A 113123-nucleotide genomic window follows, 5' to 3' on the forward strand; every position below is an offset into this window, starting at 1 on the left:
TCCGCGCATTCGATGCGCTCGATTCCGGCGTGTCGCTGCGCTTCACGCACGAGGTGCTCGGCGGGACCTGGGAAGCGTTGCGCGACGGCCGCGCGGATCTGGTCGTCGGTGCGACCAACGAGCCGCCGGCGATTCCGGGCCTCAAGTGGTTCGAACTCGGTGCGATGGCGTGGGTGTTCGCGGTGTCGCCGCGCCACCCGCTGGCGTCCGCGAGTGGGGTGCTGACGCGCGACGCGATCGGTGCGCACCGTGCGGTCGTCGTCGCCGATTCGTCGCGGCGCGCGGCCGGCCGAGCCTATGGCCTGCTCGGCGGGCAGGCGGTGCTCGCGGTGCCGTCGATGCGCGCGAAGATCCTCGCGCAGCGCGACGCGCTCGGCGTCGGTTGGGTGCCGCGCCGGCGCGTCGCGTCGTTGCTCGCACGCGGCGAACTGGTCGAGAAGCAGACGGCCGATCCGCGCGAGCCGAATCTGCTGTACGTCGCGTGGCACGGCGACCGCGATGGTCGCGCGCTGCAATGGTGGCTGGAGCAACTGCGCGAGCCGAGACTCGCACAGCGGCTGCTCGACGGGATCGACGTGGTCGTCTGAACGCGTGCGCCCGAACATGTTCGACGTTTTCGAACATGTTCGTCGCGCCGGTCGTACGGCAAGGCCGCGCGCCGCGCGCATCCTGTGTTCACGGTCAACTCACCGGTTCACAGGAGAACATCATGCAACGCTTCGAAGGAAAGACGGTCCTCGTCACGGGCGGCAACAGCGGCATCGGCCTGGCGGCCGCCAGGGCATTCGCGGCCGAAGGCGCGCGGGTCATCATCACCGGGCGCGACGCCGAGACGCTGGAAGCCGCCCGTCAAACGCTCGGCGAAGGCGCGCTGGCGATTCGCAACGAAGCCGGCAGCGTCGCGTCGGCCCGCGCGCTGGCCGACGCGATCGCCACCGCCGGCGTGCGGCTCGACGCCGTATTCGTCAACGCGGGCGTCGCGAAACTCGCGCCGTTCGCCGACAGCGACGAAGCGATGTGGGATCTCGTCTTCAACACCAATGTGAAGGGCGCGTATTTCCAGATCCAGTCGCTGGTGCCGCTGCTGAACCGCGGCGCATCGATCGTGATCAACGGCTCGATCAACGCGCATATCGGGATGCCGGGCTCGTCGGTGTACGCGGCGAGCAAGGCGGCCGTCAATTCGTTCGCGAAGACGCTGTCGACGGAACTGCTGCCGCACGGCGTGCGCGTGAACGTGGTCAGCCCCGGGCCCGTGCAGACGCCGCTGTACGGCAAGCTCGGGCTCGATGCGGCGACGCTCGACGAGACCGCCGAGAAGATCAAGGGCCTCGTGCCGGTCGGCCGGTTCGGCACGCCCGATGAAATCGCGTCGACGGTGCTGCACCTGAGCGCGCCGGAATCCGCGTTCATCGTCGGCGCGGAAATCATCGCGTCGGGCGGGATGGGGTTGCTCTGAAGGGCGAGGCGGGCGGGGACCGCAACCGGCCAATACGATGCCGGGCGAGCGGCCCCCGTCACATGCGCCTATCGGGACGCACAGGCGCCACGCGTGGCATCGCCGGTTTCCAGTTGCGTCACCGTCAACCCCGCGAACGTCGCGCGGCCCCGCTCGGCGAACACGGCCACGCGATCCGCCTCGAGCGGCGGAAAGATCAGGTCCGTCAGCGTCACGCGGCCGCCGTTCGCGAATACTTCGACCGACCCGCGATCGACGACGATTTCCAGCCGCAGTTGCCCGTGTTCGAGCGGCAGGTCGACGATGTGCTCGCGGCTGAACGTGCCGGCGAAATTCGCTTCGCCGGATTGCGAGCGGTCGAGCGTCAGCGTCCGCTTCGCCGTGTCGTACACGATCCGGGTGCCGATCGAGCCGTCGGCCGAACGCCGGACGATCAGGCCCGCGCGCGCGGCACGCTGCGGCGAGAGCGTCACCGTGATGCGCTGGACGACGCCGCGCGTGGCGGCCGACAGCACCCGGGTAGCGGAGTCGACCGTGACGTCACCTTCATGCACGGCGGGCCGGCCGTCGGCCCATGCGTCGAAGGCGGCGGCCGGCGCGACGACGAGGCTCGGCTCGCCGTCGATCGTCTTCAGCGACAGTTCGCGCGGCAGCGTGGTCGCGCCGCGCCATGGGGTGGTCGGCACCTTTGCCGCGTAATCCCAGTTGCTCATCCATGCGATCGCGACCGGCCGCGCGCCGGGTGCGCCGGAGAACGTGCCGGCCGCATAAAAATCGGCGCCGTGATCGACCCAGCGGAATTGCGCGGGATCCGAGCCGGCCGGTGCGACGCGATCCGGCACGAACGTGCGGCCGTCGAAGTTGCCGACGAAATACATCGCGCCGGAACCGCCGGCGATCGACCACGGATTCACGTTGACGATCATCACCCACTTGATGCGGCGGGGATCGCCGTCGAGCGGCAGCGGGACGAGATCGGGCATTTCCCACAGCGCGCCCGCATGCGGCACGTCCGGCAGCGTGAAGTCGCTGAGGAACGACCAGTGGACCAGGTCGTCGGAGCGATAGAGCTTCACGACATGCGCATCGGCGACGACCGTCGTCATCAACCAGTAGCCGCCCGGCGCATACCACGACACTTTCGGGTCCCGAAATTCCTTCGATTCCGGATCGAGCGTCAGCACCGGGTTGTGCGCATACGGCTGCCAGGTCGTGCCCTGATCGAGGCTGTACGCGAGCGACTGGGCCTGTATGCCGGGTGCATGACCCGAGCCGGCCTTGTAGACGCTCGTATAGAGCGCGACGAGCGGCGTGTGGCCCGGTGTGCCGAGACCGGACGTGTTCAGGGTATCGGCGACGATCGAGCCGGAGAAGATTTCCTCGGTGGCGTTCGCGCGCATCGCGACCGGCTGCTCGCGCCAGTGGACGAGATCGGTGCTGGTCGCGTGGCCCCACGACATGTTGCCCCAGTCGTTGCCGAGCGGGTTGTACTGATAGAACAGGTGATAGCGGCCGTTCGCGTAGACGAGCCCGTTCGGGTCGTTCATCCAGTTGCGCTGCGGCGTGTAGTGGAGGGCGGGCCGCCATTGCGGCGTGCCGTTATCGCCGTTATCGGCCTGCATATGGCAGGGAGCGGCGGCGGCCTGCGTGCAGGCCATGCAAACGAGCAGCAGCCGGATGATGCGGACGGAAAAGCGGAAAGACGTCGATTTCATGCGGTGCCAGAGGTGCTTCGTCGGGCGAAGCGGGAAAGGATGGCGCAGGCCGCGTGCAACGACGACCTGCGCAATGGTCAAAAAAGTCGGAAGAAAAAGAGGATGCGCACACGCGACACGCGCGATACGCGCCTCCTGAACCTCGTGCCTTTACCGACGATCGTTACTGTTGGTTACTGCCCCTGACCGTTGCCGTCGTTGTGGCCGGCCCCCGTCGCCGGCAGGTTCGCCGGGATGTCGCCGTAGCCGCCGAGGCCGCCGCGTCCATACGTGCGGTCGACCGCCGTCGACGTGCCGTTGATGTTCACCTTCACCGTCGGCGCGAGCGTGCCGCCGCGGCGCGGGCCGATCGCATCGATGAACGACTCGACGAGCCCGCCCGGCATCACGTAGTGCGAATACGACTGGAATTCGCGCGGGTTCTGGTTCGGGTCCTGCGCATACGGTGCGCCGGCCGGTGCGGAGAAGTCGGTCGGGTTGCCGAGCACGAGGCCGCTGCCGCCGTTCAGCGGCAGGAAGTCGCTGCGGATGCCGTTGCCGACGAAGCCGTACACGCCGTCCGGGCCGTCGACGCCGGCCGCCATCGTCGTGCGGTGGCTGATCGTGAACAGGTAGTACTTGCCGTCCTTCAGGTAGATCTGCGGGCGCTCGGTCTGGTCGTCGACGCAGTTCGCCGACAGGATCGGCGGCAGGAACTTCCACTCGGTCAGTTGCGGGTTCGTCGCGACCGCGAGGCCGACGTTGGCCTTTTGATACACTGCGCCCGAATTCATCACCGCGTTGAGATCTTCCCGGTTCGGATCGTTCGGCGCATAGCCGAGATCGGCCTCGTTGCAGGTGCGTGCGCCGCGCTGGCCGCCGGTGTTGCCTTCGAACACCATGTAGGTCTTGCCCGGATGCGCGGGGTCGGTGAACACGAACGGATCGCGGAACGAGAAGTAGGTGTTCTGCTGGCCGGTCTGGTAGTAGTTGCCGTCCGGCTGCAGCAGCGCCTTGTGATCGCCGAAGCCGGTGAACCACACGTGCGTGTCGTCGGCGTGGATGTTGCCGTCGGTGCGCGTGATGATCGCCTGCGGCGGCGTGATGTCGGCGCCGCCGGGCGCCGAGCGGTTGAACGACGTCGCGGTGTAGTAGAGGCTGACGTTGCTGCCGTTCGTGAGGCGCGCGGAGCCCGACCATTCGGCGTTGTTGGTCATCGGCGCGGTGCCGAACACCCGGGCGCTCGCGCCGTCCGGGAACAGGTGGCCGCCCCAGGTCCAGCCGCCGTTCGCGGGGCGTTGCGACGCGGGGATGCCGGCGCGGCGATAGAAGAAGCCGATGCGGGCGTGGACGTGACGGTCGTCGAACGTGTAGCCCGCGTGCGGATCGGCGGTGAGCGAGAAGATCACCTCCCAGCCCTTGTAGCTGAGCTGGTTCGCGCGCAGGTCGGCCAGCGGCCACGTGTCCCACACCCACACGTTCGAGTTGATCAGCGGGAAATCCTGCGGGATGTCCGGCATCGTCAGCGCTTGCGGCAGCGAATTCTTGTCGGCGCCGGCGGTATGCGATTGCGCGACGATCTGGCGGATGTCCGCCCGCGTCCAGCGCATCGTGAAGTTGCCTTCGGGATCGTAGGCTTGCTGCGTATGGGGCGTGGGCACGGGCGCGCCCGTGCCGCCGGACTGCGCGTGCGCGACGGACGCGAAGGCGGCGAGTGCGCCGCCAGCGAGCAGCAAACGTTTGGCCGCGGTCGGGCGGAAAAGGGGAAAGTATGTCATCTCGTCGTCGTTTCCTTGGGATGGTGAAAGTGAACGGCTGAGTGGGCATCGATGTCCAAACCGGTTTGGATGCTATTTCAAACCGGTTTGGAACGCAAAAGATATTTATTTGACGGTAATCATTACCAAATGGAAATAATTACCCCGTCGGCGCGTCCCGGTTGTCGGGCGGCCGGGCGGATCGGCGAATGCGAGGAGTGACGGTGACGGTGAAGGTGAATCTGAAGGCGCTGTCGGATGCGCTCGGTCTGTCGCGGACGACGGTCAGCCGCGCGTTGAACGGTTACGACGACGTGAGCGAAGCGACGCGCGAGCGCGTGGCGAAGGCCGCGCAGGAAATGGGCTACGTGGCCGATCCGACCGCGCGCCGGTTGGCCACCGGGCGGGCCGACATGATCGGGATCGTCTATCCGTTCGGCGCCGGCGATCTCGGCGATCCGCGGTTCGGCGAAGTCGTCGCGGGCATCACCGAGCGGCTCGCGGAGCGCAATCTCGATTTCATCATCGCGTCCGCGCGACCGAACGCGGAACGGGACACCTATCGGCGGATCGTCGACGGCAAGCTCGTCGACGGGCTGATCGTCGCGCGCACGCTGGTGGACGATCCGCGTATCGCGTATCTGCAGGCGAGCGGGTTTCCGTATGTCGCGTACGGCCGCACGCAGGCGGCCAGCCCGTATGCGTGGTTCGATTTCGACAACGAGGCGGGCGCGCGTGACGCGGTGCGCCGGCTGATCGGCTTCGGGCATCGGCGCATCGCGATGATCAGCGCACCGCTGGCGCTGAATTTCGCCGCGCAGCGGCGCGCCGGCTATCTGTCGGCATTGCGCGAAGCCGGTATCGACGCGGATCCGGCGCTGCTCGTCGAATGTGCGTTTACGTACGACGGCGGGCAGCAGGCGGCGCGGGCGTTGCTCGCGCACGCCGAGCCGCCGACCGCGCTGCTGGTCGACAACAACATCGCGGGCGGCGGCGCGTTTCGCGCGCTGGTCGACAGCGGGCTGCGCCTGGGCGCGGACCTGTCGCTGATCGTCTATGACGGCGTGCCGCCGGATATCGCGCATCCGTATCGCGTCACGGCGGTCGTGCAGCCGACCGGGCATGCATCGGGGCGCTCGCTCGCGGAACTGATGCTGCGGCTGCTGGACGACGGCGTGCGCGACCATCGGCTCGAAGCACCGGTAATCGAAGCGGGCGATACGGACGGTCCGTTGCGCGGGTAGCCGGCGCGGCGACGGGGCGACGGGGCGACGGCGGGCGGCGATGGCGATGCCGAACTGCGCCCGTCGCAAAGGCCATGACGACGGCAGGGGCGAATACGCGTTCTTCTAGACGACCGGTCTAATTCGAGGATATCATCCGTCCTCGTAAATGCGGCGACGTCCACGGCAGGCTCATGCAGCTGGACGCCGTCGTTTTATTTCGGCCGCTTCTAGACGACTGGTCTAATAGGCGTATATCGCATGCGGATGAATGAATCGCACGTTGCCGCGCGCTGGCTGACTAACCGACAGGCGCGCCGCGCCGACGTGCGGCGCCGTTCTCCCGTTCATTTTCGAAGGAGTGTCCGATCATGAAGATTCTGGTTGTCCTGACCTCGCACGACGCGCTCGGCGACACCGGCAAGAAAACCGGCTTCTGGCTCGAGGAACTGGCCGCGCCGTACTACACGTTCAAGGATGCGGGCGTCGAGCTGACGCTCGCGTCGCCGAAGGGCGGCCAGCCGCCGCTCGACCCGAAGAGCAGCGACCCGACCGCCCAGACCGACGCGACGCGCCGTTTCGACGCGGATGTGGCGGCCCAAGCCGAACTCGCGTCGACGCACAAGCTGGCCGATGTGTCGGCGGACGATTACGACGCGGTGTTCTACCCCGGCGGCCACGGCCCGCTGTGGGATCTCGCCGAGGATCTGCATTCGATCGGCCTGATCGAGCGCACGCTCGCGGCCGGCAAGCCGGTCGCGGCGGTTTGCCACGCGCCGGGCGTGCTGCGCCACGTGAAGAACCCGCAGACCGGCGAGTCGGTCGTGCGCGGCAAGCGCGCGACGGGTTTCACCAACAGCGAGGAAGCGGCCGTCGAGCTGACCGAAGTCGTGCCGTTCCTCGTCGAGGACATGCTGAAGACCAACGGCGCGGAATTCGAGCGCAGCGCCGACTGGGCGCCGCATGTCGTCACCGACGGGCTGCTGATCACCGGGCAGAACCCCGCATCGTCGGCGCCCGCGGCCGAGGCGCTGCTCGCGAAGCTCGGCCATCGCTGAACGCGTGGCGCCGGCCGGGCCGGCGCCGCTTCCTTGCCGTCGCCGGGCGCAGCCGGCCCGCCGACGGCCCGCATCGTTGCGCCGTGCGCACCGCATGACGCATTCCCAGCCGTTTTGCAGAACCCAACAAAGGAGTCGTGGATGTCTGCCCTGTTCGAACCGTTCAAACTCAAGGATGTCACGCTGCGCAACCGCATCGCGGTGCCGCCGATGTGCCAGTACGTCGCCGAAGACGGCGTCGTCAACGACTGGCATCACGTGCATCTGGCCGGCATCGCGCGCGGCGGCGCGGGCCTCGTGATCGCGGAGGCGACGGCCGTGTCGCCGGAAGGACGCATCACGCCGGGCTGCGCGGGGTTGTGGAACGACGCGCAGGCCGACGCGTTCGCACCGTCGGTCGCGGCGATCAAGGCGGCCGGCGCGGTGCCCGGCATCCAGATCGCGCACGCGGGCCGCAAGGCGAGCGCGAACCGCCCGTGGGAAGGCGACGACCATATCGCCGACGGCGATCCGCGCGGCTGGCAGACCATCGCGCCGTCGGCCGTGCCGTTCGGCGCGCATCTGCCGAAGGTGCCGCGTGAAATGACGCACGACGATATCGCCCGCGTGCAGGCCGACTTCGTCGCCGCGGCGCAGCGCGCGCGCGACCTCGGTTTCGAATGGCTGGAACTGCACTTCGCGCACGGCTATCTCGGCCAGAGCTTCTTCTCGGTGCATTCGAACCAGCGCACCGACGAATACGGCGGTTCGGCCGACAACCGCGGCCGCTTCGTCGTCGACACGCTCGCGGCCGTTCGCAAGGTCTGGCCCGAGCATCTGCCGCTGACCGCGCGCCTCGGGGTGATCGAATACGACGGCCGCGACGAAGAGACGCTCGCCGAGTCGATCGCGCTCACGCAGCGGATGAAGCGGGAAGGGCTCGACATGCTGAGCGTGTCGGTCGGCTTCTCGACGCCCACCGCCCAGATTCCGTGGGGCCCGGCGTTCCTCGCGCCGATCGCCGAGCGCGTGCGCCGCGAGGCCGGGCTGCCGGTGTCGTCCGCGTGGGGAATCGACACGCCGCAACTGGCGAACCGTGTGGTGGCGGAGGAGCAGCTCGATCTCGTGATGGTCGGCCGCGCGCATCTGGCCGACCCGCACTGGCCGTACTACGCGGCCAAGCAGCTCGGCGTCGAGCGTCCGTCGTGGACGTTGCCCGCGCCGTACGCGCACTGGCTCGAGCGCTATCGGATCGCTGACAAGGCGGCCTGAGCGGGGGGCGTCGATGCAGCGCCGGGGTGGCTCGCGCATCGCGCGTGCCGCCGATCCGGCGCCGATGGATAGAATGGCGGTTCGTCCAGGCCGGTGGCCTGGGCGAACCGCCATTTTTTCATTTCGACAGAGGTGCCATGGGCGCACATGTCCCGTCGTCTCACGATTCCGCCGCGCGGCCGCGCGCCCAGCAGTTCGCCCGCGTCGCGCTGTATGCGGCGCTGCTGGTGCTCGCGCTGTGGGTGATCCGCGACTTCATTCCCGCCATCGCATGGGCCTGCGTGATCGCCATCGCGATGTGGCCGCTGCTGAAACGCTTCGAATCGCACCGGCTGTTCCGCAGCCGGCCGACGCTGATCGCGACCGTCATCACGGCGGCGATTTCGCTGCTCGTCGTGCTGCCGGTGGCGGTCGCGACAACCCAGGCGTTCGCGCAGGCGCACGACCTGCGCGAGTGGCTGCACACGATCCAGGACAACGGCATCCCGCTGCCGGAGGTGGTCAGCCGGTTGCCGTACGGCGCCGCGCAGATCACCGAATGGTGGCAGGCGAATCTCGGCCATCCGCTGCATGCGGCCACCGCGATGCACGGCGTCAACGGCGAGAAATTCATCGCGTTCGGCCGGCAATTCGGCACGAAGCTCGCGCATCTGCTGCTCGAATTCGGTTTCATGCTCGTGACGCTGTTCGTGATCCTGCGCGCCGGCCACAAGCTGTCGGGGGCGTTGCTGCAGGGCGCGCGGCGCGCGTTCGGGCGCAACGGCGCGGAACTGATCGAGCGCATGGTCGCGGCCGTGTACGGCACGGTGACCGGGCTCGTGGTCGTCGGGCTCGGCGAGGGCGCGTTGCTCGGTGTCGCCTATGCGCTCGCGGGCGTGCCGCACGCGGCGCTGCTCGGGCTCGTCACGGCGGTCGCCGCGATGCTGCCGTTCTGCGCGCCGGTCGTGTTCTGCGGCGCGGCGCTCTGGCTGTTCGTGCAGGGGGCGACCATGTGGGCCGTCGTGGTCGCGGCGCTCGGGTTCATCGTCGTGTTCATCGCCGAGCATTTCGTGCGGCCGGTGCTGATCGGCGGTTCGACGCGGCTGCCGTTCCTGCTCGTGCTGTTCGGCATCCTCGGCGGCGCCGAGACGTTCGGCCTGATCGGACTGTTCGTCGGGCCTGCGCTGATGACGGTGCTCACGATGCTGTGGGCCGAATGGATTGCTTGATCGCGCATGCCGTTGCACCGGTTCGACGCACCGGTGCGGCATGCGGATGCGTGCATGTGCGCACCGGCTGCAACGATCGCTGACGATTCGGCTGGCGCGAATGCCCGCAAACGCAGGGATTCGGATAAAGATCTCTACATTTCTTTTCGATCCGGACCCAAAGGTCGAGTAGCATGGGGCTTTCGATCACGCCGGTATGGCGCAGCAGATTTCCCGAGCATGCGATTGATTTCGATGTCCCGTCCCGCAGCGACGCTGTCCCTGGCCGCCGGCTGCCTGATGTTGCATGGCTGTGCGTGGTTCGACTCGTGGCTGCCGTTCTCGTATTCGCGCACGCCGCTTGCACGGGCCGCGTCGCGGCACGGCGCGACGCGCGCCGACGTCGTCCGCGCCGCCAGCAACCCGCGCAGCGTCTGGATGGTCCGCAACGGCAGCGGCGTCTGCTACAACTACTTCATCGAGCACGGCAACGATCACCGATCGTACTTCGTCGTGTTCGACAAGGCCGGCGTCGTCACGCAGTACGGCTTCGATACCTGCATGGACGCCGATCGCAAGGGCGCGCTCCGGTCGGACAAAGCCGCCTCGCGCTAGCGCGGCGGCCACGCGCCGCGCTAGCGTGTCACGCAGTCGTCACGCTATCGTGTCGACCACGCCGCCATCGACGCGCAACGCCGCGCCGGTCGTCGCCGAGGCCTGCGGCGAGCATACGTACACGACCAGGTTCGCGACTTCCTCCGTCGTCGCCGGCCGCTGGATGATCGACGTCGCACGCTCGCTGCGCACGAACTCCACTGCTACGTCGTCGATGCTGCGGCCCGTTTCGTCGGCCGTCTCCTTCAGCAGCGCGCGCACGCCTTCCGACATCGTCGGCCCCGGCAGCACCGAATTGACGGTCACGTGGGTGCCGGCCGCGAGCTTCGCGAGGCCGCGTGCGATCGATAGCTGCGCGGTTTTCGTGAACCCGTAATGAATCATGTCGACAGGGATATTCAGGCCCGACTCCGACGAAATGAACACGATGCGCCCGGCATTGCGTTCGATCATCCCTTTCAGGTAATGCCGCGCGAGCCGCACGCCGGACATCACGTTGATCTGGAAATAATGTTCCCATTCAGCGTCGTCGATGTCGAAGAACGCCTTCAGGCCGTAGATGCCCGCGTTGTTGACGAGAATGTCGGCGTTCGGCGTGTGCTGCGTGACGCGCGCGACGCCGGCCGCGTCGGACAGGTCGGCGGCGATGCCGTCGAAGCGTGCGTCGGGCACGGCGTCGCGCAATTTCTCGAGCGCGGACTGCACCGACGGGTCGCTGCGGCCGTTGACGACGACGTGCGCGCCGGCGCGCGCGAGCCCTTCGGCGATCGCGAGCCCGATGCCGGCGGTGGAAGCGGTGACGACCGCGGTCTTGCCTTTCAGATCGATCTGCATGAGGTGGCGGGGGAAGAGTGAACGGGAACCACCGCGCGTGCCGCGGCGGACGGAATTCAAAGCTTAGGCAAATTCCGGTCAATAGGCCATGTCGCGAGCGTGCTGGCGGCGTCGATGCAAAAACTGATCCGCTCGATTTTCAGCGTGTGTGCGGGCGGAAACGCCTGTAAGCGGGTGCAGGGTGGGTAAGGTTCCAGCGTAAGTGCGGCATGCTCCGGATCTTGTGTCGAAGAATCGGCAGGGCGCAATTGCGCTGAACCTCGAAGCCGGGCGAGCCGGTTGCACGGCGCCGCACACTCTTGTACGGTGAGCGTTCGTCGCTAGAACCGGGAGCCCGCCGCGTGAGCCGTATTGCCAACCGATCCGCCGTACCGTCGCTGTTCTGGCGCGATACCGCGCTGCCGTTCATCGAGGCGCGCACCGTCGACGACGGGCGTGCGATCTGCTACGCGAAGCACACGCACGACACGTTTTCGGTGGGCGCGATCGTCGGCGGCACGAGCACGTACGTGAACGGTGCGACGAACGCACACGTCGGGCGCGGCGTGCTCGTGATCATCGATCCGGAGCAGGTACACGCATGCAACCCGTACGGCCCCGAGGCGTGGGCGTACCGGATGGTCTATGTCGACGTGCCGTGGCTCGCGCGGCTGCAACACGCGCTGGGCCGCGACCCGAATCGCGATTTTCACGGGTTTTCGCCGAAGTTGACCGAGCGCGGCGATCTGTTCGCGCGATTTGGCGGCTTCTACCGCACGCTCGTGTCGCCCGGCATCGATGCACTCGGCAAGGAGAGTGCGGCGGTCGAATTCTTCACGGCGCTGCACGGCGCGCTCGATCGCGAACTGCCCGACCCGCGGCCGGGCGACGACAACGCGAAGCTCGCGCGCGCGGCCGACTACATCGCCGCCCATTGCCGCGAGGCCGTCACGCTCGATGCGATCTGCGCGGCGGCCGACCTGTCGCCGTCGTACCTGATCCGCGCGTTCAATGCGCGTTACGGGATGACGCCGCATGCGTTCCTGATCGATCGGCGCGTGCAGTACGGCCGCACCGAGTTGCGCCGCGGCCGGCCGATCGCCGAAGTCGCGCTCGACGCCGGCTTTGCGGATCAGGCGCATTTCCAGCGCGCGTTCCGGCGGATCGCGGCCGCGACGCCCGGGCAGTACCGCAGCGCGATGCGCTGAACGCCACCGCGGCTACACGTCGAGCAGAAACAGCGCGCTGCCCGCGAGCAGCAGCGCCATCAGCCGGTTGAACATGCGCATGCGTCGCGCGTTCGCGAGCCGGTGCCGCAGCGACGCGCCCGCATAGCCCCAGCATGCGATCGACGCGAAGCAGATCACCAGATACAGCGCGGCGAACTGCCAGACCTGTGCGCGGTCGCCGTCGGCCGCATATGCGCCCATCGCGGCCACGCACGCGAGCCACGCCTTCGGATTGAGCCACTGCATCGCCGCGCCGGCCGCCGCCGACGGGCCGGCCACGTCCGGATCGGCCGACAGCCGGCCGTCGTCGAGCGCGAGCCGCAGCGCCATGACCAGCAGGAATGCGATCCCCGACCACTGCGTGGCTGTCGTCAGCACGGGCCAGCGCGCGAGCGCCGCGTGCAGGCCGAGGCCGATCAGCAGGAACAGCGCGACGAAGCCGAGCGTCGCGCCGGCCGCGTAGCGCAGGCTTGCGCCGAGGCCGTGGCGCGCGCCGGCGCTGAGCGCGACGATGTTGACGGGACCGGGGGTGATCGACGAGGCGAGCGCGAACGCGGCCATCGAAACCAGCATGCTCATCAGGTGTCTCCATGCGAATGTCAAAGTCGCATCGAGACTAAAGAAGCGGCGCGGGCCCGTATTGAAGAAAACTGCCCTCGGCGGCGCTGTCGGGATTCACATCGCGCCGAGCCGGGCGCAGCGCTCACTGGCCGACCGAAAGTCATCGGAAGCAAGCGTTGCAACCGAAGCCATCGAGTCTCACTTCACGGATGGGCGTTCGTCGCGAGCGCGTCGAACGCGTCAGCGTCCGGAAGCTGGAGCCACGACTCCGGGCCTGCGTCGATTTCTTCGACCGTCAGCAGACACGCATCGAGTTCGCGACGCAACCGGACCTGATCGATCGCCTGCCCGATGAACACGATTTCCTGTCGACAATCACCTGTTGGCTCTTCCCATTTTTGCAGCACACCATCGCGACGATAGTCGTCGTGCGGCCAGTCCGACCGAGAAACAAATCGCCACCATCGCCCGACGTAACCCCACTGGAACTCTCCGCCCGTCTGCACGAGCATCGCGATTTCAGCATATCGGTGCGCAGCCCAGACATATCCCTTGCAGCGAAGCAGTCGGCCGTTGGTCCAGGGGCGACGCAGCCACGCGAGCAGGCGCGCCGGATGAAACGGCGCACGTTCGCGATAGGTCCACGATGCGATCCCGTACGCATCCGATTCCGACGGGCGTTCGTCGACCTGCATGCGTTGCATCCATCCCGGCGATTCGACGAGCGCCGGTAGATCGAAGCGCCGCGTATCCAGGACGTCCGACGGATCGATCTCGCCGTGCTGCATCGGCAGGATTCGCGCGGACGGATTCAGCGACGCAAGGACCGCGCGTAGCCTGTCGAAACCTGCGTCGCCGATCCGGTCGAGTCGGCTCACGAGGATCACGTTCGCATATTCCACCTGTTCGATCAGCAGGTCCGACAGCTTGCGCGGCGGACCGGAATCGCTGCCGTTCGCGAGCGTGGCGTCGCGCGTGACCGGTTCAGCCGACGCGATCATGTCCTCGAACGTCTCGCCGTTGACCACCGTGACGAGCGTGTCCAGCCGCGCGAGTTCGCTGAGGCTGAAACCGTTCCGGTCGAGAAACGCAAACGTCTCCGCAACCGGCATCGGCTCCGAGATGCCGGTCGACTCGATCAGCAGATAATCGAAGCGACGCTGCCGCGCAAGCGTGCTGATCTGCTCGAGCAGATCGGCGCGCAGCGTGCAGCAGATGCAACCGTTGCTCATTTCGACCAGTTCGTCCTCGCCTCGATGCAGCTCGACGTAGCGGCGCACATCGTCGGCGTCGACGTTCACTTCGCTCATGTCGTTGACGATCACCGCAACCTTCAGGCCGGCGCGATTGCGCAGGATGTGGTTCAGCAACGTCGTCTTCCCCGCGCCGAGGAAGCCGGACAGCACGGTGACCGGAATCCTCGGCGGAGGGGCGGCCGGCACTTGTCGATTCCCCGGCATCGTCATGCGCGCTGCCCGGACGCGCGATCCAGATAGCCTTCGAACAGGTCGACCACGACATAGCCGTCGTCGGCGGCGTCGCCCCACAGATCCTTCACGCGGAACTCGACATGATAGGTCGGCTGATGCGCGGCGCCGGTGTCGCCGTGGCCGATCGCGTCCGGGAATGGCCACGATTCGGTCGTCCGGTGCCGCACGACGCCTTCCTTGCCGCGAACGTAGCCCGGCGCGCGGATGTGTCCGCTGACGTATTCGTCGCGAACGACGACACGATCGCCGACCTCGAACCGCGTCGAGTCGGGCGGTGCCGCCCGGCCGCCGGATCGCGGCGGGTTCGCGAGCCGGAAAGGCGAACCGAGCGCGCGGTCGAGTTCATCCTGCGTGAGCACGCCGGTTTCGACGAGCAATGTTGCGGTCGCGATCACGTAGCGCTCGTAGTAGCGCGTGCCGACGTGCTGGCGCACGTCGATGCGTTCGACTGCGTGACGTACCTCGTCGACGCTGAATTTTTTCAGTTGGTCCACGCCGACGAACATCAGGCTGTACGCGAGATGCTCCCAGTCTTCCTTGAAGACCGGTTTGTAGCCGAGACTATTGATCGTGTGCGGCACCGGGCCGAAACCCTGGAAGCCGCCGAGGTCGTGAAAGCCGTCCATATGTGATCTCCGAGATGAAGGTCGAGAGCGAAACGGGGTGCGAGTCAGTGCGCGCTTGGCAGCGCAACGCCGATCAGCACGTCCTTCGTGACGAGCGTGCGCAGTTGTTCCTCGGTCATGTGCTCGCTGCCGGCCGGCCGCACGGGCAGCACGAGATAGCGGCTTTCGGCGCTCGTATCCCAGACCTTCACGACGACGTCGTCGTGAAGGTCGGTGCCGAGCTCCCGCAGCACCGTGCGCCCTTCGCGGACGAGCCGCGCACGATATTCGAAGCCCTTGTACCACTCGGGCGGCAGCCCGAGCACCGGCCAGTTCGTGCACGAGCACAGGCTGCAGACGATCACGTTCTTCAGCGTCGGCGTGTCTTCGAGCGCGACGATGTATTCGCCCTGCGGGCCGGTGTAGCCGAACTGCGCACACGCGGCCGTGCCGTCCTTCAGCAGAAGTTCGCGAAACGCCGGGTCGACCCACGCACGCGCGACGATGCGCGCGCCGTTGGCCGGATCCCAGGTCGTGGACATCAGCTCGGTCAGACCTTCGATATAGCCGTCGGGAATCAGGTTCTTCTCTTTCATCACGCGAAACAGCGCCCAGGCGCGTTCGCCGGGCGTCGAGGCTGTTTCCGCAGAAGGCATCGTGCTCATCGTGGGGCTCCTTGTGGTGGTTCGGGGCGACCGCCGCCACGACGTCGGGACTGCCGTGGCGAGGTGCGGGTGCGTCGTGTCGGTCACGCTCGACGAGCAGGGTAAGAAGAGAAAAAGCGCGGTTCTTTGCCGACACGGATCGGAAACTATGCCGAGACGGCCCCGTGCGCGGCAGGCGCCGGCGCACAACGGATGCACGGCGATTCGCGGCATCGACAGGGCGCCCGGCACGAAACGGCGGCAGCCGGCGCACGTTTTGCGATCGCTGCAGGGCACGGGCCGAGGAGGTCCGCCACAGCCAATTTCTTGTTCCGCCGGAAAACAGAAATGCGGATTTTGCCTTTCTATTCTCACCCTCAAGCGACGGCCGTTCGATGTCGCGAATCGTCGGCACTCCACCGAGTACCGGCGGAATAACAGTCAGCCAGCACTCCGCGATTCCACCATTCGGCAACGGCTTCCGTTCGTCGTACGTCGAGCGCGGCGGTGTCTGCGCACCCAGGTGAGGAGCATGATGGACCACGTCAACAGAATGAAACTGAAGCGAATCGCGCGCTGGATCGGCTTGTCGCTGATGGTCGTCGCATCGCATTACGCGGGGGCGGTCGAGGTCGATCCCGGCGACTACGAGCAGTATCCGGTCGGCGCGACGATCGGCGTGCTGTACTACAACTATTCAGCGACGAACGCGTACTACGCGAATGGCCAGCGGACGTCGGATTTCGACCTGCAGTCCAATATCGGCATCGCCCGCCTGCTGCATGTGTTCCAGCTCACCGACAGGCTCACGATCGATCCGCAGGTGCTGCTGCCGTTCGGTCACATCAGCAGCTTCGGCAACGCAGGCGCGCTTGGCAGTACGAACGGTGTCGGCGACGTGATCCTGACCGCGCCGTTGAAATTCCGCCTGAACGAAGCGAAGGACGTCGTCGCCGCGACGGTCTACGTTTACGCGCCGACCGGGAGTTACGACCAGAACCGCGGTCTCAATCTCGGCGCCCACCGCTGGTCGCTCGATTTCCAGGCAGCCTACGTCAAGCACTTTTCGCCGCAGTGGGCCCTTGATCTCGTCGGCGACGCGATCTGGTACGGCAACAACACGTCGTACGGCGCGAACGGTACGACGCTGCATCAGCGGATGAGCTACAGCGCCCAGGCGATGGTGCGTTACATGCCCGATCCGGGCACGTCGCTCGGGATCGGCATCACCCAGCTCTGGGGCGGTGAAACGAGCGTCGACGGCGCGGACAACCACGACGCGCTGCGCACGACGCGCCTGCGGATCACCGCGGCGAAGTTCGTGACGAAGGCCGACCAGGTGCAAATCCAGTTCGGCACCGACCTGAGCGTGCGCAACGGTCCGAAGAACAGCGTGCTCGCCGGCCTGCGTTACGCGCACATCTTCTGACCACCCGCATGCGCCGGGATATGACCGGTGCATGTCGTTCCGTGTCCCCCACGTCGAACCCTCGACACCCGATTCCCTTTCCAGAGAGGTCATGCATGGAATCCGCCATCGACAAACACCTGATCTGCCCGCGGACGCTGTCGCGCCGCGTCGCCGATGATTACCAGCCGCCGTTCCCGATGTACGTCGCCCGGGCCGCCGAAGACCTGAGCCAGGTCGTGATGGGCTATTTCGGCGTCCAGTATTGCGGCGCCGACAAGCGCGCGGCGGCGCTGGCCGCGTTGCGCCGGATCGTCGGCGATTTCGGCGTGCAGGACGGCCCGAACAACTTCGACCTGACGCAACACACCGACGACCAGGGCTACGAGAACCTGATTGCCGTCGGCTACTGGCGCGATCCGGCCGCGTATGCGCGCTGGATTGCGTCGCCGGCGCTCGTCGAATGGTGGGCCTCCGACGCACGCCTCGCGGACGGGATCGGCTACTTCCGGGAAATCGTCGCGCCGCGCGCCGAGCAGTTCGAGACGCTTTACGCATTTACGAGCGATTTCCCCGGCGTCGGCGCGATCATGGACAGCGTTAGCGGCGAGATCGAGGAGCACGGCTACTGGGGATCGATGCGCGACCGGTTCCCGATCTCGCAGACGGACTGGATGAACGCGGACGGCGAGTTGCGCATCGTCGAGGGCGATCCGGCTCGCGGTGGCCGCGTGGTCGTACTTGCACACGACAACATCGCGCTGATTCGGTCCGGTCAGGACTGGCGCGCGGCGGAGACTGACGAGCGCCGACTGTATCTGGAGGAGATCGAGCCGACGCTGCGCAGCGGCATGGAGTTCCTGCGCGACAACGGCAAGGACGTCGGCTGCTACAGCAATCGCTACGTGCGCTCGATCGATCTCGACGGCAACGCACTCGACGAGAGTTACAACATCGGCCACTGGCGCTCGCTCGACCGCCTCGAGCGGTGGGCCGAATCCCATCCGACGCACCTGCGGATCTTCGTCACGTTCTTCCGAGTCGTCACCGGGCTGTCGAAACTGCGGCTGTATCACGAGGTTTCCGTCTTCGACGCAAAGCATCAGGTCTACGAATATGTGAACTGCCATCCGCGCACCGGGCTGATGCGCGACGCCGTCGCCATCGCCCGCTGAATCCCGCCGGCGCCGCCGAGGCTGGCGGTGCCGCTTACCGAACTGGAGAACGTCGATGGCCATCAAACGCCCGACCCGCGAACAACTGTCCGACATTGCAGCCGGTTTCGGCTTTCATGTCGATTCCCGCCAACTCGCCGAATACGACGATGCCCTGCAGGCGAACTTCGATGCGTACGACGTCATCGACGCGCTGCCCGACCATCTGCCCGTCGTCGCGTATCCGCGCACGCCCGGCTACCGCCCGGAAGGCGACGAGAACCGTTACGGCGCGTGGGCGCGCAAGAGCACGATCCACGGCGCCGCCGACGGCAAGCTGCGCGGCAGGACGGTGGCCGTGAAAGACAACATCTGCGTCGCCGGTGTGCCGATGCGCAATGGCGCGAGCACGTTCGAGGGCTACGTGCCCGATGTCGATGCGACCGTCGTCACGCGGGTGCTCGACGCCGGCGCGACGATCGCCGGCAAGTCGACCTGCGAGTACTACTGCTTTTCCGGCGGCTCGCACACGAGCGCGTCGGGGCCGGTGCACAATCCGCGCAAGGCCGGGCACTCGTCGGGCGGCTCGTCGTCCGGCAGCGGTGCGCTGGTCGCGAGCGGCGAGGTCGACATGGCGCTCGGCGGCGACCAGGGCGGCTCGGTGAGAATCCCGTCCGCCTATTGCGGCATCTACGGGATGAAGCCGACGCATGGGCTCGTGCCGTACACCGGCGCGATGCCGATCGAGGCGACCGTCGATCATCTCGGGCCGATGACGAGCACCGTGCTCGACAACGCGCTGCTGCTCGATGTCATCGCGGGCGACGACGGGCTCGATCCGCGCCAACGGATGTTGCCGCCGCGCGCCGATTATCTCGGCGCGATCCGCGACGGCATCGCAGGCCTGCGGATCGGCATTCTGCGCGAGGCGTTCGGGCTCGCGAATTCGGAGAAAGTGGTCGACGAGGCGGTGCGGGTCGCCGCGCTCCGGTTGCGCAAGCTGGGCGCGAGCGTCGACGAAGTGTCGGTGCCGTTGCATGCGGCCGGCACCGCGATCTGGCTGCCGATTGCGGCCGAGGGTGCGACGCAGCAGATGATGAAGGGCAACAGCCACGGCTTCAACTGGGGCGGCCTGTACGTGACCGGCATGATCGATCATCACGCGGGCTGGCGCGAGCGCGCCGACGAGTTGCCGGATACCGTGAAGGTGACGATGCTGCTCGGCGAATATTTCACGAGCCGGTATCGCGGGCGCTACTACGCGAAGTGCCAGAATCTCGGCCGACGCTTGCGATCGGCTTACGATGTGGCGCTGCAATCGTACGACGTATTGGTGATGCCGACCGTACCGATCCGCGCGTCGGAACTGCCGAAGCCGGGTTGTGCGATGTCCGAGTCGCTGACACGGGCGTTCGAGATGCTCGCGAATACCGCGCCGTTCGACGTGTCCGGGCATCCGGCGATGTCGCTGCCGTGCGGGGTAGCCGACGATCTGCCGATCGGGCTGCAACTGGTCGGGCGCCGCTTCGACGAGGCGACGATCTATCGCTGCGCCTATGCGTATGAACAGTCTGCGGACTGGCGTCAGACGACATTCGGATGACATGTCCGGCGCGGCAGCGCATGGCCGCCGCGCCGCGCGCCGGGTGTCGCTCCGACCGGCAACGCGGCGTATACGGTTATCGATTGGACAATGCGCTTTTGAACGGGCACGCTACCGGCTGCGTGTTTGCTAACCCATGTGGGGCACGACCATGACGATGCGTCCTTTCCCGCGCGCCCCAAGCGGCGATGCGCCCGGCCTGGCGTCCGACAGCCCGCCGGACGAACGGACGAATTCGGCCATCGAGGTGGCGACCGACGGCTCGGTCAGCCAGCGTATCGAGTTTTGGCGCGAGACGATTCTGCGTTTGTTCGCGGACGTGCAGATCGCAGCCGTGCAGAAAGCCGATTTCTTCGGCCAGGTGCGGCAGCGCAAATGCGAAAAGATGCGCATCTCGGAAATCCACGCAAGCGAGCAGACCGTGAGTCGGCGCTATCGCCAGGCGCGGAGCGAGTATGAGGACAAGTATTTCGGCGTATTGATGCTCGAGGGCAGCCAATCGGTCGAGCAGGACGGCAAGATCGTCACGCTGCACCCCGGGGATTTTGCGATCTACGACGCGACACGGCCTCACCACCTGCAGTTCGGCCAGTCGTGGCGCGAGATCGTCGTCAGCATTCCCCGTGCGACCCTGAACCAGCTCGTCATCGGGATGGAACACCGTACGGCCTGCCCGACGCAAACCGGGGAGGGCGTCGGCAGCGTCATGCGTGCGTTTCTCGAGCAGATGTCGTCGCAGATCCGTAGCGTGACCGAGGACGAGATGCGGCAGTTGTCGGATACCGCGATCTCGCTGATCGCGATGACGCTCGGCGGCATGCAGCGCAACGACCTCGCGCAATCGAGGATGAAGGCGTTGACGCTGACGCGTGTGAAGCGGCATCTGCTCGAGCACCTGCACGATCCGGAGCTGAGCCCGATGATGATCGAGCGGTCGATCGGGATTTCGTCGCGGTACATCAACAAGCTGTTCGAGGCCGAGAACACGTCGCTGATGCGTTACGTATGGCACTTGCGGCTCGAACGGTGTGCGCAGGATCTTGCGAATCCGCAATGCGCGATGCTGCGCGTGTCCGATATCGCGTTGCGCTGGGGATTCAACGACATGTCGCATTTCAGTCGCGTGTTTCGCGAGCGGTTTGCGATGTCGCCGCGGGCGTGGCGCGAGCAGGGTGGCAAGCCACGCGCGTAACGCGTCCCGGGCCGAGTTCGCGGCAGGCGAGCGCCGATCGGAAGCAGCTGGACGTCGACAGGCACGGCCGCCGTCAGTGCAACGCGCGCGGCGCGTGCGCCGGCCGCGCGTCGTGCGGATCGGCCGGATTGGTGGAATCGGCCGAATCGGTGGAATCGGCCGGGCCGGCGGCGTCGGCCGGACGCAGCGGCCCGCCCGAACAGAGTTGCGTCGACACCGAGAAGCCGAACGTATTGACGCCGCCCGCGCACGCGACAAACACGCCGCCGCCGTGCATCTCGGCCACGGCCTTGACGATCGACAATCCGAGCCCGTGGTTTTCCTTGCTGTTCGCGCGCGCTTCCTCGAGCCGGTAGAAGCGCTCGAACACGTGCGAGCGCTGCACTGGGTCGATCGGCTCGCCGGGGTTCGACACGGCCATGTCGACGAGCGTATCGCGCGGCGTGATCGTCACGTTCAGCGTCGCGCCGGGCGCCGAATGCTGGATCGCGTTGATCAGCAGGTTCGTCATCGCGCGGCGGAACAGCGACGGATCGACGGCCGCGCGCGCATCGCCGTGCAGTTCGGCGCGCAACTGCGCCTCGTCGAGCGGGATTTCGAGGAAGTCGAGCATGCGCCGCACCTCGTCGGCGAGCGACACGTCCTTCAGGTCGGTCGCGCGTTCGCCTCGGTCGCTGCGCGACAGGAACAGCATGTCGTTGATGATCACGCGCAGCCGCTCGAATTCCTCGAGGTTCGACTGCAGCGTCTGGCGCATCCGGTCGACCGAGCGGTCGCGGCTCGTCAGCGCGACCTGGGTCTGGCCGATCAGGATGCTGATCGGCGTGCGCAGCTCGTGCGCGACGTCCGCGTTGAACGCTTCGAGCCGCGCGTAGGTTTGCTGGATGCGTTCGAGCGCGCCGTTGAACGACGTCGCGAGATCGCGCAGCTCGGTCGGCAGCGCGTCGGTGTGCAGCCGCTGGCGGCGGTTCGTCGCGCTCACGCTCGCCGCGTCCTGCGACAGCCGGTCGAGCGGCGCGAGCCCGAAGCGCGCGACCGCGCGGCTCAGCAGCAGCGTGATGACGGTGGCCGTCGCGATCAGCGCGGCCAGCGTCCAGCCGAAGCGGCGCAGCATCCGCTGCGTACGCTCGCACGACGTCGCGACGACCAGTTGCAGCGTCGGCCGCTCATCGGCGCCGGCCAGCGTGATGGTTTTCGTCATCACCGCGTAGCTGCTGTCGTTGAGCTGGTAGCGCTGGAACGCGCCGAACGGCGGATCGAGCGGCACGCCGTTGACGGGGCTGCCGAAGCGGAACGCGGGGTTGTCGCTGATCACCTGATAGTGCGTCGAGCCGTCGGGCGGTTCGAGATCGGCGAGTTTTTCCTGCATCATGCGGCCGCGCGCGGCCGTGGTCGCGTGCGACACGATCATCTGGGCGACCTTGGCGCGCGTGTCGATCGTCGCGCGCAACTCGGCGAACAGCTGGCGCTCCATCATCACGAACAGCCCGCAGCCGACCAGCGTGAACACGAGCAGCGACACGATGCCGAACATCGCCGAGAGCCGCAGGATGATCGAGCGTTTCATGCGCGCCGCTCCGTGTCGCCGTCCTCGCGCGCCTCGAGCACGTAGCCCATGCCGCGGATCGTGTGCAGCAGCTTGTCCGCGAACGGGCCGTCGAGTTTCGCGCGCAGGCGCTTGATCGCCGTCTCGACGACGTTCGCGTTGCTGTCGAAGTTCACGTCCCACACGAGTTCGGCGATGGTCGTCTTCGACAGCACCTCGCCGCTGCGCCGCGCGAGCACGCCGAGCAACTGGAATTCCTGCGCGGTCAGGTCGAGCCGCGCGCCGTCGCGGGTCGCGCGGCGGCCGATCAGGTCGACGCGGAGGTCGCCGATCGAGATCAGCGTCGATTCCTGCACGCGCGCGCGGCGCGTCAGCGCACGCAGCCGTTCGATCAGTTCGAGGAACGAGAAGGGCTTGGTCAGGTAGTCGTCGGCACCGCCGCGCAAGCCCCGCACGCGGTCGTCGACGCGATCGCGCGCGGTCAGCATGATCACGGGCGTCTGCTTCTGCGCGCGCAACGCCCGCAGCACGCCGAATCCGTCGAGCTTCGGCAGCATCACGTCGAGCACGACCACGTCGTAGTCGAATTCGACGGCTTTCCACGCGCCGTCCTCGCCGTCGAGCGCGGTGTCGACGACCCAGCCTTCCTCGGTCAGGCCGCTCTTCAGGTATTCGACGACTTTCGGTTCGTCTTCGACGATCAGGACTTTCATAGGCGTGTTCGCATAACCGGGTTAGGGGCCGATGCTCGCGGTGGGCTGCGGGCTTGCCGCCGCGACGTCGGTTGGAGCGGTGCCGTCCCAGCCGCCGCCGAGCGCCTTCGCGAGAAACACGACGAGCGCCGCGCGCTGGCCCTGGATTTGCACGGCCTGGCGCTCGCTCGTCAGCAATTGCTGCTGGGCCGTCAGCACGTCGATGAACGGCGTCAGGCCGCCCGCGTAACGGTCCTGCGCGAGCGACACGAGCTTGCGCGCGTCGTCGACGGCAGCCGACGCCTGCTGCGCCGCCTGCGCCAGCACCGACAGGCCGGTCACCGCATTTTGCACCTCCTGGAACGCGGTGAGCACGGTTTGCCGGTAGCTGGCCTGCGCGGCGACGTAGCCGGCCTGCGCGAAATCGACGCCGGCCTTCAGCTTGCCGCCTTCGAACAACGGCTGGCTGAGCGACCCGCCGACCGACCACAGCAGCGCCGGCACGGTGAACAGGCCCGCGAAGCGCGTCGCGTCCCAGCCGATGTCCGGCGACAGCGTGATGCGCGGGAAATACGCGGCGCGCGCGACGCCGATCTGCGCGTTCGCGGCGGCCATCGCGCGCTCGGCCGACGCGACGTCGGGGCGCCGTTGCAGCAGGTCGCTCGGCATCCCGGTCGGCAACGCGGGCGCGTTGATCGGCACCACGCGCGGCGGCAGCGAGAATGCGGGGGCCGGCGTGCCGACCAGCGTCGCGATCGCGGTTTCGACCTGCGCGCGCTGCTGGATCAGCAGCTGTGCCTGCGTGCGCGTCGCGTCGAGCTGCGCGCGCTGCTGCAACAGGTCGAGGCCCGACACCGCGCCGAGGTCGTGGCGCGCGCTCACGTAATCGAGCGCCTTCTGCTGCAGGTCGATCGAGCGCTTGACGACGTCGATCTCGGTGTCGAGCTCGCGCAGCGTGAAATAGCTCGACGCGAGATCGGCGCTCAGCACGAGGCGCGCGTTCGCGAAATCGTCGCGCGCCTGCTCGGAGCTGGCCTGCGCGGATTCGACGCTGCGCCGCACGCGGCCGAACAGGTCGAGTTCGTAGCTGACCGCCGCGCCGACCTGGATCTCGTTCTGCACGGTCGACATGCTCCGCGTCGCGTAGTTGGTCTGCGGCCGGTCGGCGGAGATCTTGAAGCGCTGGCCGCTCGCGTTCAGGCCGACGGCCGGATACTGCGCGGACGCGACCGACGCGAGCGTCGCCTTCGCCTGGTCGTAGCGCGCGGCCACCGCCTTCAGGTTCTGGTTGTTGCGCAGCGCGTCGGCTTCCAGCGCGTCGAGCTGTGCGTCGCCGAACGCGGTCCACCAGGCCGGATCGAGCGGCGCGCGGGCCGGCGCGGCCGGGTGCCAGTACCCGTCGGCCGGGTCGAGCCGCCACGCGGCCGGCGTGTCGACGGCCGGGCGCCGGTAGTCCGGGCCGACCGTGCAGCCGGCGAGAGCGGCGGCCGCGACGACGGCGGCGAGCGCCACCGGCCGCACGCGGGTGCGCATCGCGATCACGGCTTCGCTCCCGCGACGGCCGAGGCCGGCTGCGCCGCCGGCGCCTGCACGACGACGCGGTCGCCGGTCGCGAGCGCGTCGCTCGGGTTCGCGACGAGGCGGTCGTTCGGCGTGACCGGCCCATCGACTTCGAGCGTCTGGCCGATCGTGCGCACGACCGTCACCTGTTTCAGGTGGACCACGCCGTTCGCATCGACGGTCGCGACCGTCGGGCCTTCGGCGCGGAACAGCAGCGTATTGGCCGGCACCTGCAGGCGGCCGACCGGCGTCATCGGCAGCGTCGCCTGCACGTACGCGCCGGGCAGCAGCCGCCCATCTGGGTTCGGAAGCGTGATCTCGATCTGCAGCGAGCGCGTCGCGACGTCGATCGCCTCGGACGTGCGCGTGATCGTGCCGTCGAACGTCCGACCCGGCAGCTCGGCCTGCGCGACGCTCACGTGCTGGCCGACCTTCACCTGCTGCGCGTACGCCTGCGGCACCTGCACGTACAGGCGCAGCCGGTCGGCCTGCACGACCGTGAACAGCGCGCGGCCCGCGTTGCCGGAACTGACGAGATCGCCGACGTCGACGTTGCGCTGCGTGACGATCCCGTCGATCGGCGCGACGATCCGCTGGAAGCCCTTCAGCTCGGTGAGGCGGCGCATGTTCGCATCGGCCGCCGCGAGGTTCGCGGTGCCCTGGCTGAACGCGCCTTGCCGGTCGTCGAGTTCCTGCTGCGATACGGCATCGCGCTGGCGCAACTGCTGCGCGCGGTCGAACGACGTCTTCGCGAGCGCGAGCGCGGCTTGCGCCTGCTGGCGCTGCGCGGTGGCCTGCGCCAGTTCCTGGTTCAGCTCCGGCGTATCGAGTTCGGCGAGCGTTTGGCCCTGCCTCACGTGCGCGCCGATGTCGGCCTGCCAGCGCAGCACGTAGCCGCTGGCGCGCGCATAGATCGGCGCCTCGACGAAGCCGCGCAGCGTGCCGGGCAGCGTCAGTTTGCCGCCGGTGGCCGCGTCGACCGGATGCACGACGCTCACGTACTGGCGCGTGTTCTGCTCGGCGACGGCGTCGAGCCGGTTGCGGTTCAGCCCGTTGACGATGAGCGTGCGCGCGGCGCCGGCGGCCAGCAGCACGCCGATCACGATCACGACGATGCGCCCGCGGCGCGACACCGACGCGCGCGCCGGCAGGTGCATGCCGTGTTCGTCCACCTGGATGCCGACGGCGCTGTGATGTTTCTCTTCCATGAATTCAACCAGTTCAACCGGGTAGTGGGGCGAAAGTCAGTGTCCGGCCTGGCGCGCGCGCCGACGGGCCAGCCGGGAATGCACGCCGCCGAACACGAGCGGCACGAACAGCAACGTCGAAACGGTCGCGAACAGCAGCCCGCCGATCACCGCGCGGCCGAGCGGCGCGTTCTGCTCGGCGCCTTCGCCGAGACCGAGCGCCATCGGCACCATCCCGATGATCATCGCGAGCGCCGTCATCAGCACCGGACGGATCCGTGTCGCGCCGGCCTCCAGCGCGGCCGTGAGCGGCGGCGCGCCGGCCGCGAGGCGTTGCCGCGCGAACGACACGACCAGAATGCTGTTCGCGGTCGCGACGCCGACCGTCATGATCGCGCCGGTCAGCGCGGGCACGCTCAGGTGCGTGCCGGTGATGAACAGCATCCACGCGATGCCGGCGAGCGCGGCCGGCATCGCGCTGATGATGATCAGCGGGTCGAGCCACGACTGGAAATTGACGACGATCAGCAGGTAGACGAGCACGATCGCCATCGCGACGCCCGCGCCGAGGCCGAGATACGACGTGCGCATCGTCTCGATCTGGCCGCGCATCGCAAGGCTGGTGCCGCGCGGCAGCGTCGCGCGCGCGTCGGCCACGATGCGGTCGATCTCGCCCGCGACCGCGCCGAGATCGCGGCCCTCGACGCTCACGTACACGTCGATCGCCGGGCGGATGTTGTAGTGCGTGATCACGGCCGGGTTCGCGGTACTGCGCACCTGCACCAGGTTGCCGAGCAGCTGCAGCGGCATGCCCGTGCGGCCGCTGGCCGAGATCGGCGTGCCGAGCAGGTCGTCGACCGACGAGAGGTTGTATTGCGGGGTCTGGATCTGCAGCGGGTACTGGACGCCGGTGCGCGGGTTGATCCAGAACGACGGCGTCGTCTGCGAGCTCCCGGACAGCGAGATCAGCATGTTCTGCGCGACGTTCTGCGCGGAGAGATTGAGCTGCTGCATGCGCGTACGGTCCATGTCGGCCAGCAGGGTCGGCTCGTCGTTGCGTTGCAGCACGTGCACGTCGACGGCGCCGGGGATTTGCCTGATCTTTTTCATCAGGCTGCTCGCAATGGTCATGTTACTCGCGAGATCGTTGCCGAGCACCTGCACGTCGATCGCGGCCGGCTGCCCGAAGTTGAGGATCTGCGTGATGATGTCCGACGGCTGGAAGAAGAACTCGACGCCGGGGAAGCGTTGCGGCAGCAGCGTGCGCAGCGTCTCTACGTAGTGCCCGGTCGCGCGGTGGCCGGGCTTCAGCGCGATCAGCAGCTCGCCGTCGAGCGTGCCGATCGTGCCGGCGTTGCTGTACGACAGGTTGATGCCGCTCACCGGCAGCCCGAGGTTGTCGACGATCGCGCCGAGCTCGTCGGGCGGCACGGTTTCGCGGATCACGCGTTCGACCTGGTCGGCGAGGCGTGCGGTTTCCTCGATCCGGTAGCCGGTCGGCGCGCGCACGTGCAGCCGGATGTTGCCGGAATCGGCGTTCGGGAAGAAGTCGCGGCCGAGCACGAACACGAGGCCCGTCGACAGCACGCAGAAGCCGAGGAAGCACAGCGCGTAGAAGCGGCGGCGCACGAGCAGGATGCTGAGCAGCACGACGTACCACGCGCGCAGCCGCTCGAACGCATGGTTGAACGCGTGATGAATGCGTGCGAAGCGCGACGTCGCGTGGTCGGGGCCGGTGCTCGCCTGCTGCGGGCGGAACAGCAGCATCGCGAGCGTCGGCACCAGCGTGCGCGACAGCACGTACGACGCGAGCATCGCGAACACGACGGCTTCCGCGAGCGGCACGAACAGGAAGCGCGCGACGCCGGTCAGGAAGAACATCGGCACGAACACGATGCAGATGCACAGCGTCGACACGAGCGCGGGCACCGCGATCTCGCCGGCGCCTTCGAGGATCGCTTCGTGCAGGTTGGTACCGAGATGCAGGTGCCGCTCGATGTTCTCGATGGTGACGGTCGCATCGTCGACGAGAATGCCGACCGCGAGCGCGAGCCCGCCGAGCGTCATGATGTTGATGGTCTCGCCGAGCGCGGACAGCGCGATCAGCGACGTGAAGATCGACAGCGGGATCGAGATTGCGATGATCAGCGTGCTGCGCCAGTTGCCGAGGAACAGCAGGATCATCATCGCGGTCAGCACGGCGGCGATCAGCGCTTCGTGGATCACGCCCTGGACGGCCGCGTTGACGAACACCGACTGGTCGAACAGCGGCGTGATCGTGAGCCCCTCGGGCAGCGTCGGGATCACCTTCGGCAGCAGCGCCTTCAGGTCCGACACGACCTTGAGCGTCGACGCGTCGCCGCTTTTCAGGATCGAGATGAGCACGCCGCGCTGGCCGTTCTGGCGCACGACGTTGGTCTGCGGCGCGAAGCCGTCGCGTACCGACGCCACCTCGCGCAGGTAGGTCGTTGCGCCGTTGACGGTCTGGACCGGCAGGTCGTTGATGTCGGCGACGGTATCGGCCGACGCGTTCGTGTCGATCCGGTACTCGGTCTGGCCCATCTTCGCGGTGCCGGTCGGCAGCACGAGGTTCTGCGCGTTGACCGCGTTGACGATGTCGGCCGGCGTGAGGCCCTTCGCGAGCAGCGCCTGCGGGTCGAGGTCGATCGCGACCACGCGGGTGCGCCCGCCGTACGGGAACGGAATCTGCACGCCCGGCACCGTGATCAGCTGCGGGCGCAGGAAGTTGAGCGCGATGTCGGCGAGCGACTGCTCGCTGAGCGTCTTGCTCGACAGCCCGAGCTGGATCACCGGAATGCTCGACGCCGAATACGTGATCACGAGCGGCGGCGTCGCGCCCTGCGGCATCTGCCGCACGATTGCCTGCGCGGACGAGACCGTCTGCGCGATGGCCGTCTGCACGTTCGCGCCCGGTTGCAGGAACACCTTCACGACCGCGATGCCGGGCAGCGACGTCGATTCGACGTGCTGGATGTTGTTGACGGTCGTCGTCAGGATCCGTTCATGCACGGACGTGATGCGGTTCGTCATCTCCGTCGCGGAGAAGCCGCTGTAATTCCAGATCACGCTGATCACCGGGATGTTGATCGCGGGCAGCACGTCGACCGGTGTGCGCATCAGCGCAAGCGGGGTGGCCAGCACGATCATGATGGCCATCACGATGAACGTGTAGGGGCGCCTGAGCGCGAGATTGACGATCCACATGGAGGCGGCGGGGCAGGCGGTGATCGGGCGTCGGTAAAGGGAACCCGAATGATAGGCGTCGGCCCGGCACGGGTTACTGTCGCGAAACTGGCTGAATCGTCAGGTTGGGGTGTGCTGGCCGTCGGCCGATTCCGCAGACGGAATGCGCCGCCGCGATGGCGGCGGTTTCGCGCATCGGGCGGCGCTTACAGCTGCTCCATGCCGAAGCGGGCGAGCGCGTCGAGATCGACGACCTCGATCTGGTTGTACGCGAGCCGCAACGCGCCGAGCTTCTCGAGCTGCTGCAGCGCCTGGTTGATCCGCTGGCGCGACACGCCGACGAGCATCCCCAGTTCCTCCTGCGAGATCGACAGCGACGGGCCGGTATCCGGGTACAGCGCGGGGTTGAAGAGCTGCGCGAGCGCCTGCGCGACCCGCGCGTCGACGTCGAGCAGTCGGCTGTTCTGGATCGACGCGATGAATTCGCCCATCCGGTTGTTCAACTGATGGATCACGAAGCGCGTGAACGGCAGGCTCGTGTCGAGCAGCGCATGGAACGTGTCGACCGGCACGAACAGCACGGTTGAGCGCTGGATCGCGACGACCTCGTACTTGCGCAGTTCGCGCTTGATCACGCTGCCTTCGCCGAACCAGCCGCCCGACGGCACGCCGGAAAACGTGCAGCCGCGCCCCGACACGTTGAAGATCGCGAGCTTCAGCAGCCCTCGATGGACGCCGATCCAGTATTCGGACGGCGCGAGCCGCTGCGCGATCACGTCGCCGGCGTCGCACTGCTCGACGTGCGACTGGGCAAGCACGAGCGCCTGGTGTTCGGGCGCCAGCGTGCGGAACCACGCGCACTGGCCGAACAGCGTCGCCAGCGGCGGCAGCGGGCCCGGTTCGGGAAGCGTGTCGGCCGGGTGGGCGGCCGCGTCGGAGTGGTCGTGCATGGGTGCGGGTTTGCGAGGATAGGGATAACGCGCAGCGCTCGAGCGGCACTCTGTCGTTTCGATGACAGACGGCTCACAATAACGCCCGTTAGGCTGTCGGCAATTGAACCACATCAAAACGATCCGGGGTGCATGCGCCCCGGTCGGCAGAACACGGGAGACAGGATCATGACGCAGATGTTCGAGGCCGGGCTCGGCCGCCGCGATGCCAACTACGTACCGCTCACGCCGATCGATTTCCTGGTCCGCGCGGCCGAAGTCTACGGCGAGCGCACGGCGATCGTGCACGGCGACGTGCGGCGCACGTGGGGCGAAACCCATACGCGCGCAAGGCAGCTGGCGAGCGCGCTCGCGCAGGCCGGCGTCGCACGCGGCGACACGGTCGCGGCGCTGCTGCCGAACATCCCGGCGATGGTCGAGGCGCACTTCGGCGTGCCGATGGCCGGCGCCGTGCTGAACACGATCAACACGCGGCTCGACGTGTCGTCGGTGCTGTTCATGCTGCGTCACGGCGACGCGAAGGTGCTGATCGTCGACACCGAATACGCGGAGGTCGCGCATCGCGCGGCGCTCGAGGTGCCGGGCCTGAAGATCGTCAGCGTGGCCGACGCGATGCCGGCCGACCCCGACCGTTTCGCGGGCGCGACCGACTACGAGACGTTCGTGGCCGGCGGCGACCCCGGCTACGCCTGGACGCCGCCCGCCGACGAATGGGAGGCGATCGCGCTGAACTACACGTCGGGCACGACGGGCGACCCGAAGGGCGTCGTCTATCACCATCGCGGCGCGTATCTCGCCGCGATCAGCAATATCCTCGAATGGGACATGCCGAAGCACGCGGTGTATCTGTGGACGCTGCCGATGTTCCATTGCAACGGCTGGTGCTTCCCGTGGGCCGTCGCGGCGCGCGCGGGCGTGAACGTGTGCCTGCGCAAGTTCGACGCGAAGACCGTGTTCGACCTGATCCGCCGCGAGCGCATCACGCATTACTGCGGCGCGCCGATCGTGCAGAGCGCGATCGCGAACGCGCCGGCCGAGCTGCGCGAGGGAATCGACCACACGGTGCACGCGATGGTCGCGGGCGCGGCGCCCGCGCCGGCCGTGATCGCGAAGATGAAGGAGATCGGCTTCGACCTGCTCCACGTGTACGGGCTGACCGAGGTCTACGGCCCGGCGACCGTCTGCGCGAAGCAGGCGCACTGGGAAGCCTTGTCCGACGAGGAACGCGCGCGGCTCAATGCGCGCCAGGGCGTGCGCTACCACCTCGAAGCGGGCGCGACGGTGCTCGACCCCGACACGATGACGCCGGTGCCGGCCGACGGCGAGACGCTCGGCGAGATCATGTTCCGCGGCAACATCTGCATGAAGGGCTACCTGAAGAACCCGAAGGCGACCGACGAGGCGTTCCACGGCGGCTGGTTCCATACCGGCGATCTCGCGGTGCTGATGCCGGATGGCTATATCCGGATCAAGGATCGCAAGAAGGACATCATCATCTCGGGCGGCGAGAACATCTCGAGCATCGAGGTCGAGGACGCGCTGTACCGCCATCCGGCCGTCGCCGTGGCGGCCGTCGTCGCGATGCCCGACCCGAAATGGGGCGAGGTGCCGTGCGCGTTCGTCGAGCTGCGCGAAGGCGCGAGCGCGACCGAGGAGGAGATCGTCGCGCACTGCCGGCAACTGCTCGCGGGCTTCAAGGTGCCGAAGGCCGTGCGCTTCGGCGAGCTGCCGAAGACGTCGACCGGCAAGATCCAGAAGTTCCAGTTGCGCCATGCGGTCGGCTCGGACAAGGCGATCGACCTCGCGGGCGACAAGAAGTAGGCGGGCGGCTTTCGGCCGCCGCGCGTCGACGATCACGCGATCACGCGTCGCGCTCCAGCCGGAACACGCTCACCGCGTCCGACAGTTGCGCGGCCTGATCGCGCAGCGCGATCGCCGCGCGCTCGGCATCCGAGATCAGCGTCGCGTTCTGCTGCGTCGCCTCGCCGATCTGCGTGACGGCCAGGTTCACCTGCTCGATGCCGGTCGACTGCTCGCGCGACGCGGCGCTGATCTCGCCGATCAGCGTGCGGACCTGGTCGACCCGCTCGACGATATCGCGCATCGTGCCGCGCGCGGCGTCCGCGATCCGGTAACCCTGTTCGACGGTCGTCGACGATTCGGCGCTCAGCGTGTCGATCTCCTTGACCGCGGCCGCACTGCGCTGCGCGAGCGCGCGCACCTCGGCCGCGACCACCGCGAAGCCCTTGCCGTGTTCGCCCGCGCGTGCGGCCTCGACGGCCGCGTTCAGCGCGAGGATGTTGGTCTGGAACGCGATGCCTTCGATCACGCCGGTGATCTCGGCGATCCGGCGCGTCGCGCGGCCGATGTCGTCCATCGTCGCGACTACGCGCTGCACCGCGGCGTCGCCGTTCGTCGCGGCGGCCGATGCGTCCGCGACCAGCGCGTTGGCTTGCGCCGCGTGCTCGGCGCTCTGCTGCACGGCGGCGGTGATCTGCTCCATGCTCGCGGCCGTCTGTTCGACGCTGCTCGCCTGCGTCGCGATCCGCGCGGCGATGTCGCCGCTGCCGGCCGCGATGCCGACCGTGCCGCGCGCGATGTCGGCCGAGCCGCTGCGCACCTGCGCGACGATCTGCGCGAGGCCGTCGCCGATCCCGTCGACCGCCTGCACGAGCCGGCCGATCTCGTCGTTGCCCGCGCCGTCGTGCGCGTGCGCGCCGTCGCGGATCCGCACGCTGAGATCGCCCGCCGCATAGCGCTCGGACGCGCGTGCGGCGGCTTCCAGCGGCCGGCTCACGACGCGTCGCACGACGATGACGAACAGCGTCGCGAACGCCGCGACGAGCACGGCGCCGATCATCAGGAAGCGGTTGCGGGTGGCGCGCATCGTGGCGAGCAGTTCGTCGTCGAGCGCGATGCCGCCGACGAGCCATTGCCACTGCGGGACCGTCGTGAAGGACACGACTTTCGCGGTCGGCCCGCGGTCGTGCGCGGCCGGGTCGGTCGACGTGTACGCGAGCCGGCCCTGGCCGGCCGCGAGCATCTGCGCGTAGGGGGCGCGGGTGCCGTCGGCCGGCTGGCCCGCCGCATCGGGATGCACGACGAAGGCGCCGCGCGACGGGCCCTGCGATGCATCGAGCACGAAGTAGTAGCCGTTGTCGCCGATTTTCAGCGAGCGGATGCCGTCTTCGACGAGCTTGAGCTGGGCGCCGATGTCGAGGCCGACGAACAGCGCGCCGATCACGCGGCCGGTCGCGTCGGTCACCGGCTTGTACTGCGTGATGTACGGCCGGCCGAACAGCTTCGCGAGGCCGGTGTAGCTGCGCCCCGCGACCAGCGGCGCGTACGCGGGGCCGGCGCGGTCGAGCTTCGTGCCGACCGCGCGCGCGCCGTCCTGCTTCTTCAGCGACGTCGTGATGCGCACGAAATCGTCGCCGTCGCGCGCGAAGATCGTCGCGATCGCGCCGCTTTTCTTCAGGAACTGATCGGGAATCGAATAGTCGAGGTCGAGCGGCTGGCCGCCGGCGGACAGCGTCGGCGCGGCGACGCCGCCGATGTCGACGGTGCGTGCCGGATCGAGCGCGAAGTCGGCCGGCAGGAAGCTCGCGAACAGCGACATCGAGCGGTTGGCTTCGGCGGTCAGCGCCTTGTCGAACAGCTCGACCATCGCGCCGATCGACTGCTCCTTGTCGGCAATTCGCGCGTGCGCCTCGTCGGCGAGTTGCTGGCCGGCAAAATGGGCGAGCGCCCACGCGAAAACGGTGAACAGCAGTGCAACGAGCGCGCACGCCAGCGCGGCAAGACGCGTACCGACGCTCACCCGGCCCAATTGGGTCAATCTCATACGGGATCCTGAGTGGGGAGAGAGGGGCGGAACGCACGCGTCACCGCTTGTCGTCAGGTAATCGGCAGTTTCGGCGAATTCTTTAGCGGCGCGCGCACGGCGGCGGGGGCGCCGGCGCGACAGGCGAAACCGGATGGCGAACGGCGTCAGTGCACCACGAGCCATGCGACGGCCAGATAGCGGCCGACCTTTGCGATCGTCACGATCGCGAGAAAGGTCGGCAGCGGCTCGCGCAGCACGCCGGCGATCATCGTGAGCGGATCGCCGATCACCGGCGCCCAGCTCAGCAGCAGCGACCAGCGGCCGTAGCGCGCATACCAGCGCTCGGCGCGCGCGAGCGCGGACGGCTTGACCGGAAACCAGCGGCGCTCGCGGAAGTGCTCGATGCCGCGCCCGAGCGCCCAGTTGATCGCCGAGCCGGCGACGTTGCCGACGCTCGCGACGAGCAGCAGCGCCCACACAGGCTCGCGCCCGGCGAGCAGCAGGCCGGCGAGCACGGCTTCGGATTGCAGCGGGAGCAGGGTCGCGGCGACCATCGACACGGCGAACAGGCCGCCGTAGGTGAGCAATTCGGACATCGCGCGATTGTACCGGCCAGGCGGCGGCGGGCCCGGGTCACGCGGCCAGGGGATCACCGGCTCACGGCATCACGCGGCATCGGTCGTGCCGAACAGCAGGTGCGAGATCATCGACTTGTCGACCGGTTCGTCGTTGAGCGTGCTGGCGAGCAGTTCGCCCGCGAGCTGCTGCGGTGAGAACACCATGTCCGGTTTCAACAGCCGCAGCCGTTCGAGGTTGCGCTGGTGGTTCACGAGCGCAACCGTGCGTACCGACGGCGCGATCTCGCGGATCGCGAGGATGATGAACGCGTTTTCGGCGTCGTCCGAACGCAGCGCGAGCACCGCGCGCGCGGTCGCCGCACCGGCGCTTTCCAGTACCGCATGGTCGGTCGCATCGCCGACGATCAGATCGGTCGCGGCCGGATAGTTGTGCTCGACGCCGGCCGGCACGACGACGGTCACCGCGTAGCCGCGCTTGCGCAGCCCGTCGTGCACCGCATGCGCGACGGGTGTCGCGCCGACGATCAGGAAATGATGCTTGCGGATCACGTTCGAAATACCTCCCTTGACGATCCGTTTCAGATTGCCGCCGATCACCGGGCCGACGACCGCGCTGATCGACGTCGCGAATACCGTGATGCCGAGCACGATCACCGATGCGGTGAACAGGCGCGCGGTCGGTGCGTGCGGCACGATGTCGCCGTAGCCGACGGTCGACATCGACACGATCGAGAAATAGACGGCAGTGGCGAGATCGTGGACGGGCGGCGTGAATTCGTCGCCGAGATAGAGCACGCCGAAGGTCGCGTAGATCAGCAGCGACACGATGCTCAGCAACGCGAACAGGCTGCTGGCGGCCACGCTCGCGCGGTCGAAGTGCCGCCAGTAGTACAGCAGCGCGACGACCAGCACGGCCGTATAGACGAACACCGCGTGGCTGCGATAGCCGCCGAGCACGCTGATCGCGGCGGCCGCGACCAGCAGCAGGATCGACAGCACCCATGCGACGCGGGCGCGCAGCACGATGCCGATGGCCATCGTCGCGAGGCCGGCTGCGACGACGACCTGCGGCAGGACGACGAGCCCCATGTTGTCGACGAGGTTCAGCGCATCGGCGAGCCACGCGCGATGCAGGCCGAGCCGCGCGTGTTCGACGACGGGGCGCAGCACCATGAGCGCATCGAGTGCGAGCAGGAGGGCGAGATACCAGTGCAGGCCGATCGGCGCGAACAGGCGCCGCAGGCGGGATGTGACGTGCTTCATTCAGTCGCCCGGCAGCCCGGGCATGTCCAACGAAAGAGCCGCTACCCTAAAGCATTCGGCGCCCGGCTGCTTTTTCGAGGGGCCTGGCGGCGGCGTCGACGAAGCCCGCACGCGCGGCCGTTCAGTTCCAGCCGACCATGATCGCGCCCATCCCGACGAGCAGCCCGCCCGTTACGCGGTTCATCGCACGCATCCGCGCCGGCCGTTGCAGCGTGCGGCTCAGCCGGTGCGAGAACAGCGCCATCGACGCGACGCCGCCGGCGAACAGCAGCGCGAACGTCGCGGCGAGCAACAGGTATTGAAGGTTCAGGCTCCAGTCGGCATTCGGGCTGATGAACTGCGGAAAGAACGACGGAAAGAACAGCAGCGTCTTCGGATTCAGCCCGGAAGTTGCGACGCCGCGCCAGAACAGCGCGCGCCCGGTGTCGGTGTCCGGCGCGGCGCTTGCCGTTTCGGCGCCGGCGTCGGCCGGTGCCGCGGCTGCGCCGGCCGGCGCACGGCTCAGCCATTGCTTGCCGCCGAGCCAGACGAGGTACGCGGCGCCGGCCCAGCGCAGCACGGTCAGCGCGTGTTCATCGAGGTGGACCAGCGAATTCAGGCACAGCGCGGTCAGCGCGAGTTGCAGCAGCACGGCGAGCGTGCCGCCCCATACGCATGGCAGTGCGCGGCGCCAGCCGGCGCGCAATGCCTGATTCATCGTGAGGAGGTTGACAGGGCCGGGGGCGTAGATGAGGACGGCGGACGCAGCGACGAACGACAGATAAAGCCTGAACGACATGACGGGAAGTGCGGAAACGGGGGAGTCAGGCGCCGGCCCGGGCAGCCGGATAGGCGCGCGGGAGGCGGGGATCGCATGCCTGCATGTCCGGCGCCGCAACTCGTGATTGCGGCCAGGCGTCCCGATGCGAAGGGGTTGTCGCGCGGAGCGTGCCGGACAACAGGCATGGAGAAAATGTATCAAGTGGCCCGGTTAAAAGGCTTCCTGTTTTCCAGCAAAACACACCCGAAACCGGAATCCTGTTCAGATAGAATTCGAATTTTCAGTAGAAGATTCTTTCCGCCATGGCTACCCGCGAACGCTCGCCGAAAACCCTCGACAACCAGGACCGCAAGATCCTCGGTGCCTTGCAAAAAAATGCGCGTCTGTCGAACGCCGAACTGGCCGAACAGATCGGCATGTCGACCACCGCATGCTGGAACCGCACGCGGCAACTCGAACTCGACGGTTACATCGACGGCTACGTCGCGCTGGTCAACCAGCGCATGCTCGGCTATGCGGACATCGTGATTCTCGAAGTCACGCTCGATCGCCACGAGGACGACGCGCTCGCGCGGTTCGGCGCCGAACTCGCGGCGCTGCCCGAGGTGCTCGAGGCGTATCTCGTGTCGGGCGAATACGACTACTGGATCAAGGTCGCGGTGGACGGCACGGCCGGCTACGAACGCTTTCTGCGCGAGAAGCTGTACCGGATTTCGAGCATTCGCCACAGTCGCTCGATGTTCGCGCTGCGGTGCATGAAGGACGTGCCGTCGATTCAGGTGTGAGGAGGGCGGCGCAGGGCGGCGCATCGTCGTGACGACGAGGTTGGCGGCCGTGCTGAAGAAGGGCGGGAATCGGGCTGTCGCGGCGAGTGCGCGCGGCCCGACAGCGAATGCAGGCGGGAAATACCAGCGGGGCAGGAAAACGGATGAATCTTCCGCTACGACCGCTCCGATGCCGGACGCGGCGGCCGTCAGGCGCGCGTCCCGGCAAGCGGGTCAGGGTCAGGCCGGTTATCGTGCCGCCGGCCGGCGGCCAGTCGCTGCGCTCAGCGCGGCAGGCGTGCGTGCGCTTCAGCGATGATTGCGCAGTTCTCGAGGTGCAGTGCCCAAGCTTCTGCGAGCAGTTCGCCAACACGTGCGAGCCAGCCAGCGGATTCGGTGGAACGGTTCGAGACATTAGACGTTTGCATGACGAAAACCCCATATAGGTGGTGAGTTAGGGATAACCCTAATCATAGAGAAACTTCGCCGCCTTGTGAAATGCGATTTCGTTATATGAGAATTACTGACAATTTATGTTGCTGCGGCGCAACATGGATTTTGGCGCGCCCGCGTCCGTGCTCGCCTTCGCGTGGCGACCAGGCGTGACGAGGCCGTGGCGAGCACCGTCTCGCGTTGAGCAGGCAAGAGAGGAAGGCCGAGCGGCGGCGAGACGGCGCGGCGATGGGCCGACGATTACCCGCCGATCCACCCGAATCGCCAGGACAGCCGCCGCGTCGCGGCCCGCAGCGTCTGCGCCAGTTCGCTGTCCGGCCCGCGCGGGAAGCCGCGCGACGAGCCGATGATCGCGATCACGAGCCGGATGCTGCCGGTGTGATCGAACACGGGGGCGGCAATCGTCCCGATGCCGGGCACCGGCGCGTCGAACGCGAAATCGAGTTCGTCCGCGCGGATCGCCGCGAGCCGCGCGCAGAAGGCCGCGTCGTCCGGTACGGCGGGCGCGCCGGCGAGGCGCACCGGTTCGTTGGCGAGCAGATCGGCCAGCACGTCGTCGGACATGCCGGACGCGAAAATCCGGCCGATCGCCGTATTGACGAGCGACATCACGGTGCCGACCTGCAGGCTCACGTGCTGTGGCCGCGCCGATTCCTCGAGCCGGATCACGGTCGGCCCGAGCGGCCCGAGCGTCGCGGCGGCCACGCTCATGTCGGTCGCGCCGGCGAGCGCGACGATCTCGGCTTCCGCGTCGCGCGTCGGCGACACGCGCTGCATCGCGATCAGGCCGAGCGCCTGCGCGAGCGGGCCGCCGTCGAAGCAGCCGGCGTCGTCGCGGCTCAGCAGGCCGATCTTCTGCAGGCTGACAAGATGCGGAAACGCCTTCGCGGCCGGCATGCCGGCCGCCGTCGCGAGATCGCGCAGCGGCAGCGCGCGGCCCGCCGACACCAGCGCGAGCAGCAGTTCGCCGGTGCTGTCGAGCGCATTGATCCCGCGCTGCGCTTTGGCGTCGTCGGCCAGCGCGGGCGGTACGCGCGCGGCGCCCGGCGCCGGCGCGGGCGCCGGCTCCGCACGCGCCGCGCCGAGCGACGCGGTGGCTTGCCGCGCCGCGTCGCGCAAGGCCGCCGCGATCGGGCCGTCCCAGTCGACATCGATCGATCCCGTCGAACCGATCACCGTCAACGCGAGCTGCAGGCGCCCGTGCGTATCGAAGACGGGCACGCACATGCCGCTGACGCCCGGGCTCGGCCGGTCGATGCTGCGTTCGATGCCGCGCGCTCGGATCGCGTCGAGTTCGACGTGTTGTGCCTCGGCGTCCGGCGCGACCGATCCGCCTTCGGCGCCGGCGAGCGTATCGCCCGCACCGGCCTGGCTGGCCGCCATCGCGTCGAGTTGCGTGGGGTCGCCGAACGCGCGGAACACCCGGCCGGTCGCCGTCGTGTCGAGCGACATCACCGAACCGACGTGCAGGTTCATGTGCAACGGATAGCCGCCGTGCTCGATGCGCACGATCGTCGGGCCGAGCACGCCCGGCACCGACAGCGCGACGCTCAGGCCGACCGTTTCCGCGAGCCGCGCCGCGTGCGGCAGCGTCGCGCGGTAGGCCGGCTGGCGCTCGATCGACATCAGCCCGAGCCGCAGCGACAGCGGGCCCGGCTCGTAGTTGCCGGTGATCGCGTCGCGCTTCACGAGCGCGAGCCGCGTCAGGCTCACGAGATAGGTGTGCGCCTGCGCGGTGGAGAGGTCGGCCGCCGCGGCCAGCTCCGACAGTCCGAGCGGCTTGCGCCGGCGCGCGAACGCGTCGAGCAGCCGGCCACCGACCTCGACACTCTGGATGCCGCGCTGCGCCTTGGGCGGCGCATCGTCCGCGCTGACTTCGTGGTTCTGCACGCGATGATTCTTCCGTTGACGAAACCCCGCATGGTATCCGACGCCATTTCTCGCGCCAGCCCGCAGGTTTACCCGTATTAGACAATAGCAAGCGCGTTTGCCATTGACAAATATTCGAGGCAAGCAGATGATCCGCTCATTCCCCTCAACACATGGCTCGCAGCCACGGAACGCACAATGGCCAAAGCATTCGCCTCCCAAGCCGATCTGGAAGAGAAGAAAGTCACCTGGACGAAGCTGTCCGAGAACGCGTACGCGTACACAGCCGAAGGCGACCCGAACTCGGGCGTGATCGTCGGCGACGACAGCGTGCTGATCGTCGACACGACCGCGACGCCCGCGATGGCGCAGGACCTGATCGCGAAGATCCGCAGCGTGACCGACAAGCCGATCAAGCACGTGGTGCTGTCGCACTACCACGCGGTGCGCGTGCTCGGCGCGTCCGCGTACTTCGACGAAGGCGCGCAGCAGGTGATCGCGAGTCGCGGCACGTACGAGATGATCGTCGAGCGTGGCGAGGCCGACATGAAGTCGGAGATCGAGCGCTTCCCGCGCCTGTTCGCCGGTGTCGAGACGGTGCCGGGCCTGACCTGGCCGACGCTCGTGTTCGAGCGCGAGATCACGCTGTTCCTCGGCAAGCTCGAAGTGAAGATCATGCACGTCGGCTCGGGCCACACGAAGGGCGACACGATCGTGTGGCTGCCGTCGCAGAAGGTGCTGTTCTCGGGCGACCTCGTCGAATACGACGCCGCGTGCTATTGCGGCGACGCGCAGCTCGAACAGTGGCCGGCCACGCTCGAGGCGCTGCGCGCGCTCGGCGCCGAGAAGCTCGTGCCGGGCCGCGGCCCCGCGCTGCTGAATCCGGCCGAGGTCGACAAGGGCCTCGACTACACGAAGGATTTCGTCACGACGCTGCTCGCGCAGGGCCGCAAGGCAGTCGAGCGCAATCTCGACCTGAAGGCGGCGATGGCGCTCACGCGCGAAGCGATGGACCCGAAGTTCGGCCACGTGTTCATCTACGAGCACTGTTTGCCGTTCGACGTGTCGCGCGCGTTCGACGAAGCGAGCGGCATCGCGCATCCGCGCATCTGGACCGCGCAGCGCGACAAGGACATGTGGGCCGCGCTGCAGGACTGAGCGGTGCACGGCGGCGGGGCGGCGTTCACCTGATCGCCTTGCCGTTTTCCTGAAGGTTGCGGCATTCGCGGCGGCATCGCGCCGCGGTGCCGGCAGCCGTATCCGGTCTCACAAGAAAGCAGGGCGCATGCACGCCCTCGGAGACTGCCACGCGCTCGACATCGCGCGGCCCGTTTGGAGAGAGACATGCCCCGATCGCTTCCCGCCGAAGCGACGCTCGCGCACGCGAGCGCTTCGGCGCCGACTTCCGCATCCGCATCCGCATCCAGCGACGCGCTGCTGTTCCGCAAGATCGCGTGGCGGATCGTGCCGTTCCTGTTCCTCTGCTACGTCGTGTCGTTTCTCGACCGCATCAACATCGGCTTCGCGCAGTTGCAGATGAAGCACGATCTCGGCTTCAGCGATGCGATGTACGGCCTCGGCGCCGCGGTGTTCTACGTTGGCTACGTGTTCTGCGAAGTGCCGAGCAACATGCTGCTCGCGCGGTTCGGCGCGCGCCGCACGTTCACGCGGATCATGCTGCTGTGGGGCATCGCGTCGACCGGGATGATGTTCGTGTCGCAGCCGTCGCATTTCTACGTGCTGCGCTTCCTGCTCGGCGTGTTCGAGGCCGGCTTCTTCCCCGGCATCGTGCTGTACCTGACCTACTGGTTCCCCGCGAACCGGCGCGCGGCGGCGATCTCGGTGTTCTTCGCGGGCGTCGCGGTGGCCGGCGTGCTCGGCGGGCTGATGTCCGGCTGGATCATGCGCGACATGAGCGGCGTGCTCGGGCTGCACGGCTGGCAGTGGATGTTCGCGATCGAAGGCGCGCCGGCGATCCTGCTCGCGTTCGCCGCGTTCACGTTCCTCGTCGACCGGCCGCAGGACGCCACGTGGCTCACGTCCGACGAAAAGGCGCGCGTCGCCGCGCTGTGCGCCGAAGGACGCACACCCGGCGGCGCGCACGACGGGCGCAGCGTGATGGCCGCGCTCGCGAACCCGCGCGTGTACCTGTTCGCGTTCATCTATTTCTCGCTGACCTGCGCGTCGCTGACGCTCAATTTCTGGATGCCGCTGATGATCCGCGACTTCGGCGTGACCGACGTCGTGGCCGTGAGCCTTTACACGGTCGTGCCGAACGCGGTCGGCGCGGTGGGGCTGGTGCTGATCGCGCGCCGCTCGGATCGCACCGGCGAGCGCCGCAAGCACTTCGCGTGCTGCACGATCGGCGGCGGGCTCGCACTCGCGGCGCTGACGCTGCACCTGCACAGCTTCGCGGCGATGCTCGCGTGCCTGTCGATCGCGGCGACGCTGATCTTCGCGGCGCTGCCGATCTTCTGGGCCGTGCCGACCCGCTACCTGTCCGGCAACGCGGCCGCGGCCGGGATCGCGCTGATCAGCAGCATCGGGATCACGAGCGGCATCGTCAGCCCGTGGGTGATCGGGATGATCCGCACCCGCACGGGCAGCATGGATCTGGCCGTGTATCTGCTCGCCGCGCTGCTGGTCGCGAGCGGCGTGGCGCTGATGGTCGGCGTGAAAGGCGAAGGCGCGCGGCGCGGCTGAGCACGTGACGACCGGTCGCTGCCCGCGGGCGGCGGCGACCGGCGATTTCTCTCCGTCCGCACCCGAATCCCTCGAGGAGACGATCGATGTCAGCCCCTCTTCAAGCGCACGCCGCACCGGCCGTCGCGTCCGGCGCCGGTTCGACGGACTCGGCCGGCAACGACGTGCTGTACCGCCGCATCGGCATGCGCATCGTGCCGTTCCTGTTCATCTGTTACATCGTATCGATCCTCGACCGCAGCAACATCGGCTTCGCGCAGTTGCAGATGCGGCAGGATCTCGGCCTGACCGATGCGATGTACAGCCTCGGCGCGGTGCTGTTCTTCGTCGGCTACGTGCTGTTCGAGGTGCCGAGCAACGCGCTGCTGCGTCGCTTCGGCGCGCGCCGCACGTTCGCGCGGATCATGTTCCTGTGGGGCGCGGTGTCGGTCGCGATGATCACCGTCGACAGCGCGAAGCAGTTCTACGTGCTGCGCTTCCTGCTCGGGCTGTTCGAAGCCGGCTTCTTCCCGGGCGTCGTGTTCTACCTGACCTACTGGTATCCCGCGCGCCGTCGCGCGTCGGTGCTGTCGATTTTCTATGCGGGCGTCGCGGTGGCCGGGATGGTCGGTGGGCTGCTGTCGGGCTGGCTGATGCGCGGGATGTCCGGCGTGCTCGGTCTGCACGGCTGGCAATGGATGTTCGCGATCGAAGGCGCGCCCGCGATCCTGCTCGGCGTGATCGCGTGGTTCTGGCTGTGCGACCGCCCCGAACACGCGAGTTGGCTGTCCGACGACGACCGGCAGCGGCTCGCGGCCGACCTCGCCGCGGATCGCGCGGATGCCCCAGCGCACGCGGCAGCTTCGCTGCGGCAGGTGCTGGCCGAGCCGCGCACCTATCTGTTCGCGTTCATCTATTTCTCGCTGACGACCGCGCTGCTGATGCTGCTGTTCTGGATGCCGCTGATGATTCGCGAATTCGGCATTCACGACGTCGTGCACATCAGCCTGCTGTCGATCGTGCCGAACGCGATCGGCGCGGCGGGCCTGATCGCGATCGCGCGGCGCTCGGACCGCAAGCGCGAACGCCGCCGGCATTTCGCCGCGTGTGCGTTCGGCGGCGCGGTGGCGCTCGCGCTGCTGACGCTGCACCCGCCGGGCATCGTCGCGATGATGGCGCTGCTGTCGATCGCAGCGATGCTGATCTTCGCCGCGCATCCGGTGTTCTGGGCCGTGCCGTCCGCGTATTTCGCGGGCGCCGGTGCGGCAGGCGGCATTGCGCTGATCAGCAGCATCGGCGTATCGAGCGGGATGATCACGCCGTGGATCGTCGGGCTGATCCGCACGCGAACCGGCAGCATGGACCCGGCGATGCTGATGATCGCGGCGCTGCTGACCGCGTGCGCGGTCGCGATGCTGCTGGGCGTGCGGGCGACGCCGCGGGAGCCGGCGCACGCGCCGCGTTGATCGACCTGCGCCGGATGCATCGACGCGGCGGGCCGGACGATGTCGTCCGGCCCGCGCTCGGTGAGCAACGGCCACGCGAGATGCCGGCCTGGCCCGGGCGCGATGCCGATACTGTCCGACTAGCGCACGGCCGCGTAGCGCGGGGCCGGCGTATCGGCCGACAAATGCGGCGCCATCGCGCGGCGCGCGGCCTCGTAAGCCTCCCATTCGTCACCCGCATGCAGCGACGGGATCGTCACCAGTTCGCCGCGATCGAAACCGACCAGCGCCGCATCGACCATGTCCGGCGCCGTCATCACGATTTCCTTCGGCAGGTGCTCGAGCGGCAGGCCGCCCGTCTGCCAGAAATCGGTGGCCGTCGCGCCGGGCAGCACGGCCTGCACCTGCACGCCCTTGTCGGCGAGCTCGTGATGCAGCGACTGGCTGAACGCGAGCACGAACGCCTTGCTGCCGCCGTACACGCCGTTCAGCGTTTCCGGCGAGATCGCGACGATCGACGAAATGTTGATCACCGCGCCGTGGCCGCGCGCGACGAAGCCGGGCACGGCCGCATAGGTCAGCCGCATGAGCGCGGTCACGTTCAGGTCGATCATCCGCGTCATCGCGTCGACGTCGCTGTCGAGCAGCGGCGCATGCGTGCCGATGCCGGCGTTGTTCACGAGCAGCGTGATGCTCGCGTCCTGTTTCAGCTTGGCTTCGACGGCGGCGAGCGCCGTACGGTCGTTGAGATCCGCGTCGACGATCTCGACGCTGCGCTGCGTATCGTTCGTGATGCGGTCGGCGAGGGCGTTCAGCCGGTCGCGGCTGCGCGCGACCAGGATCAGGTCGTAGCCGCGGCGCGCGAGGCGGTCCGCGTAGACGGCGCCGATGCCCGACGACGCGCCGGTAATGAGGGCGGTACCGCGATGTGCTTGCGTCATGATGTGCTCCGTTTCGATGAGGATGGCCGGATGGCGTGAAGGCATTCTGGCCTCGAAGCGTTGCGACACAAATGACGTAGATGGGTATGATTCCGGACATCGGGCCAATCGGCACGGGACCGGAGAACACACATGCACCGAATCGGCTTTTTGATCAGCGACGGCTTCCAGATCATGGCGCTCGCCGCGCAGTCGGTGTTCGAGTACGCGAACATGGGCATGGACGCGCCGTTCTATGCGATGGACAACTACTCGGTCGACGGCGGCGACGTGCGTTCGTCGCTCGGGCTGCCGGTCGCCACGCGCGCGCTGCGCGGGCGGCTCGGCGTCGATACGTGGATCGTCGCGGGCGTCAACGATCCGCTCGCCGCGCCGGCGCCGGCCGGCATCGTCGCCTACCTGCGCCGCGCGAACGCGCGTGCGCGGCGGATCGCCGGCATCTGCACGGGCGCGTTCGTGCTGGCCGAGGCGGGGCTGCTCGCGCAGCGTCGCGCGACCACGCACTGGGCGTTCGGCCGCGACATGCAGCGGCACTACCCGGAGATTCGCGTCGAGGACGACCGGATCTTCATTGTCGACGGCCCGATCTGGACGTCGGCCGGGATGACGGCCGGCCTCGATCTCGCGCTCGCGATGGTGGAAAAGGATCTCGGCGCGGATGCCGCACGGTCGGTCGCGCACAAGCTGGTAATGCATCAGCGCCGGGCCGGCGGCCAGTCGCAGCATTCGGAAATGCTCGAGCTTGCGCCGAAATCCGACCGGATCCAGAACGCGCTCAACTACGCGCGGCGGAATCTCGGCCGCGCGCTGACCGTCGAGGATCTGGCCGAGGCCGTGCATCTGAGCCCGCGCCAGTTCAGCCGCGTGTTTACGCTCGAAACCGGGCAGTCGCCCGCGAAGGCGATCGAGCGGCTGCGGCTCGAGTCGGCGCGGCTGATGATCGAACAGAGTCGTCATCCGCTCGACGTGATCGCGAAGGAGAACGGTTTTCGCGACCGCCGGCACATGCGCGAGGCGTTCGTGCGCGGGTTCGGCGTGCCGCCGCAGGCGCTGCGACGCGATGCGCGGGCGGACGAGCGGGAAACGGGCTGACGAGCTGGCGGGGCGGCGGGACCCGTTCAGCGCGTGCCGGCAAAATCGCGCAGAATCCTGTCGACATTCGTCGCGAGGAGACACCGTGCACACTGACCCGTTCGACATTGCGATTCCCGAGCACGCGCTTGACGACTTGCGCCGGCGCCTGCGCGACCACCGCCCGCCGAACCTGACGCCCGCCGAGCCGTGGCAGCAGGGCGTCGACGGCACATGGCTGCGCGAACTGGCCGCGTACTGGGCCGACGGCTTCGATTGGCGCGCGGTGGAACGCGCGCTGAACCGGCTGCCGCAGTTCGTCGCGGACGTCGGCGGCCGGCGTGTGCATTTCGTACATCGTCGCGGTACGGGGCCAAAACCCTATCCGCTCGTCGTCACGCACGGCTGGCCCGGTTCCGCATTCGAATTCCACGCGCTGATCGATCGCTTGTGCGATCCGGCCGCGTTCGGCGGCGATCCGGACGACGCGTTCGACATCGTCGCGCCGTCGCTGCCCGGCTTCCTGTTCTCTCCCGCACCGGCGGCACCCGGCACATCGGCGCTTCAGGTCGCCGACTGCTGGGCGGAATTGATGGCCGGCCTCGGATACCAACGGTTCGGCGCGCAGGGCGGCGATCTGGGCGCGGGCGTGTCGGTCGCGCTCGGCGCGCGGCATGAGGGCGTGGTCGACGGCATCCATCTGAACTACCTGCCCGGCAGCTACGAACCAGCGATCGACGCGGCGCGGCCGCTGACCGACGACGAGCAGGCATTCCTGAAGCAGCGCGGCGATTGGGCCGCGCTCGAAGGCGGGTACGCGCACGTCCACATGACGAAGCCGCAGACGCTGGCCGTCGCGCTCAACGATTCGCCGCTCGGGCTGGCCGCGTGGATCGCCGAGAAATTCCGTGCGTGGAGCGATTGCGACGGCGACGTCGCGCGCCGTTTTTCGCACGACACGCTTCTGACGGGCATCTCGCTCTACTGGTTTACCGGCTGCATCGGCTCGTCGATGCAAATGTATTGGGAGAACCGGCTGCAGTCGATGCGCTTCGCGGCCGGGCAGCGCGTGGCGGTACCCGTGGCGTTCGCGCGCTTTCCGAAGGAGATCAGCCGTCCGCCGCGCAGTTGGCTCGAACGGGTATTCGACGTGGTGCAGTGGACCGACATGCCGAGCGGCGGCCATTTCGCGGCGATGGAGGAGCCGGACTTGCTGGCCGACGATATTCGGCGGTTTTTCAGGCGCTTCCGGTAACGGGCGGGCAAGCCGGCGGAGGGCGGAAACCTATACCCGGAGGTCGCACACGCGGGACGGGAGCGGCTCGATGCGGATCGCGTCGCCCGCCTTGCCGCGTCATTACCGCGTAACGAACGCCGTGGCCGCATCCGGCGCCGTACGCGCATGCTTGCGCTGGCGCAGCAGCGCGACGCGGCAGTTCTCGCGCGCCGTTTCGCGGCCGTCGTCGTCGAGCAGTACGAGGTCGCCGCGCATCACGTTCAGCGTGATCACATCCTCGCCCGGCGCGCCGAGCGTTTCCGGCGTGTGCACAGAGCCGGCCGGTTCGAGCACTGTCGAACCCGCGTGCGCGACCCAGTCGTATTCGCGGTAGCGCCACGCCCCCTGCAGCGTATGGACGAACACCTCGCCGTCGTGACGGTGGCGCGGCAGCGTGCCGCCGGCCGGCATCTTCAGCAGCGCGGTCAGCGTGTCCTCGGCCGCATTGATATGGAGGTACTTGATCGCGAGCCCCGGCAGGTCGGCGCTCATCGGCAGCCACGGCAGCGCATCGCCGGGCAGGCACGAGATCGGCGGCAGGTCGGTGGAGAGCGGGGCGGACGGCTGCGTCATGGCGGAAGGCGGAGCGGAAACGGGAAGCCCGCATTATCGCAGAGCCGGATCGCGCGGCCGAACGGGTGCGGCGTCGCGCCGAAAACGTGCGCGGCGGTCCGATCCTTACTCGATGAAATATACAGTCAAACTGTACAGTTTGACTGTATATATGCTATATTGAATGCATGAACGCGCCATCCTCTCCCCCCGACATACTCCCGCTGGCCGGTCTCGCCGGCGAACTCCGCATCTCGGTCGGCAAGCTGATGCGGCGGATGCGGGAGCAGACCCATCCGAACGACCTCACGTCCTCGCAGAAATCGGTGTTGCTGCGGCTCGATCGCGACGGCCCGGCGACCGTGTCGGCGCTTGCACGTGCCGAAAGCGTCCGCCCGCAGTCGATGCGCGTGACGGTCGCGATGCTGGAGACGCTCGGCGCGGTCGCCGGCGCGCCCGATCCGACCGACGGACGGCAGACGCTGATCGCGCTCACGCCCGGTTTCCGCAAGGTGCTGCAAGCGAACCGCGCGGCCAAGGACGACTGGCTGTTCCGCGCGCTGCATGCGCAACTGTCGGCGGCGGAACAGGCCGAGCTCGCGGCGGCCGTGAAGCTGCTGCAGCGGCTCGCCGAATTCCAGGACCCGGCGCGTCCGTGAACCGCATCGACCCGCTCGCCGAAAGGACAACCCGCCCATGAATCTCCTGCATCTCGTGTCGTACTTCTTCGGCGGCGCGTTTCTCGCGAACGTCGTGCCGCATCTCGTCAGCGGGCTGCGCGGCGAGCCGTTCCAGACGCCGTTCGCGAATCCGCCTGGGCGCGGGCTGTCGTCGTCCACCGTGAACGTGGTGTGGGGCGTCGTGAACCTCGGCATCGCTTACGCGCTCGTGTGCCGGGTCGGCGATTTCGACCTGAAGATCACGGCCGACGCGGCGGCACTGGGCCTCGGCATCCTGGTGCTCGGCCTGTTCCTCGCGCGGCATTTCGGCGAACTGCACGGCGGCAACGAGCCGGACCGGGCGCGGCCATGAGCGTGCCGGCAGCGGGCGTATTTCGCTCGCTTCGCAGCTTCAACTACCGCGTGTGGGCGATCGGCTCGCTGGTGTCGAACATCGGCACGTGGATCCAGCGCACCGCGCAGGACTGGCTCGTCCTCACGCAGCTCACGCATCACGACGCTTCGGCGGTCGGCACGGTGATGGCGCTGCAGTTCGGGCCGCAACTGCTGCTGTTGCCGTGGACCGGCTATGCGGCCGACCGCTTCGACCAGCGCAAGCTGCTTATGGCGACGCAGGCGCTGATGGGCGCGCTGGCGCTCGTGCTCGGCGTGCTGACGGTCACCGGCGCGGTGCGGCTCGAACACGTGTATGTGTTCGCGTTCCTGTTCGGCTGCGCGTCGGCGTTCGACGCGCCGGTGCGGCAGACCTTCGTCGCGGAACTGGTCGGCGATCGCGAACTCGCGAACGCGGTCGCGCTCAATTCGACGTCGTTCAACGCCGCGCGGATGGTCGGCCCGGCGGCGGCGGGCTTCCTGATCGCATCGGTCGGCACTGGCTGGGCGTTTCTCGCGAACGGGCTCAGCTTCTTCGCGGTGCTGGCGTCGCTGTCGCGGCTTCGGGAAGACGAACTGCGCGCGAACGTGCGGGCGGGTCGCTCGCGCGGCAGCCTGCTCGACGGGTTCCGCTATGTATGGCGCCGCCCGGACCTGACGGCGATCCTCGTGATGCTGTTCCTGATCGGCACGTTCGGGCTCAATTTCCAGTTGTACATTTCGACGATGGCTGCCAGCGTGTTTCACGTCGATGCGCGCGGGTTCGGTTTCCTGTCGTCGATGATGGCGGTCGGCACGATCTCGGGTGCGCTGCTCGCCGCGCGCCGCGAGCAGCCGCGGTTCCGTCATCTGTGGATCGGCGCGACGCTGTTCGGGCTCGGCTGTACGTTCGCCGCGCTGGCGCCCGGCTACTGGTCGTTCGCCGCCGCGCTGGTGCTGACCGGGATCGCCGCGATCACCTTTATGAACTCGACCAACAGCCTGATGCAACTGTCCACCGAGCCGGCGATGCGCGGCCGCGTGATGGCGCTGCGCCTCGCGGTCGCATTGGGCGGCACGCCGATCGGCGCGCCGGTGGCCGGCTGGGTCGCGAACCATCTCGGCCCGCGCTGGGCGCTCGGCGTCGGCGCGGCGTCCGGCTTTGCGGCGGCGCTCGTCGCGACCCATTTCGTCACGCGCAAGCGGGCGCAGCCGCGCACGGGCGGCGACGGGGCCTGACCGAACCGAAAGCCGCCGCTATGCCGCCGGCCGCGCCGCCGCATGCGCAGCGTCGAGGCACGACTGGAACAGCAGCGCCGCCCGCGGCGGCTGCGGCGAGCGCCGCAGCAGACTCACGAACCGGCACCGGTAATTGAACCGGTGCGGCGCGATCGGCTGCATCAGCCCCTTGTTTTCGAAACTCTCCGCGTAGTGATCGGGCAGGAAGCCGAGATAGCGACCCGACAGAATCAGCGTCGCGATCGATTCCTGGTCCGACGCGGTCGCGCTGCGCGTGAGCTTCGCGCGATGGCTCAGCTCCATGTTCGGCGAATGGAAGCCGAGCCCGGCGAACGCGTGGTGGCGGATCGTCGTCCACGTGAGCTTGCCGTGCGGTGCATCGAAGAGCGGATGCTGGCGGCCGCAGTAGAGCAGCATCCGTTCGTCGAACAGCGCCGAATACACGAGGCTGCCCGAGTTGCGGTGCACGGGAATGATCCCGACCTGGTAGCTGCCGTCGATGACTCCGCGCTCGACCTCGTTGATCGACGCGACGTGCAGGTTCAGCGTGACGTCGGGCGCTTCGTCCGCGAACTGGCGGATCGCGTCGCCCAGGCGCGCATGCGGGTTGGTGGCCGTCTTGTCGAATACCGCGATATGCAGTTCTCCGCCCATCTTGTCGTGAATGCCGTCGATTCTGCTGCGAAATGCTTCCATCGACGCGAGCAGCCGCAGCGTTTCCTCGTACACCGTCTGCCCCTCGGGCGTCAGCGTGAAGCCCGCGCGGCCGCGCCGGCACAGCACGAGGCCGAGCCGCGTTTCCAGATCCTTCACGTGCCGGCTGATCGTCGAGATGCCGATATTCAGTTCCAGTTCGGCCGCCGCCATCCCGCCGCACTGCACGACGCCCTTGAAGACCCGCAGCAGGCGGAGATCCATGTCGCTGAGCTGCCCGAGCAGCGCGCGGCTCTTCGGTTTCTTTGCTTGCATAGTTGAGCAAGTGAACATTGATATTGCGATATTCAAAAGACTAATTGGCGTCCCGACAATGTGCAACATCATCACCAGGAGGAGGGGCGCGCCGCGCCGACCGACATGACCGACATCACCACCGCCCAGCACGACGACACGAACCTCCGCACCGACGCCGCATGGCTCGATGCGCACTGGATGCCGTTCACGGCCAACCGCCAGTTCAAGGCCGATCCGCGCATGATCGTGTCCGGCCAGGGCGCGTATTACACCGATGGCGAAGGCCGCAAGATCTTCGACGGCCTGTCGGGCCTCTGGTGCACGGGCCTCGGTCACGGCCGCACGGAAATCGTCGAAGCCGTGAGCCGCCAGGTCGCGCAGCTCGATTACGCGCCGGCCTTCCAGTTCGGCCATCCGAAATCGTTCGAACTCGCCAACAAGATCAAGGAGCTGACGCCGGCCGGCCTCGACTACGTGTTCTTCACGGGTTCGGGCTCGGAAGCGGCCGACACGTCGCTGAAGCTGGCCCGCGCCTACTGGCGCGCGAAGGGCAAGGGCACGAAAACGCGCCTGATCGGCCGCGAGAAGGGTTACCACGGCGTGAACTTCGGCGGCATCTCGGTCGGCGGGATCGGCGCGAACCGCAAGCTGTTCGGCCAGGGGATCGACGCCGATTTCCTGCCGCATACGCAACTGGCCGAGAACAAGTTCTCGCGCGGCATGCCCGAGCACGGCGCCGAGCTGGCCGACCGCCTGCTCGAGCTGATCGCGCTGCACGACGCATCGAACATCGCGGCCGTGATCGTCGAGCCATTCTCCGGTTCGGCGGGCGTGGTCGTGCCGCCGAAGGGCTATCTGAAGCGCCTGCGCGACATCTGTACTGCGCACGACATCCTGCTGATCTTCGACGAGGTCATCACGGGCTTCGGCCGCGCCGGCGCGATGACGGGCGCCGACGCATTCGGCGTGGTGCCGGACATCATGAACTTCGCGAAGCAGGTGACGAACGGCGTGCAGCCGCTCGGCGGCGTGATCGCGACGAAGGAGATCTACGACACGTTCATGGCCGCGGGCGGCCCCGAGTACATGCTCGAGTTCCCGCACGGCTATACGTATTCGGCGCATCCGGTTGCCTGCGCGGCAGGCGTCGCGGCGCTCGACCTGCTGGTGAAGGAAGACGCGGTGGCCCGCGTGCGCGATCTCGCGCCGCATTTCGAGGCGGCCGTGCACGGGCTGAAGGGCCAGCGTCACATCACGGACATCCGCAACTACGGGCTGGCGGCCGGCCTGACGATCGCCGCGCTGCCGGGCGAGCCGGCACGGCGCCCGTACGAGATCGCGATGCGCTGCTGGGCGAAGGGCTTCTACGTGCGCTACGGCGGCGACACGATCCAGCTCGCGCCGCCGTTCATCGCCGAGCAGCGCGAGATCGACAACCTGGTCAACGCGCTGTCCGACGCACTGAACGAAGTGGACTGAGCCACGGCTCGCCCGCAGCGACAACCGAATTCACGAAAGAGCCAGACACATGAAACACGACAGCAATGTGACTTCCACCGTCGGCCACCTGATCGACGGCAAGCGCGTCGACGGCGGCAGCCGCGTCCAGCCGGTGTTCGACCCGGCCACCGGCGAATCGCACAAGAGCGTCGCGCTCGCCGACAAGCTGACCGTCGAAGCCGCGATCGCGTCCGCGCAGGCCGCGTTCCCGGCATGGCGCAACACGCCGCCGCTGAAGCGCGCCCGCGTGATGAGCCGCTTCAAGACGCTGCTCGAGGAGCACGCGGAAGAACTCTGCGCGCTGATCACGGCCGAGCACGGCAAGGTGCTCGCCGATGCGATGGGCGAACTGCAGCGCGGGATCGAGAACGTCGAATACGCGAGCTACGTGCCCGAACTGTTGAAGGGCGAGCACAGCAAGAACGTCGGCCCCGCGATCGATTCGTGGAGCGAGTTCCAGGCACTCGGCGTCGCAGCCGGCATCACGCCGTTCAACTTCCCGGTGATGGTGCCGCTGTGGATGTGGCCGATGGCCGTCGCGTGCGGCAACACGTTCGTGCTGAAGCCGTCCGAGCGTACGCCGTCGTCGACGCTGCGCATGGCCGAGCTCGCGCTCGAGGCCGGCTTGCCGCCGGGCGTGCTGAACGTCGTGAACGGCGACAAGGAAGCGGTCGACACGATCCTGACCGATCCGCGCGTGAAGGCGGTGAGCTTCGTCGGCTCGACGCCGATCGCGGAATATATCTACTCGACCGGCTGCGCGCACGGCAAGCGCGTGCAGGCGCTCGGCGGTGCGAAGAACTTCGCGGTCGTGATGCCGGATGCCGACATCGGCAATGCGGTGAACGCACTGATGGGCGCCGCATACGGCTCGTGCGGCGAGCGCTGCATGGCGATTCCGCTCGTCGTCGCGATCGGCGACGAAACGGGCGACCAGGTGGTCGCGGGGTTGAAGGCCGAGATCGAGAAGATGAAGGTCGGCCCGGGCAACGGCGCGGGCATCGACATGGGCCCGCTCGTCACGAAGCAGCATTTCGAGAAGGTGACGGGCTTCGTCGAAGCGGGTGTGGCAGCGGGCGCGACGCTCGTCGTCGACGGTCGCGGCGTGAAGGTCGACGGCCATGACGGCGGCTACTACCTCGGCCCGTGCCTGTTCGACAACGTGAAGCCCGGCATGCCGATCTACCAGCACGAGATCTTCGGGCCGGTGCTCGGCGTGATCCGCCTGAAGTCGCTCGACGACGCGATGGCGCTGATCGACGCGCACGAATACGGCAACGGCACGTGCCTGTTCACGCGTGACGGCGAGGCCGCGCGCTACTTCAGCGACAACATCCAGATCGGCATGGTCGGCATCAACGTGCCGCTGCCGGTGCCGGTCGCGTACCACTCGTTCGGCGGCTGGAAGCGTTCGCTGTTCGGCGATCTGCATGCATACGGCCCGGATGCCGTGCGGTTCTACACGAAGCGCAAGACGATCACGCAGCGCTGGCCGTCGGCCGGCGTGCGCGAAGGGACGGTGTTCAGCTTCCCGTCGAACCGCTGACCCGACGCGCGCACCGGCTGCATGCGGCCGGTGCGGCGTGCGAAGCTGCCAAGGCCCGCTCCCGATCGACGATCGGGGCGGGCTTTTTTACGGCCGTGCGAAATACGCGGAACGCGGCGAAAGCAGGCTTACGGCGCGACCACGTGCCACATGTTCTTGAAGTTGTCGCCGTTGCGATCGCCCTGTTTCATGTCCTTCGAGAAGAAATACAGCGGCTTGCCCTTGTACGCCCATTGCGGGCTGCCGTCGTCGCGCTTGACGATCGTGTAGGGCCCGACCGGCACGTCGGTGGCGCTGGCCTTGTACGGCGGCCAGAAGGATTCGCACTGGCCCGTGCACGCGCTGGTGCCGGCGTTGGCCTTGTCCTTGTCGAACGTGTAGACGGTCATCCCGTTCGCGGCGACGAGCGCGCCGTTTTCTTCCTTCGTGATGGATCCCTGGGCCGTGGCCGAAGCTGACGCAATGGCGAGCAGGGCGGAGCTGACGAGCAGCGCGGCTTTCATGAGTGCCTCCTGATAGTCCGGTGGGCGGCCGCGATCGCGCACGGGCGAGCGTGCGCCGGAATCGCGATGAATGGTGCCGGAGCACGGCACCGTCGCCGCCCGCCCGCGTGAGCAACGCCGGGGCGAATGGCGGCAAACGGGGCGCCTTATTCACGATAGGCGGTTTTTCGCGGCGCTGCGAGAAGATCGGGGGGCATATCGGCGGCACGCAGGCCTCGCGCAACGGCGCGACGATCGTCGTCATGCGCCGGTATTCGGCATCCGTCCCCGAGTGCGCGCCGCGCGTGCGCTGCGGCGTCGACGACGCCGATACGGGTTTGCGCGGATGACATCGCGCGCATTCCGCCGGAATATCTGCGTCAGCGCGAGCCGGACTCGCGCCGATCCTTCCGGGAGGTGACGACGATGCTTCAGGATCCGGGCGAGGTTGCGCGCGCCAGCTATCGCGCGTATGCCGACAAGAACCGAGACGCGATCGAAGCGCTGATCGCGCCGGATTTCCATTTCACGAGCCCGCTCGACAACCGGCTCGATCGCGACACGTATTTCCGGCGCTGCTGGCCGAACAGCGTGACGCTGGCGCGCTTCGATTTCATCGACGTCGCCGTTCACGGCGAACAGGTGTTCGTCGTGTACGAGGCGGAAACGGCCGACGGCAGACGGTTCCGGAATGCGGAGCGGTTGCGGGTCCGAGACGGGCAGATCGTCGAGGCCGAGGTGTATTTCGGCTGGAACGTGCCGCACGATGCGCCCGACGGAGGGTACGTCGAACCGCGCGGTTGAGCGGCGGGCGGGAGCAGGCGGTTCATCCGGTGCTGCACGCGACCTCGCGGCTCGGGCGTGCCGGGCCGGCGAATCCTTCGTTCAGCCCCGGCGTGGCACGACATGAATCGGGATTCCGGTTTCCGGAGCATCGTGTCGTCGACGGAGCATCTCACTGCGTAGCAGTTGGTCGTCGCGCGACATGCGGCGCCTGCCGGATAGCGCCCGAATCCGCGCCGGTCGCCACGCATCCCGGTCGATGCGCTCATCCGGCCGCATCGTCTCCCAATGCCTGGATGAACCGCGAAAACAGCTCGGGTTGCGAAGAAATCCCGAGCTTTACGTACAAATGCCGCCGATGCACCTTCACCGTTTCGGGTGAAATCGCGAGCCGTTCGGCGATCGCCTTCGACGAATTGCCGCGCAGCACCATGCGCGCGATCGACATCTCGCGGTCGGTCAGCACGCCCGCGCCGAACCGTGCGAGCGCCTGCTCGACGCGTGCGCCGAGATCGGCGTCGGGCGTCGCGCGTGCGGCGTCGCCCACCAGCCGCCAATGCTGCCGGATTGCCGCGAGCACCCACGGCATCGCGGCCGTCAGCTTGCCGAGCGGCTCGACGTCGAAGCGCGTCGCTGCACCGAGCGACAGCGACAGCAGCGTGGCGGCATTCGGCCGCACGAGAATCTGGATCTCGTCGTCGCCGACCGCGTCGCGGAAATAGCTCAGGAAATACTCGCTCTGCCGGAACAGGTCGGGCGCGACTTCCTCGAGCCGGTAGCAGCCGTCGGCGAGCCCGTCGTGCGCGGCCTGCAGGAACGGATCGAGCAGATATAACCCATTCAGGTAAAGCGGCACCGGCGACGCGGTGTCGGCGCCGCCCGTGTCGTATTCGTCGAGCACGAGCGGCACGCCGTCGCGGCCGATCGCGGTCGCGAGCGCGTTGTCGAACGGCGTCATTTCATTGAGCAGCAGCACCAGGAACCGCCAGAAACGCGGCTGGCCGAGATGATCGATTGCGCGGCCAAGCGCCTGGTGCATCGCGATTTCGGAAAAGAGACGATCCATACCACCACCGGATGGGCGTAACACGAAGGGGGAATAGCGGTCCTGAAATTGGCTTCCTAGACTGCCACGCAATCAATCGGGCCCGAGTATGGGCGTTCAAAAACAAGTGGCATAGGAGCAGGAGAACGAAATGGCGATGATGTCGGAATCGACGGCCACGCTGCAAGCGGCCTCTGCAACGGAAGACGCGCCGCGCGCGCTGTCGCAGACGCTCAGCGTGCGCGATGCAGTGATGATCACCGTATCGGGCGTGACACCGGCCAGCTCGATCTTCGTGATCGCGCCGTTCGCGATCCAGCAGGCCGGCAGCGGCGCGGTGCTGTCGTTCCTGCTCGGCGGCGTGCTCGCGCTCGCGTTCGCGCTCTGCTATGCGGAACTCAGCGCCGCGCACCGCAGCGCGGGCGGCGAATACGTGATGGCCAAGCGCGTGTTCGGCACGCTGCCCGGCTACCTGACCTTCATCACGGTGCTGTCCGTCAGCGTGTTCATCCCGGCCGTGCTCGCGAGCGGCGCCGCGCCGTACCTGAACAACGCGCTCGGCACGCACTTCGGCAACCAGTCGGTCGCGCTGACGATCGTGCTGCTCAGCTATCTGCTCGGGATGCTGAACATCAAGACGAACGCATGGATCACCGGCGCGTTCCTGGTCGTCGAAATCGGCGTGCTGATGCTGATCGCGGGGCTCGGCTTCGGGTCGCCGCATCGCGGCGCCGAAGTGCTGATCGCACCGGTCGTCGCGAGCGGCAATGCGCTGGTGCCGGCGACGCTCGCGGCCATCGTGCCCGCGATCGGCACCGCGATCTTCTGCTACAACGGCTTCGGCTCGGCCGCGTATCTCGCGGAAGACCTGCGCGGCGGCAACCGCAACGTCGCGAAGGCGGTGATCTATTCGCTGCTGGTGATCCTCGTCGTCGAACTGGTTCCGCTCACCGCGATCGTGCTGGGTGCGCCGTCGCTGACGGAACTGACGAAGAGCGCCGATCCGATCGGCTATGTCGTGCGCTCGCTGAGCAATCCGGCCGTGTCGCGCGTGGTCAGCGGCGGGATCTTCCTGTCGGTGTTCAACGCGATCATCGCGATCGTGATCACGATGGGCCGCCTGCTGTACAGCAGCGGCCGGCATGCGCTCTGGTCGCGCACCTGCAACCGCGCGTTCTCGACGATCCATCCGCGCCTCGAATCGCCGTGGCTTGCGACGATCGCGCTCGCGATACCGTCGGCCGGGCTGGTGTTCGTGTCGAGCCTCGACGAGCTGACCGCGTTCACGGTGGACCTGTTGCTGCTGATCTACCTCGTCGTCGGGCTGGCCGCGCTCGCGAGCCGGTTCGTGCGCCGCGACGTCGAGCATCATTACCGGATGCCGCTGTGGCCCGTGACGCCGCTCGTCGCGGTGGCGGGCGCCGCCTATACGCTGGTCACGACGCTGGCAACCGCGACGAAGCCGACCGACCTGATCATCATCGCGGGGCTGCTGGTCGCGGCCCTCGTGATGTACGTGGCCTGGGCGCGCCACAGCGAAGCATTCCGCGCGCTCTGAGCACCGGATCGACACCTTGCATCACCGCACACCGAACCATTGAAAGACGGGAGGAACCGCATCATGCGCACGAGGGATCTCGGCATCCGCATCGGACTCGGCACGCCGGGCCGCTTCAACGCGATCACGGACGTACCGGGCGTGCGGGTCGGACACTGCACGCTGAACGTCGAGAACGACGACGCGTCGATCCGCACCGGCGTCACCATCATCGAGCCGCGTGCGGGCGCCGCGCACGATTCGCCGTGCTTCGCGGGCGTGCACGTGCTGAACGGCAACGGCGACGCGACCGGGCTCGAATGGATCCGCGAAGCCGGCCTGCTGACGACGCCGATCGCCTATACGAACACGCACAGCGTCGGCACGGTGCGCGACGCGCTGGTCGCGAACGAACGCGAAGCGGCGGCCGGCCGCGTGTACTGGTGCATGCCGGTCGTGATGGAAACCTACGATGGACTGCTGAACGACATCTGGGGGCAGCACGTGAACGCCGCGCACGTCCAGCGCGCGCTGGCCGCCGCGCAGTCGGGGCCGGTCGCCGAAGGCGGCGTGGGCGGCGGCACGGGCATGATCTGCCACGAGTTCAAGGGCGGCATCGGCACCGCGTCGCGCGTGCTGGCGAGCGACGCCGGCGGCTGGACCGTCGGTGCACTCGTGCAGGCGAACTACGGCGTGCGCGAGATGCTGCGCGTGGCCGGCTACCCGGTCGGCGAAGTGCTGCGGCACGTGCATTCGCCGTTCCGCGAAGCGGAAGCGAAAGGCGAAGCCGGCATGGGCTCGATCGTCGTCACGATCGCGACCGATGCACCGTTGCTGCCGCATCAATGCACGCGTCTCGCGCAGCGCGCGAGCGTCGGGCTTGCCCGCGTCGGCGGCGGCACCGAGGATTCGAGCGGCGATATCTTCCTCGCGTTCGCCACCGGCAACGACGGCTTGCCTGCCGCGAACTACGGCAACAAGGGCATGCCGACGACCGACGTGCGGATGGTCAACAACGACCATATTTCCGCGCTGTTCGTCGCGGCGGCGGAAACGGTGGAGGAGGCGATCGTGAATGCGCTGGTCGCGGGTGGCGACGTCGCGTCGCGCGGGGCGCGGGTCGAAGGGCTCGGGCAGGCGCGCTTGCTGGATGCATTGCGCGAAGTGGGCTGGCGGCCGGGGCGCGGCGCCTGAAACGGCAAGCGCCGCTTCAATCGAAGCGGCGTGGAGCAGGACGGCGATGCGGCGATCGGCCGGACCGCCGTCCGCCAGCGCATGTGATGCATGCGGTGCGGGCGATACGGGCCTGGCCGTGACGACGCGGCGTCATGCTTAGCTGCCGAAGTAGATGTTGCAGAAGCTGACCGGGCCGACGCAGGCGTTCGGGTCGTCTTGCTTCGATTGCGCACGATCGACGCGGCCGGCGGCCTTGACCGCCTCGGCGCGGTTCGCCTGTTGCGGTGCGGCGTCTGCCGGCGCCGGCTGCGCGTGGGCGACAGTAGCGGCGAGCGACAGGGCAACGAGGGCGAGGTGCAGCGGCTTCATTTTGTTTCTCCTGGGTGAGTGCCAGTCTCGCTGGCAGTGAGGAAACTATAGGCTCGCACTGCTTAAAGATTAATCACCGCGGCTGTAGAGCTTATTTCCATCCGGAACAACGATGCCGTTGCGCGCGCACCCGTCTTCAATGGCGGTGCCGGTTGAACGGCGCGTCCTTGTCGAGCAGCGCGCTGCGCATGAAGTGCAGGCAGCCGACGATCCGCTGCATGCTGCGGCGCGCGTCGGGCACCGCGTACCACGCCTGCAGCGTGTGCTGGGCCGCGCGGATCGCGAGATTCACGGATTTCAGCGTGCGCGCATGGCGGCTGGGCGTCGGATCGTCGAAGAAGCGCGGCAGTTCGATCAGCACCGCATCGATCGAACCGGTCCAGCGCAGCGTCTGCGGCGGTTTCGACGCGCAGAACGCATGCAGCTCGTCGCGCAGGTCGATGACCGCGTGGCCGACCTCGAGCGTCGACAGCATCCAGCGCAGTGCATCGCGATGCTGTCGCGTGCGGCGCACCAGCAGCGTGCGCAGTTGCGCCATCAGGTCGTGCGTGCTCGACTGGAAGCGCTGCGCGAGGCCGTCCGGCGCGCCTTCGCATGCCAGCGTCACCTGGCGGCGCAGGTCGTGCGCGATACGGCCGGTGAGCCAGGGCATGTGCGTCGGAAACACGACGGCGAACACGAGCGAGCACGCAAGCATCGCGACGACGATCGCCAGCCCGTTGTTGATCAGCACTTCAGGCGTATACGCGATCGCGTTGTCGGGGCCCGCGAGCAGGCAGAAAAACACCGCGAAGCCGATCCCGTAGCCGGACAGGCCCGGCCGCATCGCGAGAAACGCGCCGAGGCCAAGCACCGGCGCGAGCGCCGCGCACAGCAGCGGGAAGCCGTCGATGTTCGGATAGACGTAGCACAGGAACAGGTAGCCGACCGCGGTCGCGAATGCCGCGCCGACGCCCATCTGCGCGACGAACTTCGGCGCGCGCGGCGAGGTCGAGCTGAGCGCGCACGCGATCGCGGTGGCGATCACCGCGAGCGGGCCGCTCGGCCATTCGGACGCGATCCAGAACGCGCTCATCGCGCCGACGGCGACCACCGTGCGCAGGAACGCGAAACCGACGAAGAACGCGTTGGTTTTCACCGCGTAATGCGTGACCGAGCGCTCGAACGCGTGGTCGTCCTGGTCGAGCGACGCGTAGGTGTCGACGTAGCCGAGATATTCGCCGATGAACCGGTACAGCAGCTCGATCGCGGTATCGAAGTCGAGCAGGCCGCCGGCCGCATGGTCCTCGATTGCCCGCCGTGACGCACGCGCGGCCTTCGGCAACGCACTGTGAAAGCGGCGCAGTTCGAGCAGCGCGCCGGTGGCCGGTGCGATGCCGCGCTGGCGTTCGTCGCGCAACGCCGCGAAGCGCAGCGCGAGCGCGTCGACGTGCGGCGCCAGTGCGTCGAGCACCGCGTCCGAGTGATTCGCGCGCAGCCGTTTGACGAGCTGGTGCAGCGCATGCAGCCGCGTGCATGCGTTCATGAACTCGCTGTTCAGCCGTGCAAGCCGGCGGCTGCGCGCGCGAATATGCGGATCCTCGAACGACGCGAACGCGCGATTGGCTTCGAAGCCGACGATGTCGTCGACGAAATCGGCGAAGCGCCGTTCGAAATCGCCGCGCGCGACGTCGCCCGACAGCGCGCCGGCCGTGAACGCAGCGAACGTCGCGTGGCGCGTACTGAGCGAGCGCATCAGCGCCTTCGCGGAACTCAACGGTAGGATCAGCGCGCTGACCGCGCCCGAGCACGCGATGCCGAGTGCGACTTCCGCGGCGCGCGTGAGCGCGGACTGGAACAGCGTCTGCGGCGTCATCACGGCCGGCAGGCCGATCAGCGCGGCCGTGTAGCCGGCGAGCACGAAGCCGTACCAGCGAAAGTGACGGTTGCGCACCGCGAGCGCGATGCAGCCGCCGATCCACAGCGTGATGCCGGCCATGTACAGCTCGGGCTGCTGCGCGAACAGCCCGCCGAGCGCGAGCGCGCCGACGAGGCCGGCCGCCGTGCCGAGCACGCGATAGAAACTCTTCGCGAACACCATGCCCGACAGCGGCTGCATCAGCACGAACACGGTCGTCATCGCGGTGCGCGGCTGCGACATCTCGAGACGCATCGCGATGCCCATCGCCAGCAGCGCCGCGAGCACGGTTTTCGCGAGGTGCAGCCAGATCAGCCCGTCGGTTGCCGCCCAGTCGCGCGCCGCGTTACCGAGCGGATCGAGCCATCGCCTCCATCGTGCCGGTTCGATGGTCGGTCGCTCGATCGCAGGTTGTGGCTTCATGAAAAGAGGGCCCAAGACCGACCGGGCGGGGTGCCGCGGCGCGTCCGAACGGGTCCGTTCGACTGGTGAGGCGCCGATTGTAGGAGCGCGGCGCCCGTGCATTAACGCAGTTGCGGGGAAACGATAGTTGCAGGCGGCGTAACAATCTGTCGCATGCAGTGGAGGAAAATGGCGGCTCCGCTACAGGTCGCTCACAGGAATGGATACCCTACAAAACATGCGGGTGTTTTCGCGCGTCGTCGAGACGGGCAGTTTCACCGCCGCCGCGCAATCGCTGAATTCGACGACGGGCGCGATGTCGCGCGCGGTGTCGGAACTCGAGGCGCGCCTGCGCACCCGTCTGATGAATCGCTCGACGCGTCGTCTCGCGCTCACGTCGGCCGGCGAAAGCTATCTGCGGCGCTGCCGCCAGATCCTCGCCGACGTCGACCGCGCGGAAGAAGAGGCGAGCTGCGCGCACGAGCGCCCGGCCGGCGTGCTGCGCATGCACAGCTTCGCGAGCGTCGGCCATCACTATGTATTGCCCACGCTGACGCGCTACCACGCGCAGTTCCCGGACGTATCGATCGAGCTGTCGCTGTCGCAGCGCATGCCCGACCTGTTCGACGGCACGAGCGACATGGCCGTCGTCACCGCGTCGTCGCTGCCCGATTCGGAACTCGTGTCGCACCTGCTCGGCTCGACGTTCAGCATTCTGTGTGCATCACCCGACTACGTGAAACGGCACGGCGTGCCGGCCCGCCCGCAGGATCTCGCCGCGCATGCGTGCCTGACGCTGTGTACGCCGGCGTTCCCGACGCACGAATGGGTGCTGGAAGGGCCCGAAGGCGTCGAGCAGATCCACGTCGCCGGGCCGGTGCAGACCAATACCGCCGAATCGCTCGCACTCGCGATCCGCGACGGCATCGGGATCGGCATGCTGCCGCTGTATTCGGCGATCGACGCACTGCGCGACGGCACGCTCGTTCGCGTGCTGCCCGCGCATATCCTGCAGAAGATGAACGTGTATGCGCTGTACCCGTCGCGCCGCTTCGTCGATGCGAAGGTGCGGACCTGGGTCGAGATGCTGCGCGCCCAGGTGCCGGCGATGATCGCGCGCGACGTCGAGATGTTGAACGCGATCGACCGCGAACCGCAGGCAGCCTGAACGCAGGCCGCCTGAACGCCGCGCGCGCATCGGCGCGCGGCGGGTTGCTTCATGCAAATGCCGAATACGCGTCGCTCGCCATGCATCCTTGATGCGAGCGACGCGCGTCGTTACAGCGCGGGCTTGGCCGCCGCGCCCGATTCGGTGGCCGGCTCGCCGGCCGGGCCGTACGCGGCCTGCGCCGCTTTCCGCTGGGCGAGACGTTTCGCCTGCAGCCGTTCCTGCGCTGCGAGGATGTCGTCCGGATAGTTGCCGATTTCACCGCGCGCCGGGTTGTAGCCGACCGATTCGAGATCGATCAGCTCCTGCAGCACCTGCGCGCGCGTGACGGGCGACTTCGCCTGCTGGGCGAACGACAGGGCCGGTGCGACAAGCAGGACGGCAGCGGCGGCGGTAACGACGAGCGATTTCACGAGATTCTCCTGGTACAGGGTAGGCGGCCGGAGCGGCGCGCGACGCGCGGCTGCGACTTTCGACGTCAGTCTACGCAGCGCTTCCACGCGCAAACACCCCGATTCCAGGAGGGCTGCGTTCCAGAAGCAACAACATTGGCGGCGTCGCCCGCAGTCACCGAACCCGTGTGCGAACACGGGCGCCGTGCACACGGGCGACGTGCATACGGGCGCAGCGTAGGCAGACGACGTCGCGCGCTACCGCTCAGAACCGCGTGCGCATGCCGATCGTGCCGACCACCTGGTTCGCGGTGCTCGATGCACCGCCCGACGTGTTGATGAACGCCTGGTAGCCGCGGCCGGACGCGTGCTGGAACATCGCTTCCGCGTACAGGTCGGTGCGGCGCGACAGCTTGTACACGGCCTGCACGTCGACCTGATGCCATTTCGGGTCGGTGCCGTGCTTGCTGTCGGGATTCGACACGCTGGCGTCCGTATAGACATAGGCCGCGCCGAGGCTGACGGCCGGCGTGACCGCATAGCGCACGTTCACGTCGTAGTTGTTGAACGCGATCTGGCCGCTGGAGCCGAACGAGCCCGTGTTGTCGTACTGCGAGCGCGTGTAGACGAAGCCGACGGTCGCCGGGCCGAACACGTAGCTGACGCCGCCGCCGTAGGTGCGCATGCGGTCCGAGCCGATCGACCAGCCACCCTGGTTCAAGCTCTTCGCTTCGGCCGAATCGGTCGCGCCGGGGCTCGCGCTCGTCGAGCCCTTCGTGCCGTTCATCTGCAGGTAGGCGCCGGCCAGCTTCAGCGGGCCGTTCGTGTAGCTCGCGGCCACGCTGTATGCGCGGTTCGCGCTGAAGTTCGCCGAGTTGGAGAACGCGTACAGCGCGCCGACCTTGAAGCCCGCGATCGTGTCGCTCGTGTACTTGACCGCGTTGTTGATGCGCAGCGAGTGGTTCAGGTTGTCGTTGTCGAACGGATGCGCGAAGCCCGTATCGCCGAAATCGCCGGACGTCGCTGACAACGGCGCGACGAAGTCGACCATCGTGTCGTACTGGCGGCCCAGCGTCAGCGTGCCGTAGCCGGCGCGGCTCAGGCCGACATACGCGTGCCGGCCGAACAGCTTGCCGTCCTGGCCGAGCCCGCCGTTGTTCGCGTTGAAGCCGTTTTCGAGCACGAACAGCGCCTTCAGGCCGCCGCCGAGATCCTCGGTGCCGCGCAGGCCGAAGCGGCTGCCGTTGATCGTGCCGGTCGCCATGCGCCACTGCGACGCGCCGTTCACGTTGTTGGTATAGGCGATGCCGGCGTCGATCAGGCCGTACAGCGTGACCGAGCTTTGCGCGTGGGCGAGCGGCGCGAACAGGGTGCCGGCGCACGCGCCGGCGATCAGGGTTTTTTTCATGGTGAAGCTCCTGCGTGTGGGAGGGGAAACCAAAGTTCGGCGCAAGTATAGAAATGCGCGGCACGCGCAAGGGCCTGGCGGCCGCGAGCGCACTGTTCCGGATCCGGCAAGAGTCGTTCACAAAACCGACATGACGTGTCGCGCGCGCGCCGGGCAGGCGATTCTTGCGTGACGGCCGGCGAGCGGCTTCCGTCCGGCGCGGCCGGCTGTCGTGTCGATGCAACATGCGCGGCACGTGCGCGCGACGCTGCTTTTCCTCCATACTGGTCGCCCGGACCGCACGGCCGCCGACGCAGATCGCGCGGCCGTGTCAACGCATACGACAAGAGGCCTCCCCATGAACCTGTTCAACGTACGCTTGCGCGGCCGCGACGGCCTGTTCACGATCGGCATCGATACCGGCAGGATCGCGCGGATCGATGCGCAAACCGCACCGATCGCGCCGACGAACCCCGACCATATCGATGGCGGCGGCCGTCTCGCGATTGCGCCGCTCGTCGAACCGCATATCCACCTCGACGCCGTGCTGACGGCCGGCGAACCCGCGTGGAACATGAGCGGCACGCTGTTCGAGGGCATTGAGCGCTGGGCCGAGCGCAAGGCGACGATCACGCACGAGGACACGAAAGCCCGCGCGCATACGGCGATCGGCATGCTGCGCGACCACGGGATCCAGCACGTGCGCACGCACGTCGACGTGACCGATCCGACGCTCGCGGCGCTGAAGGCGATGCTCGAAGTGAAGGACGAGGCGCGCGGGCTGATCGACCTGCAGATCGTCGCGTTCCCGCAGGAAGGCATCGAATCGTTCGACGGCGGCCGCGCGCTGATGGAGCAGGCGATCGAGCTCGGCGCGGACGTCGTCGGTGGGATTCCGCATTTCGAGAACACGCGCGAGCAGGGTGTCAGCTCGATCCGCTTCCTGATGGATCTCGCGGAGCGCACGGGCTGCCTCGTCGACGTGCACTGCGACGAGACCGACGATCCACATTCGCGCTTTCTCGAAGTGCTCGCGGAAGAAGCGCGCGTGCGCGGCATGGGTGCGCGCGTCACCGCGAGCCACACCACCGCGATGGGTTCGTACGACAACGCGTACTGCTCGAAGCTGTTCCGGCTGCTGAAGCGGGCGGGACTGAATTTCATCTCGTGCCCGACCGAGAGCATCCATCTTCAGGGGCGTTTCGACACGTTTCCGAAGCGGCGCGGCGTCACGCGCGTCGCGGAGCTCGACCGCGCCGGACTCAACGTGTGCTTCGGGCAGGATTCGATCAAGGACCCGTGGTATCCGCTCGGCAACGGCAACATCCTGCGCGTGCTCGACGCGGGCCTTCATATCTGCCACATGATGGGTTACCAGGATCTGCAGCGCTGCCTCGACTTCGTGACCGACCACAGCGCGACGACGATGCATCTCGGCGATGGCTACGGCATCGCGGTCGGGCGTCCGGCGAATCTGGTCGTGCTCGACGCGGACAGCGACTACGAAGCCGTGCGCCGGCAGGCGAAGGCCACGCTGTCGGTGCGCCACGGGAAAGTCATCATGCGGCGCGAACCGGAGCGCATCACGTATCCGGATTGACGGGAAAGGCGGGGCCATCCCGGCCCGCCGGCCTTCATGTATTCACAAAATGCATGAGTTGATTAGAAAAATACGTTTGTCTCATGAGAAGGGCGGGCCTACGATGCGGTCCTGACGACGGCGTGCACTTTGCGCGCCGTCCTTTCGATCCTCGTTCGCCGACCCCATGCGCCTCGATCTTCCGTCCGCTCCCGCTTCTTCCTCGCCGCTCGCCAGCCCGTTCGCGCGCATGGCCGTCGTCACGGTCCTGACCGGCATCGGCGCGGGGCTCGGCGGCATGCTGCTCGCGTTGCTGCTGCATGCGATCCAGCACATCGCGTACGGCTACAGCATCGCGCACGTGATCGGGTCCGAGAGCTTCCTCGGTGGTGTGACCGGGGCCGAGCCGCTGCGCCGGTTGGCGGTGCTGGCCGTCTGCGGGATCGTCGCCGGCGGCGGCTGGTGGGCGCTTTACCGGTATGGCCAGCCGCTCGTCAGCATCCGCCGCGCGGTACGCGCGGCCGATCCGCGGATGCCGTTCGTCAGCACGACGGTTCACGCGCTGCTGCAGATCGTTACCGTCGCGCTCGGCTCGCCGCTCGGCCGCGAAGTCGCGCCGCGCGAGATCGGCTCGCTGCTCGCCGGGCGGCTTGCCCATGCGGCGCGACTCACGCCCGACGACTGCCGGCTGATGGTCGCGTGCGGCGCCGGCGCGGGGCTCGCGGCCGTCTACAACGTGCCGCTCGGCGGCGCGATCTTCGTGCTGGAGGTGCTGCTCGGCACGTTCGAAATGCGTGCGCTGATCGTGGCGGTCGTGACGTCCGCGATCGCGGCGGTCGTCGCGTGGGTCGGCCTCGGCAACGAACACCAGTACACGGTGCCGGCGTTCGTGCTGAGCACGCCGCTGGTCGCATGGTCGATCGTCTGCGGGCCGCTGTTCGGCTTCGCCGCGTACGGTTTCGTGCGGCTCACGACCCGCGCGCGGGCGAACGCGCCGAAGGACTGGCGGTTGCCGGTGTTCGCGCTGCTCAACTTCGCGGTGATCGGCGTGCTCGCGATGTGGTTTCCGCAACTGCTCGGCAACGGCAAGGGCCCGGCGTCGCTGGGTTTCGACGGCACGCTGACGATCGGCCTCGCGGCGGCGCTGCTCGTGCTGAAGGTGTTGATCGAGGCCGGCAGCCTGCGGGCCGGCGCGGAAGGCGGGCTGCTGACGCCGGGTCTCGCGAACGGCGCGCTGCTCGGGGTCGTGCTCGGCGGATTGTGGAGCGTCGCGTGGCCGGGCGCATCGCTCGGCGGATGCGCGCTGATCGGCGCGACCGCGTTTCTCGCCGCGTCGATGCAGATGCCGATCACGGCTGTCGTGCTGCTGCTCGAATTCACGCGTGCGAATCACGACAGCCTCGTGCCGATGCTGCTGGCCGTGGCGGGGTCGCTTGTGGCGTATCGGCTTGCGCAGAAGCTGGCGGAGCGGCGAGCGACAGCGATCGCAGCCGTCAGCACGCCGGAGGCGGTTGCTCGCTAGCAGGCTCACGCCAGGGCCCGTATACGCATCGATGCGCGCTGTGATCCATCCACGATGTGGCGTATCTGGAGGGCGTCTCGTGGGTACGGGAAGAGCAGGCATCGCTGACGCATCAATTCCGTTTCGGAGTGGATTAGCCGCGAAAATAGCGCCATAAGTCACAATAGACGGGAATTATATTTCTCGAGTGCATCTCTCCTATAACTCTATAATATTGTGAATTACGAGAGATATAGCGCGGGAAGACCCACTATGTTGGAATTAAGTTTTCGCAAGCCCGATGAAATCGTCACACTGCTTTGCGCGAGGCTTCGCACGGAGCGGCTGGCGTTGCAACTGACGCAGAGCGACGTAGCCGCGCGTGCCGGCGTCGGTTCCAATACCGTGTCCAATCTGGAAGCCGGACGCAATGTGAGCCTCGAGACGGTAGTTCGTGTAGCCATGGTCCTGGGACGAAGCAAGGAACTCGAAGGATTGTTCCTGCCGAAGCTCGATAGCCTGGAAGACGTTCACCGGTATGAAAAAAGTGCCAAACGTCAGCGCGTGAAGAGGGGCAACCAGAAATGATCGAGCGGATCGATGTCTACTACGACGGCTGGGGGGAGCACTGGCTGTGGGGATCGATGGTTTCGACGACGGCGATCACGGGGCGCCCGTTGATCGTATTCGAATATGGCGATGACGCGCGCAAGAGGGGGCTGGAACTGTCGTCTTATGCGCTCCCATTGCATGGGGCGAGGCTGCGCAAGGACTTCCCGTCCCACCAGCTGGGATTGCCCGGCCCAGTCTATGACGCGCTGCCCGACGGATGGGGCATGTTGCTCATGGACCGCTTGTTCAAACGCCGCGGTCTCAACGCGGCACGCATCGGGCCGCTGGAGCGATTGGCTTACATTGGCAACCACGCAATGGGCGCCCTGTCGTTCGAGCCGGTCGCGCTCGAGATCCAGGCACCGCAGCCGGATATTCCTCTCGACCGGCTCGCGGCCGAGGTACAGGAAGTCCTCAATGGTGAGGGCGGCGAATTCCTTCATCAACTGCTGCAGGTGGGCGGCTCTCCGCAAGGTGCCAGGCCGAAGGCCCTGGTCTATCGTGATCCGCAGTCCGGCGTTTTTACCACGGCCGCGGTGGCGGGTTCTGAAGCATGGTTGGTCAAGTTCCCGGCCCGGCAAGAGCATCCCGAGGTGTGCGCGATCGAAATGGTCTACGCCGAGTGCTTGCGCATGTGCGGCATCGAGACCCCGGACACGCTGCATTTCAATTTGCCTGACGGGATGGCGGCATTTGCGTCCAGGCGTTTCGATCGACGGGACGGTCTGCGCGTGCCCATGCAAAGCGTTGCCGCGTTTACCGGTGCCGATTACAAAACGCCGGGTGCGCTGGACTACGTGAACTTCTTGCGCGCGACTCACATGTGCACCAACGACGTACGCGAGAAGGCGCGGGCGTTTGAACGGGCTGTCTTCAATGTCGCGTTCAACAATCGCGACGATCATCCGAAAAACTTCGCATACGTCATGTCGCGATCCGGCCAGTGGAAACTCGCGCCGGCCTACGACGTGACATTCTGCGAGGGGCCGGGCGGTTACCACCAAATGGACGTCATGGGCGAGGCGCTGCGGATCGACCGGGCGGCATTGCTCGGACTGGCAAAGGAAGCGGAGCTTTCCGCGGCCGCTGCCGGCGACATGATCGACGGAATGTGCGGAGTGGCCAGCCAGTTCTCGGCCATTGCGAAGCGCCGCTACGAGGGGATCGTCACAGAAGACACCCTGACGGACATTCAGCGTCGAATCGACGAGAACGTTGCGCTGCTGCGCTAGGGCGTGAACACGCCCTAGGGGCAGGGGTTGCCGAAAGAGAATCGGCGAGACGGGCGTTCGTCGGCTCACGGTATCGCACATGCATGATGGGACCGGCTCTTGGCAGCGGGACGTCATACCGCGCCCTCATAGTTGAGCTCGTCCCACCCAGCATCCGCAGCCGCGCCGGGACGACAAGCCGTTAGGACAATCAAGCGCAAGCAAAGCGCGGTCTCCGGATAGCCCTTGTACGCCCCGCAATGCTGGGTAGAACCCTTGAATTTGTTCGCGGGTCATCGCGGCTACGCTCTCACTGACCGGGCTACGGAGTAGCCCGCGCAGAGTGGAGATCGGACCCATCCGGACAAATGCAGGCGTCACATCGAAGCAAATCACGCGGTTCTGTGCAAGAATCCGCGCGTTTCCGCGCCTCAACCAACAACCATACGCGCGGATGTCCCTATCAGGAAACGAGGAGCTCAAGTTGATCCAGCGCATTTCCCGCTTTTTCACGCAGGTGGTTCACCGCGTGTTGCCCGACCCGTTGATTTTCGCGATCCTGCTGACGATCGTCACGTTCGCGCTCGCATTCGGCCTCACGCCGACCACGCCCGTGCAGCTCACGACGATGTGGGGTTCCGGCTTCTGGAACCTGCTCGCGTTCTCGATGCAGATGGTCATGATTCTCGTCACCGGCCATGCGCTCGCGAGTTCGCCGCCCGTCCGGCGCCTGCTCGTCGCGCTCGCGAGCACCGCGCGCACGCCCGGGCAGGGCGTGATGCTCGTCGCATTCGTCGGCGCGCTGGCCTGCGCGATCAACTGGGGCTTCGGCCTCGTGCTCGGCGCGATGCTGGCCCGCGAAGTGGCGCGCCGCGTGGCCGGCAGCGACTACCGGTTGCTCGTCGCGTCCGCCTACATGGGCTTCCTGAGCTGGCACGGCGGGCTGTCGGGTTCGGTCCCGCTCGTCGCCGCGACGAAGGGCAATCCGATGGAAAAGACCATCGGGCTGATTCCGGTATCCGACACGATCTTCACCGGCTACAACGCGTTCATCACGATCGGGTTGATCGTGATGCTGCCGTTTCTCGCGCGGATGATGATGCCGAAGCCGGGCGACGTCGTCAGCGTCGATCCGGCGCTGCTCGCGGAGCCGCCGAGCGTCGAGCGCCAGCTCGGGCCCGATGCGACCTTCGCGGAGCGGCTGGAAGAGAGCCGTGCGCTGTCGGTCGTCGTCGCGGCGCTGTGCGCGGCGTTCCTCGTGCTGCGGTTCGCGCAGAAGGGCTTCGCGCTCGACATCGACACGGTGAACCTCGCGTTCCTCGCGGCCGGCATCCTGCTGCACCGGACGCCGATGGCCTATGCGCGCGCGGTGGCCGGCGCGGCACGCGGCGCGTCCGGGATCATGATCCAGTTCCCGTTCTACGCGGGCATCCAGGCGCTGATGGATCACTCGGGGCTCGCGGGCGTGATCACGAAGTGGTTCGTCGATATCGCGAACGTGCACACGTTCCCGCTGCTCGCGTTCCTCAGTTCGGCCGTGATCAATTTCGCGGTGCCGTCGGGCGGCGGCCACTGGGTCGTGCAAGGCCCGTTCGTGATGCCGGCCGCGCAGGCGCTCGGCGCCGATCTCGGCAAGGCCGCGATGGCGATCGCGTACGGCGAGGCGTGGACCAACATGGCGCAGCCGTTCTGGGCGCTGCCCGCGCTGGCGATCGCGGGGCTCGGCGTGCGCGACATCATGGGGTATTGCGTGACGACGCTGCTGTTCTCGGGCGTGGTGTTCGTCGCCGGGATGTATCTGTTCTGACGGCGTGAGCCGAGATGCGGGGTGGGGCGGAGCCCGCATCTCGCCAGCTTGATTCCAGCCCGCCCTCAGTCGCGCGACCGCACGTCGGCGCGCTCGTGCCCGTGACGCAACGCGAGGCTCGCGAACGCCGCGACGACGAGCGCGGCCGCCAGCAGCGTCAGCCCGTTCTTCGCATTGCCGGTCGCCTGTTCGATCGCGCCGACGACGGTCGGCCCGACGAAGCCGCCGAGCAACCCGCACGTATTCACGAGCCCGAGCCCGCCGGCCAGTGCGCTACCCGCGAGCCGCGACGCCGGAAACGTGAACACGATCGACTGCACGACGAAGAACATCGACGCGGCCACGCACACGCAGAGCAGCCCCGCCAACGGCGACGCATGAGCGGCGCCGATCATCCCGGCCGCCATGACCACCAGCCCCGCACACAGCATCCGGCGCGAGTGATGCGACTCGCGTGCGAAGCGCGGCAGCGTCCCGGCCCCGAGCGCGGCGGCGAGCCAGGGCAGCGACGTCAGCAACCCGACCGCGAACGGCGAGAGGCGCCCCGACGCGCCGATGATGCCCGGCAGGAAGAAGATCACCGTATAGATGGTCAACTGGTGGCAGAAGTACACGAAGATCGCGAGCCAGATCTGCGGATCGCGCAGGGCGGCGCCGAACGCGTGGCCGCCGTGCGCGGCGACGCCCGCGTCCTGTTCGGCGGCCAGCTTGCGCTCCAGCGCGCGGCCGGTTTCCGGGGCGAGCCACGGCGCGGCGCTCGGCCGGTCCGGCAATCGCGTCCATACGACGAACGCGAGCAGGATCGCCGGAATGCCTTCGACGACGAACAGCCATTGCCAGCCGTGGAAGCCGAGCGTGCCGTCGAGCTCGATCAGCGCGCCGGCCAGCGGCCCGCCGACGATGTTGGCGATGCACACGCCGAGCAGGAAATAGCCGGTGGCGCGCGCACGCTCCTCGCGGCCGAACCAGTACGTCAGATACAGCATCACGCCGGGAAACAGGCCGGCTTCGGCCACGCCGAGCAGCAGGCGCATCACGTAGAACGACGTCTCGCCGCTGACGAACGCCATCGCGACCGACAGCGCGCCCCACGTGATCATGATCCGCGTGATCCAGAAGCGCGCCCCGACGCGATGCATGATCAGGTTGCTCGGAATCTCGAAGAGCGCGTAGGTGAGGAAGAACAGCCCCGCGCCGAGCCCGTACGCGGCCGATGAAATGCCGAGATCGACACCCATCGAATGTTTGGCGAACGCGATGTTGGTGCGGTCGAGAAAGCTGATCACATACGCGGCGATCAGCAGCGGCATGAGTTTGTGGAACAGCAGCCGGTTCAGCGACGCGTTCGCGTCGCCGGCGGCGGACGACAGGGCCTGAGCGTGATGAGTGGACATGCGGACGACTCCGATAAGGGCGAACCGGCGCGCACGGCAAGCACGGCGCGCTGCGTTCGGCAGATGCCGCTGCGGTGCACGCAGCGGATGGGCAGTCGACGGAGCCGCGCCGGCGGCGCTCGAACGGAGCGGGGCGATGAAGGGCGTCCTGGCGCCGGCCGGCTCGGGCCGGCGCCGTGTCACTGCGCTTGCGGATGCAGGTGTTGGGGCGGCGACCCGGCGCTCAGAAATTCACCGCGTCGCCGCCCTTGAGTGCGAGCATCGCGCGCGCCTCGGCCGGCGTCGCGATCTCGAGCGACAGGCCTTCGAGCACCTGACGCATTTTCAGGACTTGCTCGGCGCTCGATTCCGCGAGCTGGCCGGGCGCGATCCACAGCGAATCCTCGAGCCCGACGCGCACGTGCGCACCTTGCGCGGCGCCGATCGTCGCGAGCGGAATCTGGTTGCGCCCCGCGCCGAGGATCGACCACACGTAATCGCTGCCGAACAGGCGGTCGGCCGTGCGGCGCATGTGCATCAGGTCCTCCGGATGCGCGCCGATCCCGCCGAGCAGGCCGAACACGCTTTGCACGAAGAACGGCGGCTTCGCGAGCCCGCGATCGACGAAGTGCGCGAGGTTGTACAGATGCGAGATGTCGTAGCACTCGAATTCGAACCGCGTGCCGTTCGCGCCGCAGCGCGTGAGGATCGTCTCGATGTCCGCGAACGTGTTCTTGAACACGAGATCGCGGCTTTTCTCGAGATGTTCTCGCTCCCACGGATGCTTCAGCTCGCGGAAGCGCTCGAGCATCGGGTACAGCCCGAAGTTCATCGAACCCATGTTCAACGACGCGACCTCGGGCTGGAAATGCAGCGCGGGCTGCAGCCGTTCGTCGACCGTCATGTGCGGGCTGCCGCCCGACGTGAGGTTGATCACAGCGTCGGTTTGCGCCTTGATGCGCGGCAGGAATTCGGCGAACACGGCCGGATCCTGCGTCGGTTTGCCGTCGGACGGGTTGCGTGCGTGCAGGTGGAGGATCGCCGCGCCGGCCTGCGCGGCCGCCACCGCGGCCGTTTCGATTTCGTGCGGCGTCACGGGCAGGTACGGCGACATCGACGGCGTATGGATCGCGCCGGTCGGCGCACAGGTGATGATGACTTTGCGAGCGTTTGCCACGGAGGGATTCCTTTCGATGAACGATGCAGGAGGCGTCAGAGCACTTCGACGTTGCCGCAGACGGAGATCGCCTGCCCGGTGATTCCGTGTCCGCCCGGCGAGCACAGGAACAGCGCGGTCGCGGCGATCTCGGCCGGGTCGGTCATGCGCCGCAGCGAGATCTTCTCGAGATAGCGCTGCTCCATTTCGTCGTAGCCGATGCCGAGCTGCTGCGCGCGCGCCTCGATCACCCGGCGCATCCGCGGGCCGCGCACGATGCCGGGCTGGATCGCGTTCACGCGGATGCCGAGCGGCCCGAGTTCGATCGCGAGGCTCTTCACGAGGCCGACCACCGCCCATTTGGTGGCCGCATACGGCGTGCGGAACGCGTAGCCGAGCCGGCCAGCAACCGACGACAACGCAATGATCGCGCCACCGTGTGTCGACTCGCGCAGCAGCGGCACCGCGCGGCGCGCGAACTGGAATTGCGCGTTCAGGTTGATCGCGACGGTTTGTTCCCACTGCACGGGATCGATTTCGTCGATGCCGCCGGTCGGGCCGGCGATGCCCGCGTTGTTGACCAGCACGTCGAGGCCGCCGAGCCGGGTCGACATGTCGGCGAACACGCGCTCGACGGCGGCCGGGTCGGATACGTCGGCCAGCGTCGCGCTGATCGCGCCGGCCGCGGCACGCGGCGGCCGGTCGGCGAGCGCCGCGATCGCGGCTTGCGACGCGTCGCACACGTGCACGCGTCCGCCGCATTCGGCGAACGCGTCGGCGATTTCGAGGCCGATGCCCGACGCGCCTCCCGTCACGAGGACGCGCAGGCCGTCATAGGGTTTCAGCAGGTCGGAAGCTGTCATGCCGGGTTGTCTCCATCGTTGATCTAGTGGGATGGCGGCCGCTCGCGTTTCGGGCGGCCGTGGCAAGCGGCCGCTACGGCTTCGCGTTCACGGTCCGCGGTGTCTGTTCGGCCCGCAGCGTCTCGGCGAGATCGTGCGCGGCGCCGCCGATGTCAAGCGCGATGCCGGCCCGCACGCCCGCGCCGTCGCGCCGTTCGAGCGCATCGACGATCGCGCGGTGCGCATCCATCGAGCGCCGCATGTGCGGGATGTCGAGCGCGACCATGTTGAGGAACGGGCCGACGCGCATCCACAGGTTCTCGACGATCGCGAGCGTGTTTTCGCTGGCGCCGTGCGCGTAGATCGCGCTGTGGAACGCAAAGTTGCTTTGCAGGTAGGCGCGCGAGCGGCCGGCCTCGACGTGTGCCTGCATCGTCTCGCAGGTCTTGCGCACGGCCGCGATCTGCGCGGCGGTCATCCGGCCGCACGCGCGCTCGGCGATGCAGCCTTCGAGCGCGATGCGCACGTCGCGCAGTTCGTCGAGCATGTCGAGCGTCATCGGCGGGACGACGAGTGCGCGATTCGGGCCGTCGACCAGTGCGCGTTCGGCGCGCAGCCGCGTGAGCGCGGCACGCACGGGCATCGTCGACGAGCCGACCGCCTCGGCGACGCTGCGCAGGCTCAGCGCCTGGCCCGGCGCGAAACGGCCGCTCATCAGCGCTTCGCGCAGTTGCTGGTAGACCTTGTCGGCCATCGTTTCCTGTTCGATGGCTTTCAGTACGGGCGGGACGATACGAGGCGGCAAGGCGGGGGTTCTCCTGGGTTTGATCTGCGATCTGTGATCACACTGGCGATGTGCGAAGTTTTGATGATCGGGGGAGCCGAGTCAAGTCGAACGGGATCGGGGAAAACGAGGGGGCGGAAGTGGCTAAGCGGGGGGAAGATCGGTGGCTACGGTGGTCTTTCTAATCGAGATCTTCGTGTTTCGGGTGGCAACAGGATGCAGTGTAAGTGTCGCCAGAGGCCGGCTCTAGAACTTCAAGGACATGGCGCTGGCGAAGTGCCCGGCTACGCATGCAAGCAGGGAACCTCGCGTCAGCAAGGGCATCGGAGCGGCCCCCGCATTGCTCGGCCTGATTGTCGACGCTATTCAAGCGTCCGGATCGAATTGCTGATGCCGCGCGCGCAGTCGATCACCGCCGGCGCGAGCTTGCGGCGCGCGTCGTCGAACGTCCAGCGGCTCGTCGGTGCGACCACGTGCACGGCCGCGACCGGCTGCCCCTGGCTGCCGAGCACGGGCGCGGCAATCGACATGTCGCCGATGAACAGTTCTTCCTGGTTGGTCGCGTAGCCTTCGCGTCGCGCACTGTCGAGCAGCGCGACGAGATCGTCGAGCGCCGTGACCGTGCGCGGCGTATGCGGCGTGCGCACCATGTCGTCGAGCCGCGCGCGCGCGTCGCCGGGCGGCAACGCGCTCAGGAACGCGCGGCCGGAGCCGGTGCAGTACATCGGGATACGGCTGCCGATCGGCATGTGAATCGGCACGAACTTGGTCGACACGAAACGCGCGACGTACACCATTTCATCCTCGTCGGGCTCGGTGAGGTTGGTGGTTTCGCCGGTCAGGTTCGTGAGCTCGGACAGGAACGGATTCGCGACGTCGATCAACGTATCGGCCGCGAGATAGTTGAAGCCGATCCGCATCACGTGCGGCGTGAGCTGATAACGCCGCGTGACCGGATGCTTGCGGATGTAGCCGAGCTTCTCGAGCGTATAGACCATCCGCTGCGCGGAGCTTTTCGTCATCCCCGCCGCGTCGGCCACTTCCGCCAACGTCATCGTGCGCCGCTTCGCGCTGAACGCGCGCAGCACGTTGAGCCCTTTTTCCAGCGACTGGTTGAACAGCAGATCGTTTGCTTGGTCAGGCGACGTTTCCATGGCGAGGGCGGGATCGATTCGATATCGCATCATATCGTATCGAATATCGATACGAAAAAATCTATTTTCGATGTTTTTGATTCGTTTTAAGATCGGGTCATCGTCGCAGTGTCGATCAGCGACCGGCCGGCGCACCGGGTTATTCGAGAAGGAGACATCATGGTTTCGTTCATCAAGCGGTTCGGCGCACTGGCCGCCGGTTTCGCCACCTGTATCGCGCTCTCCACGGCTTCGGCGGGCGCCGTTGCGGCCGAGCCGACGCTGAAGGTCGGCGCGACGGCCACCGGCGTGCCGTTCACGTTTCTCGACGTCAAGAGCAATTCGATCCAGGGGATGATGGTCGATGCGATCACGGCGGCCGGGAAGTCGGCCGGGTTTCGCGTCGACGTGCAGCAGACCGTGTTCTCGGCGCTGATCCCGTCGCTCACCACGCAGAAGATCGACATCATCTCGGCCGCGATGCTGAAGACGCCGGCGCGCCAGCAGGTCGTCGACTTCTCCGACACCGTCTACTCGTTCGGCGAAGGCCTGATCGTGAAGGCCGACGACCCGGGCCGCTATACGTCGATGGACGATTTCAAGGATCAGGTGGTCGGCGCGCAGGTCGGCACGGCGTTCGTCGATGCGCTCAACAAGAAGGGCATCTTCAAGGAAGTCCGGACCTACGATTCGATCGCCGACATCATGCGCGACGTCGCGCTTGGGCGCATCAAGGCCGGCTTCGCCGACCAGCCGATCGTCGCGTACCAGATCGAGCATGGCGTCAATCGCCAGGTGCGGCTCGTGCCGGAATACCAGAGCGTCGTGAAGGGGCAGGTGTGCTTCATCGTGCGCAAGGGTGACAACACGACACTCGAGCAGCTCAACGGCGCGATCCGCAAGATGAAGACCGACGGCACGCTGCAGCAGATCCTGCAGAAGTGGCACATGAGCTGAGCGTCGGCATTCGATTCCCGACCGGCATTGCCCGCGCGTCGCGGGCATCCCCCGCGGCGGGCCGTCCGGCCGTCGCATAGGAGACCTCATGTTTTTTCAGAACGCGATCGATTTCCTGCCGATCCTGCTGAAGGGCGCGGTGGTCACGATCGAGATCACCGCATGCGCGTTCGTGCTCAGCTCGGTGCTCGGGCTGATCCTCGCGTTGATGAAGGTGTCGCGCAATCGTGCCGTCTCGACGGCCGGCAGCACGATCGTCAACGTGATCCGCGGGCTGCCGATCATCGTGCAGCTGTTCTACATGTACTTCGTGCTGCCCGATCTCGGCGTGCAACTGTCGGCGTTCCAGGCCGGCGTGCTCGGCCTCGGCATCGCGTACTCGGCGTATCAGGCCGAGAACTTCCGCGCGGGCATCGAGGCGATCGACCGCGGCCAGATCGAAGCCGCGCACGCGATCGGCATGCGCGGCCCGATGATCATGCGGCGCGTGGTGCTGCCGCAGGCGTTCCGCATCGCGCTGCCGCCGTACGGCAACACGCTCGTGATGCTGCTGAAGGATTCGTCGGTCGCGTCGACGATCACGGTCGCGGAAATCACGCGCGCCGGCCAGTTGATCGCGTCGTCGACGTTCCAGAACATGAGCGTCTACACGCTCGTCGCGCTGCTGTATCTCGCGCTCGGCCTGCCGCTGATGTTCGGCGTGAACCGGCTCGGCAAGCGGCTCGCCCTGAGGAGAGGCGCATGATCCGGATCGATTCCATTCATAAACGGTTTCAGCAGCACGCGGTACTGAAGGGCGTGAGCCTCGACGTGCAGGCGGGTGAAGTCGTGTGCCTGATCGGGCCGTCCGGTTCCGGCAAGTCGACCGTGCTGCGCTGTATCAACGGCTTCGAGACCTACGACGAAGGGTCGATCACGATCGACGGCGTGAAGGTCGACGCGCATTCGAAGCGGATCCACGAGCTGCGGATGCGGGTCGGCATGGTGTTCCAGCGCTTCAACCTGTTCGCGCACCGCACGGCGCTCGAGAACGTGATGGAAGGGCCGGTACACGTGCGGCGCATGCCGGCCGCGCAGGCGCGCGAGCAGGCCCGCGCGCTGCTCGACAAGGTCGGGCTCTCGCACCGGATGAATGCGTATCCGTCCGAGCTGTCGGGCGGGCAGCAGCAGCGTGTCGCGAACGCACGCGCGCTCGCGATGGAACCGCAGGCGATCCTGTTCGACGAGCCGACGTCGGCGCTCGACCCCGAGCTCGTCGGCGAAGTGCTCGGCGTGATGCGCGGGCTCGCGCGCGACGGGATGACCATGGTGGTCGTCACGCACGAAATGGCATTCGCGCGCGAGGTGGCCGATCGCGTGTGCTTCCTGCACGACGGCACCATCTGCGAAAGCGGACCGGCGCGCGACGTGCTCACGCAACCGACCCATCCCCGCACGCAGGAATTCCTGCGCCGCCTGCTGGCGTCGGACGGCGCCGACCACCCGGATCGAACATGAGCGCAACGAACGCGGCACCCGGATGGCCCGACTCGCCGTGGCCGGATTCACTGTGGGCGGCGACCGCCGTGCCGGCGCCCGATACGCCCGCGCTCGACGCGTCCGTGTCGTGCGACGTGGCGATCGTCGGCGCCGGCTTCACGGGCCTGTCGACCGCACTGCACCTGGCCGAACGCGGCGTGAACGTCCGCGTGATCGACGGCGCGCAGCCGGGCTGGGGCGCATCGGGCCGCAACGGCGGGCAGGTGATTCCCGGCCTGAAATACGACCCCGACGGACTGGTCCGCCGGTTCGGCGACGAAACCGGCGAGCAGCTTGCCGGCATCGTCGGCGGCGCGGCCGACACGGTGTTCGACCTGATTGAGCGGCACGGAATCGACTGCGATGCGCGTCGCCACGGCTGGGTCCAGCCGGCGCCGACCGCCGCGATGCTCGACACGGTCGCCCGCCGTGCGCAGCAATGGGCCGCGCGCGGCGCGCCGGTCGACGTGCTCGACCGCGACGACGTCGCGCGGCGGCTCGGCACGCACGCGTATGCGGGCGGCTGGATCGATCGCCGCGCGGGCAGCGTGCAGCCGCTCAGCTATACGCGCGGCCTCGTGCGCGCCGTGCAGGCGAGCGGGGCGGTCGTGCACGGGTTGACCCGCGCCGTCGGGCTGACGCGTGCCGACGGCCGCTGGCGGATCGCGACGTCCGGCGGCGCGACGCTGTCGGCGGAGCGCGTCGTGATCGCGACCAACGGCTACACGGACGGGCTGTGGCCCGGCTTGCGTCAATCGGTGATCGCCGCGAACAGTTTCATCGTCGCGACGGAACCGCTCGCGCCGGCGCTCGGTCGCGACATCCTCGCCGGCGGCGAGGTCGCGTCGGATGCGCGGCGCCTGCTGCTGTACTTCCGCCGTGACGCGGCCGGGCGCCTGCTGATGGGCGGCCGCGGCCCGTTCGCCGAACCGCGCGCGCCGAGCGACTGGCGCCATCTCGAACGCGCGACGACGCTGCTGTATCCGCAACTGAAGAGCGTCCGGTTCGAATACCGCTGGGCGGGGCGCGTCGCGATCACCGCGGATTTCCTGCCGCACGTGCACGAGCCCGCGCCGGGCGTGACGATCGCGCTCGGCTACAACGGGCGCGGCATCGCGATGGCGACGACGCTCGGCAAGCATCTGGCCGCGCATCTGTCGGGCGATGCGCAACTGCCGCTGCCGTTCCGGGTCACGCCGATCCGGCCGATCCCGTTGCACGGGCTGCAGCGCTTCTATATCGCGGCCGGCGTCGCCTGGTATCGCTTGCTCGACAGCCTGTCCTGACGCAGGCGTGACGGCAGTCGCCATCCGTCATCCGATCGGGCAGAATCGGCCTGCCCAGTTTCGACCGACGGATGCCGCATGACCGAACCGAACGAACCGCCCGGCCGCCGCGCTTACGCGAGCTTCGCGCAACGCTATGCGGACATCGCGCCGACGAAGGCGCACAACGCGCTCTACGAGCGTCCGGCAACCCTGGCGCTGCTCGGCGACGTCGATGGCCTGACGGTGCTCGACGCCGGCTGTGGGCCCGGCATCTGCAGCGCGCATCTCGCCGGCCACGGCGCAACCGTGCATGCGTTCGACGTGACGCCGGAGATGGTTGCGCTTGCGCGAACGCGCTGCGCGGGGCTGGCGGTCGACGTCAGGGAAGGCGACCTGGAGGCGCCGCTCGCGTGGTTGCCCGACGCGTCGGTCGACAAGGTGCTGTGCTCGCTCGCGCTCGACTACGTGCGCGATCTCGCGCCGACGCTGCGCGAATTCCGGCGCGTCGCGCGTCCGGGCGGAACGCTCGTGTTCTCGATGGCGCATCCGATGCGCGACTGGATGGACGAACGCACGCGCGGCGACGGTGCGTACTACGACACGTCCCGCTTCGGTTTCCACTGGTCGGGGTTCGGCGAACCGCGGCCGTACGTCGAAGCGTGGCGGCGGCCGCTCGCCGACATCCTGAACGCGGTCGCCGACGGCGGCTGGCGGCTCGACCGCTTCGTCGAACCGACGCCGCTGCCGGAGATGAAAGCCGTGTCGGAACGGCTCCATGCGGAGCTGTCGCTGGCGCCGGCCTTTCTGTGCATCCGCGCGCGCTGCTGACGCGCGTGGCGCCAATCTGCAAATATCGCGGCTCGTCGTTCTGCGCTTCAATAGCCTTGATACCTGCGTCGCCCATCGCGCTTGTTGCCCGGTGGGTGGTCGAACCGCGCGTCAGGTGCTCCGACGTTTGCGCGACATGCCAGCGGACGCCTTCGCAGTCGGCGACGGCGGCCCGCACCTCATACCGGCAATCGGTAAAAATCAGCTGCGCTCCGGCCCTGCTTGGCTATTGGGATACCCTATGTTATAAAGGCCGCGCCCGAATCAGGCGCATATTCCAACAATAGACCACATACGCTGCATCGATAGAAATCATGGCCGAAGCGGGTTATACCAAAGGTGAGGACACGCGTGTCCGCGTGCTGTTTCATGTAACCGATTTCGGGAACGGCGGGATCGAATCGTCTCTGATCCAGTGGCTGCGAATCCTCGATCGCAAGCGTTTCAGGGCCACATTGTCGGTTACGTACGCATCGCCGATGCTGACGCAACGCTTTCGTGCATTGATTCCGAATGACATCCCGATTGAAATTCTGGTGCGTCCGCGGTGGCTTCGCTATTTCCAGGACCGCCGTCACGCACGCAAGCTCGACAAAGCGGGCCGGATTGCTCGCGACCTTCACGGGGCGCTCGCGGTGCGTCCGTACATCGGGCGGCGCGTTGCCGAACTGGCGCGCGACGTAGACGTGATCGTTGATTACGACTTGTCGCTGCGGCGCATTGCCGGCCGATTCGGTGTGGCTTGGATCGGCGTCAACCACTTCAGCTTCGTCGCACGGCTCGGCGGCCAGGGCCGGCGCGTGCGCCGCCTCCTCGACCAGTACAGCCGCTACGACAGTATTGCCGCATTGAACCCGCAGATGGGCGACGAAGCCGACCTGATGTTCGGTGACCGGCTTCAGCAAGTAACCGTCCTGCCCAACGCCATTGACATCGATGCCATTCGTGAGCGCGCGACTGCAACGCGTCCCGAGTTGCCAACCGACGCGCCTTACATCGTTTCCGTCGCACGGCTCGATGAACTCCAGAAAGATCACCGCACGTTGCTGCGCGCGTATGCGCAACTCGTCGCGCGGCGCGGCGTGGCGGAGCATCTCGTGCTGGCCGGCGACGGCGCTTATCGCGACGACCTCATGCGTCTCGCGGACGAGCTCGGCATCGGTGCGCGAGTGCATTTCATGGGGCAAATGGACAACCCGCATCCGCTGATGGCGGGCGCGTCGATCATGGTGCTGAGTTCGAAGAACGAAGGGATGCCGATGGTGCTGATCGAGGCTCTCGCACTGGGCAAGGCAATCGTATCGACCGATTGCCCGACAGGGCCGCGCGAGATTCTCGATCACGGCCGCGCGGGATTGCTGGTGGAAGTCGGTGATGTCGACGCGTTGGCCGCAGCGATGGCGCAATTGCTGACCGATGGCAGACTGCGTGCCGACCTTGCCGCCCGCGCGTTCGAGCGGGCTACATGCTTCGGCATTGCGGAAAGCAACCGGCGCCTCGATGCCTGCATCGAGGCGATTCGCGTGAAACGCGCAAGCCGGCGTCGGGCGCAACCGGGTGAGGGCATGCAGCGCGCCGGCTGAGGGTCGATGTCCTGGGTGTGACGCGCTCCGCTTCGGCGCGTGTCGTTTACCGTACCGGCTGGTCGGTAAGCGTATTCAGGAACGCTTCGATATCCTTGATGTCCTGCGCCGTCATCGCGGGCTTGTCGCCGGGCTTGCGATCGAACGGCGCGTCGGTCACGTCGACGTTCGCGCGATATTTCGGCGGGATGTCGTCGTATTCGTCGACCTTGCCGTCCGCGCCGCGCGAATAGAACTTCTGCGGCGAGATGCTGCGCTCGTTGTAGAACGCCATCACCTGGTCGAGCGTGTGGAACACGCCGTTGTGGAAGAACACCTGGCGCGTCGCCGCGTTGCGCAGCGTCGGCGTCAGGAACATCCCGCAATACTGCGTCTGGTCCTTCAGGTCGTCGCGGAACGGCCCGCACACGCCGAGATCGTAGAACGCCGGATTGCGGTTTTGCGCGAGCGCGCGGTTGCGCGGCGCGCCGAGCGCCTCGTACTGGTAATCGGTAAACATCGGCGGCAGCCCGTCCTTGCCGGGTTTCGACAGGTGGCAGCCCGCGCAATTCGCCTTGTCCGGATCGTTGAACAGGCGCAGCCCGCGCAGCTCGGCCTGCGTGAGGCGTGCACGGCCTTCGAGCCAGCGGTCGTACTTGCTGTCGTACGGATGGAACGACGGATCCTCGACCTGATACCGCGCGATTGCGAACATCGCTTCCGACACCGCAAGCTGCGGGGTGGAGAACACGCGCGCGCCGAACAATTGCTCCAGTTGTGCGCGATGCGACGATTGCGCGAGCTTGCGCGCGACGTCGTCGACGCTCGCGTTCGCCATCTCGACCGGGTTCAGCAGCGGGCCGAACGCCTGTTGCTGCAGCGTATCGGCGCGGCCGTCCCAGAACATCCCGCCCTGCGGCACGAGCTGCGGTGCGGCCGACGTGCCGGCCACCTTCTGCGCCTTGACGACGCCGGCCGCCGCCGTGGCCTGCTGCGCGACGCTCGGCGCGGCGTCGTTTTCGCCGGCATCGGGACCGATGCTGAAATTCGGCTGGCGGTACAGATACATCAGCGACGGCGGCGGACGATAGCCCTGCTGCGTCATCGCGAGGCCGCCCGGCTGCACGTCGAGCGCATTCGGCGGGCCGTACGCGTGATCGGGGCTGTGGCACGACGCGCACGACTGCTTGCCCGACGCCGACAGCGACGGATCGTGGAACAGCGCGCGCCCGAGCTGCGCGACCGCCGACAGCGGCTGCGCGGCAGGCCGCTGCAGCACGACCGGATGCGGGTTCGCGCCGGTCCAGTCGGCGACCACGGTGCCGATCGCCGCCGGCACCTGCGCGGGAAACGCGATCGCGAACGCGCCATAGCCGATCACGGCCGCGCCGAGCACGCATGCCGCACGGCGCAGCAGGCGGGAAGGGGCGCGTGGCGCGGGCGTGCCAGCGGCATCGGGAGACGGAAACGCAGGGCGAGCTGTCATGCTGTCGGTCGAAAAACGGGCGTCGCACAAAGCGGCGCGTTAAATGGAAACGGCCGGCGCGTGATGCGCCGGCCATGCGGTCAGGCGGTGACGGTCAGATCGCCGGTGCGGCGCTCAATGCGGTGCCGAGCGTGGGGTCGAGATACAGCGGCGTCGTGTTCGGCTTCGACGTGAAGTCGAACAGGTTGCGCAGGTCGCCCGCCGTCGCATCGAACGAACCGCCGCCGATACGCTGGCCGCCGAGCCAGTTGTCCTCGATGAAGCGCACGACGGACGACTGGTCGAGCATCGTGTGATCGACGTAGTTCTGCTTCGCATACGGCGAGATCACGACCAGCGGAATGCGCACGCCCGGGCCGCAGCGGCCGTTCACGGTCGCGCCGTTCACGCCGGTGGTGCCGCCCGTACCGCACTTGCCGGCGCCGTTGACCTGGTCGACCGGGTCCGACGACGCGTGCGTCGGCGCCGTGTACACGTGGTCGTACCAGCCGTCCGAGTCGTCATAGGTGACGATCACGGCCGTGTTCTGCCAGTCCGGCTGCTGCTGCAGGAAGTTGACGACCTTCGTCACGAATGCCTGCTCGTCGAGCGGATCCGAATAGCCCGCGTGCCCGTCCTGCGCGGCCGGCGCCTTCAGGTAGCTGACCGACGGGAAGTTGCCGGCCTTCACGGCGGCGAAGAAGTCGTCCGTGTCGTACTGGTGGTTCGCCGGTTCGGCCGTCTTGCCGTCGGTCTCGACGCTCGAACCGATCGCCGCGATCGAGCTCGGGCGCGTGTGTTGCGGGTTCGCGGTCGACGCGTAGTACTGGAACCAGTTGTGGTGCGGGATGTAGTCGGCCGTCGCGGCGTTCACGGCGGTCGCGACCGTGCTGCGCGCGCAGCCCGTCGTGCCGTTGCCGTTCGTCGTCGACAGGTTGAAGCCGCCCATGAAGCCGCCCCACGTGATCTTCGCGCCGTTCAGCAGGTCACCGATGTTCTTGCCGCTCATCATCGCCTGATCGGTCGTGCTCGAACACACGTCGAAGCCCGGGTCGACGTCGTTGATCATCGTGAAGCCGCCCTGGCCGTCATTGATGTAGTACGAGCTGGCGGCGAGCGTCGACGGCTGCTTCGACGTCTTGACGATCTGCATCCCGTTGGTCTGCCCCGCCACGACGTTCAGCGCGCCCGGCGTCGACGGGCCGTAGACTGTCGTGAACGTGTTGTCGCTCATCGCGAAGCGCTGCGCGTAGTTCCACAGCGCGGTCACCGTGTTGCCGTCGAAGTAGCCCATCACCTGGCCCTTCGTGCCGAACGCGCCGGCGCCGCCGGACGAGCCCTTGCCCGTGTACTTCGGGAACAGGTCCGCCAGGCCGTTGTCCTCGGCCTGCTGTTCGGCCGTGTATGCGTGGTTCTGGTCGGCGGTCGCGGCCTGCGTGCGGTCGAGGCGGAACGGGTTCGCCGCGTCGGCGCCGTTGGCCGTGTTCGTGAAGTTTGGGTTCGCGGTGAGCAGCGTGCCCGTCAGGCCGTTCGGCGTCGGCGTGCCGGATTTCGCGGCGAACGCCGGTTCGCCCGACGGGTTCGTCGCGTTCGGGTAGGTGCCGAAGTAGTGGTCGAACGAGATGTTTTCGCCGTAGATCACGACGACGTGCTTGATCGGCGTGGCGGTCTGCAGCGCATCCTGCGACGACACGGCGGGCGTCGGCGTGGAATCGTCGCTGCCGCCGCAGGCGAACAGCGCGAGCGCTGCGGCTGCGCAGGCAGTGACGAGCAAGGCTTGACGGAACATCGGGAAACTCCAGGGTAAGGTCTTCGATGGTGGAGAACGGCTCCATCGCCGTGTCGGTTCGGCGCAGAGCTCGTGAGGGAGCACGCGCATTGGAACAGCCGCGTATGAAGATATGGGGACGGAGTGTTTTCGCGACGGTTGCGCTGCGGTATCGGTTTCATTACGGCGCAGCCCGATACGAAAGAGAACGGAAAGGGGCGGACCGCGTGCCACCTCCGCGTCACGTGCCGCGGCGTGCGGGCCGCTTGCGGCGCATGCGGTGCCGGGCGGGCGACGGGGAGCGGCCGGCCGGATCTTTCACGGGCGCGCCATGCGTCGCTTTTTTGACAATCCGGTGACGCATTCATACGATGAACGTCTGCCGCGCAACGCGCGACTTTCGACCGTCAGGGAGGTTTCAGCGTGCCGATTCCCGTTCTGTTTGCCGTTCTGTGCGCCGCGTTCCTGCACGCGTCATGGAATGCGCTGGTGCGCAGCAGCGGCGACCGGCTGCGCTCGGCCACGGTGCTGCAGATCGCGATCGGGCTGTTCGCGCTGCTGTTCCTGCCGGCTGCCGCGCCGATCACGCCGTCGAGCTGGCTCTGCGTCGTCGCGTCGGCCGTGATCCACGTCGTCTATACGCTGCTGCTCGTCCGCGCGTACGAACACGGCGACCTGAGCGTCGCCTACCCGGTTGCGCGCGGCACGGCGCCGCTGCTCGTCACGCTCGGCGCGGCGGCATTCGCGGGCGAACGCCTGAATATCGGCGCGCAATGCGGGCTCGTGCTGATCTGCGCGGGCATCATGGCGATCGGGCTGGAACGCGGGCGCGGCGCGAAACACCGGATGATGCAAGTGCTGCCGACCGCGTTCGCGACCGGCGTGTCGATCGCGGCGTACAGTGTGGTCGACGGGATCGGTGTGCGCGAGAGCGGCAGCACGGTCGGCTATACCGCGTGGATGTTCGTGCTGACGGGCGCGATGATGGCCGCGTACTACCGGCTGCGGGCGGGGCCGCTGCGGCTGACGCAGGATGTCGGCGAGACGGCGAAGGCCGCATGCGGCGGCGTGTTCGCGGCGCTCGCGTACGGCATCGTGATCTGGGCAATGGATCGCGCGCCGATGGGGCCGGTGTCGGCGCTGCGGGAAACGAGCGTGGTGTTCGCGGCGCTGATTGCGCGCGTGTATCTCGGCGAGCGGCTGACGCCGCGCCGGGCGGCCGGTTGCGCGGTGATTGCGGCGGGGGCGTTGTTGATCAGTGCGTTCGAGGCGGTGAGCTAAACGCGTTAGCCCAGCGCGCCGGGCCTGTCAGCTTTCCACCGGCATCGCACTCGTACACTTGATCTCGTCGAGGCACACGCTCGAATGCACGCCGCTCACGCCGGGAATGCGCATCAGCGTCTCGAGCAGGAATCGCGACAACCCTTTCAGATCGTGCGCGACGACCTTCAGCACATAGTCGATGTCGCCCGTCACCGAGAAACATTCCTGGATCTGCGCGAGATCCGACACGAGTTTCTGGAACTTCGACAAATCGCGGATATGCCCGCGCTCCATCGTCACGTGCACGAACGCGGTGACGCCGAACCCGAGCGTATCGGGGCACAGCCGCGTTTCGTAACGGCGGATCGCGCCGATTTCCTCCAGCCGCCGGTGGCGTCGCAAGGTCTGTGCGGGCGACAGGCCGACCGCCTTCGCCAGGTCGAGGTTCGACGCGCGGCCGTTCTCCTGCAACACCGACAGCAAGTGGCGATCGATGCGATCGAGAACCGGTTCAGGCATTTTTGTTTCCTCATCTGTCTCCCGGATGCAATCTTATCTCATAATGTAGGGTTTGCATGAGCGGGTTACGCAACCCGATTTCGCCGTCGCGACGCTAAACTGACGCCGGATTTTCGTGTGCGACCGCAGTAATGCGGCGTGGGCGACGAGTCGGCGGTCGATCTGGCCGCACGCCGACGCGCATCGGATGCCGCCACGCGAAGATTGCAGTCCCCAACCCGGCGGCTCCACGAACGGCCGCCGGCACAGCAAAACAGCGCCCGGCACACCGAGGCGCGCCGCACCGCTTCCGGCGGAGGCGGGCAGAATGGAGAAGACATGGTTTCTGGAAACGAGAGCGACGGCCTGAAGCGCGGGCTGAAGAACCGGCACATCCAGCTGATTGCGCTCGGCGGCGCGCTCGGCACGGGGCTGTTCCTCGGCATCGCGCAGACGATCAAGATGGCCGGCCCGTCCGTGCTGCTCGGCTATGCGGTGGCCGGCATCGTTGCGTTCTTCATCATGCGCCAGCTCGGCGAGATGGTCGTCGACGAGCCCGTCGCGGGGTCGTTCAGCTACTTCGCGAATAAATACGTCGGCCACTTCACCGGCTTCCTGTCCGGCTGGAACTACTGGGTGCTGTACATCCTCGTCAGCATGGCCGAGCTGTCGGCCGTCGGGATCTACGTGCAGTACTGGTGGCCCGGCGTGCCGACCTGGGTGTCGGCGCTGGTGTTCTTCGTCGCGATCAACCTGCTGAACCTGGCGAGCGTGAAGTCGTACGGCGAGACGGAATTCTGGTTCTCGATCATCAAGGTCGCCGCGATCGTCGGGATGATCGGCTTCGGCGGCTGGCTGCTCGCGAGCGGCCATGCAGGGCCGGAAGCGACCGTCCGGAACCTGTGGCAGCACGGCGGTTTCTTCCCGAACGGCGTGTCGGGCCTCGTGATGTCGATGGCCGCGATCATGTTCTCGTTCGGCGGGCTGGAGCTGATCGGCATCACCGCGGCCGAAGCCGACGATCCGAAGCACAGCATTCCGCGCGCGACCAACCAGGTCATCTACCGCATCCTGATTTTCTACATCGGCGCGCTCGCCGTGCTGCTGTCGCTGTACCCGTGGGAGAAGGTCGTCACCGGCGGCAGCCCGTTCGTGCTGATCTTCCACGCGCTGAGCAGCAACGTGGTCGCGAACGTGCTGAACGTCGTCGTGCTGACGGCCGCGCTGTCGGTCTACAACAGCGGTGTATACAGCAACAGCCGGATGCTGTTCGGCCTCGCGCAGCAGGGCAACGCGCCGAAGGTGCTGTGCGCGGTGAACAGGCGCGGCATTCCGCTCGCCGCGCTCGGCGCGTCGGCGCTCGCGACCGGCGTGTGCGTGCTGGTCAACTACTTCATGCCGGGCAAGGCGTTCGAGGTGCTGATGGGCCTCGTCGTGTCGGCGCTGATCATCAACTGGGCGATGATCAGCCTGATCCACCTGAAGTTCCGCCAGGCCAAGCGTGCTGCCGGGGAGGAGACTTCCTTCCGCAGTCTGGGCTATCCTTTCACGAATTACCTGTGCCTGGCATTCATGGCCGGCATTCTCGTCGTGATGTACCTGACGCCGGATCTCCGCCTGTCGGTGTACCTGATCCCGGTATGGCTCGCGGTGCTCGCGATCGGGTATCGCTTCCGTCAGAAGAATGCGGGCTTTGCGGTGCACGACGGCGCCTCCGCACGCTGACGCAGGCCACGATCGACCCTTCTTCCAAACGAGACCGACTCAAGCCATGTTCGAACACATCGACGCGTATCCGGGCGACCCGATCCTGACGCTCAACGAGAACTTCCAGAAAGATCCGCGCGACCAGAAGGTCAACCTGAGCATCGGGATCTATTTCGACGCCGAAGGCCGGATTCCGGTGCTGGGCGCCGTGCGCGAAGCCGAAACCGCGCTGCAGCGCGACAGCGGCCCGAAGCCGTACCTGCCGATGGTCGGCCTCGCCACGTACCGCGACGCCGTGCAATCGCTGGTGTTCGGCGCCGATCACCCGGCCCGCGCGGCCGGCCGCATCGCGACGCTGCAGACGCTCGGCGGCTCGGGCGCGCTGAAGGTCGGCGCCGATTTCCTGAAGCGCTATTTCCCGGATTCGCAGGTGTGGCTCAGCGATCCGAGCTGGGAAAACCACCGCTTCATCTTCGAGCGCGCGGGCTTCACGGTGAACACGTATCCGTACTACGACGAAGCGACGGGCGGCCTGAAGTTCGACGCGATGCTCGCGGCGATCGACGCGCTGCCGGCGCGCAGCATCGTGCTGCTGCACGCGTGCTGCCATAACCCGACCGGCGTCGACCTCGACGAAGGCCAGTGGGAGAAGCTGATCGACGTGATCGAGGCGCGCGGGCTGCTGCCGTTCGTCGACATGGCGTACCAGGGCTTCGGCGCGGGTCTCGACGCGGACGCGTTCGCGGTGCGCGAACTGGCCCGTCGCGGCGTCCCGACGCTCGTCGCGAACTCGTTCTCGAAGAACTTCTCGCTGTACGGCGAGCGCGTGGGCGGCCTGAGCGTCGTCTGCGAAGACGCGGCCGCGGCCGACCGCGTGCTCGGCCAGTTGGCCGGCGCCGTGCGCTCGAACTACAGCAACCCGCAGACCTACGGCGCGAAGGTCGTCGCGGCCGTGCTCGGCACGCCGGCGCTGCGCAAGCAGTGGGAAGAGGAACTGTCGGCGATGTGCCGCCGCATCGCGCGGATGCGCCAGTCGATCCATGATGGCCTGCGCGACCACGTCAGCGGCGAAGCGCTCACGCGCTACGTGAAGCAGCGCGGGATGTTCACGTACACGGGCCTGACCGAATCGCAGGTCGACGCGCTGCGCGAGGTGCACGGCGTGTACATCCTGCGCTCGGGCCGGATGTGCGTGGCGGGCCTGAACGACTCGAACGTCGGCATCGTCGCGGACGCGATCGGCAAGGTGCTGAAGAGCGGCGTCTAAACGCGGCGCGGTGGCGCGCCACGATGCAGAACCGGCTGTGTCCCGTCGCGGGAGCAGCCGGTTTTTTGTTGGGCGGCCGTCATCTGCGGCGCCCGGCTGACACACGGGCCGGCGCGGCGGTACGATCACGGCATCGTACGCAAGACAGGGGAGCAGAGGAGCAACATGGGCATCCGGATCATCCAGCTCGGCACGCCGCGCGCGGCCGGCGAAGGCCTGCGGATCGGCACGGTGCGGCGGCCGCCGCGCGGCGTACCGAAGGCGGAATTCGCGTCGCGCAACTACTATGATGTATGGTTGCCGACACTGTCGCCGAGCCCCGAACTCGTCGCGCAGGCGCAGGCCGCCGAAACCGACGCCGAATGGAAGGCGTTCAAGCGCCACTTCCGCGCAGAGATGGCGCACGGCGACCCGGCGAAGGTGCTGGACCTGCTGGCCGCGCTGTCGGCGACCACCGCGTTCTCGATCGGCTGCTACTGCGACGACGAACGCCATTGCCACCGCAGCGTGCTGCGCGAGCTGCTCGCGGAGCGCGGCGCGGCGATCGAGCCCGACGCGGGCTGAAGCGGCGTCGCGCGGCTGCACCGTGATCGTGCGGTGCAGCGAACCGGTTGACGTGGGTCAAGCGCGCGGCCGCGCGCGCCACTATGCTCTCGTCATGGAGCCATCACGACAATGACAGGCGAACAGATGCACATTGTTTTCCCGCCCGAGCCGCCAGAGTACTGCGCGCGCGACCTGGTCGTCGCGTTTTCGGCGCTGGTCGACGGGCGTTGCGTCCAGTGCGCGGTCACCGCCGAGGCGCTGGAAGACCATTTCGGCGCGCGGTCGCTGCTCGAACGCGATCTGCTGGGCGCATTCGACGCGCACCGGTCGGCCATCGAGGCGAAGGCACGACGAATGCTCGAGGAAATCGGCGGCCGGCCGGTGCTGCTGCACAGCGGGCACTTCCGGCTCGAAGACTGATACCGCAGGAGGGCGCATGACACTGCAGGGCAACATTCACGAACGCGACTGGTCGGTCGAAGTGGAGACGCGCCCGTGCGAATCGGGCGAGTTCCGCTGCCGCGTGTCGGTCGAGCACGGCGCCGGCGCCGCGCGGTTTCATCATACGTTCGAGCACAGCCACGCGTATCCGACGGAGCGCGAGGCGATGATCGAAGGGCTGCGGGCCGGCATGACGTGGATCGAGATGAAGGCGTCGCAGACCTTCAACGTATGAACGGTCCCGCGCCGGCCAGGCGCGGGCAGACTATCGGCCGGCCGCGATCGAAAAATACGCGCCGCGCCACGGGAAACACGTGCCGCCGCATCATGAGGCGGCCGGCACATGCAAGGCGGTCGACGAGCGGGCGGCCCCGTCAGGAGAGACGACATGGGCGTGGGCATGCAGATCGCCTGCCTCGGATTCACGGGTTCGGCAGCGGTCGAGGCCGAAGCCGGCGCGCAACTGGTGCGGCTCGAACGGTTTCGCGCGTTGATCGACGGCTGCCATCTCACGATCGAGTCGCGTACGGTGGCCGATGGTGCACGCCTGTACGACGTGCGGCTCGACCTGGTGATGCGCGACACGGTGCTCCGGTCGCTGCCGCCGTGCGTCGGCGCCGACGTGGACGATGCGCTGCGCCGCGCGTTCGCGCAGGCCGAACAGGCGTTGATCGCGTGGCAGGCGGGCGCCGCAACGGCGGCGCTGCGCGACGCGGCGACGGGCAACGCCAGGCAGTAATGCCGCGCCGGCCATCCGGCGCCGCGTGTCAGACCCGCGCGAGCGCTTGCGCGTCGATGATGCGCACGCGCTTGCCGCGCGTGTCGACGAGCGCTTCGCGATGGAACCGCGAGAACATCCGGCTGACGGTTTCGAGTTTCATCCCGAGATAGCAGCCGATTTCCTCGCGCGTCATCCGCAGGTTGAATTCGGTCGCCGAATAGCCGCGCGCCTCGAACCGCGACGACAGGTTCAGCAGGAAATGCGCGACGCGCTGCTCGGCCGACATCGTGCCGAGCAGCAGCATCTGGCTCGATTCGCGGACGATCTCGCTGCTCAGCATCTGGTAGAGGAAGTGCTGCATCGGCTTCATCTCGCGGCACGCGGCTTCGAGCGCGCCGAACGGGATGATGCAGACCACGCTGTCCTCCAGCGCGATCGCGTCGCAGCAGTGCTGGCCGCCGCCGATGCCGTCCATCCCGAGCGTTTCGCCGGCGATCTGGAAGCCCGTCACGTGCTCGCGGCCGTCGCGATGCATCATCACCGTCTTGAACGAACCCGCGCGCACCGCATAGATGCTCTGGAACGGATCGTCGGTGCGGAACAGCGCGTCGCCCTGGCGAACCTGTCGCGTCGTGCAGATGATCGTGTCGAGGCGGCCGTATTCGGCGGCCGTCAGGTGCGGCGGCAGGCACATCGAGCGCATCGCGCAGGCCGAGCAGCGGGCGGCCGGATGTTTGGCGGCGTCGGCGCGCGCGGCCGGGCGCAGCGGAATCGTTGGGCGGGGTACGACGGACACGTCGGCGAAGGCGGTGGCGGTGGACATGAATCGCTCGGCTCGTCAGGGGAGGCGCACGCGAGCGTGCGCCAGGGATTCGATGACACGGCATGCAGCGTCGAATTCGACGGTCTTGTCGAAGAAGTAGTCGGCTCCCGCCGTTGCGCATGCCTCTCTGAATGCCGGCGCCGAGTGGTTCGTCAGCACGATCGTGACGATGCGCGGCGCGGCCTTCGACAGCATCCCGATCAGGTCGAGACCGCTGCCGTCCGCGAGCCGCACGTCGACGATCACCACGTCCGCGCGACTGCTGCGGATATGCGTCCACGCGTCCTGGCCGTCTTCCGCTTCGCCCACGACGGCAACGCCGTGGATCGCGCCGACGAGCAGCGCGATCCGCTGGCGGACGGCGACTGCGTGATCGACGAGGAACACCCTGAGCGCGGCGGGTGACAGGCTGGCATTCATGCCGGCAGTATCGTGGTGCGCCGCCGAAATTGAAATCGGCCGAATTGGAACTTCGTGTAGGCCGCTTCGACGCGGTGTAGGGCGTTTCCTACACCGCGTACGGGAAACCGCCGGTGTGAATCCGACGATGCGATGCCGCGCGAGCGGCGCGAACGGTTGCGCGGCCGGGTCAGCCGGCGCGGCGCGCGGCCAGCGCGTCGCGCGCGGTGCGGCACGCGGCCAGGTCCCATGCGGCGCAGCCGACGCTCTTGAACAGCAGCGGGCCGCTGCGGGCAAAGGTGCCGTTCAGCACGTCGGCGAGCGACGCGACGTGCCGCCAATCGACCCGCGCGACGATCAGGTCGCCGGCTTCGTGGCGCGCGCCGGCCGGATCGTCGACGACGAGCCGGCTGCCATGCACCGTGTTCGCGTCGATCTCGGCGGCATCCGCGGTGAACGCGCCGACGCCGACCACGAGCCGGCCTTCGCGTGCGGCTTCGCGATAGACGGGCGTGCGGCTCGTCGTCAGCGTGACGACCACGTCGATCGCGTCGGGAATCGCGTCGCCGTCGAGCGGCGCGAGTCGCGGCGCATGCGCGCGGTGGGCGGCGCAGAAGGCGGCCGCGCTGTCCGCGCTCGTGCCGCGCACGTGAAGGCGCGCGTCCGGAAAGATCGCCGCGAGCGCTTCCGCATGATTGGCCGCCTGCTTGCCGGTGCCGATCAACAGGATGTCGCGCGGCTCGGCGCCGTGCAGCGCCTGGATGCCGAGCGCGGTGATCGCCGCGGTGCGGCGGCCGGTGACGGTCGGGCCGTCGAGCGCGAAGCGCATTGCTCCGGTGGTGGCGTCGTACGCGGTGACCTGGCCGAGGATCGTCGGCAGCCCGCGCGCGCCGTTGCCGGGGCACACGTTGACGAGCTTGTGGCTCGCCAGGTCGTGGGCGCTCGACGGCATCGACAGCATCACGCCGCCGCCTTGCAGCGGCACGACCAGGCGTTCGGGGCTGACGATGTCGCCCGCCGCATACTCGACGACCGCTTGCCTGAGCGTGGCGAGCAGCGCCGGGTAGTCGAGCAGCGCAGCCGTGTCGGCCGCGTCGAAAACGGGAATCGGGGAAAAGGCGGTCATCGTGTAGGTCGCAGGCGTCGGTGAGCGTGGATGGCGGACGCATGCCGCGCCAGCCACAGAGGTCTGCCGGATACCGTGACACCGGGCAGTGAGTGTGGATCGAATCTATACCACTTGCTGGCGCGTCCGCAACCCAGAAAATAAAGCGCTTCGTGGACTTTGGTTCTAATATCTGGCCAAAAGGTTCGCCGCTGCCGCGCTGCCCGCGCCGCTCCGGTATAGTGCGAACCCATTCCCGATCCACGCCCGCGAACGGGCAGGAGCCCTACGATGATGTCCGCGCGTCCCGACTCACTCGAAGGCGGTTTCAGGCCGCTGCAGATCTACGAGCAGGTAGCCGAAAAGATCCGCGACGAGATTCGCGCGGGGCGCTACGCGGCCGAGTCGCGGCTGCCGTCCGAGCGCGAGCTCGCGGCGCTGTTCCAGGTCGGCCGGCCGGCCGTGCGCGAAGCGCTCGGCGCGCTGCAGAACGAAGGGCTCGTGTTCACGAAGCGCAATTCGGGCACCTACGTCGTCGCGGCGCCGCTCGACGTGCTCGCGCAACGCGGCGACGCGCACACCGCGTCCGAGGCCGACTTCAGCCCGACGTCGACGCTCGACGTGCGGCTGATCCTGGAGCCCGCGATCGCGCGCCTCGCGGCCGCCCATGGCCGCGCCGACCCGGGCGCCGAGCGCTATCTCGCACAGATGGAAACCATCACCGACGTCGACGACCCGCACCAGCGCGCGCTGTGGAACGAGAGCGACCGGCTGTTCCACCGGCAGCTCGCGCTGATGACCGGCGATGCGCTGATCGTGAAGATCGCGGACGAAGTCGCGAAGACGATGGACCAGCCGCTGTGGAAGCGGCTGAAGGACGACGGCATCTACGACGCGGGCCGGATCCGGCTCTACGTGTCCGAGCACCGGCTGATCTACGAGGCAATCGTGTCCGGGGATGCCGATGCGGCTGCGTTCTATGTCGAACAGCACATCCGCCGCGTGCGGCGCGACATCGCGCCGAAGTGAGGGGGCGTTCTGGTCTTTAATGTGACCAAAACCTCCGGAATTATTTTGAAATTGCTTGCGATGTGACCACGCGTGTCCTACATTGGTTTCACACAAAACCAATCAGGAGACATCATGCGACACCTCGTAACCGCGCTGTCGGTGGCTGTTGCCGCCGGCGCACTGACTTCCGCGCACGCGCAGGAAGTCGTGACGATCGGCCATTCGGCGCCGCTGACGGGCCCGCAGGCCGCCAACGGCAAGGACAACGAAAACGGCGCGCGGCTCGCGGTGGACGAGCTCAACAAGGCCGGCGTGAAGGTGGGCGGGAAGACCGTTACCTTCAAACTGGTTTCCGAAGACGACCAGGCCGACCCGAAGGCCGGCGTGCAGGTCGCGCAGAACCTCGTCGACAAGGGCGTCGTCGCGGTGCTCGGGCCGTACAACTCGGGCGTCGCGATTCCGGCCTCGCGCGTGTATGCGAACGCCGGCGTGCCGATCCTGCCGGTCGCGTCGAACCCGGCGCTCACGCGGCAGGGCTTCAAGAACATCTTCCGGATCGGCGCGAGCGACGAGCAGCTCGGCGGCACGATGGCCACGTTCGCCGCGAAGACGCTGAACGCGAAAACCGCCGCCGTGATCGACGATCGCACCGCATACGGGCAGGGCGTCGCCGAGCAGTTCATGAACGTGGCGAAGGCGAACGGCATCAGGATCGTCGATCAGGAATACACGAATTCGTCGGCCACCGATTTCCTCGGCATCCTCACCAAGATCAAGGCCGGCAACCCCGACGTGATCTTCCTCGGCGGCTATGCGGCGCAGGGCGCGCCGATGGCCAAGCAGATGAAGCAGCGGGGCTTGCGCGCGAAGCTGCTCGGCGGCGACGGCATCTGCTCGGCCGACATGGGCAAGGTCGCGGGCGAGGCGGCGTCGATCGTTTATTGCGCGCAGGGCGGCGTCGCGCTCGAGAAGACGCCTGCCGGCCGCGAATTCCTGAAGAAGTACCACGACGCCTATCACACCGATACGCAGGTCTACGGCGTCAATTACTACGACGGCGTGAAGCTGCTCGCCGACGCGATGGTCAAGGCCGGCACGACCACCGACAAGGCGAAGCTGATCGCGCAGCTCGCGAAGTCGAATTATGCGGGCGTCGCGGGCACCTATTCGTTCGACGCGAACGGCGACCTGAAAGGCGCGCCGACCACCGTCTACGTGATCCGCAACGGGCTGCCCGAGCCGTACGCGAAGTAATAGCCGCACCGCCCGTCACCGGACGGCGGCCCGGCCGCCGTCCTTCGTTTCAACGCATCCGATTCGTCATGAAAATTTCCCGATCCCTGTCCACCGTCGAAGTGCACACCGGCGGCGAGGCGTTCCGCATCGTCACGAGCGGGCTGCCGCGGCTGCCCGGCGACACGATCGTCCAGCGCCGCGCATGGCTCAAGGAGCACGCCGACGAGATCCGCCGCGCGCTGATGTTCGAACCGCGCGGTCACGCCGACATGTACGGCGGCTACCTGACCGAGCCCGTGTCGCCGAACGCCGATTTCGGTGTGATCTTCGTGCACAACGAAGGCTACAGCGACCATTGCGGACACGGCGTGATCGCGCTGTCGACGGCGGCCGTCGAGCTCGGCTGGGTGCAGCGCACGGTGCCCGAGACGCGGGTCGGCATCGACGCGCCGTGCGGCTTCATCGAAGCGTTCGTCCGGTGGGACGGCGAGCATGCGGGGCCCGTGCGCTTCGTCAACGTGCCGTCGTTCATCTGGCGGCGCGACGTGTCGGTCGAGACGCCGTCGTTCGGTACCGTGACCGGCGACATCGCGTATGGCGGCGCGTTCTATTTCTATGTCGACGGCGCGCCGTTCGACCTGCCGGTGCGCGAATCGGCGGTCGAGAAACTGATCCGCTTCGGCGCGGAAGTGAAGGCCGCCGCGAACGCGACGTATCCGGTCGTGCATCCGGAAATCCCGGAAATCAACCATATCTACGGCACGATCATCGCGAACGCGCCGCGCCACGCGGGTTCGACGCAGGCCAACTGCTGCGTGTTCGCGGATCGCGAGGTCGACCGCTCGCCGACCGGCTCCGGCACCGGCGGGCGCGTCGCGCAGCTCTACCAGCGCGGGCTGCTCGCGGCGGGCGACACGCTCGTCAATGAATCGATCGTCGGCACGGTCTTCAAGGGCCGCGTGCTGCGCGAAACGACGGTCGGCGACATCCCGGCCGTGATCCCGGAAGTGGAAGGCAGCGCGCATATCTGCGGGTTCGCGAACTGGATCGTCGACGAGCGCGATCCGCTCACGTACGGATTCCTCGTGCGCTGAGCCGCAGCGCCGGTCGCGTCGCCGTTGCGTCCCCGTCGCGCGGCGTTCAGGTTGTCGTACCAGGTTTGGCGCGTCGTTCCGGATGCCGGGCACGCGCCTTTTTTGCGTCAGCGCCGTCGCGAAACCGCACCACAATCGCACCACGTATGCCGGCCCAACGCCGCCGCGGGTCGGACGGCCGCGCGAGTTTGGTACGATGCAGCCTTTTCAGCCGAGCTCCACCCGCGTGAATCGCCGAAACGTGTCGTCAGTGCGTGCCTTGTGTGCCAGATGGGTCGCGCGCGCCCAACCTGTCGCGGCGGCCGCCGCCGCGCGCGTCAAGCCTCTCGCCGCCACCGCGTGGCACCATGTCCGCCACCCGACGCGCCGGGGCGTGCTGCTCACGGCCGCCGCCGTGCCGGCGCTGTTCGCGGTGTACGTGGTCGTGCTGATCCCGTTCACGCCGGGCATCGGCGACATCCGCAAGGCGCGCGTCGACCAGCCCGCGCAAGTGCTGTCCGCCGACGGCAAGCTGCTGGCCGAATTCAAGCCGTCGAACCGCGAATGGGTGTCGCTCAAGCAGATCTCGCCGCATATGGTCGACGCGCTGATCGCGACCGAGGATCACCGCTTCTACGAACACCACGGCCTCGACTGGAAGCGCACGGCGTCGGCCGCGCTGCATACGTTCTCGGGCAGCCGCCAGGGCGGCTCGACGATCACGCAGCAGCTCGCGCGCAACCTGTATCCGGACGAGATCGGCCGCGCGCCGACGCTCACGCGCAAGGTGAAGGAGGCGATCACCGCGCTGAAGATCGAGGCCGTCTACAGCAAGGACCAGATCCTCGAGACTTACCTGAACACGGTGCCGTTCCTGTACAACGCGTACGGCGTCGAGATGGCCGCACGCACCTATTTCGACAAGTCGGCCGACGAACTCGACGTGCTCGACAGCGCGACGCTCGTCGGGATGCTGAAGGGCAACAGCTACTACAACCCGGTGCTGAACCCCGAGCGCGCGCTGCAGCGGCGCAACACGGTGCTCGGCCAGATGGTGAAGTACGGCAAGCTGTCGCCGGCGCAGTTCGCGCAGTGGCAGCGCCGGCCGCTGCGGATCGACTTCGAGCGCCAGAAGGAGCCGCCCGGGCCGGCGCCGCATTTCGCGCAGCAGTTGCGCAAATGGCTGATCGCGTGGGCCGACCGCAACGACTACAACATCTACTCGGACGGGCTGATCGTGCGCACGACGATCGACTCGCGCCTCCAGCAGATGGCGACGCAGGCGCTCACGCTGCAGGGCAATCAGTTGCAGGGCATCGCGAACAACGCATGGAGCGGCCGCGACGGCTGCGGCACCGACAACGAGGTGTTCCGCACTTTCATGCGCGAATCGCCCGAGTACAAGGCCGCGCAGGACGCCGGCAAGGACGACGCGGCGGCGATGAAGATGCTCGCGGCCGACCGCGGCTTCCTGCACGCGCTGTGCAAGGCGAAGACCGACGTACAGGCCGGCTTCCTCGCGATCGATCCGCGTGACGGGCAGATCCGCGCGTGGGTCGGCAGCCGCGACTTCACCCGCGAGCCGTTCGACCACGTCGCGCAGGCGCGGCGCCAGCCGGGCTCGACGTTCAAGCCGTTCGTCTATGGCGCCGCGTTCGCGAGCGGGATGAAGCCGGACGACACGTTCATCGACCAGCCGGTCGAGATCCCGCTGAAGGGCGGCGAGATCTGGCGGCCGAACGACGACGTGCCGCCGACCGGCAAGCCGATGACGCTGCGCGACGCCGTCGCGCTGTCGCGTAACCGGATCACCGCGCAGGTGATGGAGAAGGTCGGGCCGGGCGCCGTCGCGCGGCTGGCGCGCGACATGGGCGTGCGCGAAAGCCCGCTCGAACGCGTGCCGTCGCTCGCGCTCGGCACGAGCCCGGTCACGCTGAAGGAAATGGTCGCGTCGTACGCGACGATCGCGAACGGCGGCCTGTACGTCGAGCCGCAGATGGTGACGCGCATCGAGAATCGCCAGGGCGAGGTGCTCGCCGAGTACGCACCGGCGCCGCCCGAGCGCGCGCTCGATGCCGAAACCGACAAGACGCTGCTCGACGTGATGCGCGATGTCGTGACGCGCGGCACGGGCGGCAGCATTCGCACGCGCTTCGGCATCCGCGGCGACGTGGCCGGCAAGACCGGCACGACGCAGGACAACGCGGACGGCTGGTTCATCCTGATGCAGCCGGGCCTCGTCGCCGGCGCGTGGGTCGGCTTCGACGACGGCCGCGTGACGCTGCGCAGCGATTACTGGGGGCAGGGCGCGCACAGCGCGCTGCCGATCGTCGGCGATTTCTTCCAGCGCGCGCAGCGCGCCCGGATCGTCGATACGAAGGCGAAATTCGATACCGAGCCGTCGCCGGGCTGGTTCGGGTCGCTGCGCGAGCGCGTGACCGACCTGTTCGACACGTGGTTCCCGCCCGAGCCGAAGAAGGCGCCCGCGCCGGTCAGGACGCAGCGCATCGAGCGCCCGGCCGAGGCCGACGAGGGGGCGGCGTCGGCGGCTTCCGCCGCATCGGCGCCGGATGCCGCATCCGGCGGCATCGTCGAGGAATGGGTGCCGGCGTCCGAAGTGGCCGCGTCGGCCGCGGCGCTGTCGACGGGCGCATCGCAACCGCAGCCGCAGCTTGCGCAGCCGCCGACGGGCGCCAGTACGACGAGCGGAAGCAGCGCCGGTGTCGGCGTCGCCCCGTCGGCCGTGCCGGCCCCACCGCCGGTGCCGGTGCCGGCCGCGCCCGATGCGACCGGCGCGTCGCAGTAACGCAGCCGTTCAGATTCCGCGCGATGCTGCCGTAATCAAGTTGTCACGACAGTTTGCGCGGTCGCCCCGCGCTGCTCCGATGCGGCTTTCCATCGATTACGTCGCGCTCGCGCGCGACGACCTTTGCGCCGGCGTTCCGCTCGGCTTCGACCTCTACGACGCCGACGGCGCCGCGCTGCTGCCGGCCGGCACGACGCTGCGCGATGCCGCGCAGCATGCTTTCCTGTTCGACCATTTCCGCCCCGTCCGCCGACGCGAGGACGCCGACACAGATTCGCGCGTGTCCGGGGCGGCAGCCGCGCCCGCCACGCGCATGGGCTTGTCGGCGGGCGCCGCGATCGGCATCCGCCGCCGGGTCGGCACGACGCGCGTGCTGCAACGCTGCCGGTTGATCGGCGTCGGCGCGTCGGGGGCGCTGTTCGTCGAGCCGCAGCCCGCCACCGTGCTCGAATTCGCACGCGGCGACGACGTCGAAGCGGTGGCAATCGGCCGCGCCGCGGTGTTCCGTTTCGGCGCGACGGTCGAATCGGTGCAGGCGTCGGGCGCCGCGCCGTTCATGATCCTGTCGCCGCCCGGGTTCGTCGACCGGCTGCGCACGCGCGGGGAGCCGCGCGTGCCGGTGCGCATCGCGGCCTGCTGCACTGGCGGAGCGGACGGGGCGGAAGGCATCGGGGTGGTGCACGACATCAGCCTGAGCGGGCTGTCGATCGCCGTCGACCGGGCGATCGCGGCGCCCGGCGAGCCGTTGCGCGTGCTGCTTCCGTACGAAACCGGCGGCCGCGTCGAGCGGCTGGCGCTCGATGGCATGGTGCGGGCCGCGCATGCCGACCCGGCGGCGCCGGCGCTGACGCTGCATCATGCGGCGTTCGGCGACATCGATGCCGACGACCTGATTCGCCTCAAGGCGCTGCTGTTCGACAGGCAGATGGCGTCGGCGGATACCGATCGCCTGCGCTGAATGCGCGGCCGGAGGCGTGCCGGCTACCGTATCGCGGCATTCGGTGCACGAACGTCGATAATCATCTGAAGAATCGACTTATTCCCGATGGATTGTACGGTTTCGGTCAACAGTGAATTTGCGATTTAAGTATTTACCCTGATAGTCGAGCCTCCTAGACTTCTACTCATGCGCAACGACCCCGAGTCCGAAGCGCCTGACAAAACAATCCTGGAGGTAACGCATCATGAAATCGCTGATCAAGGCAGTTGCACTGGCCGCCCTGATGGCCGCACCGGTCGTCTCGTTCGCCCAATCGAACCAGCAGCCGCTGACGCGCGCGCAAGTGCGCGCCGAGCTGGTCCAGCTCGAAAAGGCCGGCTACAACCCGAACGACTGGATCAACTATCCGGAAAACATCCAGGCCGCCCAGGCCAAGATCGCCGCCGCGCAGAACACCGGCGCGCAAGCCGACGCAACCGGCTACGGTTCGAATCCGGTCGCGACGTCGCAGTCGGGCCAGCGCGCGGTCGTGCCGGCCGTCAGCGACCGCTCGTCGGTGTACTTCGGCCACTAAGCCGGTCGTTGTGTCGCGGCCGTTGGGGCCGCGGCTGAAGGCTTGTCGAAAAAGCCCGCACTCGTTTAGTTTCGAGTGCGGGCTTTTTCAATGATGCGTAACGATGTGATGCTTTCGCCATCAGGAAACACGACAACAGGCGAAATAGCGAGCGTCGGGTATCAGCCCGACACCCGCTGACAATCCGCCGCGCGTGCGCTAGCATCGCGGTCGATGTCGCCGCGGTGGCGCGGCCCATGCACACGGGGCGCAGCAGGGCACCGGGTTCCACACTTCAACGAACAACAAGGAGCATCCATGCGTGTCTTGACCGGTCTGCTGGGCTCGCTGGCGCTGGTGGCGAGCGTCGCCCATGCGCAGGCGAATTGCGCGGACGCGACGGATCAGGCGACGATGACGGCGTGTGCCGATCGTGCGTACAAGAAATCCGACGGGGAGCTGAACCGGACCTACCAGGCCGTTACCGCGCGCTTGCGCGATGCGCGGCCGCTCGCCGAAAAACTCGTGAACGCGCAGCGCGCATGGATCGCGTACCGCGATGCCGAATGCCATTTCTCGAGCGCGAATGCCGAGGGCGGCAGTGCGTACCCGATGGTCGTATCGACCTGTCTCGACGATCTGACGAAAGCGCGCACCGAGACGCTGAAGGGCTATCTGTCCTGCGAGGAAGGCGACCTCGCGTGCCCGGTGCCCGCGAAGTAACCGTCGTGCGCGGGCCCGCTGAGGCCCGCACGACGCCGGCTACACGTCGTCCGTTACACGTCGTCCGTTTCGTCGAGCAGCTTGTGCCGCATCGCGTAACGCACGAGCGCCGCTTCGTGCGGCATCTGCATCTTTTCGAGGATCCGGGTCTTGTAGGTGCTGACCGTCTTCGCGCTCACGCACAGCGCATTCGCGATCTCGGTCAGCGTCTGGCCGGCGGCGATCCGTCGGAACACGTCGAATTCGCGGTCGGACAGCCGCTGGTGCGGCAGCGTTTCGGCCGGCTCGTTCAGGCTCTGCGCGAACTGCTCGGCCATCGCGAGGCTCACGTAGACGCCGCCCGACGCCACCTTCGTGACCGCGCCGACCAGCTCCGCGCTCGCGCTTTCCTTCGTCAGGTAGCCGGACGCGCCCGCGCGGAACGCGCGCACCGCGTATTGCTGCTCCGCGTGCATCGTCAGCACGAGCACGCGCAGCGCGGGCTTCTCGTCCTTGATCTGCTTGATCAGCTCGACGCCGTTGCGGCCCGGCATCGACAGGTCGAGCACGAGTACCTGCGCGGGCGTTGCACGCACCAGCGCGATCGTCGACGGGCCGTCGCAGGCTTCGCCGGCCACCTCGAATCCGGTGGCGTTCTGGAGGATGTGCCGCAGACCGTCGCGTACGAGCGTATGGTCGTCGGCGATGAGCACCTTGATCATGTGATGAGCGTGTCCTGTTGAACGGTGGCGAGCGGAAATGAGACGGTAATCGAGAAACCGCGCGCGAGCGCGGTGTCGATCGTCACGGTGCCGCCCAGCATGTGCGCGCGTTCGCGAATGCCGATCAGGCCGAACGACTTGTCCTCGTGGGCCGGACCGCCGGGCGCCGCGCCGCGGCCGTTGTCCGCGACGCGCAGCACGCAAAAGCCTTCCTCGATGTCGAGCCGCAACGCCACGCGCGTCGCATCCGCATGGCGCGCGACGTTCGTCAGCGCCTCCTGGACGATGCGGAACAGCGTGGTCGCGCCCGTGCTGGTGAACGTGAGGCCGCCCGTTTCGATGTGGCGCTCGACGTCGATCCCGTAGCGGTTCGTGAAATCGTTCGCGAGCCATTCGATCGCGGGCACGAGGCCGAGATCGTCGAGCATCACCGGCCGCAGGTCGGCCGCGATCCGCCGCACCGATGCGACCGTCGCGTCGATCAGCCGCCGCATGCCTTGCAGATGCATCTGCACGCCTTCGTCGGGCTGCGCGCGGCCGGGCATGCGCAGTTGCTGCTCGATGACCGACAGGTCCATTTTCAGCGCGGTGAGCTGCTGCCCGAGGTCGTCGTGCAGCTCGCGCGCGATGCGGGTTTTTTCCTCTTCGCGCACGTTCTGCAGGTTCGCCGACAGTTCGCGCAATTCCTCGCGCGATTGCTTCAGTGCGTTCTCGGCCCGCAGCCGCTCGGTGATGTCGCGCAGCATCACCGTATAAAGCTTGCCCGACGCGTCGCGGATCTGCGAGATCGACGCTTCGATCGGGAATTCCTCGCCGTTGGCCCGCAGCCCGAACAGCACGCGCTGGCGGCCCATCTGCCGCTCGGACACACCCGTCACGCCGAACTGGTCGACGTGCTTCGCATGTGCGGCGCGGAACCGCTCGGGAATGAAGCGCGACAGCGGCGCGCCGATCGCCTCCATCGCGGACACGCCGAACACCTGCTCGGCCATCGGATTGAAGATCACGACCGTCTGCTTCTCGTCGATCGTGATGATCGCTTCCATCGACGAACGGATGATGCCCATCATCCGTGCCTCGTTGAGGCTGCCGCGGCTGCTCGCGCCGGCGTCGGCACGGCCGCGCAGCAGCGCATGGACGAGCGCCGCGAACCCGAACGACGCGATCAGCCCGGCCGCGAGCACGGTGCCGGCCGCACGCTGCGCGCCGGTCGCGCTCGGCCGGCCGTCCGCGGAATAGGCGAGCGTCAGCGCGGTGCCGCCGAAATTCAGCACATCGGTGCGCCGCATCAGGTCGGGCGACGCCGACGCTTCGTCGGTCGTCGTCTCGACGCTGACGATCGCGCGCGAATCGCCGCCGGCGGTCATCCACAGGTCGATCCCGCGTTCCGCGTCGAGCGCGCGCTCGACCAGGCGCCGCGGGCTCAGCGCCGCGAACAGCATCCCGTCGGCGCCGGCTTCGCGCGTGCCGGACGAGGTGGCGGCGGCCAGCGGCGAGGCCGTCACGGGCAGGAACAGCGTCAGGGTGCGGGCGTCGCGGGAGGTGTCGTCGTCGGCAGGGTGGACGCCGAGCGCGATATCGCCGGTCCGCAGCGCGCGCGTGAGCGGCGCCGCGTCGAACGCGCCGAAGCGCACGACCGGCGAGTTCGAGGCAGGGGCGCTGAGCGTCGCTGCCGCGAGCGGATCGGCCGGCAGCGGCTTCGCGCCGGCCAGCGCGCCGCGCGCCGCGGGCGTCAGCGGCGCATAGCCGATCTGCCGGACCGGCGAGCGGCCGCTGTCGAGATCGAGCGTCTCCGCATACCGGCGCCATTGGCCGGGCGTCATGTCCGGGACGAGGCCGAACGCGCCGCGCGCGCCTTCGAGCACGGCGACACCGGCCTGCAGTTCATGCCGCAGCATCGCGGTCACGTGCGTCGTGCGGCGCTCGAAACGCGTATGAACGGTGGCTTGCCACTGCTCGCGCACGAGCAGCGCGACGCCGAGCGACAGCACGGCGCCCGCGCACAGCGTAACGACGCCGGCCGCGAACGGCTGGCGTAACATGGTCTGGAGGCGCGTGGGCCCTCGGGCGTCCCGCGTCGGGGTTCCACTGGCGGTCATTCGATGGCCATTCTGTTGTTGGGGCTGCCCGCGGCACTCGGGCAACGCGGCAAAACCGGGGAAAACTCGCACCGGCTGCGTGCAACGACTATTTTGAGAATGAAATTGTGCGCGTTTTACACGTTTTTTGTAATGGGGTCAGTTGAAATTGCGGCAAACGGCGTGAAGCAGCGGGCGCGCCGGCCGCGCTTGACGCGCGTCAACGCGCGTGTCGGCACGTGGGGCAGACTGTTCGGCAGACAAGCCGGCGCCGGGCCGGCTTGCGATAGCGGGCGGTCGTTGCGCAACGCGCGACGCACGCCAGGTCGGAGGGACGGACCATGTACAAGCGGATTTTCGTCGGGCTCGACGGTGGCCCGAGCGCGCGTCTCGCGCTGAACGAGGCGATCCGGATCGCGGCGGCGTCCGGCGGCGAAGTGACCTGTGCGTACGTCGTCGAGCATCGGCCGCAGCTCGTCGACGTTGACGCCGGCTTCGCCGCCGAGCACGACGGCGATGTCGCCGCGACCGATGCCGCGACGCCGGTGCTCGACGACGCGAAAGCGGCGCTCGCCCAGCAGCATGTGCGGGGCACGGTGCGCGCGCTCGACGCGTACGGCGAGGACATCGCGACGGTGCTGATGCGCACGGCGGCCGAAGCCGACGCCGACCTGATCGTGATGGGCACGAGCGGGCGGCACGGCCTGCGCAGGCTGTTGCTCGGCAGCGTGGCGGAATCGCTGCTGCGTGCGGCCGACCGGCCCGTGCTGCTGGTACGGCATGACGAACCGGGTGCGTCGGCGGCCGCGTAATCGACGCGGTACGGCGGCCGACGCTGCGCGCGCATCTGCGGGCGGCAGGGTGCCGCGCGTGTGGCCGGATTGTCGGCGTAATCGGGCGCGCCGCCGGGACGCTCGCCGCTGCGCGATTGCGCGTCGACGGTTGCATCCCGGCACGCAGTTCTGGCAGCATCGGCGGGTATCCGCTTGTTCGCCGCGCACATGGCCGCGGCGATCGACGCACGGACATCCGGCGGCACCCGGTCGCATGAATCGAGATCGGGCAGTCAGCCGGATGCCGGTTTTCTACCTTACCGACGTCATCTGCCATGCCGATTTCCGCGACCGACCTGATTCGCCAGTTCGACCTGCAGCCGCATCCCGAAGGCGGCTATTTCCGTGAAACCTACCGCGCGACCGACTCGGTCGTGCGTCCTGCCGACGGCGCGCCACGTGCCGCGTCGACCGCGATCTACTACCTGTTGTGCGACGGCGCGTATTCGTCGTGGCACCGCATCCGTTCCGACGAGGTCTGGCATTTCTATGCGGGCGATCCGATCGAAGTGTGGGTGCTCGACGCGCGCGACGGGCTGACGATCCACCGGCTCGGCAACCCGCTCACGCATCCGGGCACCGTGTTTCAGGCGGTCGTGCCGGCCGGAAGCTGGTTCGGCGCGCGCTGCGCGTCGCCGGAGCACGTCGCGCTCGTCGGCTGCACGGTTGCGCCGGGGTTCGAGTTCTCGGAATTCGAGCTGGCCGATGCGGCCGCGCTGGCGGCCGAGTTTCCCGACTACGCGGAACATGTCGCGCGACTCGCGCAGCGTTCCGACGTGTGACCGTCACGGTCGCGTCACGCCGCGCGCAAAGCCCTTGCCGACGGCCCGTGTTCCGCGCGATCGAGGCCAAACCCGTTTAGAATGCGCAGGATGCACCGGTCGGTCGCGGACACGCCGCGGCGGCCGTTGCGCTGCCGTACCGACGGCCCTGTCGCGCGGCCCGCATGTCTTCCAGGAGCGCCGCCGTGTGGCACTTTCCCATTGCTATTCCATCGTCGCTCGGCCCGTGGGCCGTGTTCGCGAGCGTGTTGATCACGCAGCTCGGCGTGCCGGTGCCGGCCGTGCCGATGCTGATTCTCGGCGGCACGATGGCGGCGATGGGGCAGGCGTCCTGGGTCAGCATGTTCGCGGCGGCGATCGGCGCGACGATGCTGGCCGATTCGCTGTGGTTCTTCATGGGCCGCACGCGCGGCCGGCGCCTGCTGAACGGCCTCGTGCGTTTCTCGCTGTCGCTCGACACGACGCTGCGCTTCGCGCGTAACGTATTCGAAAGGTACGGCGCGCCGCTGCTCGTGCTGTCGAAATTCCTGCCGGGCCTCGGCCTCGTGTCGGCGCCGCTGCTCGGCACGACCGCGATCGGCGTCGGCGTGTTCCTGTTCTGGGATCTGGCCGGCGCGTCGCTGTGGGCGGCGTTCTGGCTGATCGGCGGCGCGGCCATTCATGACCAGATCGTCCAGTTCGTGCTGTGGGTGCGCGCGAGCGGCGGCACGATCCTCGACGCGTTCCTCGCGATCTTCATCACGTTCCTGCTGTACCGCTGGGTGCGCCGCGTGCAGTTCCGCCGCTATCTCGCGCAGGTGCGCATCTCGCCGCCGCAGCTCGTCGAGATGATGACGTCCGACGAACCGCCGCTGATCTTCGACGCGCGGCCGAAAGCGATTCGCGAACGCGAGCCTTACCGGATTGCCGGCGCGGTGCCGGTCGATCTCGATTCGCCGGACCTGCTCGACCCGGAAATGCTGAAGCGGCCGATCGTCGTCTATTGCGTGTGCCCGAACGAGGCAACGGCCAAGCGCCTGATCGCGAAGATGCAGCGCAAGAAGATGATCCACAACATCCGGGCGCTGAAGGGCGGGCTCGATGCGTGGGAAAAGCACGGTTATCCGGTCGAGCCGCTGCCGGCCGATCTGGATTCATCGCGATATTTCGTGCGGCGTGAGCAGGGTGCGCTCGAAGGCGAATATACGGTGCGGGCGACGTTGTCGAAATAAATGCGCGCGCGCCACCGCGCGCACTCAAATCCGACCACCGCTTTCAAGCACCGCGATTTTCCCCAAAATCGCCTGGCGTGAAACCGCCGATCCTCCATATAATCCCGCCTGCATATAGCGTGCGCGTGATTGCGCACATTCGACGCGCGTTCGTTCGCGCCGAAAGCGATGCATCCCGTTGCCGCTCGTCACGCGCACAGCCGCGTCGCGCGGGCCGCTCGGGTGTATTCCGTGAAAGGCCCGATCCGTTTTTCCGGATTGTTCCGGGAAATACGGATAATCCGCGGCAATTCCAACCGGATTGACGCGGTGTCCGTGTCGTTTCTTATTCGGAAATCGACAGCGGGGATTATTTCGTTTTCGGCTGCCGAAATCGGCATGAACGGTCGCGCATTGTCATCGACACAATGACGGCGGCCCGCTCGCGGCTGCCAGGAGACGGATTTGAAACCACCAGAAGACCAGTTGCACCGCGGGCTGGAAGAACGGCACATCAACCTGATGGCGCTCGGCGCGACGATCGGCGTCGGCCTGTTCCTCGGCTCGGCCACCGCGATCCGCACGGCCGGCCCGGCCATCCTGCTGACCTACCTGCTGGGCGGCCTCGCGATCTTCCTGATCATGCGCGCGCTCGGCGAGATGGCGATCACCAACCCGGTCGCCGGCGCCTTCAGCCGCTATGCGCGCGACTACCTCGGCCCGCTCGCCGGTTACCTGACCGGCTGGACCTACTGGTTCGTGTGGATCGTCACCTGCATGGCGGAAATCACGGCGGTCGGCGTCTACATGCACATGTGGTTCCCCGGCGTGCCGAACTGGATCTGGGCGCTCGCGGCGCTCCTGGCGATGGGCTCGGTGAACTTCATCGCGGTCAAGCTGTATGGCGAATTCGAGTTCTGGTTCGCGCTGATCAAGATCGTCACGATCGTGCTGATGATCATCGGCGGCGGGTTGATGATCGCGTTCGGCATCGGCAACGGCGGCATCGCGACCGGCATCTCGAACCTGTGGTCGCACGGCGGCTTCATGCCGAACGGAATCAATGGCGTGATCGCCGCGCTGCCGATCGTGATGTTCGCGTATCTCGGCGTGGAGATGCTCGGCCTCACGGCCGGCGAGGCACGCAACCCGGAGAAGTCGCTGACGAAGGCCGTGAATTCGGTGTTCTGGCGCGTGCTGATTTTCTACATCGGCGCGCTGTTCGTGATCATGTCGCTCTATCCGTGGGACCAGATCGGCACGCAGGGCAGCCCGTTCGTGATGACGTTCTCACGGCTCGGTATTCCGGCCGCCGCCGGCATCATCAACTTCGTCGTGCTGACTGCGGCACTGTCGTCCTGCAACAGCGGCCTGTTCAGCACCGCGCGGATGCTCTACAACCTCGCGCAGCAGGACCAGGCGCCCGCCTGGCTCGGTCGCGTGAACGGCAGCGGCGTGCCCGTGTACGGCGTGGCCGTGTCGGTCGCGTTGCTGCTCATTGGCGTGTTGCTCAACTATCTCGCGCCGCAGCACGTGTTCACGTGGCTCACGTCGGTATCGACGTTCGGCGCGATCTGGACGTGGTGCGTGATCCTGATCGCACAGATGCGTTTTCGCCGCACGCTGTCGGCCGACAAGATCGCGCGCCTGCCGATCCGCGTGCCGTTCTATCCGCTCGGTTCGTTCGTCGCGCTCGGCTTTCTCGTGCTGGTCGTCGTGCTGATGGCGTTCACGCCCGATACGCGCGTCGCACTCGTGATCGGGCCGGTGTGGATCGTGCTGCTCGGCATCGCGTACGCGCTGTTCTACGCGAACCGTCCGGCCGCGTCGATGCCGACGAAGTCGTAAGCCGCACGGGCAGGGTGCCGCGCGATCGTTGATCGCGATCATGCACGCGCGGGCCGGACGGCCTATGCTGAACGAAAGCATCGCTTGTCCGCGCTTCGCGTGGCGCACCACCGATCCCCGCGGCCGCGGCGGCTGTCCGGCCGCCGCAGCGCCGCTGCCGCGCGAAGCCCCCGTCGTCGTTCAGCGACGACGCGCACGCACGGAGATCTTCGCCATGCAGCCTGCCCAGCCCATTCCGACGCTTGCGCGAATCGCGCTGGCCGTCGACTCGACGCCCGAATCGCTGACAGCCGCGCGCTACGTGCGCACGCTGCTGCGTCCCGGCATGCGATTGCGCATCATTTGCGCGATCGACAATCCGCGCCTCGTGCTGCCCGACATTCCGCGCATCGACGCGCTGCTGACGTCCGCGCGCGAGGACATGATCCGCGAAGCGCAAACCGTCTGCGAGCGGATCGCGGCGCTGTTCGCCGACAGCGGCATCGACGTCGAACAGGCGGTCATCGATACGTCGGTCACGGGCGGCTCGGTGGCGGACGCACTGGTGAACGATACGTCGACGTGGCACGCGGACGTGCTGGTGATCGGCGCGAATCCGCATCACGGGTTGTTGCGGCTCGTCGAAGGCGCGATGTCGGACACGCTGACGAAACGCGCGCAATGCGCGCTGCTGATCGTGCCCGGCACCTATGCACGGCCGTCGGACGGCACGCTGCAGCGGCTGATGTTCGCGGTCGACGGCAGCGAGCCGTCGCTGCACGCGGTGCGCGTCGGGCTCGGCTTCGCGATGCCGACGACGTTGCTGTACGCGGCGTACGTGATCGATCGCGCGGTTCGCCTGACCGATGTCGTGCCGGTGCGTGCGCTCGAGGATGCGTACCGCGCGGAGGGCGAGGATGCGCTCGCGAAGATCGGCCCGCTGTTCCATGCGACGGGCAATCCGACCAAGCGCGGCATCGTCGAAACGCGTCCGACCAGCGACGACGTGGCTCACGCACTGATGCGCGATGCCGTGCATTGGCGGGCGGAGCTGCTGGTGGTCGGCACGCATGGCCGTCGCGGCATCGCCGCCTGGCTGATCGGCAGCGTCGCGCGGCGGGTCGCGCATCTCGCGCAGGTGCCGGTGCTGCTGGTGCGTGGTGCGGAATGAATCGCGCGTCGTCGCGATCGAAGCGGATTTGGATTGACTTGCATCAAAACGCCACGCACATCGCATGAGACAGTGATGCACATCCAGCGACGCTGGGTGGTCTGTCGTGCATGCGCAAAGCCGCCGCATGCAGGCGAGTGACGACCTCCGCTGCACTCGCCGCCGTCACCTCATTTTCAGGAGCCGCGCCTCGGGTTTGTCCGGCGCGTCATCCGACCAGGAACTCTCCGGCACGAGGGTAGGCAACCGACGGTTGCCTTGGAGGACGGGCGGGGTGCAAGTCACCCCGTCCGCTTTCCGCCTGGCCCCGTCGAATTCACTTCCCCGCAGGAATGATGTCGATGCGTCGATGCGGCCGCGTCGAGCGGCGCGTCATCGCGCGCGCAACCACTGCACGGCCCCATACCGTGCGTTGGCTGACATGCGCAGATCACAAGGTACGAAGAATCGATCGCAGGTCGTGCCGGCGGCCCACGCCGTGTCGTACCCGCGCATGCGGACGCACGACATGCAGCGGCGCACATGCGCTGCACGTGCGGCTGCGCAAACGATTCGTATGCGGCCAGCCAGGGCGCGCCTTGCGACGTGGCTCCGACCCGGCCGGTGCGTCGGCTGCGTTTCGCGCGCCGAGTGCCGCGGCGAACCGCTGCAACGCGAGGACCGACCCCACGACGCTCTGATACTTTTCGCGGCCGATCTGCCCGTCGAGCGTGACGAGCAAGCCGGCCTCGCGTGCGAGCGCGAGCAAGGTGTCGAGGTCGTCGGACGGACGGTTGCCGGCCGACGCGGCCCGGGCGGGCAGGGCGCGCGCGTTGCCCGACGCGCGCCGCTGGCCGCCCCGGCCCGGTAAGTTGCGATGTGTCATGGTTGGTCTCCTGCGCCGAACCCCGCGTGCCGGCTCGATGGCCGACTGAGCGATGTTCGGTATGAACGCCTCGTTCATGTGATCAGTATCGTGTGGCGGCGGCGCGCTGCCAAGCGGCGCGCGCTGAAGTCGCTGTCAGGAAATTGCGCGACGCGTATCGGAATCCGCTGACACGCGCAGCGGCCGAACGGACGGCCCGGCACATTAGCCAGACGAATGAAGGGGCGCTTGACGCAGGATTTCGACCGGTCTAACTTTCCCCACTGCATCGGCGTCGCGCGGCGCTCCACCCGCCGCCCTCGCCAGTGCCGCGCCCGGGGTGGCGTGGCAGGACTTCCAGTCTCGTTCGCGGGCCATGTGCACCGCGAACCCTGCGCGGCCGGTTCGGAAACGGATCGGCGGCGGCACGCAACGTGCCGTTGATCGCGCGCAAACACGCGCCGGCGCATCGTACGCCGCGCGTCTGTCCAGTCTTTAATCTTCCAGTACCGTCATCTTTTTCGTTCCTCGACCGTCAGGAGTCCGTCGATGTCCAAGGACAATTTGCTCGATTCACTCAAGGAAGCCGCCGAACGGCGCGCGATCGGCGCGGATCAGTTGCGTGCGATGCTCGACGACGAAGTACGCGCGCTGTCGTCCGACGCGCGCGTGCACGACTACATCCACGTATTCGCGATCCGGCACCTGCGTGAACGGATGCGCCAGAAGGACGATTCCGACCACGACACCCGGG

General features: G+C 67.7%; 102 protein-coding genes (2 of these 102 cut by a window edge). 61 read left to right on the top strand and 41 right to left on the bottom strand.

Going from position 1 to position 113123, the window contains the following annotated elements; genetic code table 11:
• Both HWW87_RS28770 and HWW87_RS28775 read left to right on the top strand, forming a co-directional pair.
• Positions 1 to 587, top strand: the 3' portion of a protein-coding gene (locus tag HWW87_RS28770) for a LysR family transcriptional regulator (protein WP_175823143.1). It extends 331 nt beyond the left edge of the window; the window shows 587 of its 918 coding nt (coding positions 332–918); the start codon falls outside the window, past its left edge; the stop codon is at positions 585 to 587.
• 122 nt (positions 588 to 709) lie between these two features.
• Positions 710 to 1459, top strand: a complete 750-nt coding sequence (locus HWW87_RS28775) for an SDR family oxidoreductase (protein ID WP_175823144.1) — start codon at positions 710 to 712, stop codon at positions 1457 to 1459.
• 68 nt (positions 1460 to 1527) lie between these two features.
• Here the strand turns inward: HWW87_RS28775 and HWW87_RS28780 are convergent, their stop codons facing one another.
• Together HWW87_RS28780 and HWW87_RS28785 are read right to left on the bottom strand one after the other, a co-directional pair.
• Complete coding sequence (locus tag HWW87_RS28780; protein WP_175823145.1) at positions 1528 to 3174, bottom strand: glycoside hydrolase family 32 protein; 1647 nt, start codon at positions 3172 to 3174, stop codon at positions 1528 to 1530.
• 173 nt (positions 3175 to 3347) lie between these two features.
• Positions 3348 to 4931 (bottom strand): glycoside hydrolase family 68 protein, encoded by a 1584-nt coding sequence (locus HWW87_RS28785; RefSeq protein ID WP_175823146.1) that lies wholly within the window; start codon positions 4929 to 4931, stop codon positions 3348 to 3350.
• A 188-nt stretch (positions 4932 to 5119) separates the two neighbouring features.
• Here HWW87_RS28785 and HWW87_RS28790 point away from each other — a divergent pair, with 188 nt between their 5' ends.
• The 5 genes from HWW87_RS28790 to HWW87_RS28810 all read left to right on the top strand — a co-directional run bounded on the left by HWW87_RS28790 (position 5120) and on the right by HWW87_RS28810 (position 10244).
• Positions 5120 to 6154 (top strand): substrate-binding domain-containing protein, encoded by a 1035-nt coding sequence (locus HWW87_RS28790; RefSeq protein WP_175823147.1) that lies wholly within the window; start codon positions 5120 to 5122, stop codon positions 6152 to 6154.
• 350 nt (positions 6155 to 6504) lie between these two features.
• A complete protein-coding gene (locus HWW87_RS28795; protein WP_175823148.1) occupies positions 6505 to 7191 on the top strand; it encodes a type 1 glutamine amidotransferase domain-containing protein in 687 nt (228 codons plus the stop codon).
• A gap of 141 nt (positions 7192 to 7332) precedes the next feature.
• On the top strand, positions 7333 to 8442 hold the full coding sequence (locus HWW87_RS28800; RefSeq protein ID WP_175823149.1) for an NADH:flavin oxidoreductase/NADH oxidase: 1110 nt from the start codon (positions 7333 to 7335) through the stop codon (positions 8440 to 8442).
• Between the two features lie 137 nt (positions 8443 to 8579).
• Complete coding sequence (locus HWW87_RS28805; RefSeq protein ID WP_175823150.1) at positions 8580 to 9650, top strand: AI-2E family transporter; 1071 nt, start codon at positions 8580 to 8582, stop codon at positions 9648 to 9650.
• A 219-nt stretch (positions 9651 to 9869) separates the two neighbouring features.
• Positions 9870 to 10244, top strand: a complete 375-nt coding sequence (locus tag HWW87_RS28810) for a hypothetical protein (RefSeq protein ID WP_175823151.1) — start codon at positions 9870 to 9872, stop codon at positions 10242 to 10244.
• Between the two features lie 39 nt (positions 10245 to 10283).
• Here HWW87_RS28810 and HWW87_RS28815 read toward each other — a convergent pair whose 3' ends face one another.
• Positions 10284 to 11078, bottom strand: a complete 795-nt coding sequence (locus HWW87_RS28815; RefSeq protein WP_175823152.1) for an SDR family oxidoreductase — start codon at positions 11076 to 11078, stop codon at positions 10284 to 10286.
• Positions 11079 to 11419: 341 nt separating this feature from the next.
• On the opposite strand from HWW87_RS28815, the gene HWW87_RS28820 reads away from it, so the two are divergent.
• A complete protein-coding gene (locus HWW87_RS28820) occupies positions 11420 to 12265 on the top strand; it encodes an AraC family transcriptional regulator (RefSeq protein WP_175823153.1) in 846 nt (281 codons plus the stop codon).
• 12 nt (positions 12266 to 12277) lie between these two features.
• On the opposite strand, the gene HWW87_RS28825 is transcribed toward HWW87_RS28820, so the two are convergent.
• The 4 genes from HWW87_RS28825 to nthA form a co-directional block, all read right to left on the bottom strand.
• On the bottom strand, positions 12278 to 12865 hold the full coding sequence (locus HWW87_RS28825; protein WP_174430082.1) for a LysE family translocator: 588 nt from the start codon (positions 12863 to 12865) through the stop codon (positions 12278 to 12280).
• A gap of 185 nt (positions 12866 to 13050) precedes the next feature.
• On the bottom strand, positions 13051 to 14313 hold the full coding sequence (locus HWW87_RS28830; protein ID WP_175823154.1) for a GTP-binding protein: 1263 nt from the start codon (positions 14311 to 14313) through the stop codon (positions 13051 to 13053).
• A complete protein-coding gene (gene nthB / locus HWW87_RS28835; RefSeq protein WP_175823155.1) occupies positions 14310 to 14963 on the bottom strand; it encodes a nitrile hydratase subunit beta in 654 nt (217 codons plus the stop codon). The genes HWW87_RS28830 and nthB overlap by 4 nt, the downstream gene beginning before the upstream one ends.
• A 44-nt stretch (positions 14964 to 15007) precedes the next feature.
• Positions 15008 to 15607 carry a nitrile hydratase subunit alpha gene (nthA, locus tag HWW87_RS28840; protein WP_175823156.1) on the bottom strand — a complete coding sequence of 200 codons (600 nt, stop codon included), beginning with the start codon at positions 15605 to 15607 and terminating at the stop codon, positions 15008 to 15010.
• 511 nt (positions 15608 to 16118) lie between these two features.
• Here nthA and HWW87_RS28845 point away from each other — a divergent pair.
• The 4 genes from HWW87_RS28845 (at position 16119) to HWW87_RS28860 (ending at position 20943) form a co-directional block, all read left to right on the top strand.
• The gene (locus HWW87_RS28845; RefSeq protein WP_175823157.1) at positions 16119 to 17015 is read left to right on the top strand and encodes a transporter; all 897 of its coding nucleotides are present in this window, start codon (positions 16119 to 16121) and stop codon (positions 17013 to 17015) included.
• Between the two features lie 95 nt (positions 17016 to 17110).
• The gene (locus HWW87_RS28850) at positions 17111 to 18169 is read left to right on the top strand and encodes a phenylacetaldoxime dehydratase family protein (protein WP_175823158.1); all 1059 of its coding nucleotides are present in this window, start codon (positions 17111 to 17113) and stop codon (positions 18167 to 18169) included.
• Positions 18170 to 18224: 55 nt separating this feature from the next.
• Entirely contained in the window at positions 18225 to 19751 is a 1527-nt protein-coding gene (locus HWW87_RS28855; RefSeq protein WP_175823159.1) for an amidase, read from the top strand.
• 151 nt (positions 19752 to 19902) lie between these two features.
• Positions 19903 to 20943 (top strand): helix-turn-helix domain-containing protein, encoded by a 1041-nt coding sequence (locus HWW87_RS28860; protein ID WP_175823160.1) that lies wholly within the window; start codon positions 19903 to 19905, stop codon positions 20941 to 20943.
• A 73-nt stretch (positions 20944 to 21016) separates the two neighbouring features.
• On the opposite strand, the gene HWW87_RS28865 is transcribed toward HWW87_RS28860, so the two are convergent.
• The 6 genes from HWW87_RS28865 to HWW87_RS28890 form a co-directional block, all read right to left on the bottom strand.
• Entirely contained in the window at positions 21017 to 22510 is a 1494-nt protein-coding gene (locus HWW87_RS28865) for a heavy metal sensor histidine kinase (RefSeq protein ID WP_175823161.1), read from the bottom strand.
• Positions 22507 to 23202, bottom strand: a complete 696-nt coding sequence (locus tag HWW87_RS28870; RefSeq protein ID WP_027782937.1) for a heavy metal response regulator transcription factor — start codon at positions 23200 to 23202, stop codon at positions 22507 to 22509. Before HWW87_RS28870 ends, HWW87_RS28865 begins: the two co-directional genes overlap by 4 nt.
• Positions 23203 to 23223: 21 nt before the next feature.
• Positions 23224 to 24714 carry an efflux transporter outer membrane subunit gene (locus tag HWW87_RS28875; protein ID WP_175823269.1) on the bottom strand — a complete coding sequence of 497 codons (1491 nt, stop codon included), beginning with the start codon at positions 24712 to 24714 and terminating at the stop codon, positions 23224 to 23226.
• Positions 24715 to 24719: 5 nt separating this feature from the next.
• On the bottom strand, positions 24720 to 25949 hold the full coding sequence (locus tag HWW87_RS28880; protein WP_175823162.1) for an efflux RND transporter periplasmic adaptor subunit: 1230 nt from the start codon (positions 25947 to 25949) through the stop codon (positions 24720 to 24722).
• 36 nt (positions 25950 to 25985) lie between these two features.
• Positions 25986 to 29153 (bottom strand): efflux RND transporter permease subunit, encoded by a 3168-nt coding sequence (locus tag HWW87_RS28885; protein WP_175823163.1) that lies wholly within the window; start codon positions 29151 to 29153, stop codon positions 25986 to 25988.
• A 185-nt stretch (positions 29154 to 29338) separates the two neighbouring features.
• Positions 29339 to 30082 (bottom strand): Crp/Fnr family transcriptional regulator, encoded by a 744-nt coding sequence (locus HWW87_RS28890; RefSeq protein ID WP_175823164.1) that lies wholly within the window; start codon positions 30080 to 30082, stop codon positions 29339 to 29341.
• Positions 30083 to 30250: 168 nt separating this feature from the next.
• Here HWW87_RS28890 and HWW87_RS28895 point away from each other — a divergent pair, with 168 nt between their 5' ends.
• Entirely contained in the window at positions 30251 to 31903 is a 1653-nt protein-coding gene (locus HWW87_RS28895; RefSeq protein WP_175823165.1) for an acyl-CoA synthetase, read from the top strand.
• A gap of 40 nt (positions 31904 to 31943) precedes the next feature.
• On the opposite strand, the gene HWW87_RS28900 is transcribed toward HWW87_RS28895, so the two are convergent.
• From HWW87_RS28900 to HWW87_RS28915, 4 genes are all read right to left on the bottom strand, one after another.
• The gene (locus tag HWW87_RS28900) at positions 31944 to 33926 is read right to left on the bottom strand and encodes a methyl-accepting chemotaxis protein (RefSeq protein WP_175823166.1); all 1983 of its coding nucleotides are present in this window, start codon (positions 33924 to 33926) and stop codon (positions 31944 to 31946) included.
• A 146-nt stretch (positions 33927 to 34072) separates the two neighbouring features.
• A complete protein-coding gene (locus tag HWW87_RS28905) occupies positions 34073 to 34504 on the bottom strand; it encodes a YqaA family protein (protein ID WP_175823167.1) in 432 nt (143 codons plus the stop codon).
• Positions 34505 to 34573: 69 nt separating this feature from the next.
• Entirely contained in the window at positions 34574 to 35749 is a 1176-nt protein-coding gene (kch, locus tag HWW87_RS28910) for a voltage-gated potassium channel protein (protein ID WP_175823168.1), read from the bottom strand.
• Positions 35750 to 35870: 121 nt separating this feature from the next.
• A complete protein-coding gene (locus tag HWW87_RS28915; protein ID WP_175823169.1) occupies positions 35871 to 36527 on the bottom strand; it encodes a LysE family translocator in 657 nt (218 codons plus the stop codon).
• Positions 36528 to 36811: 284 nt separating this feature from the next.
• Here HWW87_RS28915 and HWW87_RS28920 point away from each other — a divergent pair, with 284 nt between their 5' ends.
• The gene (locus HWW87_RS28920; RefSeq protein ID WP_175733155.1) at positions 36812 to 37294 is read left to right on the top strand and encodes an Lrp/AsnC family transcriptional regulator; all 483 of its coding nucleotides are present in this window, start codon (positions 36812 to 36814) and stop codon (positions 37292 to 37294) included.
• A 672-nt stretch (positions 37295 to 37966) separates the two neighbouring features.
• Here the strand turns inward: HWW87_RS28920 and HWW87_RS28925 are convergent.
• Positions 37967 to 39616, bottom strand: coding sequence for an IclR family transcriptional regulator C-terminal domain-containing protein (locus HWW87_RS28925; protein ID WP_175823170.1), 1650 nt, complete (start codon positions 39614 to 39616; stop codon positions 37967 to 37969).
• A 177-nt stretch (positions 39617 to 39793) separates the two neighbouring features.
• Here HWW87_RS28925 and HWW87_RS28930 point away from each other — a divergent pair, with 177 nt between their 5' ends.
• The 3 genes from HWW87_RS28930 (at position 39794) to HWW87_RS28940 (ending at position 43743) form a co-directional block, all read left to right on the top strand.
• The gene (locus HWW87_RS28930) at positions 39794 to 40753 is read left to right on the top strand and encodes an MBL fold metallo-hydrolase (protein WP_175823171.1); all 960 of its coding nucleotides are present in this window, start codon (positions 39794 to 39796) and stop codon (positions 40751 to 40753) included.
• Positions 40754 to 40939: 186 nt separating this feature from the next.
• Entirely contained in the window at positions 40940 to 42298 is a 1359-nt protein-coding gene (locus tag HWW87_RS28935) for an MFS transporter (RefSeq protein ID WP_175823172.1), read from the top strand.
• Positions 42299 to 42384: 86 nt separating this feature from the next.
• Positions 42385 to 43743 carry an MFS transporter gene (locus HWW87_RS28940; protein ID WP_175823173.1) on the top strand — a complete coding sequence of 453 codons (1359 nt, stop codon included), beginning with the start codon at positions 42385 to 42387 and terminating at the stop codon, positions 43741 to 43743.
• A gap of 119 nt (positions 43744 to 43862) precedes the next feature.
• Here HWW87_RS28940 and HWW87_RS28945 read toward each other — a convergent pair whose 3' ends face one another.
• Positions 43863 to 44663 carry an SDR family oxidoreductase gene (locus HWW87_RS28945; protein ID WP_175823174.1) on the bottom strand — a complete coding sequence of 267 codons (801 nt, stop codon included), beginning with the start codon at positions 44661 to 44663 and terminating at the stop codon, positions 43863 to 43865.
• Between the two features lie 132 nt (positions 44664 to 44795).
• Here HWW87_RS28945 and HWW87_RS28950 point away from each other — a divergent pair, with 132 nt between their 5' ends.
• Positions 44796 to 45755 carry a helix-turn-helix domain-containing protein gene (locus HWW87_RS28950; protein WP_175823175.1) on the top strand — a complete coding sequence of 320 codons (960 nt, stop codon included), beginning with the start codon at positions 44796 to 44798 and terminating at the stop codon, positions 45753 to 45755.
• Between the two features lie 85 nt (positions 45756 to 45840).
• Positions 45841 to 46989: an epoxide hydrolase family protein gene (locus tag HWW87_RS28955; RefSeq protein ID WP_175823176.1), complete on the top strand. Its 1149-nt coding sequence runs from the start codon at positions 45841 to 45843 to the stop codon at positions 46987 to 46989.
• 102 nt (positions 46990 to 47091) lie between these two features.
• Here the strand turns inward: HWW87_RS28955 and HWW87_RS28960 are convergent, their stop codons facing one another.
• A complete protein-coding gene (locus HWW87_RS28960; RefSeq protein WP_050010988.1) occupies positions 47092 to 47583 on the bottom strand; it encodes a 2,4'-dihydroxyacetophenone dioxygenase family protein in 492 nt (163 codons plus the stop codon).
• Positions 47584 to 47750: 167 nt separating this feature from the next.
• Here HWW87_RS28960 and HWW87_RS28965 point away from each other — a divergent pair, with 167 nt between their 5' ends.
• Genes HWW87_RS28965 through HWW87_RS28975 form a run of 3 tightly spaced genes read left to right on the top strand, consistent with a single transcriptional unit; the run spans position 47751 to position 49832 of the window.
• On the top strand, positions 47751 to 48221 hold the full coding sequence (locus tag HWW87_RS28965; protein WP_175823177.1) for a MarR family transcriptional regulator: 471 nt from the start codon (positions 47751 to 47753) through the stop codon (positions 48219 to 48221).
• Between the two features lie 37 nt (positions 48222 to 48258).
• Positions 48259 to 48594 carry a hypothetical protein gene (locus HWW87_RS28970; protein WP_175823178.1) on the top strand — a complete coding sequence of 112 codons (336 nt, stop codon included), beginning with the start codon at positions 48259 to 48261 and terminating at the stop codon, positions 48592 to 48594.
• The gene (locus HWW87_RS28975; RefSeq protein ID WP_175823179.1) at positions 48591 to 49832 is read left to right on the top strand and encodes an MFS transporter; all 1242 of its coding nucleotides are present in this window, start codon (positions 48591 to 48593) and stop codon (positions 49830 to 49832) included. Before HWW87_RS28970 ends, HWW87_RS28975 begins: the two co-directional genes overlap by 4 nt.
• A gap of 18 nt (positions 49833 to 49850) precedes the next feature.
• Here the strand turns inward: HWW87_RS28975 and HWW87_RS28980 are convergent, their stop codons facing one another.
• A complete protein-coding gene (locus tag HWW87_RS28980) occupies positions 49851 to 50801 on the bottom strand; it encodes a LysR family transcriptional regulator (RefSeq protein ID WP_175823180.1) in 951 nt (316 codons plus the stop codon).
• 105 nt (positions 50802 to 50906) lie between these two features.
• Between HWW87_RS28980 and HWW87_RS28985 the strand changes: the two genes are divergently transcribed.
• The gene (locus HWW87_RS28985; RefSeq protein WP_175823181.1) at positions 50907 to 52262 is read left to right on the top strand and encodes an aspartate aminotransferase family protein; all 1356 of its coding nucleotides are present in this window, start codon (positions 50907 to 50909) and stop codon (positions 52260 to 52262) included.
• Between the two features lie 49 nt (positions 52263 to 52311).
• On the top strand, positions 52312 to 53829 hold the full coding sequence (locus tag HWW87_RS28990; protein WP_175823182.1) for a CoA-acylating methylmalonate-semialdehyde dehydrogenase: 1518 nt from the start codon (positions 52312 to 52314) through the stop codon (positions 53827 to 53829).
• Positions 53830 to 53957: 128 nt separating this feature from the next.
• On the opposite strand, the gene HWW87_RS28995 is transcribed toward HWW87_RS28990, so the two are convergent.
• Positions 53958 to 54332 (bottom strand): hypothetical protein, encoded by a 375-nt coding sequence (locus HWW87_RS28995; protein WP_174430053.1) that lies wholly within the window; start codon positions 54330 to 54332, stop codon positions 53958 to 53960.
• Positions 54333 to 54439: 107 nt separating this feature from the next.
• Between HWW87_RS28995 and HWW87_RS29000 the strand changes: the two genes are divergently transcribed.
• Entirely contained in the window at positions 54440 to 54661 is a 222-nt protein-coding gene (locus tag HWW87_RS29000; protein ID WP_175823183.1) for a hypothetical protein, read from the top strand.
• A gap of 76 nt (positions 54662 to 54737) precedes the next feature.
• Positions 54738 to 55115, top strand: a complete 378-nt coding sequence (locus HWW87_RS29005; protein WP_175823184.1) for a nuclear transport factor 2 family protein — start codon at positions 54738 to 54740, stop codon at positions 55113 to 55115.
• Positions 55116 to 55359: 244 nt separating this feature from the next.
• Here HWW87_RS29005 and HWW87_RS29010 read toward each other — a convergent pair whose 3' ends face one another.
• Positions 55360 to 56160, bottom strand: coding sequence for a helix-turn-helix transcriptional regulator (locus tag HWW87_RS29010; RefSeq protein ID WP_175823185.1), 801 nt, complete (start codon positions 56158 to 56160; stop codon positions 55360 to 55362).
• Positions 56161 to 56290: 130 nt separating this feature from the next.
• Between HWW87_RS29010 and HWW87_RS29015 the strand changes: the two genes are divergently transcribed.
• Complete coding sequence (locus tag HWW87_RS29015; protein WP_175823186.1) at positions 56291 to 57697, top strand: APC family permease; 1407 nt, start codon at positions 56291 to 56293, stop codon at positions 57695 to 57697.
• Positions 57698 to 57760: 63 nt separating this feature from the next.
• Entirely contained in the window at positions 57761 to 58870 is a 1110-nt protein-coding gene (locus HWW87_RS29020; protein ID WP_175823187.1) for a P1 family peptidase, read from the top strand.
• A gap of 138 nt (positions 58871 to 59008) precedes the next feature.
• Here the strand turns inward: HWW87_RS29020 and HWW87_RS29025 are convergent, their stop codons facing one another.
• Both HWW87_RS29025 and HWW87_RS29030 read right to left on the bottom strand, forming a co-directional pair.
• Entirely contained in the window at positions 59009 to 59221 is a 213-nt protein-coding gene (locus HWW87_RS29025) for a hypothetical protein (protein ID WP_175823188.1), read from the bottom strand.
• Positions 59222 to 59357: 136 nt separating this feature from the next.
• On the bottom strand, positions 59358 to 61541 hold the full coding sequence (locus HWW87_RS29030) for an FUSC family protein (protein WP_175823189.1): 2184 nt from the start codon (positions 61539 to 61541) through the stop codon (positions 59358 to 59360).
• Between the two features lie 199 nt (positions 61542 to 61740).
• Here HWW87_RS29030 and HWW87_RS29035 point away from each other — a divergent pair, with 199 nt between their 5' ends.
• Entirely contained in the window at positions 61741 to 62688 is a 948-nt protein-coding gene (locus HWW87_RS29035) for a LysR family transcriptional regulator (protein ID WP_175823190.1), read from the top strand.
• Between the two features lie 110 nt (positions 62689 to 62798).
• Here the strand turns inward: HWW87_RS29035 and HWW87_RS29040 are convergent, their stop codons facing one another.
• Entirely contained in the window at positions 62799 to 63101 is a 303-nt protein-coding gene (locus tag HWW87_RS29040) for a DUF4148 domain-containing protein (RefSeq protein ID WP_175823191.1), read from the bottom strand.
• A gap of 244 nt (positions 63102 to 63345) precedes the next feature.
• The gene (locus HWW87_RS29045; protein ID WP_175823192.1) at positions 63346 to 64488 is read right to left on the bottom strand and encodes a porin; all 1143 of its coding nucleotides are present in this window, start codon (positions 64486 to 64488) and stop codon (positions 63346 to 63348) included.
• Between the two features lie 337 nt (positions 64489 to 64825).
• On the opposite strand from HWW87_RS29045, the gene codA reads away from it, so the two are divergent.
• The 5 genes from codA to HWW87_RS29070 all read left to right on the top strand — a co-directional run bounded on the left by codA (position 64826) and on the right by HWW87_RS29070 (position 71177).
• Positions 64826 to 66067: a cytosine deaminase gene (gene codA, locus HWW87_RS29050; protein ID WP_175823193.1), complete on the top strand. Its 1242-nt coding sequence runs from the start codon at positions 64826 to 64828 to the stop codon at positions 66065 to 66067.
• Between the two features lie 166 nt (positions 66068 to 66233).
• Positions 66234 to 67568: a chloride channel protein gene (locus HWW87_RS29055; RefSeq protein ID WP_175823194.1), complete on the top strand. Its 1335-nt coding sequence runs from the start codon at positions 66234 to 66236 to the stop codon at positions 67566 to 67568.
• Between the two features lie 255 nt (positions 67569 to 67823).
• Entirely contained in the window at positions 67824 to 68135 is a 312-nt protein-coding gene (locus tag HWW87_RS29060; protein WP_338025138.1) for a helix-turn-helix transcriptional regulator, read from the top strand.
• Positions 68132 to 69391 (top strand): type II toxin-antitoxin system HipA family toxin, encoded by a 1260-nt coding sequence (locus HWW87_RS29065; protein WP_175823195.1) that lies wholly within the window; start codon positions 68132 to 68134, stop codon positions 69389 to 69391. The genes HWW87_RS29060 and HWW87_RS29065 overlap by 4 nt, the downstream gene beginning before the upstream one ends.
• A 463-nt stretch (positions 69392 to 69854) precedes the next feature.
• Complete coding sequence (locus HWW87_RS29070) at positions 69855 to 71177, top strand: TIGR00366 family protein (RefSeq protein ID WP_175823270.1); 1323 nt, start codon at positions 69855 to 69857, stop codon at positions 71175 to 71177.
• Between the two features lie 65 nt (positions 71178 to 71242).
• On the opposite strand, the gene HWW87_RS29075 is transcribed toward HWW87_RS29070, so the two are convergent.
• The 5 genes from HWW87_RS29075 to HWW87_RS29095 all read right to left on the bottom strand — a co-directional run bounded on the left by HWW87_RS29075 (position 71243) and on the right by HWW87_RS29095 (position 76486).
• Complete coding sequence (locus tag HWW87_RS29075; RefSeq protein WP_175823196.1) at positions 71243 to 72571, bottom strand: MFS transporter; 1329 nt, start codon at positions 72569 to 72571, stop codon at positions 71243 to 71245.
• A 223-nt stretch (positions 72572 to 72794) separates the two neighbouring features.
• Positions 72795 to 73727 (bottom strand): 3-keto-5-aminohexanoate cleavage protein, encoded by a 933-nt coding sequence (locus tag HWW87_RS29080; RefSeq protein WP_175823197.1) that lies wholly within the window; start codon positions 73725 to 73727, stop codon positions 72795 to 72797.
• Between the two features lie 35 nt (positions 73728 to 73762).
• Positions 73763 to 74569 (bottom strand): SDR family oxidoreductase, encoded by an 807-nt coding sequence (locus HWW87_RS29085; protein ID WP_175823198.1) that lies wholly within the window; start codon positions 74567 to 74569, stop codon positions 73763 to 73765.
• Positions 74570 to 74642: 73 nt separating this feature from the next.
• Complete coding sequence (locus HWW87_RS29090) at positions 74643 to 75353, bottom strand: GntR family transcriptional regulator (protein ID WP_175823199.1); 711 nt, start codon at positions 75351 to 75353, stop codon at positions 74643 to 74645.
• A 341-nt stretch (positions 75354 to 75694) separates the two neighbouring features.
• Positions 75695 to 76486, bottom strand: a complete 792-nt coding sequence (locus HWW87_RS29095; RefSeq protein ID WP_174430034.1) for an IclR family transcriptional regulator — start codon at positions 76484 to 76486, stop codon at positions 75695 to 75697.
• A 159-nt stretch (positions 76487 to 76645) separates the two neighbouring features.
• Between HWW87_RS29095 and HWW87_RS29100 the strand changes: the two genes are divergently transcribed.
• The 6 genes from HWW87_RS29100 (at position 76646) to HWW87_RS29125 (ending at position 82619) form a co-directional block, all read left to right on the top strand.
• The gene (locus HWW87_RS29100; protein ID WP_175823200.1) at positions 76646 to 77422 is read left to right on the top strand and encodes an ABC transporter substrate-binding protein; all 777 of its coding nucleotides are present in this window, start codon (positions 76646 to 76648) and stop codon (positions 77420 to 77422) included.
• A gap of 88 nt (positions 77423 to 77510) precedes the next feature.
• Positions 77511 to 78167 carry an amino acid ABC transporter permease gene (locus HWW87_RS29105; protein ID WP_034179585.1) on the top strand — a complete coding sequence of 219 codons (657 nt, stop codon included), beginning with the start codon at positions 77511 to 77513 and terminating at the stop codon, positions 78165 to 78167.
• The gene (locus tag HWW87_RS29110) at positions 78164 to 78919 is read left to right on the top strand and encodes an amino acid ABC transporter ATP-binding protein (RefSeq protein ID WP_175823201.1); all 756 of its coding nucleotides are present in this window, start codon (positions 78164 to 78166) and stop codon (positions 78917 to 78919) included. The genes HWW87_RS29105 and HWW87_RS29110 overlap by 4 nt, the downstream gene beginning before the upstream one ends.
• On the top strand, positions 78916 to 80226 hold the full coding sequence (locus HWW87_RS29115; protein ID WP_175823202.1) for an FAD-binding oxidoreductase: 1311 nt from the start codon (positions 78916 to 78918) through the stop codon (positions 80224 to 80226). The genes HWW87_RS29110 and HWW87_RS29115 overlap by 4 nt, the downstream gene beginning before the upstream one ends.
• A 78-nt stretch (positions 80227 to 80304) precedes the next feature.
• Positions 80305 to 81036, top strand: coding sequence for a class I SAM-dependent methyltransferase (locus HWW87_RS29120; protein WP_175823203.1), 732 nt, complete (start codon positions 80305 to 80307; stop codon positions 81034 to 81036).
• Between the two features lie 314 nt (positions 81037 to 81350).
• Positions 81351 to 82619, top strand: coding sequence for a glycosyltransferase (locus HWW87_RS29125; protein WP_244107357.1), 1269 nt, complete (start codon positions 81351 to 81353; stop codon positions 82617 to 82619).
• Positions 82620 to 82665: 46 nt separating this feature from the next.
• Here HWW87_RS29125 and HWW87_RS29130 read toward each other — a convergent pair whose 3' ends face one another.
• Together HWW87_RS29130 and HWW87_RS29135 are read right to left on the bottom strand one after the other, a co-directional pair.
• The gene (locus HWW87_RS29130) at positions 82666 to 84084 is read right to left on the bottom strand and encodes a cytochrome c peroxidase (protein ID WP_175823204.1); all 1419 of its coding nucleotides are present in this window, start codon (positions 84082 to 84084) and stop codon (positions 82666 to 82668) included.
• Positions 84085 to 84178: 94 nt separating this feature from the next.
• Positions 84179 to 85852, bottom strand: coding sequence for an alkaline phosphatase family protein (locus HWW87_RS29135; protein WP_175823205.1), 1674 nt, complete (start codon positions 85850 to 85852; stop codon positions 84179 to 84181).
• 402 nt (positions 85853 to 86254) lie between these two features.
• Here HWW87_RS29135 and HWW87_RS29140 point away from each other — a divergent pair, with 402 nt between their 5' ends.
• Positions 86255 to 87112, top strand: coding sequence for an EamA family transporter (locus tag HWW87_RS29140; RefSeq protein WP_175823206.1), 858 nt, complete (start codon positions 86255 to 86257; stop codon positions 87110 to 87112).
• 27 nt (positions 87113 to 87139) lie between these two features.
• Here the strand turns inward: HWW87_RS29140 and HWW87_RS29145 are convergent, their stop codons facing one another.
• Positions 87140 to 87613, bottom strand: coding sequence for an Lrp/AsnC family transcriptional regulator (locus tag HWW87_RS29145; RefSeq protein WP_014899441.1), 474 nt, complete (start codon positions 87611 to 87613; stop codon positions 87140 to 87142).
• A 318-nt stretch (positions 87614 to 87931) separates the two neighbouring features.
• On the opposite strand from HWW87_RS29145, the gene HWW87_RS29150 reads away from it, so the two are divergent.
• The 6 genes from HWW87_RS29150 (at position 87932) to HWW87_RS29175 (ending at position 92292) form a co-directional block, all read left to right on the top strand.
• Positions 87932 to 89317, top strand: coding sequence for an amino acid permease (locus HWW87_RS29150; protein WP_175823207.1), 1386 nt, complete (start codon positions 87932 to 87934; stop codon positions 89315 to 89317).
• Positions 89318 to 89363: 46 nt separating this feature from the next.
• Positions 89364 to 90566 (top strand): amino acid aminotransferase, encoded by a 1203-nt coding sequence (locus tag HWW87_RS29155; protein WP_174386388.1) that lies wholly within the window; start codon positions 89364 to 89366, stop codon positions 90564 to 90566.
• Positions 90567 to 90731: 165 nt separating this feature from the next.
• Complete coding sequence (locus tag HWW87_RS29160) at positions 90732 to 91130, top strand: DUF488 family protein (protein WP_175823208.1); 399 nt, start codon at positions 90732 to 90734, stop codon at positions 91128 to 91130.
• Between the two features lie 111 nt (positions 91131 to 91241).
• The gene (locus tag HWW87_RS29165; protein ID WP_174430023.1) at positions 91242 to 91532 is read left to right on the top strand and encodes a DUF1488 domain-containing protein; all 291 of its coding nucleotides are present in this window, start codon (positions 91242 to 91244) and stop codon (positions 91530 to 91532) included.
• Positions 91533 to 91548: 16 nt separating this feature from the next.
• The gene (locus HWW87_RS29170) at positions 91549 to 91788 is read left to right on the top strand and encodes a hypothetical protein (protein ID WP_006479066.1); all 240 of its coding nucleotides are present in this window, start codon (positions 91549 to 91551) and stop codon (positions 91786 to 91788) included.
• Positions 91789 to 91941: 153 nt separating this feature from the next.
• A complete protein-coding gene (locus tag HWW87_RS29175; protein ID WP_175823209.1) occupies positions 91942 to 92292 on the top strand; it encodes a metal ABC transporter ATPase in 351 nt (116 codons plus the stop codon).
• A gap of 28 nt (positions 92293 to 92320) precedes the next feature.
• Here the strand turns inward: HWW87_RS29175 and HWW87_RS29180 are convergent, their stop codons facing one another.
• From HWW87_RS29180 to lhpI, 3 genes are all read right to left on the bottom strand, one after another.
• On the bottom strand, positions 92321 to 93097 hold the full coding sequence (locus HWW87_RS29180; RefSeq protein WP_174430021.1) for a helix-turn-helix domain-containing protein: 777 nt from the start codon (positions 93095 to 93097) through the stop codon (positions 92321 to 92323).
• 15 nt (positions 93098 to 93112) lie between these two features.
• Entirely contained in the window at positions 93113 to 93517 is a 405-nt protein-coding gene (locus tag HWW87_RS29185) for a response regulator transcription factor (protein WP_175823210.1), read from the bottom strand.
• A gap of 169 nt (positions 93518 to 93686) precedes the next feature.
• Positions 93687 to 94622, bottom strand: a complete 936-nt coding sequence (gene lhpI, locus HWW87_RS29190) for a bifunctional Delta(1)-pyrroline-2-carboxylate/Delta(1)-piperideine-2-carboxylate reductase (RefSeq protein WP_175823211.1) — start codon at positions 94620 to 94622, stop codon at positions 93687 to 93689.
• 270 nt (positions 94623 to 94892) lie between these two features.
• Here lhpI and HWW87_RS29195 point away from each other — a divergent pair, with 270 nt between their 5' ends.
• From HWW87_RS29195 to HWW87_RS29225, 7 genes are all read left to right on the top strand, one after another.
• Positions 94893 to 95630, top strand: a complete 738-nt coding sequence (locus HWW87_RS29195) for a GntR family transcriptional regulator (RefSeq protein ID WP_059822442.1) — start codon at positions 94893 to 94895, stop codon at positions 95628 to 95630.
• A gap of 114 nt (positions 95631 to 95744) precedes the next feature.
• On the top strand, positions 95745 to 96866 hold the full coding sequence (locus HWW87_RS29200) for a branched-chain amino acid ABC transporter substrate-binding protein (protein ID WP_175823212.1): 1122 nt from the start codon (positions 95745 to 95747) through the stop codon (positions 96864 to 96866).
• A 68-nt stretch (positions 96867 to 96934) separates the two neighbouring features.
• Complete coding sequence (gene lhpH / locus HWW87_RS29205; RefSeq protein ID WP_175823213.1) at positions 96935 to 97942, top strand: trans-3-hydroxy-L-proline dehydratase; 1008 nt, start codon at positions 96935 to 96937, stop codon at positions 97940 to 97942.
• 196 nt (positions 97943 to 98138) lie between these two features.
• On the top strand, positions 98139 to 100727 hold the full coding sequence (locus HWW87_RS29210; protein ID WP_175823214.1) for a transglycosylase domain-containing protein: 2589 nt from the start codon (positions 98139 to 98141) through the stop codon (positions 100725 to 100727).
• A 79-nt stretch (positions 100728 to 100806) separates the two neighbouring features.
• Positions 100807 to 101685: a PilZ domain-containing protein gene (locus tag HWW87_RS29215; protein ID WP_175823215.1), complete on the top strand. Its 879-nt coding sequence runs from the start codon at positions 100807 to 100809 to the stop codon at positions 101683 to 101685.
• Between the two features lie 226 nt (positions 101686 to 101911).
• Positions 101912 to 102241, top strand: a complete 330-nt coding sequence (locus HWW87_RS29220; RefSeq protein ID WP_175823216.1) for a DUF4148 domain-containing protein — start codon at positions 101912 to 101914, stop codon at positions 102239 to 102241.
• A 297-nt stretch (positions 102242 to 102538) separates the two neighbouring features.
• Complete coding sequence (locus HWW87_RS29225; protein WP_175823217.1) at positions 102539 to 102943, top strand: lysozyme inhibitor LprI family protein; 405 nt, start codon at positions 102539 to 102541, stop codon at positions 102941 to 102943.
• A 53-nt stretch (positions 102944 to 102996) separates the two neighbouring features.
• On the opposite strand, the gene HWW87_RS29230 is transcribed toward HWW87_RS29225, so the two are convergent.
• On the bottom strand, positions 102997 to 103644 hold the full coding sequence (locus HWW87_RS29230; protein WP_006483707.1) for a response regulator transcription factor: 648 nt from the start codon (positions 103642 to 103644) through the stop codon (positions 102997 to 102999).
• The gene (locus tag HWW87_RS29235) at positions 103641 to 105743 is read right to left on the bottom strand and encodes a PAS domain S-box protein (protein WP_175823218.1); all 2103 of its coding nucleotides are present in this window, start codon (positions 105741 to 105743) and stop codon (positions 103641 to 103643) included. Before HWW87_RS29235 ends, HWW87_RS29230 begins: the two co-directional genes overlap by 4 nt.
• Positions 105744 to 106063: 320 nt before the next feature.
• Here HWW87_RS29235 and HWW87_RS29240 point away from each other — a divergent pair, with 320 nt between their 5' ends.
• The 6 genes from HWW87_RS29240 to HWW87_RS29265 all read left to right on the top strand — a co-directional run bounded on the left by HWW87_RS29240 (position 106064) and on the right by HWW87_RS29265 (position 111525).
• Entirely contained in the window at positions 106064 to 106534 is a 471-nt protein-coding gene (locus tag HWW87_RS29240; RefSeq protein WP_175823219.1) for a universal stress protein, read from the top strand.
• 296 nt (positions 106535 to 106830) lie between these two features.
• Positions 106831 to 107337 (top strand): cupin domain-containing protein, encoded by a 507-nt coding sequence (locus tag HWW87_RS29245; protein WP_175823220.1) that lies wholly within the window; start codon positions 106831 to 106833, stop codon positions 107335 to 107337.
• Positions 107338 to 107522: 185 nt separating this feature from the next.
• Positions 107523 to 108548: a DedA family protein/thiosulfate sulfurtransferase GlpE gene (locus tag HWW87_RS29250; protein WP_175823221.1), complete on the top strand. Its 1026-nt coding sequence runs from the start codon at positions 107523 to 107525 to the stop codon at positions 108546 to 108548.
• Positions 108549 to 108677: 129 nt separating this feature from the next.
• The gene (locus HWW87_RS29255; protein ID WP_244107358.1) at positions 108678 to 108959 is read left to right on the top strand and encodes a hypothetical protein; all 282 of its coding nucleotides are present in this window, start codon (positions 108678 to 108680) and stop codon (positions 108957 to 108959) included.
• Between the two features lie 33 nt (positions 108960 to 108992).
• On the top strand, positions 108993 to 110375 hold the full coding sequence (locus HWW87_RS29260; RefSeq protein ID WP_175823222.1) for an amino acid permease: 1383 nt from the start codon (positions 108993 to 108995) through the stop codon (positions 110373 to 110375).
• A 214-nt stretch (positions 110376 to 110589) separates the two neighbouring features.
• On the top strand, positions 110590 to 111525 hold the full coding sequence (locus HWW87_RS29265; protein WP_175823223.1) for a universal stress protein: 936 nt from the start codon (positions 110590 to 110592) through the stop codon (positions 111523 to 111525).
• 430 nt (positions 111526 to 111955) lie between these two features.
• Here HWW87_RS29265 and HWW87_RS29270 read toward each other — a convergent pair whose 3' ends face one another.
• A complete protein-coding gene (locus HWW87_RS29270; protein ID WP_175823273.1) occupies positions 111956 to 112390 on the bottom strand; it encodes a hypothetical protein in 435 nt (144 codons plus the stop codon).
• A gap of 528 nt (positions 112391 to 112918) precedes the next feature.
• Between HWW87_RS29270 and HWW87_RS29275 the strand changes: the two genes are divergently transcribed.
• Positions 112919 to 113123: the 5' portion of a DUF3562 domain-containing protein gene (locus HWW87_RS29275; RefSeq protein WP_175823224.1), read on the top strand. Its footprint extends 50 nt past the window's final position; 205 of the gene's 255 nt are visible here — the first part of the coding sequence; it begins with the start codon at positions 112919 to 112921; the stop codon falls past the right edge of the window.

The organism is Burkholderia sp. BCC0419, assembly GCF_902830285.1.
Classification (GTDB): domain Bacteria; phylum Pseudomonadota; class Gammaproteobacteria; order Burkholderiales; family Burkholderiaceae; genus Burkholderia.

Excerpts from the sequence above, each read along its gene's own strand:
- kch (WP_175823168.1), bottom strand. The coding sequence starts at position 35,749 with ATGAAGCACGTCACATCCCGCCTGCGGCGCCTGTTCGCGCCGATCGGC.
- HWW87_RS29020 (WP_175823187.1), top strand. The coding sequence starts at position 57,761 with ATGCGCACGAGGGATCTCGGCATCCGCATCGGACTCGGCACGCCGGGC.
- HWW87_RS28775 (WP_175823144.1), top strand. The coding sequence starts at position 710 with ATGCAACGCTTCGAAGGAAAGACGGTCCTCGTCACGGGCGGCAACAGC.
- HWW87_RS28855 (WP_175823159.1), top strand. The coding sequence starts at position 18,225 with ATGGCCATCAAACGCCCGACCCGCGAACAACTGTCCGACATTGCAGCC.
- HWW87_RS28920 (WP_175733155.1), top strand. The coding sequence starts at position 36,812 with ATGGCTACCCGCGAACGCTCGCCGAAAACCCTCGACAACCAGGACCGC.
- HWW87_RS28845 (WP_175823157.1), top strand. The coding sequence starts at position 16,119 with ATGATGGACCACGTCAACAGAATGAAACTGAAGCGAATCGCGCGCTGG.
- HWW87_RS28860 (WP_175823160.1), top strand. The coding sequence starts at position 19,903 with ATGACGATGCGTCCTTTCCCGCGCGCCCCAAGCGGCGATGCGCCCGGC.
- HWW87_RS28930 (WP_175823171.1), top strand. The coding sequence starts at position 39,794 with ATGGCCAAAGCATTCGCCTCCCAAGCCGATCTGGAAGAGAAGAAAGTC.
- HWW87_RS28795 (WP_175823148.1), top strand. The coding sequence starts at position 6,505 with ATGAAGATTCTGGTTGTCCTGACCTCGCACGACGCGCTCGGCGACACC.
- HWW87_RS29210 (WP_175823214.1), top strand. The coding sequence starts at position 98,139 with ATGCAGCCTTTTCAGCCGAGCTCCACCCGCGTGAATCGCCGAAACGTG.
- HWW87_RS29130 (WP_175823204.1), bottom strand. The coding sequence starts at position 84,084 with ATGACAGCTCGCCCTGCGTTTCCGTCTCCCGATGCCGCTGGCACGCCC.
- HWW87_RS29160 (WP_175823208.1), top strand. The coding sequence starts at position 90,732 with ATGGGCATCCGGATCATCCAGCTCGGCACGCCGCGCGCGGCCGGCGAA.
- HWW87_RS28940 (WP_175823173.1), top strand. The coding sequence starts at position 42,385 with ATGTCAGCCCCTCTTCAAGCGCACGCCGCACCGGCCGTCGCGTCCGGC.
- HWW87_RS28965 (WP_175823177.1), top strand. The coding sequence starts at position 47,751 with ATGAACGCGCCATCCTCTCCCCCCGACATACTCCCGCTGGCCGGTCTC.
- HWW87_RS28900 (WP_175823166.1), bottom strand. The coding sequence starts at position 33,926 with ATGAGATTGACCCAATTGGGCCGGGTGAGCGTCGGTACGCGTCTTGCC.
- HWW87_RS28990 (WP_175823182.1), top strand. The coding sequence starts at position 52,312 with ATGAAACACGACAGCAATGTGACTTCCACCGTCGGCCACCTGATCGAC.
- HWW87_RS28895 (WP_175823165.1), top strand. The coding sequence starts at position 30,251 with ATGACGCAGATGTTCGAGGCCGGGCTCGGCCGCCGCGATGCCAACTAC.
- HWW87_RS29120 (WP_175823203.1), top strand. The coding sequence starts at position 80,305 with ATGACCGAACCGAACGAACCGCCCGGCCGCCGCGCTTACGCGAGCTTC.
- HWW87_RS29095 (WP_174430034.1), bottom strand. The coding sequence starts at position 76,486 with ATGGAAACGTCGCCTGACCAAGCAAACGATCTGCTGTTCAACCAGTCG.
- HWW87_RS29065 (WP_175823195.1), top strand. The coding sequence starts at position 68,132 with ATGATCGAGCGGATCGATGTCTACTACGACGGCTGGGGGGAGCACTGG.
- HWW87_RS28780 (WP_175823145.1), bottom strand. The coding sequence starts at position 3,174 with ATGAAATCGACGTCTTTCCGCTTTTCCGTCCGCATCATCCGGCTGCTG.
- HWW87_RS29230 (WP_006483707.1), bottom strand. The coding sequence starts at position 103,644 with ATGATCAAGGTGCTCATCGCCGACGACCATACGCTCGTACGCGACGGT.
- HWW87_RS29200 (WP_175823212.1), top strand. The coding sequence starts at position 95,745 with ATGCGACACCTCGTAACCGCGCTGTCGGTGGCTGTTGCCGCCGGCGCA.
- nthA (WP_175823156.1), bottom strand. The coding sequence starts at position 15,607 with ATGAGCACGATGCCTTCTGCGGAAACAGCCTCGACGCCCGGCGAACGC.
- HWW87_RS29165 (WP_174430023.1), top strand. The coding sequence starts at position 91,242 with ATGACAGGCGAACAGATGCACATTGTTTTCCCGCCCGAGCCGCCAGAG.
- HWW87_RS28905 (WP_175823167.1), bottom strand. The coding sequence starts at position 34,504 with ATGTCCGAATTGCTCACCTACGGCGGCCTGTTCGCCGTGTCGATGGTC.
- HWW87_RS28805 (WP_175823150.1), top strand. The coding sequence starts at position 8,580 with ATGGGCGCACATGTCCCGTCGTCTCACGATTCCGCCGCGCGGCCGCGC.
- HWW87_RS28995 (WP_174430053.1), bottom strand. The coding sequence starts at position 54,332 with ATGAAAGCCGCGCTGCTCGTCAGCTCCGCCCTGCTCGCCATTGCGTCA.
- HWW87_RS29015 (WP_175823186.1), top strand. The coding sequence starts at position 56,291 with ATGGCGATGATGTCGGAATCGACGGCCACGCTGCAAGCGGCCTCTGCA.
- HWW87_RS29195 (WP_059822442.1), top strand. The coding sequence starts at position 94,893 with ATGATGTCCGCGCGTCCCGACTCACTCGAAGGCGGTTTCAGGCCGCTG.
- HWW87_RS28790 (WP_175823147.1), top strand. The coding sequence starts at position 5,120 with ATGCGAGGAGTGACGGTGACGGTGAAGGTGAATCTGAAGGCGCTGTCG.
- HWW87_RS29125 (WP_244107357.1), top strand. The coding sequence starts at position 81,351 with ATGGCCGAAGCGGGTTATACCAAAGGTGAGGACACGCGTGTCCGCGTG.
- HWW87_RS28865 (WP_175823161.1), bottom strand. The coding sequence starts at position 22,510 with ATGAAACGCTCGATCATCCTGCGGCTCTCGGCGATGTTCGGCATCGTG.
- HWW87_RS29155 (WP_174386388.1), top strand. The coding sequence starts at position 89,364 with ATGTTCGAACACATCGACGCGTATCCGGGCGACCCGATCCTGACGCTC.
- HWW87_RS28800 (WP_175823149.1), top strand. The coding sequence starts at position 7,333 with ATGTCTGCCCTGTTCGAACCGTTCAAACTCAAGGATGTCACGCTGCGC.
- lhpH (WP_175823213.1), top strand. The coding sequence starts at position 96,935 with ATGAAAATTTCCCGATCCCTGTCCACCGTCGAAGTGCACACCGGCGGC.
- HWW87_RS28950 (WP_175823175.1), top strand. The coding sequence starts at position 44,796 with ATGCACCGAATCGGCTTTTTGATCAGCGACGGCTTCCAGATCATGGCG.
- HWW87_RS28870 (WP_027782937.1), bottom strand. The coding sequence starts at position 23,202 with ATGAAAGTCCTGATCGTCGAAGACGAACCGAAAGTCGTCGAATACCTG.
- HWW87_RS29005 (WP_175823184.1), top strand. The coding sequence starts at position 54,738 with ATGCTTCAGGATCCGGGCGAGGTTGCGCGCGCCAGCTATCGCGCGTAT.
- HWW87_RS29240 (WP_175823219.1), top strand. The coding sequence starts at position 106,064 with ATGTACAAGCGGATTTTCGTCGGGCTCGACGGTGGCCCGAGCGCGCGT.
- HWW87_RS28975 (WP_175823179.1), top strand. The coding sequence starts at position 48,591 with ATGAGCGTGCCGGCAGCGGGCGTATTTCGCTCGCTTCGCAGCTTCAAC.
- HWW87_RS28810 (WP_175823151.1), top strand. The coding sequence starts at position 9,870 with ATGCGATTGATTTCGATGTCCCGTCCCGCAGCGACGCTGTCCCTGGCC.
- HWW87_RS29025 (WP_175823188.1), bottom strand. The coding sequence starts at position 59,221 with ATGAAGCCGCTGCACCTCGCCCTCGTTGCCCTGTCGCTCGCCGCTACT.
- lhpI (WP_175823211.1), bottom strand. The coding sequence starts at position 94,622 with ATGACCGCCTTTTCCCCGATTCCCGTTTTCGACGCGGCCGACACGGCT.
- HWW87_RS28945 (WP_175823174.1), bottom strand. The coding sequence starts at position 44,663 with ATGACGCAAGCACATCGCGGTACCGCCCTCATTACCGGCGCGTCGTCG.
- HWW87_RS29245 (WP_175823220.1), top strand. The coding sequence starts at position 106,831 with ATGCCGATTTCCGCGACCGACCTGATTCGCCAGTTCGACCTGCAGCCG.
- HWW87_RS29075 (WP_175823196.1), bottom strand. The coding sequence starts at position 72,571 with ATGTCCACTCATCACGCTCAGGCCCTGTCGTCCGCCGCCGGCGACGCG.
- HWW87_RS28825 (WP_174430082.1), bottom strand. The coding sequence starts at position 12,865 with ATGAGCATGCTGGTTTCGATGGCCGCGTTCGCGCTCGCCTCGTCGATC.
- HWW87_RS29220 (WP_175823216.1), top strand. The coding sequence starts at position 101,912 with ATGAAATCGCTGATCAAGGCAGTTGCACTGGCCGCCCTGATGGCCGCA.
- HWW87_RS29045 (WP_175823192.1), bottom strand. The coding sequence starts at position 64,488 with ATGAAAAAAACCCTGATCGCCGGCGCGTGCGCCGGCACCCTGTTCGCG.
- HWW87_RS28980 (WP_175823180.1), bottom strand. The coding sequence starts at position 50,801 with ATGCAAGCAAAGAAACCGAAGAGCCGCGCGCTGCTCGGGCAGCTCAGC.
- HWW87_RS29105 (WP_034179585.1), top strand. The coding sequence starts at position 77,511 with ATGTTTTTTCAGAACGCGATCGATTTCCTGCCGATCCTGCTGAAGGGC.
- codA (WP_175823193.1), top strand. The coding sequence starts at position 64,826 with ATGAACCTGTTCAACGTACGCTTGCGCGGCCGCGACGGCCTGTTCACG.
- HWW87_RS29270 (WP_175823273.1), bottom strand. The coding sequence starts at position 112,390 with ATGACACATCGCAACTTACCGGGCCGGGGCGGCCAGCGGCGCGCGTCG.
- HWW87_RS29010 (WP_175823185.1), bottom strand. The coding sequence starts at position 56,160 with ATGGATCGTCTCTTTTCCGAAATCGCGATGCACCAGGCGCTTGGCCGC.
- HWW87_RS28850 (WP_175823158.1), top strand. The coding sequence starts at position 17,111 with ATGGAATCCGCCATCGACAAACACCTGATCTGCCCGCGGACGCTGTCG.
- HWW87_RS29100 (WP_175823200.1), top strand. The coding sequence starts at position 76,646 with ATGGTTTCGTTCATCAAGCGGTTCGGCGCACTGGCCGCCGGTTTCGCC.
- HWW87_RS29180 (WP_174430021.1), bottom strand. The coding sequence starts at position 93,097 with ATGTCCACCGCCACCGCCTTCGCCGACGTGTCCGTCGTACCCCGCCCA.
- HWW87_RS28885 (WP_175823163.1), bottom strand. The coding sequence starts at position 29,153 with ATGTGGATCGTCAATCTCGCGCTCAGGCGCCCCTACACGTTCATCGTG.
- HWW87_RS29115 (WP_175823202.1), top strand. The coding sequence starts at position 78,916 with ATGAGCGCAACGAACGCGGCACCCGGATGGCCCGACTCGCCGTGGCCG.
- HWW87_RS29185 (WP_175823210.1), bottom strand. The coding sequence starts at position 93,517 with ATGAATGCCAGCCTGTCACCCGCCGCGCTCAGGGTGTTCCTCGTCGAT.
- HWW87_RS29225 (WP_175823217.1), top strand. The coding sequence starts at position 102,539 with ATGCGTGTCTTGACCGGTCTGCTGGGCTCGCTGGCGCTGGTGGCGAGC.
- HWW87_RS29175 (WP_175823209.1), top strand. The coding sequence starts at position 91,942 with ATGGGCGTGGGCATGCAGATCGCCTGCCTCGGATTCACGGGTTCGGCA.
- HWW87_RS28815 (WP_175823152.1), bottom strand. The coding sequence starts at position 11,078 with ATGCAGATCGATCTGAAAGGCAAGACCGCGGTCGTCACCGCTTCCACC.
- HWW87_RS29170 (WP_006479066.1), top strand. The coding sequence starts at position 91,549 with ATGACACTGCAGGGCAACATTCACGAACGCGACTGGTCGGTCGAAGTG.
- HWW87_RS28960 (WP_050010988.1), bottom strand. The coding sequence starts at position 47,583 with ATGACGCAGCCGTCCGCCCCGCTCTCCACCGACCTGCCGCCGATCTCG.
- HWW87_RS28880 (WP_175823162.1), bottom strand. The coding sequence starts at position 25,949 with ATGGAAGAGAAACATCACAGCGCCGTCGGCATCCAGGTGGACGAACAC.
- HWW87_RS29035 (WP_175823190.1), top strand. The coding sequence starts at position 61,741 with ATGGATACCCTACAAAACATGCGGGTGTTTTCGCGCGTCGTCGAGACG.
- HWW87_RS29150 (WP_175823207.1), top strand. The coding sequence starts at position 87,932 with ATGGTTTCTGGAAACGAGAGCGACGGCCTGAAGCGCGGGCTGAAGAAC.
- HWW87_RS29085 (WP_175823198.1), bottom strand. The coding sequence starts at position 74,569 with ATGACAGCTTCCGACCTGCTGAAACCCTATGACGGCCTGCGCGTCCTC.
- HWW87_RS29215 (WP_175823215.1), top strand. The coding sequence starts at position 100,807 with ATGCGGCTTTCCATCGATTACGTCGCGCTCGCGCGCGACGACCTTTGC.
- HWW87_RS29135 (WP_175823205.1), bottom strand. The coding sequence starts at position 85,852 with ATGTTCCGTCAAGCCTTGCTCGTCACTGCCTGCGCAGCCGCAGCGCTC.
- HWW87_RS28830 (WP_175823154.1), bottom strand. The coding sequence starts at position 14,313 with ATGACGATGCCGGGGAATCGACAAGTGCCGGCCGCCCCTCCGCCGAGG.
- HWW87_RS28890 (WP_175823164.1), bottom strand. The coding sequence starts at position 30,082 with ATGCACGACCACTCCGACGCGGCCGCCCACCCGGCCGACACGCTTCCC.
- nthB (WP_175823155.1), bottom strand. The coding sequence starts at position 14,963 with ATGGACGGCTTTCACGACCTCGGCGGCTTCCAGGGTTTCGGCCCGGTG.
- HWW87_RS28970 (WP_175823178.1), top strand. The coding sequence starts at position 48,259 with ATGAATCTCCTGCATCTCGTGTCGTACTTCTTCGGCGGCGCGTTTCTC.
- HWW87_RS29145 (WP_014899441.1), bottom strand. The coding sequence starts at position 87,613 with ATGCCTGAACCGGTTCTCGATCGCATCGATCGCCACTTGCTGTCGGTG.
- HWW87_RS29055 (WP_175823194.1), top strand. The coding sequence starts at position 66,234 with ATGCGCCTCGATCTTCCGTCCGCTCCCGCTTCTTCCTCGCCGCTCGCC.
- HWW87_RS29235 (WP_175823218.1), bottom strand. The coding sequence starts at position 105,743 with ATGACCGCCAGTGGAACCCCGACGCGGGACGCCCGAGGGCCCACGCGC.
- HWW87_RS28935 (WP_175823172.1), top strand. The coding sequence starts at position 40,940 with ATGCCCCGATCGCTTCCCGCCGAAGCGACGCTCGCGCACGCGAGCGCT.
- HWW87_RS28985 (WP_175823181.1), top strand. The coding sequence starts at position 50,907 with ATGACCGACATCACCACCGCCCAGCACGACGACACGAACCTCCGCACC.
- HWW87_RS28875 (WP_175823269.1), bottom strand. The coding sequence starts at position 24,714 with ATGCGCACCCGCGTGCGGCCGGTGGCGCTCGCCGCCGTCGTCGCGGCC.
- HWW87_RS29265 (WP_175823223.1), top strand. The coding sequence starts at position 110,590 with ATGCAGCCTGCCCAGCCCATTCCGACGCTTGCGCGAATCGCGCTGGCC.
- HWW87_RS28915 (WP_175823169.1), bottom strand. The coding sequence starts at position 36,527 with ATGTCGTTCAGGCTTTATCTGTCGTTCGTCGCTGCGTCCGCCGTCCTC.
- HWW87_RS29110 (WP_175823201.1), top strand. The coding sequence starts at position 78,164 with ATGATCCGGATCGATTCCATTCATAAACGGTTTCAGCAGCACGCGGTA.
- HWW87_RS28785 (WP_175823146.1), bottom strand. The coding sequence starts at position 4,931 with ATGACATACTTTCCCCTTTTCCGCCCGACCGCGGCCAAACGTTTGCTG.
- HWW87_RS29030 (WP_175823189.1), bottom strand. The coding sequence starts at position 61,541 with ATGAAGCCACAACCTGCGATCGAGCGACCGACCATCGAACCGGCACGA.